A 114,514-nucleotide genomic window follows, 5' to 3' on the forward strand; every position below is an offset into this window, starting at 1 on the left:
GCGCACCGACTCTTCCCAGATGCGCGTCAGGGCGGCGACATCGACGGTGGTCGCTGTTCTGATCACCCCAGCACCTTGTCGATCCAGCGGGCCGCCAGCGACGGCCACTGATCGTGCGTGCCGTTCAGGTCGCGCAGCGCAAAGCCGTGCGGGGCCTGCGGGAAGATGTGGGCATCGACCTCGCCACCCGTCTGCTGCATGGCCTTGATCAGATTCAGGGCGTGATCGACGGGTACGATCTGATCGTGCAGGGCATAGGCCAGAAACACCGGCATGTGCGGAATCCCGTGCGGTTCCCCGGCTATACCGATGGGCCAGGCGTCGTAAAAGGCCTGCTTTTCGGCGGGCGGATAGTCGGGCTTGCCCGCCGGGGCCTTATAGTCGCGGTGATTGGCATTGATTGGGGCGTAGGCGATCAGCACGCCCTTCGCCTTTTGCGCGTGGTCCTGACAGGCCATGACGCCGGCCAGATGCCCGCCCGACGACAGGCCCACGTGCAGCAGCGGCAGGGGCGTCAAGCTTTCCAGATAATCGAGCGCCTTTAGCCCGTCCGTCAGGGCGATATCGTAAGGCCACACGCCACCATCCGCATCCGCCTGCCCCGGCTGACGATGCGTCAGCACATAGGCGTCGACACCCTGCGCATTGAGCCACAGGGCGACCTCCACCCCTTCGCGGTCGTGCACAAGATTGATATAGCCGCCGCCGCCATAGACGAGGGCGCGTGCCCGCGCCGGAGTCGGTGATTTAAATGCGCTCAGTTCGGCGCGCGTGACCTGCTTATGCACGCGATCCGGCCATTGCCCCTCCGGCGCATTGGGCGCGCCGTCGGACAAGGCGATTATATGGTCGGGCACAGGAGCTTCGACGGGCAAAACAGGGCAGGGGTTCGGCATGGGCTTGTCCTTTTTACAGGAGGGCAAGCGGTATAGGAGAGGAAAGGAGGGGTCAATCTTCATACCTCGCTGCAACTCACTGCGGCACCGCACGGGCGAGCGCAGTAAGTGATAGGGGCGGCTTACGATATACCCGCCCACCAAATCCTTTGAAGCTTAGTAAGACCCACCACCACCATTTGCTCCGCAAATGGTCCCCCTCCCCAGTAAACTGGGGAGGTATAGGTCTTGCTACGCGGCCACCTGTTCGCGCGACAGAAGCGTCTGATAGGCCGCTTCGACGGTGGCAATGACACGGGGGTCCTTCGCCAGCGCTTCCGGGAAGACCTTGCGATAGGCAAGGAAGGTCGCCACGTCCGACAGCTCGTCTTTCAGCCCCTTGCCCAGAGCGATCAGTTCATCGGCCAGCGGATCGGTGATCGTCTCACCGGCCACAGCCTTCGCGCGGATAAAGCGCATCCACGCGGCCAGCGGCACACCAAAGCGGCTCACCTCCTGACCCTTTTCCAGCGCCTCGGACAGGGACGACAAGAGACGGATCGGCAGCTTTTGCGAGCCGTCCCAGGCGATTTGCGACAGGAGGTGACGGATGGCCGGATTGCGGAAGCGTTTCAAAATCGCTTCGGAATAGGCGCTCAGGTCAAGGCCCTTCGGCGCTTCCAGCAGCGGCACCACGTCGCTCAGCATCAGGTCACGCGCCAGTTGCGCCAGTTCGGCATCTTTCATGGCTTCGGACACGCTCTCAATGCCCTTGTGCAGGCCTGTATAGGCCAGAGTCGAGTGCGGGCCATTGAGCAGGCGCAGCTTGGCGCGCTCATAGGCCGGGACATTGTCGGTCAGGATGACGCCGACCGAGGCCCAGTCCGGGCCGCCGTCGTGGGCGTGTTCCTCGATCACCCACTGGGTGAAGGCTTCGCGCTGAATCGGCCAGGCGTCTTCGAGACCAATGGCCGCCTTGACGCGCTCGCGCAGGGCGTCGTCAGTGGCCGGGGTGATGGAGTCCACCATGGTGCAGGGGCAGGCCAGATCGGCTTCGATCCTCAAAGCCAGGGCCGCATCCGTCTTCGCCACAAAGGCCACGACGGCAGCCTTCAGGCGGTGGCCATTCTTCGGCAGGTTATCGCAGGGGATCAGCACGAAGGGGGCCAAGCCCGCCGCATAGCGACGGCGCAGGCCTTCGGCGACATAACCGATATAGGATTTCGGCGTCTGCGGGTAGGCGAGGTCATGCACAATGTCCGGATGGGCGAAATCGAGTTCCCAATTCGGATCGAGGCAATAGCCCTTTTCGGTGACCGTCGAGGTGACGATCTGCACTTCGGGGCGCGTCAGGCGCTCCAGCACGGCTTCGATGTCCTCCGGCCCGACCAGCACTTCGCGCATCGAACCGAGGATCTGATATTCGATCTTTTCGTCGAGAATAGCCAGGGTGTAGAGGCCATCCTGCGGGGCCAGCGCATCGCGCACACCCTTGGAATGCAGCGACACACCGCAGATGCCCCAGCGCGGGTCTGTGGCCAGCAGCGCATCGACAAAGGCCGCCTGATGGGCGCGGTGAAAGGCACCGGGACCGAAATGGACGATCCCGACCGAGACCTTGGCCGGATCATAGGCGGGTTTGATGACATCGGACTTCAGGACGTCGAGCGTAGCAAGCGACAGACGGGTCATGCGGTTTCTTTCGGGCTATGTAATCAGCTAAACTGTGAAAAATTCCGCGGGGCCGCCCCAAGGAATTTTTCTCGATATTAAGGGAGGGGGCGCAGGGGAAACGCTGTTTCCCCCATGATACCTACAAAGTGACGCCATTCTTCCAGATGGCGATTTCGCGCTCGTCATTCTTTTCGTTGTTGGCGCGCTCACCCGACGCCACGCGCAGGATGAGGTCCATCAGGTCATCGGCGGTTTCGTCCAGCGTCTTGCCCTCCAGCGCCTGACCGGCATTGAAGTCGATCCAGTGCGGCTTCTTTTCGGCCAGAGCGGTATTGGAGGCGATTTTCAGCGTCGGCGCAGGGAAGCCCAGCGGCGTGCCGCGCCCCGTGGTGAACAGCACGATCACGGCCCCGGCCGCCGTCAGCGCCGTCGAAGACACGGCGTCATTGCCGGGCGCTTCGAGCAGCGACAGCCCCGGCTGCGTGGCGCGCTCGCCATAGCGCAGCACCTCGGTCAACTGGCTGAGGCCGCCTTTTTGCACGGCCCCCAGCGACTTTTCTTCGAGCGTGGTGATGCCCCCGGCCTTGTTGCCCGGCGACGGGTTTTCAAACACCGGCTGGTTGTTGTCGAGGAAGTATTGTTTGAAGTCGTTGACCACATCGACGACCTGATGAAACACCCCTTCGTCCCTGGCGCGGGCCATCAGGATGCGTTCGGCCCCGAAAACTTCCGGGATTTCGGTCATGATCGACTGACCGCCCGCCAGCGCCACGATGTCGGCCACACGCCCGACCAGCGGATTGGCGGTCAGGCCCGAAAAACCGTCCGAGCCGCCGCACTTGACGCCGATGGCGAGGTCCGAAACGTGGCACAGCTCGCGCTGATCCTTTTCGACCACCTTCACGAGTTCTTCCAGCGCCTCAAGGCCCGCCTCGTGCTCGTCCTCGACCATCTGGGCGGCGAAATATTTGAGGCGATCCGGCGTGCGGCCTTCGATCTCACCGATCAGGGCGCTGAGCTGATTGTTTTCGCAACCCAGACCGACGATCAGCACGCCGCCGGCATTGGGGTGCGCCGCCAGCGCCGCCAGCAGCTTGCGCGTATGGTTGAGGTCGTCGCCCAGTTGCGAGCAACCGAGCGGATGGGTCAGGGCATAGACGCCATCGACGCGGCCCTTAAAGCGCTCGCTTGCCACCTTGGCCAGCCGCTCAGAGGTGCGCGCCACGCAGCCGACCGTGCACAATATCCAGATTTCATTGCGGATACCGACGCGGCCATCCGCGCGGCGATAGCCCATAAAGGTACGCGCATCAGGGTGGGAACCGGGCCCTTCGGCGGCCACGGGCGCGTAGTCATAATCTTCGACCCCCGTCAGAGAGGTGGCCAGATTGTGCGTATGGACGTGCTCACCGGCCTTGATCGGCGCGATGGCGTGCCCGATACGGAAACCGAATTTCAGCACCGGCGCGTCCACGGCGATGTCACGCAGGGCGATCTTGTGCCCTTTGGGGATGTCGGTTCCGAGCGACAGTTGCACATCGCCAAAATCCAGCACCTCCCCGGCGCTCAGCGCTTCGACCGCAATCGCCACATCATCGGTAGCGTGCACGCGCACATAGCGCTTCATAGCCGGGGCCTTGATGTCCTTAGGGCCAAGGGCCGCGCAGGCGGAAGAGTCGTCGGGCATAATCGCTGTCTTTCTGACGTCCGACGCCCTCTGAGGCGAGATCGCGAACGCTGTTTTTTATGTTGACGGTTGGTAACCGGTGTCATACCTCTGAACGCGGTAGATAGGCAAGAGGCGTAACAGGGCTATGGACGGAAAATCTGCGCGCTTGCCCGCAGCCGCCATTTACCGCTAAATATAACAGATGAAACGGACTTTTGTATGTGACCGTTTCGCAATTCAGGCCGGAAGCAAAACCCACACATGACCACGACCGCTCTTCCCGAAGGCGCCCCCGATCCCGTCGAAGATTTCCTGAAGCGCCGCAAGAAGGCGACGATCAACGATGTGGCCTCTCTGGCGCGCGTCTCGAAGAAGACGGTGTCGCGGGTAATCAACCATTCGCCATCGGTGCGCGCCGAAACGCGCGATCAGGTCAACGCCATCATCGCCCGCATCGGTTTCAAGCCGGACCCGCAGGCGCGCGGCCTGGCCTTTCGCCGCTCCTTCCTGCTAGGCCTCGTCTATGACAACCCCAACGCCCAGTACGTCATCAATATCCAGAACGGTGTGCTGGATTGCATTCGCGGGTCGGGCACCGAGCTGGTGGTCCACCCGTGCGACAAGAACAGCGCGGATTTTATCGACGAAATCCGCGAATTCGTGGAGTTGCAGCGGCTGTCTGGCGTGATCGTCCTGCCGCCCATCGCCGAAAACCGTCAACTGCTGGCCGCGCTCGATGATCTTGATGTGCCCTATGTGCGAATCACCGCCATGCCCGGCGAAGAAAACACGCCGCCTATCGTCTCGTCGCAGGTGGTGTCGCGCGACCGCATGGGCTGCCGTGCGGCGGCGGAGCATCTGGCCGATCTGGGGCACCGCCGCATCGGCTTCATTTCCGGCCCGGCAGGTTACGCCTCGGCGCGTCAACGCCGGCAGGGCTTCGATGAAGGGCTTGAGGCGCGCGGCCTGACGCTCGATAGCGCCCTGATCGTGCAGGGGGAATATACCTTCGAGTCGGGCTACGCGGCCGGTAAGGCGCTGCTGTCGCAATCGCCGCGCCCGACCGCCATTTTCAGTTCCAACGACGAAATGGCGGTCGGTGTCTATAAGGCCGCCGCCGAGTTGGGCCTCAGCGTGCCCGATGACCTCAGCGTGGTCGGCTATGACGACGCCCCCATCGCCGCCCGCGTCACCCCCGGCCTGACCAGCGTGCGCGCCCCCATCCGCGACATCGGCCGCGCGGCCGCCGATGCCCTGCTGGCAGAAAACCGCAAGGACAGCACCGTCTTCGATACGGCCCTGATCGTGCGGGAATCGACCGGCCCGGCGGACCCATCGTTCAAGCCCTGAGACACAGCTTTCTGCGAACGAGTCTGGATCATTATGTTTCCATGGAAACATAATGATCCAGCTTTTGTTTGGCTCCTCGCCGGGCGGCGGCTGCGCCGCCCTGGCCGCCGCCTCAATGGCGGCTTGAGCGGAAGGATTTTATGAAAATCCTTCCGCTCCAAAATAGACGTTGATAAATGTCATGACACCGGTTACCTGTTGCAGCGGGAGATCATGAACCCGAAGACCGCCACAAAGTTCAGACAGAACGGTCCACGGTTTCGCTTTTTTCGGTATCTGTGACATGTCCAAGCCTTTGATTTTGAACGAAGACCGTCTGTTTTCGGCAGACCCGGCGCAACGCGCGGTGGCCCGCGAGCTGTATGCGCTGATCAAGGATTACCCCATTCTGTCGCCGCACGGTCATACGGACCCGCAATGGTTCGCCGATAATGCCAATTTCGGCAGCGCGACCGAGCTGTTCCTGGCGCCGGACCACTATATCTACCGGATGCTCTATTCGCAGGGCTATGATCTGAATGATCTGGGCGTGGGGTCCAAGGCCGGGCCTTCGACCGCCGATCCGCGCACGGCGTGGAAGATCTTTGCCGCCAATCAGCATCTGTTCCGCGGCACGCCGACCGCCATGTGGATGAACCACGTATTTGGCCACATTATGGGCTTTGACAAGCGCCTCGATGAGACGACGGCGGATGCGTATTTCGACCGCATCGGTGAGCTTCTGGCGTCTGACGCCTATAAGCCGCGCGCCCTGTTTGAACGCTTCAATATCGAGCTTCTGGCCACCACCGAGTCGCCGACCGACACGCTGGAGCACCATCAGAAAATTCGCGCGTCCGGCTGGAAGGGCCGCGTCGTCACCGCCTACCGTCCCGATCCGGTCATTGATGCCGAACACGAGGACTTCCGTGACAAGCTGAAAGTGTTTGCCGAGCTTTCCGGCGAAGACGTCTATAGCTGGAAGGGCTATCTGGCCGCGCACCGCAAACGCCGTGATTTCTTTATGGAGATGGGCGCGACCTCAACCGACCACGGCCACCCGACGGCCAAGACCGCCAATCTGTCGGCCAGCGAGTCCGAGGCCCTGTTCAACCGCATCATCGTCGGGGAATTTACCCCTGCCGATGCCGAGCTGTTCCGCGCCCAGATGCTGACCGAAATGGCGCGCATGAGCCTCGATGACGGGCTGACCATGCAGATTCACCCCGGCTCCTTCCGCAACCACAACCAGACGATCTTTGAAACCTTCGGGCGTGACAAGGGCTGCGACATCCCGCTGGCCACCGATTACGTCAATGATCTCAAGCCGCTGCTGGACGCTTTCGGTAACGAAAAGACCCTGACGGTCATCCTGTTCACGCTGGATGAGACCTCCTATTCGCGCGAACTGGCCCCGCTGGCCGGGCACTATCCGATCCTGAAACTCGGCCCGTCGTGGTGGTTCCACGATTCGCCCGAAGGCATGACGCGCTTCCGCGAACAGGTCACCGAAACCGCCGGCTTCTACAACACAGTCGGCTTCAACGACGACACGCGCGCCTTCCTGTCGATCCCGGCGCGCCACGACGTCGCCCGCCGCATCGACGCCAACTTCCTGGCGCGTCTGGTGGTCGAACACCGCCTCGAACTGGAAGACGCGGCCGAAACGATCAAGGACCTGACCTATAACCTGCCCAAGGCGGCCTATAAGCTGTAGGGTTTTGGGGTTTGCTTAAACTGGCCCCTTCACCCCATAGATTACAAAGCCCTCCGGTGCCGTCCGGAGGGCTTTGCTACATTTGCCTTTGGCAGGGAGGTAAAAAAAGAAGAGCCCCGCTGTTGCCAGCGAGGCTCCCTGTATCGGGGGTGCAGGGGTCTGCGACCCCTGCGCTATCTAACCGGGCTTACTCAGCCGCAACCGTAGACGCCACATCGGCATATTCTTCGATCTGGTCGAAGTTCATATAGCGATAGACTTCCGCGCCCTTGGCATTGATGACGCCCATGTCGGAGAGGTATTCCTCGACGGTGGGCAGGCGGCCCAGCTTCGAGGCAATGGCCGACAGTTCCGCCGAGGCCAGGAAGACGTTGGTGTTCTTGCCCAGACGGTTGGGGAAGTTGCGCGTCGAGGTCGAAACGACGGTCGCCCCTTCGCGCACCTGCGCCTGATTGCCCATGCACAGCGAACAGCCCGGCATTTCCATACGCGCCCCGGCGGTGCCCAGCACGTTGTAATGGCCTTCCTTGGTCAGTTCGGCGGCGTCCATCTTGGTCGGCGGGGCGACCCACAGGCGCGTCGGTATGTCCTTCTTACCGTTGAGCAGCAGGGAGGCGGCGCGGAAGTGGCCGATATTGGTCATGCACGAGCCGATGAAGACTTCGTCGATGGCCGTATTCTGCACGTCGGACAGCAGGCGCGCATCGTCCGGATCGTTCGGGGCGCACAGGATCGGCTCTTTGATATCATTGAGGTCGATGTCGATGATCGCCGCGTATTCGGCGTCGGCATCGGCTTCCATCAGCACCGGGTTGGCCAGCCAGTCTTCCATCGCCTTGATGCGGCGCGACAGCGTGCGGGCGTCCTGATAGCCGTCGGCGATCATGTTCTTCATCAGCACGATATTCGAGGTCATGTACTCGATGATCGGCTCTTTGTTGAGCTTCACGGTGCAGCCCGCCGCCGACCGTTCCGCCGAAGCGTCGGTCAGTTCGAACGCCTGTTCGACCTTCAGGTCCGGCAGGCCCTCGATTTCGAGAATACGGCCGGAGAAGGCGTTGACCTTACCCGCCTTGGCGACGGTCAGCAGGCCCTGCTTGATGGCGTAGTAGGGGATGGCGTGGACGAGGTCACGCAGGGTGATGCCCGGCTGAAGCTGGCCCTTGAAGCGGACAAGGATGGATTCCGGCATGTCGAGCGGCATGACGCCCGTCGCCGCACCAAAGGCCACAAGGCCCGAACCGGCGGGGAAGGAAATACCGATGGGGAAGCGGGTGTGCGAATCGCCGCCGGTGCCAACCGTGTCGGGCAGCAGCAGGCGGTTCAGCCACGAGTGGATGACCCCGTCGCCCGGGCGCAGGGCCACGCCGCCGCGGTTGGAGATAAAGGCCGGCAGTTCGCGGTGCGTCTTGACATCGACCGGCTTCGGATAGGCCGCCGTGTGGCAGAAGGACTGCATGACCAGATCGGCGGAGAAGCCGAGGCAGGCGAGGTCTTTCAGTTCGTCGCGGGTCATCGGGCCCGTGGTGTCCTGAGAGCCGACCGTGGTCATCTTGGGCTCGCAATAGGTGCCCGGACGGATGCCCTGCCCTTCGGCCAGACCGCAGGCCTTGCCGACCATCTTCTGCGCCAGCGTGAAGCCCTTGCCCGAATCGACCGGGGCGACCGGCAGGCGGAAGGCGGTCGAAGCCGGCAGGCCCAGAAACTCACGCGCCTTGGCGGTCAGAGAGCGACCAATGATCAGGTTGATGCGGCCCCCGGCCTGCACTTCGTCCAGAATAACGTGCGACTTGAGCTGGAAGTCGGCGATCTTTTGACCGGCCTTTTCGACCTTGCCTTCATAGGGGTAGATGTCGATGACATCGCCCATATCCATCTGCGACACATCGACTTCGATAGGCAGGGCGCCGGAATCTTCCTGCGTATTGAAGAAGATGGGGGCGATCTTGCCACCCAGCGTCACGCCGCCAAAGCGCTTGTTCGGCACGTAGGGGATGTCTTCGCCCGTGGCCCAGATGACCGAATTGGTCGCCGATTTACGCGACGAACCGGTGCCGACGACGTCCCCGACATAGGCGACGAGGTTGCCTTTGGCTTTCAGGTCTTCGATGAACTGGATCGGGCCGCGCTTGCCGTCCTCTTCCGGCGTGATGCCGGGGCGCGCGTTCTTCAGCATGGCCAGATAGTGCAGCGGGATGTCCGGGCGCGACCAGGCGTCTGGCGCGGGCGACAGATCGTCCGTATTGGTTTCGCCCGTGACCTTGAACACGGTGACGGTGATCTTTTCGGCGACCTTGGGGCGCGAGGTGAACCATTCGGCTTCGGCCCACGACTGAATCACATCCTTGGCGTTGGCGTTACCGGCCTTGGCCAGTTCCGCCACGTCGTGGAAGAAGTCGAACATCAGAAGCGTCTTTTTCAGCGCTTCGGCGGCGATCTTACCAACCACGGCGTCGCTCAGAAGGTCTATCAGCGGCTTGACGTTATAACCGCCAACCATAGTCCCCAGAAGCTCGGTCGCCTTTTCGCGGCTGATCAGTTCAACCGGGAAGTCGCCATGCGCCACCGCCGACAGGAAGGAGGCCTTGACCTTGGCCGCATCATCGACGCCCGGCGGCACGCGATAGGTGATCAGGTCGAGGAGGAATTCCGCTTCGCCGGCCGGAGGGTTCTTGATCAGTTCGATCACTTCGGCGGTTTGTTGCGCGGTCAGCGGCAGGGGCGGAATGCCAAGCGCGGCGCGCTCGGCCACATGGGCACGATAGGCTTCAAGCATCGGTACACCTTTGGAAAGGGTCTGGGGACGGACTTATGGAGTCCTTAGTTTGGCGCATATCGCAGGCGCGAAGCCTTGCATAGGCCACAGGGGTAAAATGGACGTGAAACGGCGCAGAAATTTGCATGGGTGAAGTTTGTTTTTCACCCCTGAACGGCGCTTTTGGCCATGATGAACGGCTCAGGCGCTGGGCGGGTCGGCGTCCAGACAGGCCAGAACCTCCTGCCCAATATCGGCGGGCCAGACGGCAAGGCGCTGACGAAGTGCGGCGTGATCTCCGGCAAACAGGGCGCGCGACGCCTCTTCGAAGCCTTCACGATCTCCGGCCAGAGTGACCATGACGCGATAGGCGGTATTGACGCGCGCCCTGGAGTCCGGGCCGCCTTTGCGCGCCGCGTCGATCAGCTTGCGCAAGGTCACTGACGCGCCGCCCGGCTGCTGCGATAGCCACTCCCAATGGCGCGGCAGAAGCGTGACTTCGCGCGGCACGACCCCCAGCTTTGGGCGTCCGCGTTTGACGGTTTCAGGCGCAGTTTCAGGTGTGGGGGCATAGCGCGCCTGAACGGCCGCTGCGTCGCCGCGCAGGTCGAGATCGATCACCTGACCCGTGGCACGATCAAGGATGATAACGGGGGCGTCGGGCTGCGCCGCAAGGGCCTTGTGGGCAGCCAGTGCGGCTTCGGCGGGCGGGCCAACGGTCAGACGGCGGGCGGCCTGAAACACGGCATAGAGGGGTTCGGACGTCATCGGGTTCTCAGAATTTATTTTACCCGGATAAAAATATGCGCTATCAGCGCCGCTGTCAAAGGAGAAGATCATGGACAGCCATGAAAAGAAGGCGGCCATCGCGGCCTATAAGGAACGCAAGGCGGTGAGCGGAGTCTATGCGGTGATCTGCAACGCCACGGGCGAGACGTGGGTGGGGGCCAGCCGCAATCTGGAGGCGCAGCAGAACGGCCTGTGGTTTGCGTTGCGACTGGGCAGTCATTGCCACGCCAGCCTGCAAGCCGCGTGGAACGCGCATGGCGAGACAGAGTTTCGCTATGAGGCGCTGGATCGCGTGCCGGAGGACTATTCCGACATGGCGCGTAAGGACGATCTGAAACGCCGCAAAGACCTGTGGCAGCAGCGGTTACAGGCGGAGGGGTTACTGTAAATTATCAGCCCACATGCCGAAGAAAGTAAGATACCCCACCACCACATCTCACCGCCTTCGGCGGCTCGTGCGGTCCCCCTCCCCACCAGAGGTGGGGAGGTATAAAAAGACAAAGAACCCCGCCGGTGACGACGGAGCTCCTCAATCGGGGTGCAGGGGGCAAGCCCCCTGCCTGCTTTACCAAACCTAGCCGCGGGCCAGATTGCGCAGCACGTAGGGCATGACGCCGCCGTTTTTGAAATATTCAAGCTCGGTCGGGGTGTCGATGCGGCAGCGGACCGGGAAACGGGCCACCTTGCCGTCCGAGGCGCGGAACAGCTCAACGATCAGTTCCTGACGCGGCTGGACGTTTTCGAGGCCGCGAATGGTGACGATTTCCTCACCCGTCAGGCCCAGCTTTTGCCAGCCGTCGATCTTGAACTGCAAGGGCAGGACGCCCATGCCGACCAGGTTGGAGCGGTGGATGCGCTCGAACGATTCGGCGATGACGGCGCGCACGCCCTGAAGCTTGGTGCCCTTGGCCGCCCAGTCGCGCGAGGAACCGGTGCCGTATTCCTTACCCGCGAAGATGACCATGCTGCGGCCTTCGGCCTTGTAGCGCATGGCGGCATCATAGATGGCCATGACGTCGCCCGACGGGAAGTGCTTGGTCACCCCGCCTTCGATGTCCGGCGTGATCTTGTTGCGGATGCGGATATTGGCGAAGGTGCCGCGCATCATGACTTCGTGGTGGCCGCGACGCGCGCCGTAGGAGTTGAACTCCGATACCGGCACGTCGTGGTTGGTCAGCCACTGACCGGCGGGCGAGGTCTTCTTGATCGAACCGGCCGGCGAAATGTGGTCGGTGGTGATCGAGTCGCCGAAGATGCCGAGCACGCGGGCTTCGACGATGTCGGTGACCTTTTCCGGCGTCATGGTCATGCCCTCGAAATAGGGCGGGTTGGCGACGTAGGTCGAGGTGGCGTCCCACTGATAGGTCTGACCGCCCGAAACGGAGATGGCCTGCCAGTGTTCATCGCCCTTGAAGACGTCGGCATAGCGGGCGCTGAACTTGTCATGGGTGACGTTGGCGCGCTGAATCTCGGCGATCTCGGCATTGGTGGGCCAGATGTCCTTGAGATAGACCGGCTCACCGTTGCTGCCGGTGCCCAGCGGATCGGTCGTCAGATTGACGTTCAGCGACCCGGCCAGCGCGTAAGCCACGACCAGCGGCGGCGAGGCCAGATAGTTGGCGCGCACGTCGGGGTTCACGCGGCCTTCGAAATTGCGGTTGCCCGACAGGACCGAGCAGGCGACGAGATCGGCTTCGTTGATGGCTGCCGAAATGGCTTCGGGCAGCGGGCCGGAATTGCCGATGCAGGTGGTGCAGCCATAGCCGGTCAGGTTGAAGCCCAGGGCATCGAGATCGGCGGTCAGGCCTGCGGCATTGAGGTAATCCGTGACGACCTGAGAACCGGGGGCCAGCGAGGTCTTAACCCACGGCTTGACGCTGAGGCCCAGTGCCTTGGCCTTACGCGCCACCAGACCGGCGGCGATCAGCACCGACGGGTTGGAGGTGTTGGTGCACGAGGTGATGGCGGCAATGACCACATCGCCGTGCTTGACGCTGTAGTCGGTGCCGGCGACGGCGGCCGAGCGGGTTTCGTCGCCCGCCTTGTTGAACTCACCGCTCAGGGCCTTGGCAAATTCCGATGCCGCGTCGGTCAGCAGCACGCGGTCCTGCGGACGCTTGGGACCGGCCAAAGACGGCAGCACGCCACCGAGGTCAAGCTCCAGCGTATCGGTGAAGACCGGATCGTTTTCCGGATCGAGCCACAGGCCTTGCTGTTTGGCATAGGCTTCGACCAGGGCGACGCGGGCAGGCCCACGGTTGGTGGCCGTCAGGTAGTCGATGGTGGCCTGCGACACCGGGAAGAAGCCGCAGGTGGCGCCATATTCCGGGGCCATATTGGCAATGGTCGCCTGATCTTCGAGCGACAGGGTGGTCAGGCCTTCGCCGAAATATTCGACGAACTTACCCACCACGCCCTTTTTGCGCAGCATCTGGGTGATGGTCAGGACGAGGTCGGTGGCGGTGGCCCCTTCCGGCAGCTTGCCGGTCAGCTTGAAGCCGATCACTTCGGGGATCAGCATGGGGATGGGCTGGCCCAGCATGGCGGCTTCGGCCTCGATGCCGCCGACGCCCCAGCCAAGCACGCTCAGGCCGTTGACCATGGTGGTGTGGGAATCGGTGCCGACCACCGTGTCCGGATAGGCGACGTCGCCGCCCGCCGCGACGCTGGTCCACACGGTCTGTGCCAGATATTCCAGATTGACCTGATGGCAGATGCCGGTGCCCGGCGGCACGACGCGGAAATTGTTGAAGGCGGACGAGCCCCAGCGCAGGAAGTTATAGCGCTCCATATTGCGCTCGTATTCGCGGTCCACATTCTTTTTGGCCGCATCCGCCGTGCCGAAATAATCGACCATGACCGAGTGGTCGATGACGAGGTCCACCGGGTTGAGCGGATTGATCTTGGCCGGATCGGCGCCCAGCTTGACCATGGCGTCGCGCATGGCCGCCAGATCAACCACCGCCGGAACGCCGGTAAAGTCCTGCATCAGGACGCGCGCCGGGCGGAAGGCGATTTCGTGTTCGACCGAGCCCTTATTGTCGATCCAGTTGGCCAGCGCCTGAATATCGGCCTTGGTCACCGACACGCCGTCTTCGTTGCGCAGCAGGTTTTCCAGCAGCACCTTCAGCGAGGCCGGCAGCCGCGAGATGTTGGGCAGGCCGTTGGCTTCGGCGGCCTTCAGGTCAAAATAGGTGTAGGTGTGGTCGCCGATGGTGAGTTCGGCCTTAGAAATAAAGCTGTCGAGGGACATGGTCGCTTTTCCTTCCGACCGCGTAAGGTGGGAACATCGCGGCCCCCAATGGGCCTGAAAACCGGCGTCGCGCGTTCCGCCCTGACGGACGCACAGGGTCCTGTCCGGGGTCGCACGGTTACCGGCCGATGGCGCGGTCAATTGCCTTCTAAACCGCTTCCGGCTACTCGTCTATGAAGAAGCCCCCGCCGTGGGGAATTTGTTCGGAAGTTTTCGCCTGATGGCCCTCTCTCTTGCGGTGGACGCGCTGAGCCTGAAAAAAGGCTATCGTCACCTGATCCATGACCTGTCGTTTTCGGTGGCACCGGGGGAATGCGTCGCCCTGACCGGGGCCAATGGGGTGGGTAAGACGACGCTGCTGCGTACACTGGCCGGATTTATCCGGCCGGACGGCGGACATGTGCGCTATGTGGATGGCGTCGATCCGGAGGGGGCAATGGCGGCGCAGGCCCATTATCTTGGCCACGCCGAAGCCCTGTCGCCGGGGCGTCTGGCTGGAGCGGAACTGGACTTTCAGCGCGCCTTTCTGGGAGGCACGGCGGCGGGACAGGCCGAGGCGATCCGGCGGCTGAACCTGTCGCCCCTACTGGAGCTGGAAACACGGATGCTGTCGGCGGGACAGAAGCGGCGACTGTCCTGCGCGCGGCTGATCCTGGCCAAGCGCCCCGTCTGGCTGCTCGATGAGCCGATGTCGCCGCTCGATGCCGAACACCGGGCGAAGCTGGCCGAGCTGATGCAGGCGCACCTGAGCGCGGGCGGGCTGATTGTTTGCGCCGTGCACGATCCGCTGCCGTTTGAGGTGCGCGAACTGCGACTGACAGCACCGGCGATGGAGGCGGTCTATGGGTGAGTTAAAGGTGCGTAGACTGGTACAGTTAAAGCCCCCACCACCACTCGCTACGCTCATGGTCCCCCTCCCCAGCAAGCTGGGGAGGTATGACAGAAGCAGAATATCTTGTACCTCCCCAGCTTGCTGGGGAGGGGGACCGCACGAGATGACCGCAGGTCAGCGAGATGCGGTGGTGGGGGGCCTTAAATGACAACGCCCTCTCCTTCTCTTGCCCTGTTGAAGCGCGATCTGGGCCTGTCTCTGGCACGCGGTGGCGGACCCGTGCTGGCCGCCGGGTTCTACCTGACTCTGATGGCCATGGTGCCGCTCAGCCTAGGCCCGGAGGCGCAAACCCTGTCGAAGATCGCGCCCGGCCTGACCTGGCTGTGTCTGGCGCTGGCCTCACTTTTGTCGCTGGAACGGCTGTTTGAGCGCGATTACGAAGACGGGGTGTTCGACCTGTTGCGCACCGGGCCACTGGCGCTCGAATGGGTAGCCTTTCTCAAATGTCTGGCGCAGTGGCTGGGCACCGGCCTGATCCTGTCACTGATGACGCCGGTGGTGATGATCCTGCTGGGCGCGCCCGTGGGCCTGGCTGGTTGGGCGCTGGTGGCGGCCCTGATCGGCTCGTTCAGCTTTGCCCTGATCGGCGGGGCAGGGGCGTCTCTGACTCTGGGGTCGCGCAAGGGCGGGGTGCTGATCGCCCTGCTGGTCCTGCCCTTCTATGTGCCGCCGGTCATTTTCGGTGCGGGCCTGATGCAGGCCTTCGTCACCGGCGCGCCCGTGTTTCAGGCGCTTAGCCTTCTCTGCGCCTACGGTCTGTTTGCGCTGGCGCTGGGCCCCATCGCCATGGGCGCTGCGCTGCGCAGTGCGTTAAATTGACAGACTTGTCGCTCTTCGTGAAACCGCCTATGTGAGACACCCATGATCATAAGCTGGCTGGCCAATCCGGACCGTTTCTCGAAGGTGTTTGCCCCCGTGCGCCCGTGGGTGGCGGGGCTGAGCCTCGTGCTGTTTGCGTGGGGGCTTTACCTCTGCTTCGTCTCGCCCGAAGACTATCAGCAGGGCGACACGGTGCGCATCATGTATATCCACGTCCCGGCGGCGTGGATGGCGCTGTTTACCTATCTTGTCATGGGCGTGGCCAGCTTCTTCGGCCTGATCTTCCGTCACGCCCTGGCCGATGCCGCTGCCAAGGCCGCCGCCCCCATAGGCGCAGTGTTCACGGCTCTGGCCCTGATCACCGGCTCCTTGTGGGGCAAACCCATGTGGGGCACGTGGTGGGAATGGGACGGGCGCATGACTTCGGTGCTGGTGCTGTTCCTCTTCTATATCGGCTATATCGCCCTGCACGCCTCGATCGAAGACGAACAGCGGGCGGCCAAATCGACGGCCATTCTGGCGCTGATTGGCCTGATCAACCTGCCCATCATCAAGTTTTCGGTCGATTGGTGGAACACTCTGCATCAGGGGGCTTCGGTTTTCCGCGCGGATGGCCCCACCGTCGCCCCGTCCATGCTGTGGCCGCTGCTGGTGATGGCACTGGCCTATAAGGCGCTGTTCGTGTGGCTGTGGCTGATCCGCATCGACACGGAAATCCTGAGCCGCAAATATAACGGGCTGCGGGCGCGTCTCGGCTTCCGCGAAGGAGGGGTGTAATGGATCTGGATATGGGCAAGTACGCCTTTTTCGTCTGGGGCAGCTATGGTGTGACGGCGCTGGCCCTGCTCAGCCTCACCGTGCTGAGCGTGCGCGCGCATCGTGACCGCGCGGCGAAGCTCAAGGCGCTGCAAGAGACTCTGGCGGCTGAAAAGGCGCAAAAGGAGGACGCATGAAGCGCCTTCTGCTGGCCGCGCCTCTGGTCCTGCTTGTAGGGCTTGCGGCCATACTCGGCTGGTACAATTTCCATAAAAAGACCGACTACGCCCCGGCGGAGCTGGTCGGCAAGCCGCTGCCGGCGCGCCTACTGACCGATCTGCACGACGGGTCGCTGGCCTCCTTGCCGGCGATCGCGCGGGCGTCGGGCAAGCCGGTACTGGTCAATGTCTTCGCCTCGTGGTGCACGCCGTGTCTGGCCGAGCACCCCTATCTGATGGACCTGAAGGCCAAGGGCGTCATCATTATCGGCATCGACCACAAAGACACCCCGATCAATGGGCTGAGCTTTATCGAAAAGCACGGCAACCCCTACGCGCGCATACTGTCCGACGAAGACGGGCAGATGGGGCTCGATCTGGGGATTTCAGGCGTGCCGGAGACCTTCATCGTCGGGGCGGACGGCGTGGTGATCGACAAGATCACCGGCCCCATCGTGCCGGAAACCGTGCCTGCGGTGTACAAGGCCGTCAGCGAAGGGACGACGCTGCCTTAATTATACCAACGGCCGAAGATGCTGACCGCATCCGGCCGTTGAAGACACGAGAATGTCTCATATGTGTCAGTGACATGAGAAATTCTCGAATGGAATACCAAGAGTCATTTTCAATGACCCTTGGTATTACACCCCCTGCGAGGCGCGGAAGGGGTCCATGGCATAGACGCCCAGCAACTCCACCTCTTCGGCGAAAAAGGCCAGTTCCTCAAAGGCCAGTTTTAGCAGGCGGTCGCTGGGGCGGCCTTCGACCTCAGCATAGAAGAAGGTCGAGGCAAAGATGCCGTCGCGGATATAGCTTTCCAGCCGGATCATATTGATCCCGTTGGTGGCAAAACCACCCAACGCCTTATACAGCGCCGCCGGGATGTTGCGCACACCGAAGACAAAGCTGGTCAGGACACGCTCGGCCTCTGCGGGGTCGGACACCTCGGCCTGCGCGCTGAGGACCAGAAAGCGCGTGGTGTTGTTGTGGGCGTCTTCCAGATTGCGACGCAGGATTTTCAGGCCATACAGTTCCGCCGCGATTTCCGGCGCGATGGCGGCGCGGTCACGCTCCTGCGTCTCGCTGAGGCGGCGGGCCGCACCGGCGGTATCGTGATAGATTTCCGGGCGGATCCCCAGGGCATTCAGCGAGTTGCGGCACTGCATCAGGGCCATGGTGTGCGAAAAGGCCACCTTGATATCCGACAGTTCGGCGTCCGGCGTCCCCATCAGGGTCATTTCGATGGGCAGGAAGCGCTCACCGATGATCTTCAGACCTGAATGCGGCAACAGGTGGTGCACGTCGGCCACCCGCCCGGCCAGCGCGTTTTCGACCGGAATCATGCCCAGAGCGCACTCGCCCGCCGCCACCGCCGCAAAAGCCGCCTCAAAGGACGGGAAAGCGGTCGGCGTATAGTCAGGGAACCAGCGGCGGCAGGCCTGATGGCTGAAGGCGCCGGGTTCGCCCTGATAGGCGATCTTTTGGGAAGCGGTCATGGCAGAGAGACCCTGAACAACAGAAAGCGCCGTCTGTGCCTGTCTTTCCGCCGTTTTTCAAGGGTTTCGGCGCAAAGCTCTATGCCTAAAGCGAAAGGTAGGTTTTGGAAATACAGGCGGTGAAACAAGAAATTAGAGCGAAATGTCCCCTCACCTCACAGTCATTTCTATCTAGCGCTGGAAATAGGGCGCGATTTGGCTTAGAGGCAAACAGGTGCGCAGGCGGCTTTCGCGGTTCTGCGACGATTTGACACAGAAGCCCTGAGGACGCTTTGCCGCGCGAAAGGCGGCTTGCGCAATGAGGCCTTTTCGTGTCAGAGAACAGAGATAAAGAGCCGCTACCCGGCATTGACCCCGAGGGGATCGTCCGGTCAAATAGGCGGCTGAACGCTGGGATATAGAGTCGGGACGTCAGAGGCGGCATGAGCGGTAATCTTCAGTTTAACAAGATCATGGCGGCGGGCCTCACGGCGGCGCTGGTTATTGTTGTGGCGCGCGTGGGCGTCGATGCCCTTTACCACACAGAACCGCCAGCCAAACCGGGCTACGCCGTCGAAGTGGCCGAAGCCGAAGCGGGTGGTGGCGCGGCCGCTGTTGAGCTTGATCCGGATTGGGGCACGGTGTTGCCGACCGCCGATCTGGCCGCCGGTGAAAAGGCCTTCGGCAAGTGCGTCTCGTGCCACAATGTCGATCCGGCCAATGCCAATATGACCGGTCCGGGCCTGTGGGGCGTAGTGGGTCGCGCGACGGCCGGCCATGCGGGCTTTGCCTATTCCGACGGCATGAAGGCGCACGCCGCCGAAGCGCCGACCTGGACCTATGATGAGCTCTATCATTTCCTCGGCAACCCGGCGAAGTGGGTCAAGGGCACCAAGATGGGCTTTGCCGGTATCAAGAAGCCGGAAGAACGCATCGCCCTGATCGCCTACCTGCATTCCAAGGGTTCGACCGGCTATCCGATCCCCGCCCCCGATCCCTCGCGTCAGCCGGGCGCTGCCCCGGCCGCAGCGGGTGCCGCTCCGGCCCAGCCCGCTGAGGCAGCGGCGGCACCGGCAACAGCGGCCAGCCCTGCCTCTGCAAAAGCGGCTCCGGCGGCATCGGCTGAGGCTCCGGCCGACGCACAATAAGCCAGACACAGAAAAACCCGCCGGAGACGGCGGGTTTTTTGCATCGAAATCTCTGTTTCTTAAAGTCGGCGGAAGGCGATCGGTCGCCCGACCCCCGCCGCTTCGATACGGTCCACGGCCTCACGCAGCGGCTCGATGACCGTCTTCATGTGGTGGCCATTGGCGTGGATGATGTGGTCTTCGTCGCGCATAATGGCGACGTGGCCTTTCCAGAACACCAGATCGCCGCGATAGAGCCCTTTCAGGTCCGCGCCGATGTCCAGCGCTTCGCCCATATGCGACTGCATGTCCGAGTCGCGCGGGCAGGCCTGACCGACGGCGTAGAGCGCCTGCTGCACCAGACCAGAGCAATCAAGCCCTTCGCTTTCGCGGCCCCCCCACTGATAGGGGGCGTTGAGATAGGTTTCAGCGACGCTGACATAGTCGTGGTCGAAATCCGTAAAATCCGACAGGTGGGCGCGGTAGATCCAGCCCAGATCATTGAGCTGCGCATAATTGCCATCCGTGCCGGTGACACTGACCAGCGCGTTGCGGCTGAGCGCACAGACGATCTGCGATTTCAGGTTCGGCTCCGAGAAGACGTAGCTGCGCAGGGTCGAAACATAATGGGTCGGCACGTACCAGTCGCGCGACAGGTCGGATTCGCGCACGTAACCGCAATAGCCGTCGCGCAGGGCCTGACCCCACACATAGTCGCGTGACCGTTCGATAACGCGGAAGCGCTCTCCGAACAGAACCTGATCCAATTGCTCGGCGCTGTCGCTGGGGGCGGCGCGGATAGCGCTGACCGGTGCGGCGCAGGCGAGGGTTTCGCCAACGACAAAGGTTTCGGCGCGCATCAGCCCCTGAAGGCGCTGATCGGCCTTGCCGTCCTTGAACGGCGTCATGCGCGGGTCGAAATCGTCGTGGGCCATTCTGCTGTCTCTAACTCACCATCATGCCCTTTTCACCTGCTTAACCTTCGTAAAAAAGTCTTAACAGAGAAAGGCTTAGAGCAAGACCATAACGCAAAGATGCGAATGTGGAGTTAATGGCACGACCGTCAGGGCGCAGATTGTCACAGCCCGCGGATCAGACGGAAGACGGCGCGCAGGGTCTGGGCCTCGGCCCCGACGGGGAAGCCCGGACGGCCGCGCGGGTTCCAGGCGTAGAGGTCGAAATGCACCCACGCCCCCGTCTGCGGCGCGAATTTTTGCAGGAAGAGGGCCGCCGTCACCGATCCGGCCTGCGCCCAACCCTGCGGATCATTGCGCAGATCGGCTATATCGGACTCCAAAGCGTCACGATACCCGGCCCACAGCGGCATCCGCCACAGCGGGTCGTGTTCGGCAATGGCCGCCACCTCCAGCCGCCGCGCCATCTCTTCATCGTCGGTATAGAAGGGGATGACTTCAGGCCCCAGCGCCACGCGCGCCGCGCCGGTCAGGGTGGCAAAATCGAGCGTCAGATCGGGCTCCAGCTCCGCCGCGCGCGTCAGGGCATCGGCCAGAATCAACCGCCCTTCGGCATCGGTATTGCCAACCTCGATCGACAGCCCGGCGCGTGAGGCGATGATGTCGCCGGGGCGGAAGGCGTCGCCGGAAATGGCGTTTTCCACGGCGCTGATCAGCACGTGCAGACGCACACGCAGATTGGCCCCCATGATCAGGCGCGCCAGCCCCAGCACATGCGCCGCCCCGCCCATATCCTTTTTCATCAGGGCCATACCGGCCCCGCCCTTGATATTCAGGCCGCCGGTGTCAAACACCACGCCCTTACCCACCAGCACGATCACCGGCTTGCGGACATCGGAAATATCCTCGACCTGCGGGGTCCAGTCGATTTCGATAAAGCGCGGGGCGCGGGCTTCGACCGTCGCGCGGCCCACAGCGTGCACCGCCGGGAAGTTTTCGCGCAGCAACGCATCCCCGGCAATGACGCTGATCTGTGCATTGAACTCTGAGGCCAGCGACCTCGCCGCCGATTCGATCTCCGCCGGGCCCATATCATTGGCGGGCGTATTGACCAGATCACGCACCAGATCGTGCGCCGAAACCTCCAGCGCCACGGCGTCGCGCGCCTCGGCATCGAGGTCGCTGGTGTCGAGCCGCACCTCATCGCGTAAGGCCTTGCCGGCCTTGTAGCGGTCAAAGACGTAAGCCCCCAGTTGGAACGCCACATGGATGGCCTTGCGATCCAGCCCCTCATCGGCTTTCAGCCGCCACACCCCGGTCGGCAACTGCCCCGGCAGGGCGCGGAAGCCCAGGGGATTATAGGCCCGTCGCACCCCCAGACCGAACCACGCCGCCAGACCGCCATTGAGCGGCAGCACGACCAGCGCTCCCGTCTTACCCGTAAAGCCCTTCGCCCGCAAAAACGCCGCCTGCGTCGCCTCCAGGGCGGACAGTGCCGCCTCCACCTCGTCTTCAAACAGGCCGAAGATGATGTTTTCCGGCGTTTTGGCGGGCGGGTTGGGCAAGGGCTTGGGCATGGCAGTCATCTCAGGAACAGCAGAGGGTTTAACCATATATTTAGGGGTCTAAATCAAAGCTTAAAGCCGTATTCGTTTTTGCGAGGCCAGAACGCCTCCGGCCGTCTCAGGGTGTCGCATGACCCGTCTTGCCGTTCTGTTGCTTGCTGGCGGTTTGCTGGCCCTTCCCGTTCTGGCCGCCGAAGACGCCAAACCGGCCGAAAAATCAGGCCTGAAGTCGGTCAAGCTGGTGGAGACGCCGGCTCCGCCCAAGCCGGTCAAGGCGACCAGGGCTGAGCGCGAAGCGGCGATGCGCCTCGACCCGCTGGGGCGCGCGGCCTTTTTCAATCGCGAATTTGTCAACGACCCGACCGATATTGAGGCCGGGCTGGTCCTGTCGGAAGCGCAGCGCGCACTGGGCAACCCCAAGGAAGCCGCCGATACGGCGCACCGCGTGCTGTTGTTCGCGCCGCAAAACTATGAGGCCCTGCTGGCGGCGGCGCGCGGCCACATCGCCAATAATGACGCCTTCTACGCCATCGACCCGCTGCAAACCGCCACCACACTGAAACCCAATGACTGGCGCGCCTGGTCGCTTCTGGGCGTGGCCTATGACCAGACCAAGCGTAGCGAAGAGGCGCTGAGCATGTGGGACAAGGCGCTCAGCCTGTCACCCGACAACCCCGCCGTCCTCACCAATCAGGCCATGTACAAGGCCGGCAATGGCGATCTGGCGCAGGCCGAAACCATCCTGCGCCGCGCCGTCACCCTGCCCGGCGCCACCATTCAGGTGCGTCAGAATCTGGCGCTGGTTCTGGGGATGCAGGGCAAGCTGGCCGAGGCGGAAAAACTGCTGCGGCAGGACCTGCCGCCGGATGTGGCGGATAAGAACCTCGCCTGGCTTCAGGCCTCGCTGAAACCCGCCGGTTCGGCTACCCCGGCCCGCGACTGGAACAGCCTCAAGGGCGGGTGATCTGTAAAACCGCGCCGCCCGTAAGATAGATGCGGGCCAAAACCCCAGAATGGGACTCCTGTCTGCCCCCGCGCCTGTGCTAGGGTGCACGCGCGACGGGCGACTCACCCGCGCGGCCAATTATCCCCAGACGCGACATTGTGCCCACACAAGATGTAGATATTCATCTGGTGTTAACTACAAAGTGTGGTGATATGGGGCCTCAGTTCAGTGTCGATTCGGAAGTCATGCCATGAGCCTCATCATCCCCGGTGCCCAGCCCAAGGCGGGCCTGCTTACCCCCTCGATTGCCTATAAGCCGTTCCGCTATCCGTGGGCCTTCGACTTCTGGCAAAAGCAGCAGCAGGTGCACTGGCTGCCCGAAGAGGTGCCGCTGGGTGAAGACGTCAAGGACTGGGCGTCCAAGCTGAACGACAATGAGCGCAACCTGTTGACCCAGATCTTCCGCTTCTTCACGCAGTCGGACATCGAGGTTCAGGACAACTACATGGAAAAATACGGTCGGGTGTTCAAACCGACCGAGATCAAGATGATGCTGTCGGCCTTCGCCAATATGGAGACCGTGCACATCGCCGCCTACGCCCTGCTGCTTGAAACCATCGGTATGCCCGAAGCCGAGTTTGGCGCGTTCATGGAATACGAGGCCATGCGCGACAAGCACGACTTCATGCAGAAGTTCGGCGTCGATACCGATGCCGATATCTGCCGCACGCTGGCCATGTTCGGCGGCTTTACCGAAGGCCTGCAACTGTTTGCCTCCTTCGCCATGCTGATGAACTTCCCGCGCTTCAACAAGATGAAGGGCATGGGGCAGATCGTCTCGTGGTCGGTGCGCGACGAAAGCCTGCACTGCGAAGGCATCATCAAGCTCTACCACGCCTTCAACAAGGAAACCGGCGCGGTGACCAAGGCCGTGGCCGACGACATCGTCGATTGCTGCAAAACCGTAGTCAGCCTCGAAGACAAGTTCATCGACCTGTCGTTCGAAATGGGCCCCGTCGAGGGCATGACGCCGGACGATATCAAACAATATATCCGCTACATCGCCGACTGGCGCCTGCGTCAACTGGAACTGCCCGAAGTGTTCGGCGTGCAGGAAAACCCGCTGCCCTGGCTTCAGGTGCTGCTGTCGGGCGTCGAACACGCCAACTTCTTCGAAGCCCGCGCCACCGAATACTCCAAGGCCGCGACCAAGGGCTCATGGACCGGCGGCGAAGGCGTGTGGGACGCTTTCGATACCCTGCTCAAAAAGCGCTCGGAAGCCACCCGCGGCGTGAATGTGTAAGGGATAAAGATTTGGGGCCGCAGGCCCCAAACCCCGAATGTTTAAAGCGCTCCATTGGTTTCCGATGGAGCGCTTTTTGTTTCGGGGTATGGGGCCTACGGCCCCATAGTCTTTCCTCTTCTTCGTTAAGACTTCCTAAGACCGTATTAACCCTCTGCCCTTAGTCTGAGCGGATGACCCTTCGTCCTGCCCTGCTGCGCGCCGCCAAGCCGGTTGCGCTGACGCTGCTCGTGCTGTTGTGCACGGGCGCAGTGGGGGCGCAGCCTGTTCAAAAACCCTTAAGCAAGCAGGCGCAGACCGAGCTGGACACGCTGGGGGCGGAGTTGCGCGCCAATGCCCGCAAGCGCGAGCAGAAGCATCAGTCGGCGCGGGAGATCGCGCAGGAGATCGAGCGGCTGCGGGCGCAGATGATCGACATAGCCCGCACGCAGGGGGCGTCGGAACAGCGGGCGGCGGTCTATCGCGCACGGCTGGAGACGCTGAGCTTGCTTGAGGCCGATATGACACGGCGGCTGGGGACATTGCGCAACAAGCAGGCGCGGTTGCTGAGCGCCTTGCAGATCTATTCACGCAACCCGCCACCGACGATTTTCGTTTCGACGCGCAAGGCCAATGATGCGGTGATCGCGGCCATATTGCTGAAAGAGATTACGCCGGAGCTGAAAAAGCGCGCGGCCGTGCTGTCGGAAGAAAACCGCAACCTGATCCGTGTGCGGCGCGAGGCGGCCTTACAGAACGAGGCGCTGTTTATTTCCGAAAGCGACGTGTCGGAGCAGCAGAAGCAGTTGGAGACCCTGATGGCCGATCGGGCGGCGCTGGAAGATCAGCTTTTGCGCGAAGCCGATGCCATTGAAGCGCGCAATCTGGAGCTTGAGGCGCGTCAGCGGACCCTGCTGGGCCTGCCCTCGCCGCTGCGCCCGGCCCAGAGCCGCACGCTCGACCTGCAACTGCCTGTGGTCGGTGAAAAGGCCGCCAGCTATGGCGAGACGGTGGACGGTCAGACCAGTCGCGGTCTGCGGCTGAAGACCACGCCGGGGGCGCAGGTACGCAGTCCCGGCAACGGGCGCGTCGAATATGCCGGGCCGCTGGACGGCTATGGTCAGGTGATCATTCTCGATGTCGGCAACGACTATCACGTGGTGATGACCGGGCTGGGGCGGGTCTATGTCGATCCCAACCGCACCGTGGCCAGGGGGGAGCCGCTGGGGCGCACGCCCAATCTGACCGACAAGCCGACGGTCTTTTATATGGAGCTGCGCCAAGGCGAGAACCCCGTCAATCCGGCCACCGGCTTCGATCTGAGCAAGCTGTAAAGGCCCTGTTTACGCCACATTAAAAGCCTGTAGTATGGGGAGTGAGCGTCTATGCCACCGCTGGTTTGCAGGTGGCCATTACGGAGCCAAGAAGCTCCAAAGAGGACTATATGAGACATTACTTCCTGGGCGGCGTCGCCGCTCTGGCCCTGAGCATCGGTGCGGTGGCCTACGCCAATCAGCCGGCCTTTTCGCCCAAGTCCGATACCTATGAAATGCTTGAGCTGTTTGGCGACGTCGTGGCGCTGGTCAAGCAGAACTATGTGGTCGAGGTGGACGACAAGAAGCTGATCGAAGCCGCGCTTCAGGGGATGCTGTCCTCGCTCGATCCGCATTCCAACTACCTGTCGGCGGATGATTTCACCGACCTTCAGGAACGCACCAAGGGCGCCTATGGCGGCATCGGCCTTGAGGTGCAGTCCGAAGACGGCGCGGTGAAGGTGGTCACTCCGATGGATGACACCCCGGCCATGAAGGCGGGTATCCAGTCGGGCGACTTTATCACCGCCATCGACGGCACCTCGATTCTGGGGATGCGCCTGAACGAGGCCGTCTCCAAGATGAAGGGGACGCCGGAGACGGACCTGACGCTCACCATCTACCGCGAAGGCAAGGACGAGCCGTTCGACGTCAAGCTGAAGCGCGAAATCATCAATGTGAAATCGGTCAGGGCGCGCATGGAAGGCGCTTACGGCTATCTGCGCATTTCGAACTTCAACGAGAATACGGCGCGCGAATCCTATGAGGCGCTGAGCGATCTGCGCACAAAGAATCCGCAGATGAAGGGGCTGATCCTCGATCTGCGCAACAATCCCGGCGGTCTGCTTGATCAGTCGGTGGGCGTCGCCGACCTCTTCCTCGAAGGCGGCGAAGTGGTATCTCAGCGTGGACGCAAGCCCGACGACATCACCCGCTATCAGGCCCATAAGGGCGACATCATGAATGGCAAGCCGATTGTCGTCCTGACCAATCCGGGTACGGCTTCGGCGGCGGAAATCGTTGCGGGCGCGCTTCAAGATCACAAGCGGGCCTCGACCGTCGGCCTGACCACCTTCGGCAAGGGTTCAGTGCAAAGCGTCATCAATCTGGGCGAAAACCGCGCGGTGAAGATGACCATTGCGCGCTATTACACGCCATCAGGCCGCTCGATCCAGAAGACGGGCATCGAGCCCGATCTGGAAGTGGCGCAATCGCGCGATCAGGCCAAGGTGATCGCCAACCGCGCCTATTCCTTCTCGGAAGCCGATTACAAGAACGCGCTGGATGCCGATGAGGGCAAGAAGCGTCAGGAAGCGCACGTCGTGTCCGAAGTGCCGCCGGATTCCTACGACGTCAAAACCGGTGACTTCCAACTGGCGCGCGCCATCGACGTGCTGAACTATGGCGGCGACGTGAAGATGGCGGCGGCGCACCCGCGCGGCCTCAAGCTGGCCATGTCCGATCTGGTCGATGCGCCGAGCGAGCGCTTTGCGGGCAAGACCAAGGCCGGACCGGCCAAACCAGCCCCGGCGGCGGCCCCCAGCACGGCGACCGCTTCGTCGTCGTCATCCTCAAGCTCGGCGCAACCGAAGTAAGCGACACCCCCGCATCGTACCTGCGGGGGTTTTTACATCCGCACAGGGGCAGAGCGCGTATAAGACCTGAAAAAAACGCCCGATGCGTCGCACCGGGCGTCAGGATACATCTCATGGACCTCCATCCATAGGCCACTCGTCATACATGCCAGAGAGTGTCTAAAAAGACAGGCTTGTGTGGCGAAACCTGCAATCATAATGATCCTCAATGGCTTAACGGGCGAATCAAGTTGCCGTGAGAGTTGAAGCCGCCCGCCGTGAACACGAATGACGCCCCCGTTTCCTGAGCATCTGCATATAGTGTCGCTGCCCTACAGGCCGCCCGAAGCCTTTTTCGGCAGCGTGCTGAGGTCGGAGCGTTGCGCCGGTTTCCTGTCCGATGGCGGGGCGCTGGGGCGCTGGTCGTGGCTGTCTGTAACACCCGATGACACAGAGGTGTTTGCCTTTGACGATGCGCGCCGACCCGAAGAGGTGTTGCGCACGGCCTGCGTAAAGGTGTTGGGTGACACCCATGTCCACGGCGACGACATCACGGATTTACCGCCCTTTACGGGCGGGCTGATCGGGCTGGCCGGGTTTGAGCTGGGGCCCCGGCTGGAAAACCTGCCGCTGCGTGCGTTTGAGTTGGGGGGTGAACCGTGGCCCGAACTGGTGCTGATGCGCTTTTCGGCGGTTCTGGCCTTCGACCTGCATCAGAAGCGGAGGCTGGTACTGGGGCGCGGCGCAACGGCGGACGCGGCGCGCGAGCAGGCCGAGGCCCTGGCGGCGCAGGTCGAAACCGTGGCGTCCACGCCCCGGCCCTCCACCCTGATGGACGGCCCATTGCTCAGCGAGACGCCGGACGCCGAGTTTGAGGCGAAGGTGGCGACGCTGGTGGCGCAAATCCATGCCGGTGACCTGTTTCAGGCCAATCTGGCGCGCGGCTGGCGCGGCGCTCTGAAACCCGGCCTTACGCCCGATCACATTTTACAGGCGCTGGCCGAAGCGGGGGCCAGTCCGTTCGGCGCCTTTATGCGCTTTGGCAACCGCGCCGTCATATCAAACAGCCCGGAACGCTTCATCCGCCTTAGAGCTGATGGGCGCATGGAAACCCGCCCGATCAAGGGCACACGCCCACGCGGGCACACGCCGCAGGCTGACTCGGCGCTGGGGCAGGAGCTGCTCAACAGCGCCAAGGATCGCGCCGAAAACCTGATGATCGTCGATCTGATGCGTCACGACCTGTCGAAGGTCGCCGAGGTCGGCTCGGTGCGCGTCGAAGCCCTGAATGCGCTGGAATCCTATCCCAACGTGCACCATCTGGTGTCCGTGGTAACGGCGCAGCTCAAGGCGGGATACACGGGGGCGGATGTGCTGCTGGCCACCTTCCCGCCCGGCTCGATTTCCGGTGCGCCCAAGGTGCAGGCGATGAAGGTCATTCAGGCGCTGGAGGCCCCGCGAGGCCCCTATTGCGGCTCGCTGTTCTGGGTCGATGCGTCGGGTGCCATGGACTCGAATGTGCTGATCCGCACGGCCGCCTGTGAACGTAACGAAAGGGGCCTGTGGCAGTTAAGAGTCAGTGCGGGGGGCGGTATTGTCGCCGACTCCGATCCCGCCGATGAACGCCACGAGACCGAAACCAAGCTGTCTTTGTTCAAAGCCGTCCTCGAACGCAGAGTTACTTAAGGAGAATCTTCGCACCCGACCGCGGATGATGATAGGTCTTGTTCTGGAACGTCGTATTAATCGGCAAAAACTTACCTATCGGCGGCGTGAAGTCATACACAACTTCGGTAATGATCAGGCTTTCGTCGGCTGGCAACTGAGCGGTGGTCAGGTTGCTGGTTGATACGTCTCCGCTGCCCTTCCAGTTGCTGCGCTGATCCCAATCCTTGGCGATGACGCCCGTGGTCTTGTTGCGTGTGACGCTGGAAATACGGATTTGCAGCTTGGTGCCCGCGGGAAAGGGCTCAAGGATGCTGGCGCCGATCTCAAAAATATCGTTCAGATTGGCCGTAGTCACGCTTTCAGATTGCGCCACCAGATCTCCCATCGTTGCGGCCAGGTGTGCGGTCTTACGGCTGGCCATCATTCCGAGGCTGAGGTCCGCCAGCCCCCAGTAGATGACAATAAGCACCGGCGCGATCAGCGCGAATTCTACCGCTGCCGTGCCGTTGCGAGCTCTGAGCCCGATATGAAAGCTTTGGCGCAGACGTCTCAGCATCAGAAGGGCTCGTTTCTGAAGACGATGATAGAAGAGAGAACGGTTTCACCGCCGCTCAATGTACCGAAACCGGGCTTCAGAAGCGGCGAGAACACCGGCCAGGTATAATAGACGCGCACCAGCTGTATCTGGCTGCTACCGCCCACTGTATATTGCATATTGACGAACTCACCATCCACGATGACTTCGGGGGCTTTGGTCACCATCTGGAAATTGGTAAATGTGCGCACATCAACGCGCAGCTTGGAGGTACAATCCGCGCCCAGCCATGCCATTTCGTTACACACCTTGGTAATGAAGACGGCGGGCGTGGTGGCCTTGGTGGCCAAACCTGTGCGCAGTTCCCGTGACACCTTTGCGGTCGCCAGATCGAGGGAGACGCCGGCAAACAACACAATGGCCAGCTCTATGCAGCCCATGATCAAACCAAAGAAAGGGAATGCGATCAGGGCAAATTCCACCGCCGTCGCGCCCCGGCGGTCACGCCACAGCCCCCTTATCGGACGGGGCGGGGTCTTCCCGATTGTGTTCAGCCGTGTGCGCACCCTGATGATCCCATTCGCGAAAATCCCGCTCATTTTAGCTGAAGCGGAGTCAACAGGCGGTTAAGCTGAAGGAATTAACTCGCCGGTGACGGTGGCGCAGCCGGTGTGGAAGAAGACGACTGCATCCCGTCGGTCTGCTCAATACAGGTGCGGCTACAGATCATCGTGCTGGGTTTCAGTCCCTTATAGACGGTAACGCCCCCCTCTACCGGGGTGCCGACCATTACATCGGCATCAAAAATATTGCGCCCGGCGCTATCGGTGACCGACACCGAGGACCGCCCAAATCCCCGCCCTATAATATATATAGTGCGAGAATCGACGACGGTCACATCGGCCACCTCGGGATTGCCGACGATCACCGACCCGGCAGAGGCGGGCAAAACCACCCGCGTACTGTGGTTTTTTTCGACCACGATCTTGCTGGCGGCCTCGGCGGCACCGGCCGACAAAAGAGCCGTCAGCGCCAGACATCCGGCCATTATCATCTGCTTCGTCATCTTTATCTCCGTCTGCAAGGAAACCGGACCCGTTGTGCCCCCGGCGCAACCCCAGCCTGCCTTACGAATATGAGCTTCAGGTTAGGAACACAGGTAAACAAGATATGTTTAAAAATGCTGAACGCAATATTAATGGAAAAAATTATGGCGATTATTCAATATTCAATATCGTATACAAGAATTAACCTTAACGAAAATTTACAGTAAATCATTATTAACTATAGAAAAATTTCAAAAACTTTCCAACATTTACTTCATATTAATTACGGTCGCATATTCTGCATTCGTGTTCGGGAGCAAGTGAGACAAACAACTCACCACCCCGGTCCGAAGTTAAACCTCACTTGCTTAGCATAATACTCAAATGGAGACTCTCATGACCAACCTCATCAAGACCTTTGCCAAAGACGAATCGGGCGCCACGGCCATCGAATACGGCCTGATCGCCGCCCTGATCGCCGTCGCTCTCGTGACCATCATGACCACTCTGGGCGACAAGCTGGAAGGCGCATTCAACAACATCGGCTCGCAACTGGACAAGGCTCCGGCCGCTTCTTAAGCTCAAAGTTACGATGTGAACGTGGCCGCAGATACGAAGTACCTGCGGCCATTTTTTATTACAGGGTCCCCTCATGCTGAAATTGACCTTGCTTTTCGCGCGTGACGAACGCGGCGCAACCAGCATCGAATACGGTTTGATAGCCGGGGCTATCGCCATTGTGCTGGCGACCGTTATGACGACGCTAGGCAATGATCTGACAGCAGCGTTTCAACGCATTATGGCTCTTTTCCCTGAGACGCAAACTTAGCGCCATACGCGCCAGTTTCACGCTTTATTCAGTATATAAGGCTACCGCTGAGAGACACATCTCTCGAAGCCTTGCGGTCCCATGCCTCTCCTGATCCCCGCCCTCTTCTGCCTTGTCTATCCAGCCTGCCTCGTTTGGGCGGCCATTAGCGACCTGCGTTCGATGACCATACCGAACCGGTTGAGCCTGATCCTGGCCGGTGTTTTCTTTCCCGCAGCCCTGCTGTTGGGCCTCCCCCCTCTCAGCATCGCCATCCATACCGGGCTGGGGTTCGGCATACTGGTCGTGGGCTTTGCCGCTTTCGCCTTCAAGGTGCTGGGCGGCGGCGATGCCAAGCTTCTGGCCGCGACGGCCCTGTGGTTTCATCCCGAGGGGGTGCTGGCCTTTCTGACATATACCGCCCTGGTCGGCGGGGCCTTCACCCTGCTGCTGCTGATGGCGCGGCAATTCCTGCAAATCTATACCCCCACCCTGCCTCAGTGGCTGCAAACCCTGCTCAAGCCCAAAGGCGACATCCCCTATGGCGTGGCCATCTGTGCGGGTGGCCTGCTGGCCATACCCTACAGCGATCTGTGGCCGTTACTGAACAGGCTGGCCGGATAGGTAAAAAGGGGATTTCGGGTGTCATTTTCACAAATTCGTCCGCCCGTTAGCTTTCTTTAGGCTCCCGTTAACCACCGTTAAGCCAAGATTCGTCGCAACTGCCAATTGACTGGCTATCCGCGCGCGCCAGAACGCCGCCGGGGCTTTGAAGGGGAACCTCCATGAAGGCGTCACGTTTTGTCGTAATCGGCATCGCCGCGGTCGCAGCGCTTTTGCTGGCGCTGGTCGTGCGCGGCATGATCGGCGGCAATGGCGCATCCAACGCCAATGCGTCGCAAAAGGTCGCGGTCGAAGCACCGACAGTCAAGGTGCTGGTTGCAGCGCGTCACCTGAAGGTCGGCGAGCGCATCGCCGAGGCGGACCTGGCGTGGAAGGCCTGGCCCGAAGACGGCATTACCGAATCCTATTTTACCGACAAGCCGGTGACCCCTGTGGCCCCGGCCGAGGCCAAGTCCGCCGAAGACAAGGCTCTGGAAAAAAACGTCAAGAATGGTGCGGCTCAGGTCGCCGAGGTGGCTGACAAGGCCATGAACCCGACACGCGGCATGGACGCCGTGCTGGGCGGCGTGGTGCGCGAGGAAATACTGGCCAATGAGCCGATCGTGGCGCGCAAGGTCGTGCGCGCCGATGCTGGCGGCTTCATGGCCGTCATGCTGGCCCCCGGTATGCGCGCCATGGCCGTGCCGGTGACCGTCGAAAGCACGGCGGGTGGCTTTATCCTGCCCGGCGACCGCGTCGATATCGTGGTTTCGACAGAACTTCAGTCCAACGGTCAGTCCACCCACGTGGCCAAGCCGGTCCTGCGTAACGTCAAGGTTCTGGCCGTCGATCAGACGGTGGAGGCCAAATCCGATCAGCCCTCGGTCATTGGAGCCACCGCCACGCTGGAGGTTCGCCCCGAAGAGGGTGAAGCTCTGGCGCAGGCCAAGGCTCAGGGGCCTTTGTCGCTGATGCTGCGTTCCTATGCCGATGTCGGCGGCCCCTCAGGCCGCGTCGGTCCTTCCACCACCGGCGCCGGCAACAAGGTGGTCGTCTATCGCAACGGTCAGGGCACGGACGTGCCGGTATCCCGATGAGAGTTTCGATGAAGAGACGTTTTGATATGGCACGGCCCTATCCCCTTCTTGCCGCTTTTGCCGCTGGCCTGCTGATGAGCAGTCTGGCGGTCAGCGGCGTTCAGGCGGCCCCCAAGCCCTACAGCGCACCGGTCAGCCCCATGACCGTGCAAACCCAGACCTCTGGCGCCCGCACGCAGGTGCTCAATCTGGCCAAGGGGCGCTCGGCCGTGGTGGACCTGCCGGTGGATGCCGCCGATGTCTTCGTTTCCAACCCGGCCGTGGCTGATGCCGTATTGCGCACGCCGCGCCGCATCTTCGTTCTGGGCGTCGCCGCCGGTCAGTCGGACGCCATATTCTTTGACGCAGCGGGACGTCAGATCCTGAACCTTCAGATCCGCGTGGGCGTCTCCACCGATCAGTTATCGGACACGGTGCGCAAGCTCTATCCGCAATCGGATGTGCAGGTGCAGAGCGTCAATGGCTATGTCATCCTGTCAGGTGTGGTGGCGAACGCCAGCGAATCCGAAGCGATCCAACGCCTGTCCGTCGCCTTCGCCGAAAAGCCGGAAAACATCATCAATATGCTGGCCATTGCCGGTAAGGATCAGGTCAGCCTGAAGGTTCGCATTGTCGAGGTTCAGAAATCCTCGATCAAGCAGATGGGTTTCAACTTCAGCGGCCTGTCCGGGCAGACCGGCGAAGTGCAGTACGCCCTTCAGAATACACCCACCTATGGCACCAATGGCAAGGCGCTGGGCGGCATGAAGATCGGCTATGGCGACAAGTTGCTCTCAGCCTCGCTTCAGGCCTTTGAGCGCGTCGGCCTGATACGCACCCTGGCTGAACCCAATCTGGCCGCCGTATCGGGTGAGTCGGCCAAGTTCCTCGCCGGCGGGGAATTTCCTGTGCCGGTGGCCAAGGATACGCAGGGCCGTGTTACCGTCGAATTCAAGACCTATGGCGTGGGGCTGGGCTTTACGCCGGTCGTGCTGTCCAACGGCACCATCTCGCTAAAACTTTCGACCGAAGTCTCGGAAATCGTCAATACCGGTGCCTTCTCGCTCGACGACACCTTCACCATCCCCGGCCTGTCGGTGCGTCGCGCCGAAACCACGGTCGAGCTGCCGTCGGGCGGTTCGCTGATGATCGCCGGCCTGCTGCAATCGAAGTACAAGCAGAGCATCGACGCCCTGCCCGGCATGACCACCATTCCGGTGCTGGGGGCCCTGTTCCGCTCTCGCGACTTCCTTGATGAGCAGACGGAAATGGTGGTCATTGTCACCCCCTATATCGTTTCGGCCAAGTCGCCGGACGCCTTCCAGACGCCCGCCGACAACTTCCAAGTCGCCTCCGACCTCGAATCCGTCTTCCTCGGACGCCTGAACAAATCCGTGCGTGCCAAGCGCGGTGAAGTCGCCGAAGCGCCGCCTCCGGCTGGCAGCTATCAGGCCCCCATCGGCTATGTGATCGAATAGGAACCTGCGACATGACCATGAACCGCCCGGCCCCCTTCCGATTCACCGCGCTGCTTCTCGGCGCATCCCTGTTGTCGGCCTGCGCCACTGACGCACCACCCGCGCTTCAGGCCCACGCGCCGACGCCGCTTGACCACTATCCGCTCCAGGCCCAGTCGCGCACCGATGCCCTGCATTTCAAAATCCACCCCAAGAGCGGCCTGTCCGACAATCAGCGCCGCGCCCTCGACCAGGTGGCCCGCAAGGCGAGTTGGAACGGGGGGCAGGCCGTGGACATCACCATCCTGACCGCCAATACGCCCGATGCCCTGCGCGCCGGGGCCGCCATTCGCGCCTATCTCAATGACCATCAGATCAGTCTTCACGCCGTCTCGCAAACGACCGCCGAAGGCCAGCCCGCCGACGTAGTGAGCCTGATCACGCGCGAATACCGCGCAGTGGTCAACGACTGTAATCAGGCATGGGAAAATCTGGCGGCCTCTCGTCACAATGCCGCACCGCAGAATATGGGCTGCGCCATCAATGCCAATCTGGCGGCACAGATTGACGATCCGCGCGATATCGCCGCGCCGCAGCCTGCGACACCCGGCGATGCCGGCCGTCGTACCGTTATCATCGACAAATATCGCAAGGGCGAGGTTACCTCGGCAGCCAAAGATGATGCTGCCAAGGCGAATGTCTCCCAGGTCATCAAGTGAGTCCGTTACAGTGAGCCCACCTATGTCCTCCCCCGCCAGACATATCGATCCGTTCGACAGCTTCGACGATGCTGACGACAGCTTCACGCAGAATTACGAAGCGGCAGACACCCTTGATCTGGGTGACCCTTTTGAGGACCTACCCGATGCGGACCTGCAACCGCTGACGCCTGAACCCGGCCTGCCGCGTCAGGCTCTGACAGCGGCCAGCTTTGCGGCCATCGAGCCCACGGACGATCTGGGCGCGGTGTCCATTCCGCGCATCGGTATCCACTTCTTCCCACAAAACGACGCCACGCTTCAGGCCTGCGACACGGCAGCTCTCGATCGCCGCATGGCGCGTGCCCAGTCGCTGGTTCGCCGCGGCGGCATAGAAGAAGCCATCGCGGCCTATCAGCACGAACCGACTCCGTCGCTGCTGATCGTCGAATCGAGCGAGGCCGCGCATGGCCTCTTGGAACAACTCGGTCGTCTGGCCGAGGTGTGTGACACGAACACCAAGGTGGTGGTCATCGGGGCGCACAACGACATTTCGCTATATCGTGAACTGATCCGTCAGGGCGTGTCGGAATACATGGTAGCACCGGTCAAGCCGCTGCAACTGATCAAGTCCATCGCCACCCTGTTCAACGATCCGGAAACACCGTTCGTCGGCCGCGCCATCGCCTTTATCGGCGCACGCGGCGGCGCAGGTTCGTCCGTACTGGCGCACAATTTCGCGCACAGCCTGTCAGAAGCCATGCAGGCCAATACGGTCATTGCCGACTATGATCTGCCGTTCGGCACCGCCGGTCTCGACTTCAATCAGGACCCGCTGCAAGGCATGGCCGACGCCCTTAACGAACCGGATCGCCTTGATCAGGTGCTGCTGGACCGCATGCTGACGCGCTGCACCGAACGTCTGTCGCTGTTCTCGGCTCCGGCCTCGCTCGATCAGGACTATCTGGCCGATGAGCACGCCTTTGAGGAAGTGACGCGCAAGGTGCGTTCGGTCGCACCGTTCATCGTCATGGATCTGCCGCACGTGTGGACGCCGTGGCTGAAAAAATGCCTGATCGCCGCCGATGAGGTGGTGATCGTCGCCACCCCGGACCTCGCCAGCCTGCGCAATGCCAAAAACCTGATTGAGCTGCTGAAATCCTTCCGCCCGAACGACAATCCGCCGCGCATCGTCCTCAATCAGGTCGATATGCCGGGTCGTCCGGAAATCCCGGTCAAGGATTTCACGGCCGCCCTGGGGGTTGCCCCGGCCTGCACCATCAGTTTCGATGCCAAGACCTTTGGTCAGGCCGCCAATAACGGTCAGATGATCGCCGAATGCGCCCCGGCCTCCAAGGCACATGAAGCGCTTCTGGCGCTTACCGCCACGATTACGGGCCGGACGCCGGAAACGAAGAAGAAGGCGGCATCGACGTCTCTGATCGGGAAATTCTTCCCGAAGAAGAAGTGAGGCCCATAGGTGTTCGGAAAGCGCCCCACGGATTCATCGGGTAAGCCCGCCGGCTTCGGCGCTGCGCGCGCGGCCGCCCCGTCACCTGGCGCTCAGGCCGCCGCGCAGATGCGCCCGCAGGCGCTGAGCGGAGGCAATACCTCTGCCGAAAAGCCCAAGGATATCAAGGGCGCACCGCCTCCGGCCAAGCCTGCCGGGGATATCGCTACGCGTCCGCAAGGTGTCGCTGAGACCTCGCCTGCGGCCGAAGATCGCCGCAGTACGGACAAGCCAGCCCCCAAGGCCGGCAAGATGGCCGCCGGTCTCGACCAGATGCACAAGGCGCAGACGGTCACCGAGATCGTGCGCGAGCAGTCGGACTATTACCACGCGACCAAGACGGCGATCTTCAACGCGCTTCTGAACACCATCGACCTGTCGCAACTGGCGCAACTGGACCAGAAGGCCGCGTCGGAGGAAATTCGCGACATCGTCTCGGAACTGGTGACGATCAAGAACGTCTCCATGTCCATCGCCGAACAGGACGCGCTGGTTCAGGACATTATCAACGATGTTCTGGGCTATGGGCCGCTGGAACCGCTGCTGGCGCGCGACGACATCGCCGACATCATGGTCAATGGCGCGGGCCGCGTCTTCATCGAAGTCTCGGGCAAGGTGCAACTGACCAATGTGCGCTTCCGCGACAATGCGCAACTGATGAATATTTGTCAGCGCATCGTGTCGCAGGTCGGGCGTCGCGTCGATGAAAGCTCACCCATCTGTGACGCCCGCCTGCCGGACGGTTCGCGCGTTAACGTGATCGCGCCGCCTTTGGCGCTCGACGGCCCGACGCTCACCATCCGGAAGTTCAAAAAAGACAAGCTCACCATGCGCAATCTGGTGGAGTTCGGCTCCATCAGTCCGGAAGGGGCGCGCGTGCTGGGGGTCATCGGGGCGTCGCGCTGTAACGTGCTGATCTCCGGCGGTACGGGTTCGGGCAAGACGACGCTGCTCAACACCATGACGGCCTTTATCGACCCGACCGAGCGCGTCATCACCTGCGAAGACGCCGCCGAACTGCAACTCCAGCAGCCGCACGTCGTGCGTCTGGAAACCCGTCCGCCCAACCTCGAAGGCCAGGGCGCGATCACCATGCGTGATCTGGTCAAGAACTGTCTGCGGATGCGCCCCGAACGCATCATCGTCGGCGAAGTCCGCGGCCCGGAGGCCTTCGACCTCCTGCAGGCCATGAACACCGGCCACGACGGCTCTATGGGCACGCTGCACGCCAACTCCCCACGCGAAGCCATTTCGCGTCTGGAATCCATGATCACCATGGGCGGCTATGGCCTGCCTTCGCGCACCATTCGTGAAATGATCGTCGGCTCGGTAGATATCATCGTTCAGGCCGCCCGCCTGCGCGACGGCTCACGCCGCATCACCCACATCACCGAAGTTCTCGGCCTTGAAGGCGACGTCATCATCACGCAGGACCTGTTCCTGTACGAAATCGAAGGTGAAAACAAGGAAGGCAAGATTATCGGTCGCCACCGTTCGACCGGGATCGGTCGTCCGCGCTTCTGGGACCGCGCGCGTTATTACGGACTGGAGCGCGAACTGGCGGAGGCGCTCGATGCAGCCGAATAAAACGGTTCTTCCGGCCTGCGCGGGTGACCGGCCATGATGATCTTCCTCATCGCCTTTCTGAGCTTCGTTATCCTCGCTTCGGTCGGTTTCGTCCTGACCGGCGGCGGGACCTCTGAGGTTGCGGCCAAACGCGCTCAGGCCATCGGGATGGGTGCCACCACGGCGGCCAAACGCAAAAGTCAGCGAACCGCCGCCAGCCGCACCCCTGAGGAACGCCGTAAGCAAATTTTGCTGCAACTCAAGGAATCCGAGCAGCGCGAACGCAAGGCGCGTCTGTCACTGACGGCGCGTTTGCAACACGCTGGCCTTACCCCCAATGTGAAGACCTTCTGGATATGGTCTGTGGCGCTGGGCATAGTCGCGGCGGTGATCGTTCTCATCCTCAGCCGCATCCCTCTGGCGGCGCTGGGTGCCGGTTTTGCCTTTGGCTACGGCGCGCCACGCTGGTGGCTGTCGTTTCTGGCTAATCGCCGCACGGCGAAATTCACCGCCAATTTCGCCGATGCGATCGACATTCTGGTGCGCGGCATCAAGTCGGGCCTGCCCGTACATGACGGCCTGAAGATCATCGCTAAGGAACTACCGGCGCCTCTGGGCCCGGAATTTCAACGCCTGAACGAAAACATCGCCATCGGCATGGGGCTGGACATGGCGCTCGAAAAAATGTGCGAGCGTATGCCGACTCCGGAACTGCGTTTCTTCACCATCGTCATTGCCATCCAGCAAAAGACGGGTGGTAACCTCGCCGAAGCGCTCGGCAACCTGTCGCACGTGCTGCGTTCACGGCGCATGATGCGCGAAAAGATCAAGGCCCTGTCGTCCGAAGCCATCGCCTCGGCCTGTATTATCGGCGTCCTGCCGCCGGGTGTGGGGATGATCATCTATGTGACCAATCCCGGTTACATGGGCACGCTGGTCAGTGACCCGCGCGGCAATATTATGCTTCTGGGGGGCGCCATCTGGATGACCTTCGGCGTCCTGATGATGCGTAAAATGATCAACTTCAAATTCTAGGGTAGGGCATTTTCATATGAAAGACTTAGCCTATGCCCTGATACAGCCCGCCAATATGATCGCCATTGCGGTGGCGGTGCTGTCCTTTTTTGCGGTGCTGACGCTGATGCGCTCGTCCCTGTCGGGGGAACAGTTGGACAAGCGGATGAAGGCTGTGGCGCAACGGCGCGAGGAACTGCGCCGACAGTCACGTCAATCCATGGTTCAAACCAGCAACAGCGGCCTGCGCCAGACCGACGAAAGCCTGTACAAGCGGATCGTTGATCGCCTGAACCTGAAGACCCTGCTCGAAGACCCCAAGGTGGTGGACAAGCTGGCCATGGCCGGTTTCCGCGGGCCCAAACCCATTACCACCTTCTACTTCTTCCGCTTCCTGATGCCTTTTGTGCTGGGGGCGTTTGCGACCTTCTACATCTATGTGGTCAACGATTTCGGACAGCCGCCGAACATCAAGATCCTGATCTGCGTCGCCATGTTCGTCGCCGGCTACTACGCCCCAAACATCTATATCAGCAACATCGCCTCCAAGCGTCGCGCCACAATTGTGTCGGCCTTTCCCGACGCGCTCGACCTGCTTCTGATCTGCGTCGAAGCGGGTATGTCGATCGAAGCCGCCCTGCAAAAGGTGTCGCAGGAAATCGGCTCGGCCTCCATCGAACTGGCCGAAGAACTGTCGCTGCTAGTAGCTGAACTGTCCTATCTGCCCGAACGCCGCATGGCCTATGAGGGGCTGGCGCGCCGCACCAACTATCCGGGGATCAAGTCGGTTTGTACGGCGATGATTCAGGCCGAAAAGTACGGCACTCCGCTCGGCACGGCCCTGCGTGTTATGGCCAAGGAAAACCGCGAACTGCGTCTGTCGGCGGCGGAAAAGAAGGCGGCCGCCCTGCCCGCGCAGCTCACCGTGCCGATGATCGTCTTCTTCCTGCCGGTGCTGTTCGTGGTCATCCTGGGCCCGGCCGCCCTCAACATCATGGATATGATGGGCAAGAAGTAGCGTCGGTCAGACTTGCACCGCACACTCGGAACATATAAAGAACATGATGACACGCCAGAAGGTCGATCATGTCGCGTTTTCCTGTCCTGCCGCCGACCTATTACCATGCGCATTTCAGTGAAATGCTAGCCTTTGTGCGCGACGTCTATGCCAGTGTTCTGGGGGAGGCGGAGCACGCCTTTATTACGGATTTTGCAGGTCTAAGCCTTGAGGCCCAATGCCTGTTTATCCGCATGTCGAATCGCAAACGGCCGGTGTTTACCATTGCTGACCTCGTCTATGCCGAGATCGGTGAGATCGAATGGCGGCTGGAGGAGCTGGTCGAGGCCGGGTTCGCGCGTCGCGCTTGCGCCGAAGATTACCGGTCGTGGCTCGATACCCTGACGCGGCCCGTACTTGAGCAGATAGCGCGTGACCACGACATCGCCCTGTCGCGCCAGTGGTCGAAGGCGCAGGTGGCACGGGCGGTCGAACAGACCCTGCCGTTCGCGGATTTCGCCACCGGTTTTTCGCACACCACCTGGGTGCCGGGGCATCGGGAGACGGTGGGCTTCCTGCTCTACCTCTATTTCGGCAAGCTGAGCGACAATCTGACGGCCTTTACCCTGCGGGATCTGGGCGTCGTCTCGGTGCGCGGCGAGACGGCCTATCAGGCGCGCTTCGTCAGCCGTGAGGAGGCGCTGGGCGGCCATGCCTATACGCAGGCGCTACGGTCGTTAAAGGGGGCAACACCAGAGGATTATCAGCGACTGGCCGAACACGCCAGCACCCTCCCCTCCCCCGCCACGCCGTTTGTCGAAGGCCTGCGTGACCGGCTGATGCATGATCTGGGGCGCTTCTTTGAACGCCAGAAGGACACGGATCAGGCCATTGGTTTTTACGCGCAATCGGGCCTGTTCGAGAGTCAGGAACGCACCATCCGTTTGCTGCACGGGCGGGGCGAGACAGAGCACGTGCTGGGCCTGCTGGAGTTCATGCTCGACGCCCCGGCGCACGATGAGGCCTTCCTGTTCGCCGACGACTTCTACCGTCGCAAGTTCGGCAAGAAACGCACCAGTGCGTTTACCGACCTGCTGCGCGACGGCGAAGAGATCAATGCCGACGACCTCTATCGCGGCCTTCCGGAACTGGCGGCCATCCGCCATTACGAGGCGCAGGGCTGGACGGCGCACCACGTTGAAAACGGCCTGTGGCCGGCCCTGTTCGGCCTGCTGTTCTGGGACGAGCTGTTTGAGCAGCCCGGATCACTGGCCTCGGAATTCGACTGGATGCCGCAGGCCCTGAAAGACAATCGCTTCGCCGCCCTGTTCCCGCACGCCGTGACAGAGCGTCTAGATGCGCTCGAAACGGGTCGTGGCTGGCCGCTGATTGCCGATACCCTCGCCCGCCACGAAGGCCGTGAGAATGGCGTCTTCGGCTGGTGGCCGGGTTTAGGGGACCTGCTGCGTGACTTTCTGAACGTTGCACCGCCTAAGGCCGTGCGCGACATAATGGCGGCCCTGTGCAGCGATTTTCAGGGCTTACGCGACGGCTTTCCCGACCTGCTGCTGATCGGTCCGGGCGGTGTCAAATTTATCGAGGTCAAGGGCGAAGGCGATCAGGTGCGCCGGCATCAACTCGCCCGGCTCAACCTGCTGCGGCAGGCGGGATTTGAGGCCGGTATACTGCGCGTCGCCTTCCGCCCCGACCCGGATCAGGTCTATGCGGTGGTCGATATCGAGACGACCGGCGGACAGGCGGCCTATGAGCGCGTCACAGAGATCGGCGCGGTCAAAATCCGCAATGGTGAGATCATCGACACCTGGCAAAGCCTGATCAATCCCGAAAGGCGCATCCCTCCGTTCATCACCGAACTGACCGGCATCAGCAATGCGATGGTCCGCGACGCTCCGCGCTTTGCCGACATTGCCGACGATTTCGAGGCCTTCCTGAAAGGCACGGTCTTCGTCGCCCACAATGTCAATTTCGACTACGGCTTCCTGTCGGCGGAATACCGGCGACTGGAACGGCCCTTCCGCTATCCCAAACTGTGTACCGTGGCGTCGATGCGGCGGCACTTTCCCGGGCTGGCGGCCTACGGACTGGGGCCGTTGTCGCGTGAGTTTGGCATTGAACTAAAACATCACCACCGCGCCCTGTCGGACGCGATGGCGGCAGCGGAATTGCTGAAAATGGTCAATGAGAAGCGGCTGTCTGCCGTTACGGCTTTTTGAACTTCAGCGTCATGCGGTCGGATTCGCCAATCGCGTCAAACTCCGCGCGTTGTTCGGGGGTCAGGGCGGCGTCGCCCTTGCCACTACTGCGGATGGGCTTCAGCGTCCACACACCGAACGGATGGTCATGGTCGTCCTTCGGATTGGCGTTGATCTCGCTTTTGCCGACCAGCACGAAGCCCGCCTTTTTCGCCGCCTCAATGACATAGCTTTCCGGCACATAGCCCGTCCCGGCCTTGGGGTCTGAGCCTTCCGGCGCGCGATGCTGCTCGACCGCCAGAATGCCGCCGGGCTTCAGCGCCTTGAACGCGGCCTCCAGATGGCGCTCGGTCGCCCCGTCCTGACGCGCCCAGTTGTGGAAGGCGCGCGCGATCAGCACCAGATCGGCCTGACCCGCCGGCAGCGCATCGAGCGTGGAGGCACTGACCTCGCCATAGATCGACTTGTCCGCCACCTCGGCCCAGAAGGCGGCATCATTGGTGTTGTTCATCACACCGGTGTAGCGCCCCTTGGTCTTATGGGCGTAGGGGGCCAGGATTTCCGTCCACCAGCCTTTGGCACCCGGATAGAATTCGACAATATCGGCACCCGGCTTGAGACCCCAGAAGGCCAGCGCCTCCACCGGGTGGCGGTACTGATCGCGCGCCTTGTTTTCCGGTGTACGCCACGCACCGTCGATGGCGGCTTTTAGCGCGGCATCCGGGGCCTTGGCGTGGGCTTCGTGATGGTCGTGGCCTTCGTGGGCGACCGCCTGACCGGTGAGGCTCAGGGTCAGGGCGGCGGCAGCAAGCAGAGCGGTGCGGGTCAGCATAGGTGTCTCCTCAGATACTGGGCGCAAGGGTGGGGCGAATTGTGGCCTTTTTGCGGCCAGATTCACCGCCGCGCGAACGCTATCGTTTGCAGATCGGTTGCCCGATCCCGCCCCTGCGCCTATAGGGGAAGGGCATAGCTTCGGAGTCCCGCCTCATGACCGAAATCCACGGCACCGCCCCCGCCCGCTTCGCCGCCGTCAAAGACCGCTTTGCCCGGCATTTCGCCGAAGGCCCGGACGGTCTGAGCGAAAAGGGCGCACGGTTTACCGTGGTGCAGGCCGATGAGGTCATTCTCGACCTGTGGGGCGGGGTGAAAAACCGCGAAGGCACCGAAGCCTTCACCGAATCCACCCTGACACCGGTCTTTTCCTCAACCAAGGCCGTGACCGCTCTGATGATCGCCCGGCTGGTCGATCAGGGAAAGCTCGACTACGCCTATAAGGTCTCGGTGCTGTGGCCGGAATTCGGCCGTAAGGGCAAGGAGAACATCACGCTGGGGCAGTTGATCTCGCATCAGGGCGGCCTGTCGGGATTCAGCCCACCGATTGATCCGACCACCTGGTTCGACATTCCGGCCCTGCTGGAGGCCCTGTGTGATCAGGCCCCCTTGTGGACGCCGGGTGAAGGCTCCGGTTATCACCCCATCACCATCGGCTATCTGCTGGGGGAAATCTTCCGGCGCGCCGATGGGCGCACGCTGGGGACGGCGCTGCGCGAAGACATCGCCACGCCGTTCGGGCTTGACCTGATGATTGGCACGCCGGACAGCGAGTTTTCCCGTATCTCGGAAATGTGGAAACCCACGCGCGCCCCGGACCTCGGCCCGCTTGATGCGATCAAACAGGCCGCCTTCCTCGACAAGGGCTCCTCACCGGCCGGGCGCGGCTCAGCCGACTGGCGGCGCATGGAAATTCCGTCGGCCAATGGCCATGCTACGGCCGAGGCTCTGGCCCTGCTGATGCAGGTGGTGGCCAATGGCGGCACGCTGATGGGGCAGCCGCTGCTGTCGGAAAAGACGCTGAACGACGCCACTAAGGAGCGCGTGTTCGGGCGCGATCGCGTCCTGCCGTTCGACCTGTCGTGGGGAGCGGGTTTCCTGCGCAATCGCGGCATCGGCATCTATGGCCCCAATGCCCGCGCCGTCGGCCATTCGGGCTGGGGCGGGTCGTGCGTGATGGCCGACCCGGACAAGCGCCTGAGCATCGCCTATGTGATGAACCGTCAGTCGCACTACCTGATCGGCGATCCCCGTCCTGTCGGGCTGATCAATGAGGTGTACGCAGCACTGTAAGCCCGACAGGACAAAGCACAGAAAGTCCTGTCGGGTTGATTAATGAGGTGTACGCGGCGCTGTAATTCACCTCCCTGTCGCATAGCGACAGGGAGGTGTTGGCTACTCCACCCGCATCTGCCTGGCGCGCCGCCACGCCCCAAAGGCAAACACCCCTGCGCCGAACCAGATAAAGGCGAACGACAGCGCCCGCAGCGGCGTGAACGGCTCGCCCTGAAACAGGCCGATCATGAAGGCGATGGTCGGGGCCATGAACTGAATAAAGCCCATGGTCGAAAGCGGCAGACGACGCGCCACGTAGGAAAACAGGAACAGCGGCAGGACCGTCACCGGCCCGGTCAGGGCGAACCAGAAGGCGTGCGACAGGCCGCCGAGGAAGTGCCCCTGCCCCGTCCCTTCGAACCACACCAGATAGAGGATCGACGGCACAAACAGGAAGATGCATTCGACAAACAACCCGGCCAGAGCCGACACAGCCAGTTGCTTGCGGATGATGCCATAGGTGGCAAAGGACAGGGCCAGAGTGAGCGCGATGTAGGGAATATGCCCCAGCGCCAGCGCCTGAATCCCTACCCCGACAATGGCCAGACCGATGGCCGCCTTGCCCCAGTTATCGAGGCGCTCCTTGAACAGAATCGCCCCCGCCGCCATGTTCAGCAACGGGTTGAGATAGTAGCCCAGCGCCGACTCGATGGTGTGGTGGTTGGTCACGGCCCACACAAAGACGCCCCAGTTAATGGCGATCATGAGCGCCGCTACCAGCAGGGTGAGGGCCACCTTCGGCGTGCGGAAGATGGTCAGAACTTCCGGAAACTGCCGGGTGATCAGCACCAGCCCGCCCGACCAGATCAGCGCCCATACCGATCGGTGCGCCATGATCTCCAACGCGCCCGCGCCAAAGTCTTTCATCGGCAGATAGACGAGCGGCGCAAAGCCCCACACGGCATAGCACAGTATGGCCAGACCGATAGGCGAAGTGAAAAACGAAGGTGACGGGGCCGCGGGCTGAGCGGTGGACATGATATATCCGATCAAAAAGATGTTTCGTGCGAAACAGGTAGGGAGATAGAGGCGACAGGGCGTGTCAGCAACGAAAAAACCGGCGGAACCCTGGGGGTCCGCCGGTCTAAAGGATCACTTTGCGTTAGTGATCTTTAGGCTGTGACTGGCGTGATAACCCCGCGTTCGTCGAGAAGCTGTGCGATCTGCACGGCATTAAGCGCCGCGCCTTTGCGCAGATTGTCCGATACGCACCAGAAGGCGAGACCGTTCGGCACGGACGGATCGTTGCGCAGGCGCGAAATAAAGGTATCGAATTCCCCGACACACTCCTTGGGCGTCACGTAACCGCCGTTTTCGCGCTTATCGACCACGGCGATGCCGGGGGCTTCGCGCAGGATTTCGCGGGCTTCGGCCTCATCCAGCGGGTTTTCAAACTCGACATTGATGGACTCGGAGTGACCGACAAACACCGGCACGCGCACGCAGGTGGCGAAGACTTCGATATTCGGATCGAGAATCTTCTTCGTCTCGACCTTCATCTTCCACTCTTCCTTGGTCTGACCGTCTTCCATGAAGACGTCGATGTGCGGAATGACGTTGAAGGCGATGGGCTTGGTGAACTTTTTGGGCTCGGTTTCACCCAGGCCATAAACGGCCTTGGTCTGATCCCACAACTCATCCATACCCGCCTTGCCGGCCCCGGCCACCGACTGATAGGTCGAGACGACGACGCGCTTGATGCGCGCGGCATCGTGCAGCGGCTTCAGCGCCACCACCATCTGGATGGTCGAGCAGTTGGGGTTGGCGATAATGTTCTTCTTTTTGCAGTCCCAGACGGCGTCCGGATTCACTTCCGGCACGATCAGCGGCACATCCGGGTCCATGCGCCAGGCCGACGAATTGTCGATAACGATCGGACCTTGCTTGCCGATCTTTTCCGACCACGCCTTCGACACGTCACCACCGGCCGACATCAGCACGATATCGACCTTGGAGAAGTCGAACTGCTCAAGGTCTTCGCAACGCAGGGTGCGGTTGGCAAAGCTCACCTCAACGCCCAGCGATTTGCGCGACGCCACGGCGTAGATGTCCTTGATCGGAAAATCCACCTCTTCGAGCGTGGCAAGCATCTCACGGCCAACAGCGCCGGTGGCGCCGACAACGGCGACACGATAGGTCATCGGAAAACTCCAAAACTGAGTGAGGTTGGCGCAAATAAACAAAAAGGCATCGCGCCGGTGGCGCGTGCCTTATCAGAGAAAGCCAGAGGGGAAAACGTCTTTTTTCTGTGCCCTCAACTCAGTCAGACTTATGTGACACCTGACTGAGTTGCTGGTTTCTTTTGAGATTATTTCAGGCGTGCGCCGCCATGCCGCCCGGATAGGAGGGCGTGGTCGGCATGTGGCGGATACGATCCAGTGCCGATAACAGGGCTTCGCGGGTAAAGGGCTTGGGCAACAGGCCATCGCCGCCAACGGTCTGGCTGACTTCGCGCAGACGTGCCTGTTCTTTGCTGGTGAGAAACAAGATGGGGGTATGGCCCAGATTATGACCCTGCTCGATCTGACGGATTTCACGAACCGCCTCGATACCGGACATGACGGGCATTTCAACGTCCATCAGAATGGCGTCGTATTCGGAGGTTTCATAGGCTTCGACGGCTTCGCGCCCATTGGCGGCAAAATCCACATCCATACCTGTGGGGGACAGGACGCAATCCATCATCTTACGCAGTGCGGAATTGTCCTCAACGCATAACAGTCTCATCTGGGTACGCTCCTCCGGAACTGTCTCTTCTCACGAAACATGCTCCCATGTTACAGTTTATTTCATACAAGTCCTATCAATTCCCTAACGGGTACTGATAAATTTATCGGCAAAATCCTTGCCAGATAAGTGATTTCGCCGCTTTATAGCCGCATGACCGCCGCATTCCCGTCCTTCACGAATTCTTCCGATGTCGGAGCCTTCGAAGCCATTGTCATTGGCGGCGGTCCGGCGGGTTGCGCCTGCGCCCTTTGGCTGCATAAGCTGGGGGTTCGTGCACTGCTGGTTGAGGCCAGCGACGCGCTGGGCGGTCTGCAGAGACGCAGCCCCTACGAAAATTTGTGGATTCCCGGCCTTATGGGCCACACCGGGGAAGAGGTGGCCGGTGCCCTGCATCGCCATGTCCATGCCATCGGCGTGACCTGTCAGCTCAACAGCCGCGTAAGACGCATCGAAGCCGCCGATGGCGGGTTCAGCCTTCGGGTCGAAGGCGAGACTGTACGCGGACACTACAGGACACAACATCTGGTAATCGCTACGGGGACGCAACCGGTGAGAGGGCACTTCCGTCCGGCACACAATGTCGCCGTCGGACCCGGTTATCCTATGGAAAACCTGGAGGTGCGCAATTGTAAAATTGCGATACTGGGCGGCGGCGATAACGCCTTCGATCAGGCGCGTTTTGTGCTGCAACGCGGCGCAAAATCGGTGACGATCTATTCCCGCACGCCCCCGCGGGCTCAGCCCGGACTTCAGGCACTGATCCCGCAGGCCAAGGTATGCATTGGCCCGTACACCGCCGATCAGGCACGCATGACCGTCAATGGAGAGGTCTTCGATGCCTTTGGCGTCATGTATGGCTTTGCGGCGCAACTGCCTGACGGCCTGCCTCAAGACCTTGAGTTGAAAAATGAAAACGGTTACATCGCCGTGAACCGGCAGGGCGAGACGGTCCTTTCCGGTCTGTGGGCCTGTGGCGAGGTGACCGACTACTGGCACCCGTGCGTGACCACCTCGGCGGCGCATGGCATTCAGGTCGCCAAGCAGATTTCATTGCGCCTTGGGCGCTAAAGGGCTCCGGCGTCATTTACGCTTATGCAGCATTTTTTTAACCGCAAACCCACACTTGTCTGCTAGTTTGGGCGCCACATCCGTTTATCACAATTTCGTGACACTTTCGCCTGATGCCCGGTTCCGTCAAATCCGCCTACAAGCAACTGATCAAATCGGGTCAGATCGCCGCCGATCCGGGGCAGGCCGAGGCCGTGGATGTGTTGTCGAAGCTGGAGCGCACCTTGCGTGACAGTGCCGGCTTCTGGCAGGGCCTGTTTGGCGGCGCGCAGTGTTACGGTCTGTACCTGTGGGGGCAGCCGGGGCGTGGCAAGTCCATGCTGATGGACCTCTTTTACGAACACGTCGCCTTTGAGCCCAAGCGCCGCATCCACTTCCACGCCTTTATGGCCAAGGTGCATGAACTGGTGCAGGTGTGGCGTCAGGGCGATGCGAAAGAACGCCAGTCGGTTTTCGGCACGTCGAAGGGCGATGACCCGGTGGCCCCGGTCGCCCGACTGATCGCCAGAGAGTCGAAGCTGCTCTGTTTCGATGAGCTTCAGGTGACCGATATCGCCGACGCCATGATTCTGGGGCGACTGTTTGAGGCCCTATTCGCGCAGAAGGTCACCATCGTCATCACCTCCAACCGCGCGCCCGAAGCCCTGTACAAGAACGGCCTCAACCGCGACCTGTTCGTGCCCTTCATCGACATGATCCGCCGCCAGATGACGGTACACGAGGTCAGGGGGCCAAAAGATTTCCGTCTGGATCGCCTGAGAGGGGCGCGCGTTTACTTCACGCCGGATGATGCGGCGTCAGAAGCCGCCTATGACGTCCTGTGGCGCGACATGGTCGGGCCGGGCAAGGCGGTCGCCACCACGCTGAGCGTCAATGAACGCAAGCTGACGCTGAAACGCACCTGCGGGCCGCTGTTGCGCGCCAGCTTTGCCGAGCTGTGCGCCGAAAATAACGGTCCGGCGGACTATCTGGCCATTGCCGAGCGCTTCACCACCGTCTTTATCGACCACATCCCGCAACTGGGACCGGAAAAGCGCAACGAAGCCAAACGCTTCGTCACCCTGATCGACGCGCTCTATGAGGCCAATACCAAGCTGGTGGTGCTGGCCGCTGCCGAACCGGCCGCCCTTTATCCGGTGGGCGATGGTGCATTTGAGTTTGAGCGCACCGTGTCCCGCCTTGAGGAAATGCGCTCGCAGACCTATCTCGAAAAAGTCGCCGACTGACCTTTTTCCGGTATTATGTAGCAAACACACCAAGCGGAATCTTTTATCTCGTAGGGCTTTCCGGCAAATTTTCGGGCATGGAAAGACCGGACACTGTAGAGGGCCTCGTAGCCAAACGAGACGAGCGTTTAAAGCTGCGTAAGGCGCTTGAAAAAGACCTTCACAAAGTCACCTGTGACATTGACCACCTCGACGCGGCAATCGCCCTGTTCGATCCAGAACAGACACCAAGGGCCATACAGCGCTATGTGACCAAGCACAGGGCAAAGAAGGGCAAGCTAAAGCAATTCGTTCTGGACAGGCTCAGGACAGCCACAGCGCCCATTACAAGCCGGGACATCACAGAGGCTTGGATTGCCGACAGGGGCCTTAACGCAGACGAGGCGACGTTCGTTATCCTGCGTAAGCGGACAGGAGCCGTTCTGACAAAACTGCGCGTTGAGGGCGTTGTGTCAGAGGTCGCGCAATTGGGGGATTATAAGGGGTGGGTGCTATGAGTCTTTCCCTAAATAGATTTTATGCTCCCTGTCGTACCATAGGTAGTAGAAAATCTTCCGCACCCTAAACCCATAGAGCCTCAGTTTCCCGCCGAGACGAAACCGATAAATCCTATCGGCGAAATCATCCTTTTTTATTTCGACTAACCGATTATATGCCTCGGTTATGATTTGGCTGAAATTATAGTGGCAGTGCTTTTGTCTGCGCTTCTTTTTATTTCCAGTGCCTTCGCTGTCAATTTCACCCCATTTCTTGCGACTGTATTCTGTCAAGAACGGTAGCGCCTCTTCAAACCAGTGCTCATCAGCACACTTACGAGGAGCGCCCCAAGACCATGTTCCCTCGGTATCGGCCTCTTCGGTACTGTACGACATAAATGTCTGAGGCTCAGAGATATCCTCAATAGCAATGGCAGAAGTAGACACTGTCTTTTCTGCGCGCACCTTCTCGACAATCGTCGCGTTCTTCTTCAAGCTTTTCTCTAGTTTTAACTGCTTTGCCAGCAGTCGTTTTTGCGCTTTTGCGCTCATTTACAGACCGCCATAATATTCGGCCATATCTGCGTGAGATATAGGCTTTTCACTTCGCTCGCCGTCCTTCACACCCTTGCGCGCGCGTTTCCACGGCGCCTCTTGATGTGTAAGCTCGCTTAGGTAATGAGCGGTTTTCTTCCCGTAGCGACGCACGACCGCCTCAACCGTTTCACGCTCTGCTTTGGTCAGAGCCCTGTGATCACCTGCGTCAAGACTATTCGCCGTAATCTTGAATTGCCCCTTATGGCGCTGGTAAAGGTCTGGACACACTGGTCCGTTAGCCCACGCTTGGATTTGCTCTTCAAATATTGGCTGATCATCCCATACCAACGACCAAGCTTGGGAGTAATAAACTAGCTTTTGCAATTTCCAGGTTGTCATCTCCGGCTCGCCTTTCTCAGCTGCAAGCCGCAGAACATATTTTGCTACATCAAAAACGTTTGCCATGAGTTCCCCCGAATTTAGTTTACCTTTGTTCACCATGTGTTCGCATATTACACTGATTTGTGAAAAAAAACAGTATGCCTCTTGATATTTCTCGCGAACTGAGTCCGCGATTCATTGCCGCTTAACGCTGCCAATAGCCCTTCCATTGACGCGAAACCGGATGCGCAGCCGCTGCACCAACGATCATCATAAATTGCTCGCCATTGGACACGCGGCGGAAGTTCTCGCGCCACGCCATTTCGTTCGCATAGGCCGACGGGTACTTACCGGCGATATGGTGGTGAGTGCCCGTCTCAGCGCGACGGATGCGGCTGAAATAGCTTTCGGCTTGGTTGGTGCAAGCGCCGTGCAGTGAATAGGCTTAGCTGTGATTGATACGCTTCGTCATGAAGCGAGCAGACAGGTTATCCCAATGGCTCGCCTCGTCGGCATGAACCGTAGCGCCTTGATCCACATTGGCAGCCACCAGAGCCACGCCCTGCGCCTCTGATTTATTGACGAGCGGCATGGTGCGACCATCACGCTCGGGCATGATAACGACGACTTGACGCTTGCCAGATTGGTTAGCGGTCTTGCGACGGTCGCGGCGGTTTTCCTTCTCATTGGCGGGCTTCACGTAGCCACCAAAGTACGCGCCGTCCACTTCGACTTCACCGTCCAGCTTATACCACCGGCCGAAGATGCTGACCGCATCCGGGCGTCTAAGGCAAAGCCGTAGCCGCCAACCAGCGCCGCGCCGTGGCAAGGTGCATCCGTTCGACCATCTCGCCATTGACCGACACCACACCGCGGTCGGCGTTTTCAGGCTGCGCAAAGGCCGCCACCACGGCCCGGGCCCAGTCGAGCTGATCCGCCGTCGCCGCAAACACCGCATTGGCGACGGCGACCTGCACCGGATGGATCAGCGTCTTGCCGTCAAAGCCCAGAGCGCGGCCATTTTCGCATTCGCGCCGCAGCCCCTCCTCATCGCGGAAGGCATTATAGACGCCGTCGATGACGCTGAGGCCGAAGGCGCGGCCATGTAGCACGATGTGGGACAGGGCCAGTTGCAACTCTGTGCGCTCCGACGTTGCCGAGACGCGCAGATCAGCGCGCAGATCATTCGGCCCGGCGATCAGGCCCTGAAGCCCCGGCGCTGTACAGATCTCACGCAGGTTCAACACGCCCTTCGCCGTCTCGATCATCGCCCAGACCGGCGCTTCGTAGCCGTGCAGGTGCACCGGCAAACCCACCTTGGGCACGACATAGCCGTGCAGTCCGTGCCCGACAAAGCGCGTCAGGGCCTGCAAAATCGGCGTCTTCAGCGCCGGATCGACGCGCACCAGAACCACCGGCGCGGCAAACCCACCGGCCTCAAGCGCGCGAACGACACGCTTCAGCGCCTCGGCCTTCTCCGCCTCACCAGCAGAGTCCTCCAGATCGAGGATGAGGGCGTCGGCCGCCAGCGTCGCCACCTTGGACATGGCCTTGTCATTGGCAGCGGGGACAAACAGGACGGAACGGAGCGGCAAATGCATCATGCGCGCATTTTACGCCGCTTTGGCCACGCCTGAAACCTCAATCCGGTGAGCGCCGTCCAAAACCTCAGATTATGCAATCTTTTGCATGAATTAAATCGATTGTCGCTCGGTCTCCGGCCATGGCCTCACCCTTGTCATAATGGGGGTTTAGCCTCATATTAGGTCTCAACAGGCCATACCGGCCCAACCCACAGGGATTTACAATGAACGACTTTCGCAGTCACAATCCGGCCAATGCGACCGTACAGGACATGTCGGTCGATGCGGGCCTGCGCAGCTTCATGCTGGGCGTCTATAACAAGATGGCTCTGGGCCTTCTGCTGACCGGCGCGCTCGCCTGGGCTGCCGCCAACGTCCCGGAAATCACCAACCTCATGTTCCGGGTCACGGCGGATGGTCGTCTGGCCGGCTATACGATCATGGGTTATGTCATCTCATTCGCACCGGTGGTCATCCTGCTGGGGTCAGGCTTTGTGATGCGTCAGCCGACGGTGGCCTCGACCAGCATCCTGTACTGGCTGGTTGTGGCTCTGATCGGTCTGTCCACCGGGGCTAACTTCCTTGTCTATACGGGCGGTTCTCTGGCCTCGACCTTCTTCGTCACCGCCGCCGCCTTCGGTGCGCTGAGCCTTTACGGCTATACCACCAAGCGCGACATGAGCGGCTGGGGCAAGTTCCTGTTCATGGCAGTCATCGGCCTGATTATCGCCAGTCTGGTAAACCTGTTCCTGCAAAGCTCGATGCTCTACTTCATCGTCAGCGGTCTGGGCGTGCTGATCTTCTCGGCCCTGATCGCCTTCGAGACGCAGAACCTCAAGCACACCTATTACGAACTGGGTGGCAATGAAGCAGGTATGGCTATGGCCACAAACTATGGTGCGCTGAGCCTCTACATCAGCTTCGTCAACCTGTTCCAGTTCCTGCTGGCCTTTATGGGCGTACGTCGCGACTAAGTCTGGCTCAGGCCTAAACACGAAACCCCGCCGAAGCGTTCCGGCGGGGTTTTTATTTACCCGATCACATCCAGCTTCGTCTTGTCGAGCACGCTCAACACCGGCTCCAGCTCACGCCCGCGTTTGAGCACCATGCCGTTCTGATTGAACACCGCAAACGCCCCCTGCTTGCGCGCCAGCGACGGGCGCTTTTCGATGCGATAGACGGGGGCTTCGCCGCTACGGCGGAAGATGTTGAAGGCCACGACGTCGGCCAGGCTGTCTATACCATAGTCGCGCCAATCGCCCGACGCCACCTTACGTCCATACAGTCTGAGGATCAGCTCCAGTTCGCGGCGTTCAAAGAAAACCGGCCCTTTCGGCGCGGCAACAAACCCTGTGCCCTGATCCTGAAAGCTCATGCGGCGAACCTCTCATCAATCTAGGTTTTATAGTCGCCCGATCCTGTAAAAAGACAAGAGGTTTGAAGCACCGCTCCATGCAAACGGTGGCATCACGATCACGTTTCCAAAAGAAATGAACCCACCCTAAAATGACCTCATTTCAGCCGTTTAGGCGCCCATATTGGCCTATACAAGATGAGTGTCGGCCGGATCGGTTCGTCGGGTCCACCCCCTGAACAGCCCCCCAGCCCAGGACTTGACCGCCAGTCAATGGCAGTTCCCCTCCGGCCGACATGCCCTCTTTGTCCCCCCCTGAAGACGAGGCAAAAACGCACCGCTCCCTCCCCGGTCGGTGCGTTTTTTTATGCTGGCTTCCGTCTCTACAAAAGTCCGGCCGCTTTGGCCGCCTCATCCAGACTGTCGCCGATCAGGGCCATATTCTGGATGGCCGCCAGCCCCCACTGCGCCGTGCCGTTGGTCGAGAGGGTCGGGTCTTCGTCCAACGGACGCAGCACTGCCGGGCCGTCGATGCGTCGCGTACCGCGTTTCAGCCCGCCATCGGATTCGCGCCCGTCCTTGCCGAAGAACTCGCTCCACGCCCGCAGCGCCAATGCCTTGTCCTTCTCATGGAAGGCGGCATAGGCCGTCAGACGCGAATGGGCATCACGCAGATTGCGCCCACCAGGCACACTTCCCAACAAGGCCTTAAGCTCATCATTGGGTGCGTTATAATAGCGGCAATATTCCAGCCACGCTTTGCGGTACAGCGGTTCGTCGATCAGGCTCAGCAGTTCCGAACTCATCTCGACCACGCCGAACACGCCATTGAGGTGCGAGATGGCAACATAATCGCCTTCACCCAGGAACTTACCCGTCTTGAGATCATAAGGGGCTGAAGAGGCGAACCAGCGTCGCTTGAGTTTGCCGATTGTCGTCATGCCGTTGACGATCCGGTCGCGCCATTTGGTATCCCCCGTGCGCTCCCACTCCGTCAGCCAGGCCGAAATGAACGAGCCCCATGACGTGCCGAAGGAGGAGTTAACCACGCCTTCCGGCGTTTCGCGTTCCGGCGACGGCGGCAGCTTACGCGAGATGTCCACATTTTTCAGTGAGAAGTCCGACTCATTGAGGTCGCGCATCAGATCACCCACGCGCTCATCGGCGGTCAGGTAATAGTAGATGCGGCGATAGGCGGCATTCGACACGCGGGGCTGCTTGGACGAATCCGACCATGGCTGCACGCCATGGCGCGTGCCGAAGCCCTTGAAGCGGCCAAGGTGATAGACATCAACCTCACCCGTCTGCCGCGTCATGGCCTCGGCGAATTTGAACACGTCGGCGCGACCCGTGCGCAGATAGGTGTACCAGATCCACAGATCGGTCGAGAGTTCGGAATTATCCCAGGCATAGCCGCCGATGTCATAGCGCCACATGTGACGCTCCGCATCATAGGTGTGCATCACATCGCCATAGGTCCAAAAGCCATACCAGCGGCGCTGATCGACCTCCTTCATGTAGTAGTCGATCTGATAGGTCAGGCGGTCTTCGAGGATTTTGCGCGCCGGCGTCGATGAATTGGCCACGTCCCAGTCGCCAAAGACGCCGCATTGGTGGATGCGTTCCGGCGACAGCACCAGACGCGCCGGATTGGCGACCTGCTCGGCCATATCCGAGAACACCTGATGCGAGGGCGTCGCCCCCAGCACCCACAGGTTCAGTTCCGAGGTACGCGCCACGCCGGTCGCCGTGTCCCAGCCCTTTTCGTAGTCCTCATAGGTGATGTTGAGGCCTTCGATCTCTTCCGGGTGCGTGTCCATGCCGTCAGCCGAGCGATAGGGGCGCACATCCATGGCCGGGGCGTCCGGCGACCACAGCCAAGCGGTGATCTCGGCCAGTTCCGTATGGGCATTGCGCACATCAAGCTGCGTCGGCGAGCGCTGCCAGAAGTCCTTGAAGCCCAGCGCCACGCCGCCGCTCGCCCCACCGACATAGGCCAGACCCTTGGTGCGCGTCCCGGCATTCGAGTCGATCCAGGCGTGACCCGCGCGCGTACGCTTTTTGATGGTGTAGCCATCGGGCGTCAGTTGCGACAGCGTGAAATCGCCCCACTCCGGGATCCATTTCAGCCCGTCCTGCACCGGCTTGGCCATGTCGGCGACGGCCACGGCCTTGCCTTCGACCTGAGCGACGCCCAGCCCCTTGCCCACCGGACGACGCAGACCGGTCAGCGGCCGCACCGCCTCACCCCACACGCCCACACCATCACCGGTCAGGCGGATATGGCGGTTGTGCGTCTCTTCGGTCATGGGGGTTTTGGCGGTGACGCCCAGACCGCGGATGAAGTCCTTGAACGGGTCACCGTCATAGATGAAGGAGTGCACGATGCGCACGCTTTCGGAACCGGCGTAGAAATAGAGCCGCAGCGAGAAGGGCAGCCAGTCGCGGCCATTCCCCGAATGCACGCCCTCGATCCTGAGCACCGCGCGCACAGGACCGGTCTGTTCGACCGTGACCTTGCTGATCTTGCTGCTGAAGCTCTGCTGGCTGACACTGCCTGTGGCGTCAAGATCGGGCGCATTCTGCCACAAGGCGACCAGCTTCATCTCCTTGAGCGTCAGGCGGCCCGCACGGGTAGCCGTGGCGATCAGATGCTCACCCGAGGTCGGCACCACCCACACCAGATCGCCGGAGGTGACAGTAACAGCGGCGGCCTCCTGTTTGACGCTGACGGCCTTAGCAGGCGGAGCCGCCTTGCCCGGCGCGAGCGATAAGCCTGCGGGTTTGGTTCCGGCGGGAACGGCGTGCGCGGTCCATTTCAGCGACCCGTCGGGCCAGTAGGCCAGCGGCCACGACTGCACCGGCAGCTCACCCAGCTTGAAGTCCGGCACCTTGCCCTTGGCAGGCTTCACCGTACCGCGCGGCCACGGTACCCCCAACGTCGCCCCTTCAAAGGCCGCCGGCGTCCCGTCCAGCCATCTGAGATCGGTCGAAGCCACCGGCGTGGCCTTGGCCGAAGCTGCGGCCTGCGCCACGGCGGGCAGGGCGCTCAGGGCCGACATAGCCACGGCGGATTGCAGAAGATGGCGGCGCGAGAGAGAGGTCATGGTTCCCAGCCCTTAAATAAAGTCAACGACTTGAACGCTGACGGCGGTGGTTTCCGGCGCACTATCGCTCAATTTTGTCCAAAATTGATCACGCAACCCGGTCCGTCAATAAAAAACCGCCGCCCGGAACCCCGGACGGCGGTGTCAAACATAAGTTTAATTCTGCTTAGTAACTGCGAATTCTCCCAGCCCTTATGCGGAGGAGGTTCGAAGTTGTAATTTTCATTTAGTTCATTCTGTAAGTCAGACCGAATGTAAAGCGGCGTCCACCATACACCACCGACCATGCGTAGTCATTGGCCGCAAATCCGCGGTCATCCGAGCCGATGACGACGTTCGCTTCTCTGAGAAGGTTACGACCTTCCCAGTACAACTCGACATTCGGCGACAGCTTATGCGTAAGCTTGGCGTCCAGATAGCCATACTCTTGTGTGTAGTAAGGCTCTCCAGGGTTGTATGGCAGACGGACGAAGTTCCGTGGGTTCTGGTTCGGGAAGGCGAAGGCGTTGTCTGAATTGAATCCACACGCCGAGACGCAGTTTAAGACGCGCGAGCGGGCCTGATAAGCGATACGTGCGTTCGTCTTGCCATCATCGTACCACACCGTCAGGTTAGAGAAGTAATCTGCGCGACCAGGAATGCCCACATTGGCCCCGGTAATCGGGTCGATATAGCCAGATGCGCCCTTGGATTCGTTCGTCGAGATGTTGAAGTCCATCCCCGTGTAACGCAGCTTCCATGGCAGGAAGGTGAACGCCGTTTTGCTGGCAAACTCCCATCCCGATTGGGTGTAACCTGGCCCGTTTAAGAAGGTATTGTACGAAAACAGGAAGTCAGAAAGCGGACGGCCGGTAACAGGGTCTACTTCACCTGTGCCACCAAACAGAGGCTGATCGGTTACTCGGACCTGCTCCGGGCCGCCAACCTTTACCTTCTGGCGATAATAGGCCAGCGACATTGTGGTGTCCTTATTAGGATACCATTCAAGTGAGGTGTTGTTCTTTGTGGCCGTATAGGGCTTCAGGTCCGGGTTGCCGAAGGTGGTGCAGTTCATATCCAGATCTTCTTGACCTGCGTCAATAAGATCTTCGATGCGCTCATCGACCGTACAGGTGCCGCCCGGCCACATCCGTGCGATTGGGGGGCGCGCAACTGTTTTCGACCAGTTGTAACGAAGAACGACCTTGTCCGGAACAACCCACAGATTGGCGTTATAGCTGGGCAGCCAATCCGTATACTCTCTCGCGATGTCCACCGCCTTGATGATGTTCGTCGTGGTTACACGATTAACGCCTTCATTAGGGTTCCATTCCGTTGCCGGAACTCCCGTAATGTTTTTGCGTGTAGACGCGAGCGTCACAAAACCGGACGCCGCAACCTTCGACTGGACCATGCGGACGCCAAAGTTACCGTCAAAAAGCATATCGAACGGCAGCTTCTGCTCGAAGTCAAACATGTAGTAGGCGGCAGTAACCTGCTCGTCTGATTTGCCGACCGGCTGCTCATACACATTACCGTCACTGCCCGTGCAGACTTTAATACAGTCGAAATTGTAATTCACAGTCCCGGCGAGCTGCGAGAAGGCCTTATCAATATCGATAGAGTTCCAAAGGCTCAAACCGTCAACGCCTTCATAATCAGGCATGAAGGGCCCGTCTTTGTATTCGATACTGTTCTGATAAAGCGCAACCAGTTGGGCGCGGGTCAGGGTTTCTGTGCCATGGCGGAACGACGTGCCAGTGGTGGCATTCGGAACATAACCGTATACACAGGCATTAGCCGCTGACGTTGTAGCTTGATTTTCACAGGCGCGCAGTATGCCTCTCAGATTATTCGTGGGAACAAAAACACCGGCCTTCGGCGAATAGCCGCCACCGCCCCAAGAGTCATTGAGAATTTTACGATAGCTCACACCGGTCTTGAAACGCTTCAACACCGGGAAGTCTGGCATTTGATAGGTTACATCGAACTTCGCTTGATCTTCTGACGACTCCACGAGCCGTGGCGAATAGTCGAAACCGACATTGCTTGAATAACGTGCCGAAAGAGCCTGCGCGGCCGGCGTAGTTCCAGCAGGCGGATTTAGCACCACGGAGTTTTCCATATTGTCAGGATCGAATCCCGCCGGGAAATCAACGGTCCATAGCCCGCTCGGCAGGACGCGCATCTTCCCGGTTCCGTATAAGGCATTCCGACGGAAGCGCTTATCGTAGCGGCTGTAGGTCGACTCGCTGCGGCTCGCCATAAAGTTCGCCCGCAGATTCCCGTTCCGATAATCACCACCTACTTGCAGGTATTGGTTATCCCAAATCTGATCATTACGGATATTATCGTAGTTTATACCGGCATTGGTTATATCGAGTTCGGTGACGTAGTGGTTCGCGTCAACCTTAACACTACCGGGGACAACATTGGCCCCAAGTCCCATATTGGCGAAAGCGTTGTTTACTATGGACCCGCCAAGTGTACTGTCAAAAGTGGTGGAGCCCGTCGGCGTACCGGCGTTGTAGATGTAATATCCACTGTTGGCCACTTGCGTCAGAACGTTGGCCGTACCAACGGCGATGTTGGTATTGTTCAGTAACGACGGAGTCACATTGGGCGCTACGGTCGTGCGGAGGATTTCACCGCGCGTGCGGTTACGACGGATGTCTTCCTGATCGCGATTTGTGACGGCATACTTGGCGAACACGCTCAGATTGTCGTTGACCCGGTAGTCGAAGCGCACGTCCCAGGCGAGACGGTTTTCATACTGCGTCAGATTGATATCGCGCCACAGGTTCGGCGCATAATCGTTCCATTGATTGAGACAGGTAACCTGTTCGCTGATCCGGGTTGCCTGAGCGGCCTGCCGGTTGCCATTGTTGCTCCCCGGCGCAATCGTGTTGAGTTCCGTGGCCGTGTAAAGCGGGAAGGCTGCCAAGCAGTCTGCTTTCGTCTTAGCATTGGCCGATCGCGTTACGATTTCAAGCGGGCTGAGGGTGTTGAAATTACCCGTCCCTGATGCCAGCGCCCAGCTTGAAACCGGGTCCGTTGCACCGACACCGGAAACCAAAGACGGATTGAACTGGAACGTTTTTTCGGGCGAATTGTCAAAATCTATAAAGCGGCTGTAACCGGCAGCGCTATTGGCACCTGCACCATTGAGCTGATGGCTGTCGTTCAGACGCCGCGTCGCCGTAACGTTGAAAACCACACCTAAGCGGCCGTCCAGGAACTTTCGCGATGCCACAATGTTGATATCGGGCGACCAGCGCTGGCTAAGCGAGTTGCGATCACCTGCAACGCGCATAGAGAGATAGGGCTTTTTGAAATCAAGGCCCGTGCGTGTCTGAATTTGTACAGTGCCACCGAGGCCACCTTCGGTCATGTCCGGGGTGTTGCCCTTAACCACATCGACGCTCTTTATGAGGTCAGCCGGAAGTTCACGCAAATCCGACGCACGACCAGACGTGCCATTCGTCGCCAAGTCAAACCCCGAAGACGCAACGGACATGCCGTCCATTTCCACCCGGGTCAGATCAGGCCCATTACCACGCAGGCTCAGCGACTCACCCTCACCGGTTTCGCCACGGGTGATGCCCATACCGGCAATGCGCGAGATAGCCTCGTTGAGGTTACGGTCCGGGAAGGAGCCCACGTCTTCAGCCACAAGCGAGTCCGTCGCCGTCCGAGCTTTCTTTTTGCGGTCGATCGCGGATTGCTGCGATGCGCGCGAGCCGACAACGATAACGGTTTCAACATCGTCCGTCGCGGCAGGCGCGGCCTGCTGCGCGTAGGCAGCGCCAGAGACGGCCAGCATGGCGAGGCCCGAACCGGCCATCAGATACTTCGCAAAAGACGACTTGGGTGACTTTGAGGGTGGTTTCTGCATTTATTCCTCCGATATGCCGCCGAAACGACATGCCCCTTGAGAACTGTGTTGGTTCCTAGACTGCACGGGGAATAAAGGTGCGGACGCACACGACGGCGCGCCGCATTACGGAAAAAACGGCTCCAGACGACAGAACAGACTCCGCCTTTATCTTGAGGCGAAGGCACACACACATATCCTGTCAGTTCGGAAACGCCTTCCGGCTTTTCACTCCCCTGCCAGGGCCCTTTGTTTTTGTGCGGGCCTCTGACGCAACAACCTGTTGGATAACCTGATCCTCATTGATCGAAGCTGATAAGTCAAGCCACAATATGATCATAATTGGCCTTAGGTCGGACAATTGCGACACATTGCAGCGAATAAGTAACACAAATGTCACACAATTGCGGCCATTTGGACAAATTTTTCAAATATTACAATTATTTAAGCACCTCACACAAGGGGAGCAAGCGGCGTTTAGCTGGTTAGCTTTTTCATATTTAGTTGTTTTGTTTCAATGCGCTGCATAGGCAATAAGGCAATGGCCGCATTCCGGCCCGCCGGGCTGAGCGCTCCGCTTTTGAAGGGCCCCTTAAGCCACTCAAAAAATCAAATTCGATCAATTTCGATTGGAAGGGCACAAATTTGTGCTATCGCTGGCGACAGATCAGCCTGACTGGCGCGTAAAACGTCCCGGAAAGCGGCGGCACGCTTGAACAAGGCCACGCATCGGAGGAATATATGACAATCCCGACACTCAAAGTCTCTCTTCTGGCTGGCGTCGCCCTGATGCTGGGCGCAGCGCACGCGATGGCGACCGACGCACCGAAAGCCAGGGTCGAATATCTGGATCGTGGCGCGGTCGCGGTGACGGCGGAAAAGGGCGTACTGATCAGTTGGCGGGCGCTGGTGACGGATGACGCCAGACTGGGTTTCAATGTTTATCGCGACGGTCGCAAGCTAAACACCAAGCCCATCACCACAACGACCAGCTTCAAGGACGAGTCGGGTTCAAAATTGGCGACCTATGAGGTGCGCGAGGTCTTGGCCGGTAAGGAGGGACCCGCCTCCAAAGCCCTGCGGATCGACGGTTATCTGTCCATTCCGCTGAATAAACCCGCCGACGGCACGACGCCGGACGGACAGGCCTATAGCTACACCGCCAATGACGCCTCGGTCGGTGATCTCGATGGCGATGGGCGCTATGAGATCATCCTGAAATGGGACCCGACCAACGCCAAGGACAACAGTCAGGGCGGCCACACGGGGCCGGTGCTGCTCGATGCCTATAGGCTGGACGGCAAGCAACTGTGGCGCATCAATCTGGGGCGCAATATCCGCGCCGGGGCGCACTACACGCAGTTTCAGGTGGCCGACTATGACGGTGACGGCAAGGCTGAGCTGATCGTCAAGACGGCGGACGGTACCACCGACGCGCAGGGCAAGGTGATCGGCGACGCCACTGTGGACTGGGTCACGCCTTCGGGTGAGATCGAGAACAAGGACCGCACCGGCTCGCGTCAGACCGAAGACGGCAAGCTGATGGCGCGCCTGACCGGGCGCGTGCTCAAGGGGCCGGAATATCTGAGCGTCTTCGAAGGCGCGACGGGCAAGGTGGTCGATACCATCCCCTATCCGTCACCGCGGGGCCCAAACGGCGACAATCCGACCGATGCCGAAGCGACGGCGCGCTGGGGGGATGCCTATGGCAACCGCAGCGACCGCTTTCTGGCCGGGACGGCGTGGCTGGACGGGCAACACCCCAGCGCCATCTTCGCGCGCGGCTACTATGCCCGCACCACCATTGCCGCTGTTGATTACAAAAACGGAAAGCTGACCAATCGCTGGTACTTCGACTCCGAAGCCGCTGGCGTGCCGTCCGGCTATTCCGGGCAGGGCAATCACCAGTTCAGCGTCGCCGATGTCGATGGCGACGGTAAGCAGGAAATCCTCTATGGCGCCATGGCACTCGATGACACGGGCAAGCCGCTGTGGACCACCGGCATGGGCCACGGCGACGCCATGCACGTGTCTGACCTTGACCCCAGCCGACCGGGGCTCGAAAAGTGGGGCGTGCATGAGAATATGAAGATGTCCGGCAATACCGGTGCGGCGCTGCTCGATGCCCGGACCGGCGAAGCGATCTTCAAGGTGCCTGCGGAAAAAGACACTGGCCGGGGTGCCGCCGGCGATATCGACCCGCGCCATCCGGGGGTCGAATTCTGGGCCTCGAACAGCGGTAATCTGTACGACGTCAAGGGCAATGTTATATCTGAAAAGCGCCCCCGTCAGATGAACTTCATGGTGTGGTGGGACGGTGATCTGCTGCGCGAGCTGCTGGACGGCAACAAGGTCTCTAAGTGGGACTGGAACACATCTGAGTCGAAGGTGATCCTCGACGCGCAGGGTGCCACCTCGAACAACGGCACCAAAGCGACACCGGCCCTGTCGGCGGACCTGTTCGGCGACTGGCGCGAAGAGGTGATGCTGCGTAGCGAGGACAACACGTCCCTGCGCATCTATTCGACCAATATTCCGACGACCTACAAATTCACCACCCTGATGCAGGACCCGCAATACCGCGCCGCTATCGCCTGGCAGAACACCGCCTATAATCAACCGCCCTGGCCGTCCTTCTTTATCGGCGAAGGCATGAAGGCGCCGCCGAAGCCGCAGGTCAGCATGGCAAAGGCCCAATAGAATTTCTATTTCACTCTGGTGCAAGCTATGAGCCCCGTCGTCACAGGCGGGGCTTTTTTTTGCCTCACAAACGCGAATGAAAAGCAATAACCATAACAAAAACAATCAAATTTATGTGCTTTCAGTTTGCGTTTAAATCTCTGTAAGGTTGTGAGAGCGTATATGTAACCGGTTCATGGGATTGCAAAAGCCCCCCATGAGCCTAAAGCGCAACCCGATAAAGTGGACACCACTTTTCGGAAAAATTGCGCGACCAAATAAAAACTTAGAGCCATTCGGCGGCTCAACTTAGCCGACGAATGCTCTAGTTCAGGCGTATTGAAGGGCCACAACAGGTAGCGAAGCGTAAGCGGTATAATTTTCCACACAGGCACGGAACCCGACATGCAAAAATATCAGATAAGGAGCATGACCGAGATGGACCCGGCGGAGGAATTCAAGGACTTCGCCTACATCGTGTCGCACGATCTGGCCGGACCTGTGCGGTCCCTGGTCGAGTTTTCGCGGCTGCTGGTCGAACAGGCCCCGGTGCCCGAAACGGACGACGCGCGCACCAACCTGTCCATGGTTCTGGAAAGTGGTGAGAAACTACAGGAAATCCTGCACGGCCTGCTTCAGTTCTCACGCCTCAACACCGTGCCGCGTCTGGATCAGAAGGTCGATGTGGAAGAGATCGTCGCGCGCGTGCATATGAACCGTCAGACCGATCTCGACATGATTCGCGGTACGCTGAACGCGGGCAATCTGCCGGAGGTCACGGGCGACCCCAATCGCCTGTATCAGTTGTTCTACATGCTGATCGACAATGCCATCAAATTCCGCCGTCGCAATCAGCCGCTGATCATCGACATCGCTTGCGAAGAGACCGAGCAGGCCTACTGGATTTCGATCACCGACAACGGCATCGGTATCGACCCAATGTTCCATGACGACGTATTCCGGCCCTTGCGCAAACTGCACAATGACGATGTCTATGACGGCGCCGGCATGGGCCTGACCCTGGCCCGCAAGATCGTCCTGATGCACGGTGGCCAGATCGGTATCGGCTCATCGGATGACGGCACGGCCATCTCGTTCAGCCTGCCCAAGGCCTGAGTTTTAGAGCGAAATGACTTTAGGTAGAAACGCCATTTCGCTCTAAATTTTTGTTTTGTCGCGATGTTTTTGCGGAAAACCGCTCACACTTTTCCGCACATCGCTTTAGAGACTGTTCGGCAGGCCGTCCGGGAAGCGAAAAGGCGCGCCGCGACCGGAGGCGTCCATCGTTAATCCGCGTAAAGCCTGAGCCAGATCGTCGAAGGCGTGCGGGGTGTCGGGCTTTTCGATATGGCCGTCCGAACCGCAGCGCTCGCCTTCGGCCACATGCTCCGGCGTGACCAGACCGGACATCAGCAAAATACGCACCTGTGTCAAAGCCGGATCGGTGCGGACCTTTTCCAGCACCTGAAACCCGCTGAGGCGCGGCAGATGGCAATCGAGCAGAACCAGAACAGGTACAGGTTTTCCGCTATATTCCCCTTCACCCCGCAGACGCTGCAAGGCTTGCTCGCCCGATGGGGCCGTCTCAATGACCGCCTCGCGCAACACCGACTTCAAAGCACGGGTAAGCAGCACCGCGTCGCCGCGATTGTCATCGACAATCAGGATGTGCAGCTCAGGCGGTATCATCCGGCGGGGCCCTGAGGGTATGTTCAGGCTTCGCAATATGCTGTTATTCCGACGGTTTAGCAAATCCATTTCATTTGACACCCCGCGAAAGCTTGACACGGCTTAACCGCCCGCACAGGTTCGTCCGATGCGTTTGCCCGATCCGTCTGCTGCCGATCCCGCCCTCTTCGATCCCTTGGGGCCCGAATTCACCCGCACCCCCTATCCGGCCTATGCGCGTCTGCGGGCTTTGAGCGCGCCCTATTACTTTGCGCCGTTTGATATCTGGCTGTTCTCGCGCTTTGCCGACGTACAGGCCGCCGCCCTCAATCCCCTGTCACTTCGATCGCTCGACCATCGTCTGAGCGCCGAAGAGATCGCCGCCGATCGCCGCGCCCAGAACTGGCACGACATGCCTTACCACGCGCGCTTTGTGCAGTTTTCCCTGCTCAATTCCGATGGTGACGTGCATCAGCGCCTGCGACGGCTGGTGTTCGGTGAATTCACCCCGTCTCAGGTCGAGCGCCTGAAAGCCGGGGTCGAGGCCTATGTATCGGAACTGTTCGACGCGGTGGGCTCAGAGTTCGACTTTATCAACGATCTGGCCGTGCATGTGCCGGGGCGCGTCATCGGGCGCTTTCTGGGCGTGCCGGACGCAGACTGCGCGCAGTTGCGCGAGTGGTCTGAGGACATCGTGCAGTATTTTGATATCGACCGCACCGATAAGCGCAAGGCGCTGGCCGAACGCACCACGAAGACCTTTTATGACTACCTGATCGACCTGTCTGATGAGCGACGTAAACGCCCGCAGGACGACCTGATTTCGCGGCTGCTGAGACGCTGGGACGCGGGCGAACTGAGCGAGGATGAATATATCTCGACCTGTATGCTGATCCTGATGGCCGGGCACGGCTCGACCATCGACGCCATGGGTAACGGCCTGACGGCGCTCTTGACCCACCCGGATCAGCTTCAGCGCCTGCGCGCCGATCCCGGCCTGATGCCAACGGCCATTCAGGAGATGTTTCGTTACGACGCGCCGCTGCCCTTCTTCCATCGCCTTGCGGCAGAGGACATGGAAATCAACGGCTGGGAGATACCCAAGGGCACGAAGATCGGTCTGCTCTACGCCTCAGCCAACCGCGACCCGGAGGCCTTCGCCGACGCCGACCGCTTCGACATCGCGCGCACACCCAACCGCCATCTGGCCTTTGCCGCCGGGCCGCACTTCTGCCTGGGTAACCACCTGTCGCGCATGAATATGGAGGCGACCTTTGCGACGCTTCTGTCGCGCTTCAAAAAACTCGAACTGACCGCCGAGCCACAGTTCAAGCCCAGCCTGTCGCTGCGTGGGCCGAAAGCCCTGCCTTTGCGCGTCGGTTAACCCGGCATTAACCCTGATCGTTCACGGTTTGTGCAGGGAGTGCGTCCATGCGTAAATCGAAGTTTTCCGGCCTTAAGCTCTATGACCGCGCGCTGGTCGAAATCGTCGGGCAGGTACGCCCGCAGACGGCGCAGCGCGATGAGACCCAGGCCGGCATCTATCGCATCGGCGGCTTTGCCTATCGCGAAAACGGCACGCCCCTGCCCTCGACACCCCCGGCGCCGTCTCTGCTGCTGGTCTATTCCGCCGGGTGCACGCTGGTCCGGGGGTAGATCACCCCTTCGCCACCTGCACCGCATAGACGTGGATGGGACCGTGCATATTGGAGCGGAAGACGATCCATTTGCCGTCCGGTGTGAATTGCAGGTTCGGCTCGGTGCTATAATTATGCGTCTTGAGGTTCACCAGCTTGGTGGCGCGCAGCACGCCCGGCCGCACCAGTTCCGCCGCATTGGGGGCTGAGACGCCGAGGTCGTCGATAATCTCCGGCTGGAACAGATAGAGCCATTTGCCATCCGGCGCACGCGCGACCATATCCGCATCACCCCCGTCACCGGCGAACCGCTTACCGTCACGGCTGATCTGGAAGTGCACCGACCATTCGTTGCGCTCCATATGATACCAGATGCGCTTGTGCGTTTTGAGATCATAGCTGGCCAGCCAGAAGTCCTCACCGCGCGGCGTTTGCAGATCATACAGGATGCGTTCGCCGTCAAACGCGAAGAATTCGTGCCCGGCGATCTCCATATTCATCATGCGCTTATGGACGTTTTCCTTGCCCGTGCCGTCGGTCCTGATCGTCCAGATGCGATCGACGCTGTGCCACGGCCCTTCGTGGCAATACATAAGGCGGTGCGGATCGGTCGGCGAAAACTGCACATGGTTGAGCCAGTCGGTCGAGGCGGTGACCACCTTGCGTTCGCCGGTCTGGATATCCAGCGTGAAAATCTCCATCGGGATGTTCTGCGCCAGCCGCTCGGCCATGCGCACCTCCTTGGCCGCCTGAAAGCTCAGCGGCTTACCGTCAGGGCCAATGGCGTTATAGCCGCCATCCGTATTGGCGACCTTCGGCCCCGGTTGAAGCTGATATTCGCGCTCGGCCCAGGTGCCCGCCAGCAAGGTATCGTCGGCATTGACCGTCGTCACATAGCCCTTGATGTCCTTGGCGATGGTGCGGATCTTACCCGTATCCATGTCGATGGCGACGATCTCGATACCGGCACGGCCCTTGTCGTCGGCGCTCTTCTTTTCGCCGCCGGGGAATTTGCGCGCGTAGCAGATGTTCTTCGTGCGCGACACCATCAGGCTGCCATAGCCTTTCGGCGTCAGTTGGCGCAGTTTGCGCGTCGCCAGTTCGACCATCTGGATGCCGGACGGGCTGTCGAAAATCATCCACTTGCCATCCGCCGTAAAGGCGTTGTCATGGAAGTACAGGGATTTGGAATTGTCCTCGTCCGACAGGCGCACAAGGCGGTGGCCCGTGTCGGCGTCTATCCATTCCCGCGGGATGTCGGCTTTCGCCGCAGGGGTTTGCGCCAGCGCAGGGGCCGCAAAGGCCGCTGCCGCGGCGCCCAGAAGAAAGTCTCGCTTATGCACGTCCAAAGCTCCCTGAAATCCGTATGGTCTATTTAGGGCCATACTAGGATAGTGTTGGTCACACTCAATGTCACAATTTGGCATCTTCACGCAACTGTGCGCAAAATCCGTCGCAAAGGTTCCGCATGATCCTCAACAAACGTCGGCTGCTGGGCGGCCTTGTCATCGGTAGCGGTCTGGGCCTGCTGTTGTCGGGCTGTTCCACCCTGTCGGCCTTCAACACCCTGACGCCCAAGGATGGCGGCTCCCGCCGGGTGGCGCAGGATGTCGCCTATGGCGATAAGGTGCGCCAGCGCTACGACGTCTATGCCCCGACTTCCGGAACGAAGCCGCCGAAGGGCTGGCCCGTTCTGGTCTTCTTCTACGGCGGCAACTGGGATTCGGGCAGCAAGACCGATTATGCGTGGATGGGCCGCTCGCTGGCCTCGCTGGGCTATCTGGTGGTCGTCGCCGATTATCGCCTCTATCCGGAAGTCGTCTTCCCGGACTTCATGCAGGACGCCGCAGCCGCTGTGCGCCATGTGCAAAAGCAGGCCGTTACCTGGGGCGGCGATGCAGCGCGTCTGGGCGTCATGGGCCATTCCGCCGGGGCCTATATTGCCATCATGCTGGCGCTGGATGAGCAGTTCCTGCGGTTCGATCCGCTGGCCTCCAATCCCATCCGGGTGGCCATCGGCGTATCTGGGCCCTATGACTTTTATCCCTTCGATGTGGATGCCACCCGCAACAGCTTCGGCACTTTTCCGCGCCCGCTGGAAACGCAGCCGATCCAGCACGCCACCAAAAGCACGACCCGCTTCCTGCTTCAGCACAGCCGCGCCGATACGGTGTGCCGCCTGAGCAATTCGGTCAATCTCGACGCGGCGCTGACAAAGGTCGGTACGTCGTCGCAACTGATCGTCTATGAGGGATTGAGCCATTCGGATTGCGCCGCGGCCTATTCTATTCCGTTTCGCGGCAAGGGCCCGCTGCGCGCCGATTGCGACACCTTTCTGAAAGCGAATCTGTAACGCCTTGTACCTCCCCAACAAGTTGGGGAGGTATAAAAAAGAACGACCCATATCTTCCTCACGCCGCCTGTAACCGGATTACAAAATGTGTGGGCCATGGTCTTTTCACAGGGAAAAAGGCGTGGCACAATGGAATATGGAAAAGCAAAGAAAAGCGGCTCGTGGCGCCGAAAGCCACCGTTTCGAAAATCTGACCGCCGCCGAGGCCGTCGCCCGCCTGAGAGAAATCTACGTCGCCGCCGTCAAGGCGCTGCAAACCGATCTTCAGGCCTATCTCACTGACCGCAGCAAACCGTCGAAAGCCGCCCGTGAACAGGGCCGATACTGTTACCCGCGCCTGATCGTTGTGTGGAAGGGCGTCGATGAAGAAGACGACGACGCGCCGCTGCACCTGCGCCACCCGGTCGTCAACCGCGCCTTTGCCCGCTTCTCGCGGCCCGGCACCTATTCCTCCTCGATCACCCGCCCGGACCTGTTCGGCGAAGAGATCCGAACGCAGCTTGAGCTGCTGCAGACCGACTACAATGCCGAAATCAGCGTCGGCGTCTCGGATCAGGAAATCCCTTACCCTTACGTGCTGGATGGCGCGGGCCTTGACCTCAACAGCGTCTCGGCCTTCGATCTGGCGCGGCACTTCCCGACCACCGAACTGGCCCTGATCGGCAACGAAGTCGCCGACGGCATGGAGCTTCTGGATGCCGAAGGGCATCGTCCTCTCGCCCTATTCGATGGCCTGCGCACCGATTTTTCGCTGGCCCGCCTGAAACACTATACGGGCACCCCGGCCGAGCATATCCAGTCCTACATCCTGATGACCAACTATCATCGCTATGTCGATGTGTTCGTCGCCTACGCGCTGGAGCAGCTCAAGCGCCCGGACAGCCCCTATACGGCCCTGTCCTGCTGCGGCGGCATCGTCATCACCAAGGACACGCCGAACCCGCTGGAGCTGATCGCCAATTCGCCCTGGCGGAAATTCCAGATGCCGTCCTATCACCTGCTGTCGCCCGACCGTCAGGGCATCAGTCTGGTCAATATCGGCGTCGGCCCGGCCAATGCCAAGAACATCACCGACCACCTCGCCGTCATGCGCCCGCATGTGTGGCTGATGATCGGTCACTGCGGCGGCCTGCGTCCGTCGCAAAGTATCGGCGACTACGTGCTGGCTCACGCTTACCTTCGCGACGATCACGTGATGGATAACGTGCTGCCGCGCGAAATCCCCATCCCACCCATCGCCGAAGTGCAGGTCGCCCTGCAACAGGCAGCGGTCAACATCACCGGTCAGGACGGCGACGCCCTCAAAAAGCGCCTGCGCACCGGCACGGTGGTCACCACCGACGACCGCAACTGGGAGCTTCGCTATTCGTCTTCAGCGCTTTTGTTCTCACAAAGCCGCGCCGTGGCCATCGACATGGAATCGGCGACACTGGCCGCTCAGGGCTATCGCTTCCGCGTGCCCTACGGGACGCTGCTCTGCGTATCGGATAAGCCGCTGCACGGCGAACTGAAACTGCCGGGTCAGGCCAATCACTTCTATGAACGCGCCATTGCCGAGCATATCGACATCGGTTTTGAGACGATCAACCTGCTGCGTCAGGCCGGCTCAAAGCTGCACTCGCGCAAGCTCCGCGCGTTTGATGAGCCGCCGTTCAGGTGAGTTATCCCCGCATTCGGGGAAGAAGGTACAATTCGCTTGAGTCGAGGTAGAAATTTGCACATACCTCAAATGTTCGTTATTTGTTCACAAAAATTGATCCAAACTTCACATTCCCACAACACTTAAGTGTTGCGGGTTGCCCCAAATGCGAACATATAGGTAACGTCAAGTGAATTTTAAGGTTGACACCAAAAGATTCACCCTCGCAGTCACGACTCATGAAAGGAGGTTTCAATGGCTTATGAATTTGACATTCGGCGAGCAAAGAACTCCGCCAAAGAGATCATTGAGCGCTTTGACATAAAAGAGCCCCCTGTTGACCCTGTTGAAATAGCCCGTCAACTGGGGTTACGGGTTTATTTTGCACGTTTTGACGCCGCTAATTCTCGCATCTCTGGTTTTTATGATTGTGACGATAACGCCATTTACGTCAATGAAGAGGAATTCCCTCTGCGACAGACGTTTACAGTAGCACATGAACTTGGCCATTACATTTTACATCGGGAATGGGCCAAGTCGAACGACTATAAAGTTTTGATGCGCGATGAAATGTCGTCTCGCGATCCATACGAAATTGAGGCGAATGAGTTCGCTGGCAATTTGCTTGCTCCCAGATTTATGCTGGACAAGTATTGGAAAGAGCTATCGGTAACGCAACTCTCCAAGCTCTTTGCAATGTCCGTACCTGCTATCAACGTCAGGCTATCAAAAGAATATGGTGTCTGAACGGACTAGAGCAAAATCTGGGATCGTTGCTAAAGTTGAAAGTGACGATGAGCTTGCTGACACTATGGGGCAAGCTCATCAATTTCAGCTAGATTTAGCCCGTGAGAACAACTCTCACCAGCGTGAAATGCTAAAAATTTCTAAAGGTTGGCTAGGTCAATTTTTTGGAAATGATGGATTAGCTTCAACATTTGCAGCAATGAGCGCTCTATTTCTAGCGTTGGTCTTCGCAGGCGTGTGCGCATATTTAGCATCTAAAGGTGGCGATAACGTCGAGCTTTGGAAGCAAATGATCGATAAATGCCTTACATTGGCCACCGCCGCTCTAGGTTTCATATTCGGGCGAGGTATCGGTGGAAACAAATAACCTGCCATTCAAGCTAGTCGTCCACAATTTCGATTTCCTAGTTAAACGCACAAAGTTCACCCCTCGTTAGGCTTTGTTAACCGCCGTTAGCGCATATTAACCCTGTCCGCCGTGGGTGCGGGCAGGGTTTTTCGTGCTTCCCGAAAAGTGGACACCGGTTTTCGGACCCAAGAAGCGCGACAAAAAATTTGGGTCACACACGCTCCATGTTCGCCAAACCAAAGCTCCCGTCCCTGTCCAATTCGCCGCTGTTCCGCAAGGACGGCGGGCTGATGAGCCGCGTCAAGGGCTTAGGTCCCGCCGCGCTCGACGTACTGAAAAAGCCCTATACCGCGCCGCTGATGGCGCTGGGGCTGTTTATCGGCGGCGGCGCGCTGTTTTTGAGCCTGTCCGATCCGGAAGCCGGCAACCCGACCATTCAGATCGCGGCGGCGACCACCGCAGCCCCTAAGGCCGACGCCCATGCGCCCGCTGCGGCCACCGCTGATGACGCGGCCTCCGGGCTTCAGGCCTTCACGCTCGATTCGCTGGGCCTGTTCAAGGACGCCTCCGCCGATCAGTTCAACGCCAATGGCGAGGCCGGGCCCGCCGACGGCACAGCGGTCATCACCCTGCCCAATGACGGCGCGCCGGTAACGGTCGGCAGCGCCAATAAGCTGCCCGCTTCGCCGCTCGCCCCCGCCCCGATTGCCGGTCTGTCGCAAAATGGCCCCAACGGTCCATTGCCCGCCATTGCCTCGGACGGTCGCGTTCCGGCTTCGGCCTATGCGCGCCCGTTCAAGTCGAATGGCAAGCCGATGGTGTCGCTGATCGTCGGCGGGCTGGGGCTCAACCCGACCACCACCAAGGCCGCCATCGAGCAACTGCCCGCCGAAGTCACCCTGTCCTTCGTGCCGCACGCCGAAGGGCTGCAAGGCTGGATCGACGCCGCCCGCGCGCAGGGCCATGAGGTGCTGATCGAAATTCCGATGGAGCCGACCAACTATCCCGACACCGATCCCGGCCCGCGCACGTTGCTGGTCGGGCAGCGTCCTGACGATATGAACGCCAGCCTCAACTGGCTGATGGGGCGCGCCACCGGTTATTTCGGCGTGATGAACTATCAGGGCAGCGCTTACTTACGCGACAAAGGCTCGATGACGGCCTTTCTCAATGTGATGAAGGCGCGCGGCGTGGCCTTTATTGACGACGGTCAGGCGCGCGATGTCGGCGGCGGCTGGACGCGCGCTTCGGCCGATCGGGTGATCGACGCCCAGATCAATTCGCAGAGCATCAATGCGCAACTGGCGGCCATCGAAGCGCAGGCCAAGGCGCGCGGCCGTGCGCTGGGGTCGGGCTTTGCCTATCCGGTGACGCTGGCCGTGGCGATCAAATGGACGCAGAGCCTTGAACAAAAAGGGCTTCAACTGGCCCCCGCTTCCGCTATTATGAGGCGATGAGCAAGGATTTATCTGAGTACCGCCCCAATGTGGGCATCGTCGTCCTCAATGCGCAGGACAAGGTGTGGATCGGCCACCGTTTCGGTATGAGCGGCGACTACGCCTGGCAGTTTCCGCAAGGCGGCGTCGATGCCGGCGAAGACCTTGAAGCCGCCGCCCGGCGTGAGCTTTATGAGGAAACCGGCCTGAGCACCATCGACATTCTGGGCTGTACCTCAGACTGGATCGTCTATGACTTCCCGCCCGAAGTGCTGGCGCAGAAGAAGATCGGTCGCAATTTCAAGGGCCAGAAGCAAATCTGGTACTTTGTGCGCTTTAATGGCCCCGACAGCGAAGTGAACCTGCAGGCGCACGGCGAGCAGGAATTTGACCGCTGGGAATGGTGTGACCTCGATCAGGTGATCGAGCGCGTGGTGCATTTCAAACGCGACTCCTACCGCAGCGTTATTGCCGAACTGAAAACCCTGCTGGGAAAGGCCTGAGCATGTCCTATGTCGATGGATTCCTGATCCCGGTTCCGAAGGAAAACCGCGCCGCCTATAAGAAGATGGCCGAAACCGCCGCCGAAGTGTTCAAGGAATATGGCGCGCTTCAGGTGGTGGAATGCTGGGGCGACGACCTGCCCGAAGGCGACGAAGGCGTCTCCTTCCGCAATGCGGCGCGCGGCAAGCTGTCGGACAGCGTGGTCTTTTCGTGGGTGATGTGGCCCTCCAAAGAGGCGCGCGACGAAGCCAATGAAAAGATCATGGACGACCCGCGGATGCAGCCCAGCGAAGACATGCCCTTTGACGGGGCCAAGCTGGTCTATGGCGGGTTTCAGGTGCTGGTCGAAAATAGAGCGGAATGATTTCTTAGTAATCCTTCCGCTCAAGCCGCCATTGAGGCGGCGGCCAAGGTGGCAAAGCCACCGCCCGGCGAGGGGCGAAATAGAATCTGGATCATTATGTTTCTACCAGAAATCATAATGATCCAGACCCATTGGCATTTTATCCACAGAGCCTTAGGCTGGTGCCTCCCAACAGAGGAGACGCCCCCCATGTCTGAGACCCCCACCACCTATGTCGATGGCTTTGTCTGTCCGATCAAAGTCGGAAACCGCGACGCCTATCTGAAATCCGCGCAGGTCACCGCCACCCTGTTCAAGGAACTGGGCGCGCTGGCCGTGGTCGAAAACTGGGGCGATGACGTGCCGGACGGCAAGCTGACCTCGCTGCCCATGGCCGTAAAGCTCGAAGCGGGCGAGGTCGTGGTCTTTTCGTGGGTCGTCTGGCCGTCAAAAGAGGTCCGCAATATCGCCTGGGAAAAGGCGCAGGCCGATCCGCGCATGGCCGAGATGGACATGCCGTTTGATGGCAAGCGCCTGATTTATGGCGGCTTTCAGACGATTTTTACGGCTTGATTTTACCAACGGCCGAAGATGCTGACCGCATCCGGCCGTTGAAGAGACGAGACTGTCTCATATGTATTAGCGACATGAGACAGTCTCGAATGAAATACCAAGAGTCATTTTCAATGACTCTTGGTATTAACCGTTAAGATATTCCGCCACACGCTCAACCTCTTCGGCCGAGCCCAGCACCACGCCCGTGCGCTGATGCAGGCCGGTCGGCTGAAGGTCGAGGATGCGCGTGGTGCCGTTGGTGGCCTTGCCGCCCGCCTGCTCGATCAGGAAGCCGATAGGGTTGGCTTCGTACATCAGGCGCAGCTTGCCCTCGGCGCGCTTGGTATCGCCCGGATACATGAAAATACCCCCGCGCGTGAGAATGCGGTGCACGTCGCCGACCATAGACGCCAGCCAGCGCATGTTGAAATCGGCGCCGCGCGGGCCGTCCTTACCGGCCACGCATTCGTCGATATAGCGCTGAATGCCGGGGAACCAATGGCGGTGATTGGACATGTTGATGGCAAATTCGCGCGCCGAAGCCGGAACCGTCATGGCAGTCTTGGTCTGTATCCACACGCCGTCGGCATCCGGCGTAAAGGCTACGACGCCCTTGCCCACAGTGAGGACGAGAATGGTCTGCGGGCCATAGGCTGCGTAGCCCGCCGCCACCTGATCGCGGCCCGGACGCAGGAAGTCGCTTAAGCTCAGATCACCCTGCGGCGCGGGCAGGACGGAGAAGATGGTACCGACCACGCCGTTGACATCGACATTGCTCGACCCGTCGATAGGATCGAAAAACAGCAGGTAGTCGCCCTTATCGAAGGCCACATAGTCGTCCATCTCTTCGGAGGCCAGACCGCGCACCACGCCCTTCCAGCGCGCTTCTTCGAGCATGATGTCATTGGCAATGACATCGAGCTGCTTCTGCACCTCGCCCTGCACGTTCTCCTGTTCCAGCGCGCCCTGAAGATCGTTGACGGCGCTGAGGTTCACCGTGCGGCCGATCACGGCGCAGGTCTCGGCCATGGCGGTGATCAGGGTTTTGAGGCTTTGCGGCAGGTCGCTCTGGCCTTCGAGGAAGGCGGTCAATGTCACTGGCATTAGAAATCGCTTTTTATAATGGATTTTGGGTGCGCCCTTAGTAGCTTCGCGCCGCAAAGCGAGTCAACGGCGCAGGTGGACCTTTGGATGATCTGTGCTATCAAATCCAAAACGGGGGAGACAGGGATGCTGTTGCTGGGCGTCATAGCCATCACAGGGCTGTTGTTTGTTCTGATATTTACGCGCGAAGTCATTGCCCCGGCCTCCGGAGCCCGCTGTGACCGGCGCTGGCGCATCCTGGCCGGCAGCCTCAACGCGGCCAGTCTTCTGGCGGTCGTAGCGGTCGGTGTTGTCTTTGATCGGCTGATTTCGCAATGGTCGCTGTTTGATCTGAAAGCGCAGGTAGATCCGCTGAGCGGCGGGTTTATCGCCTTTCTGGTCTCCAGCTTCCTGGCCTACTGGTGGCATCGCGCCACGCATATCTCGGATACGCTGTGGCGCTTTGTGCATCAGCTACACCACGCCCCGCGCCGTATCGAAGCGCTGACGGCCTTCTATCTTCACCCGGTCGATGCGTTTATGGCGGCCCTGCTCAACGCCGTGGTGGCCTATGGGGTCCTGGGCGTCAGCGGTCTGTCGCTGGCCTTTTCGCTGATACTGGTCAGCGTGTTTGATCTGGTCGCCCACGCCGATCAGCGCACCCCGCACTGGCTCGGCTACATCACCCAACGCCCGGAAATGCACCGCGTGCATCACCAGTACGGTCATCACAAACAGAATTACGGCCTGCCGCTGTGGGACATGCTGTTCGGCACCTTTGCCAATCCGCAGGCCGGACCGGAACGCTGCGGGTTCGACGACAAACGCGCCGCGCAGATCAAGGATATGCTGCTGTTCCGCGACGTACACAAAGGCCGTTAGAGCCTCTTCTGCCAGAACAGAGCTCGGCCCATGGCCGGGTCCAGCACGTAATCGCCATAGCCCAGAGACTGGTAGAGCCGTTGCGCTGTTGCATTGCCTTCCAGCACCTCAAGGGTGAGCTTGGCGCAGCCGCGTTCTCGGGCAATCGCTTCGGCCTCAGCCATCAGCGCACGAGCCACGCCCTGCCCGCGAAACGCCGGGGCGACGATCAGGTCATGGATGTTAAGCAGGGGCCGCGCAGCGAAGGTTGAAAACCCGGCAAAGGCATTGAGCAGACCTGCCGGTTGTGCATCGGCAAAGGCCAGAAGCGACACCGCCCCCGGCACGGCAGAGAGGCGCTCGATCAGTACCGATGTCACGCCCTCGGCCAGAGCCTCACCGCCGCCCATAGTGTCCTGCGCATAGGTCTGCATGAGAGCGACAATGGCCTCGGCATGGGCCGGGTTGCGGTAATCGGCGCGAATAATATTGGTCATTTCGTTTCTATAGCAAAAGGCCGAAGCGGGGGCTCCGGCCTTTGAAACTGGCTCTCGGTTTCGGGTGCAGGGCCTGAGGCCCTGCTTACTGACAAGCCAAACATTCCTCGTAGTCCGTTTTGCCCGCAGCGGCCATCGACACCGCGGCGGCCTTGCCTTCGGAGCCAGCAAACGCGGCGCGCTGCACCGACTTGGAGCGCAGATAGTAGAGCGACTTGACGCCCTGTTCCCACGCCGTCCAGTGCAGCATGTGCAGGTCCCACTTATCTACATCGCCCGGCAGGAAGATGTTGAGCGATTGCGACTGGCAGATTTCCGGTGCACGGTCGGCGGCCAGTTCCACCACCCAGCGCTGGTCGATTTCGAAGGCGGTCTTGAAGATGGCCTTTTCGTCTTCGCTGAGGGCGTCGATGTGCTGCACCGAGCCTTCGTGCTCGACGATGGAGTCCCAGGTTTCCGGCGTATCGAGACCCTTTTCAGCCAGCAGGTTTTGCAGGAAGGGGTTTTTCACCGCAAACGAGCCCGACAGGGTCTTGTGGGTATAGATATTGGCCGGGATCGGCTCGATGCCCGCCGAGGTGCCGCCGCAGATGATCGAGATCGAAGCGGTGGGGGCAATAGCCAGCTTGTGCGAGAAGCGTTCCATCACGCCGCGTTCTTCGGCGTCGAGGCAGGGGCCGCGCTCCTGAGCCAGCTTGACCGAGGCCTTGTCGGCTTCGCGGCGCAGGTGCTTGAACAGGCGCATATTCCACGACTTGGCCATGGCCGATTCGAAGGCCACGCCCTGCGATTGCAGGAAGGAGTGGAAGCCCATCAGGCCGAGGCCGACCGAGCGTTCGCGCTGTGCCGAATAGACGGCGGCCGACATGGCGTCCGGGGCCGACTGGATGAAGTCTTCCAGCACGTTGTCGAGGAAACGCATGATGTCTTCGATGAAGCGCGGTTCGTCGCGCCATTCGAGGAAGGTTTCGGCATTGACCGAGGACAGGCAGCACACGGCGGTGCGCTCATGGCCCAGATGGTCCTTACCCGTGTGCAGCATGATTTCGGCGCACAGGTTCGATTGCTTGACCTTCAGGCCCAGTTCGCGCTGGTGCGGGGCCATAGAGCGGTTCACGGTGTCGGCGAAGATCAGATAGGGCTCACCCGTCTGCATGCGGATTTCGAGGATCTTCTGCCACAGGGCGCGCGCGTCCACATAGCGGATGATCTCGTTATTCTTGGGTGAGCGCAGGCCGAACTGCGCGCTGTCGCGGACGGCTTCCATGAACTCATCGGTGATCGAGATACCGTGGTGCAGGTTGAGCGCCTTGCGGTTGAAGTCGCCCGACGGCTTGCGGATTTCGAGGAATTCTTCGATTTCCGGATGGAAGATGTCGATATAGACAGCAGCCGAACCCCGGCGCAGGGAGCCCTGCGAAATGGCCAGCGTCAGGGAGTCCATCACGCGGATGAAGGGGATGATGCCTGAGGTTTGGCCCGCGCCCTTGACCTTTTCGCCGATGGAGCGCACGCCGCCCCAATAGGTGCCGATACCACCGCCATTGGAGGCCAGCGCCACGTTTTCGTTCCACACGCTCACGATACCTTCGAGCGAATCGGGCACGGAATTGAGGAAGCAGGAGATGGGCAGGCCGCGCTTGGCCCCGCCGTTCGACAGGACCGGCGTCGCCGGCATGAACCACAGGTTCGAAATATAGTTATAGATGCGCTGGGCGTGTTCGGCGTCGTCGGCATAGGCCGTGGCGACGCGGGCGAACATGTCCTGATAGGTTTCACCGGCCAGCAGATAACGGTCGTCGAGCGTCTTCTTGCCAAAGTCGGTGAGCTTGTCGTCCTTGGACGGATCGGTCACGACCGTCTTGATCAGCTTGAACTCCGGACGCTCCTTGGGACGCACCTTGAGCGTACCCTTAACAGACGCCGCACCCTGAACCTTCGCCGCCGCATCATTTGCCGACATCGTCACACTCACCTGGTATGCCTGAGAAAACCGCTCCGCCCCCGGAGCACCGAAGGTCAGACCCAAGACAACTAGATATAGTGTCGAAGACCGCCGTCAGCCCCTATATGGGGCCATAATCGGATCGCATCGTCAACGGCCAAGTCGCCGCAGAGGCGAAGTTTTTCGTTAACAAAATCCTAAAAAAAACATTATGCCAAGCGCCACAAGGGTTTGGGCGCGAAAGGCAAAAATACCCCTAAAAAAGAGTCCTGTTAGAGAATCGTCGAGGGGGTTTCGCTGAGGTAGCGGTCAACCCGATTCTGACGATCGACCAGCACGACTCTGGGGATAATCGGGGCGTCGGTCAGCTCAAAACCCATGATAATGATCTGTTCAGATTCGTTGATCAGATGGGCGGCGGCACCGTTCATGGCGATCTTGCCTGAACCGCGCTCACCGGTGATGACATAGGTTTCCAGCCGGGCGCCCGACGTGTTCGATACCACCAGCACGCGCTCACCTTCCCACAGGCCGACGGCATCCATCAGGTCCTCGTCTATGGTGATAGACCCGATATAGGCCAGATTGGCCTCGGTGACGTAGGCGTTGTGGATCTTGGAACGCAGCAACTGACGCATGGTGAGCTTTCGAAAAGGATGGGCCACGAAAAACACGAAAAGACACGAACAATATGGCGTTCGTGTCTTTTCGTGTTTTTCGTGGCTAATATCTTTTACGCGCCCGAAAGTCAGCCGTTTTCTCAGACCGCTCTCAATCGACCCAGAGGTCCGTCACATCACCCTTGCGGTTCAGCATATGCACGGCGCGCTTGATGACATTGAGCAGGTTTTCGATGCGTTCGGGCTGATCATAGGTCAGGGCGGCCCGGTGAAGACCATCCAGCGCAAAGCGGGCGAGGTCACGACTGGCCTGAAAACGGGCATCGACACCCGCGGTGATAAAGCCCGGCGTGGCACGCCCCATGGCCCCGCGGTCAAAGGCTTCCTGCGCCGGGCGGATGGCCTTCGCTACGTCTTCGTCCTGACGCGCGGCACGCTCCAGCGCCAGAAAGGCGGCAAACGGCACCGAACTGAGCAGACGCCAGTAGGCATCAATGGCCCCGTCCAGCGCATCCTGACCGGGTTTCAGCTTGCCCGCTTCGGCCTCAAAGGCGGCTTCGCGCGCGGCGTGGATATGCCAGGCGGCGGCTTCGACCAGCGCTTCGCGGGTCGGGAAGTGATAGAGCATGGCGCCGCGCGTCAGGCCGCAGGCTTCGGCGATAGCGGCATTGCCCGCACGGTCATAGCCCAGTTCGGCGAACAGCCGCATGGCGGTGTCGAGAATCTGAACCCGCGTGCGGCGGGACTTGGGCGTGTCTTTCGGTCGATCGCTCATAAGCTGCCTTCCAGCCTCCGCGCGCTGGCCTCCCGTGGTGTGTTGTTTACGGGCGCGGACGCTACTCACATTCCGGTCATTCGTCGCGGTTGACAAGGGGCTGGAGGGTTTGACGCGACTTTGTACCATAGTTGCGATTATACGCGCCTTTTTGTGCATCGCAACAACCCGCTCCCCACAAAAGCGGCGGCAAGCCCTGAAAAATCCACCCTTTGCCGTTCGCAACTGCGCAAAAGCCGCCGGATTTCCCCCACCGCTGTGGCCACTGTCGCAGGCGTGAAATAAAATCATGCTTCACAGACCGCCCGATGCCCTTTAGACAAGAGGGTCAGGACAACAGACGGAAACGATTGTGCGTATCTTACTGGCGACCGATGCGTGGGACCCTCAGGTCAATGGCGTGGTCACGACGATGAAACGAGTCATCGCCGAATGCGAAAAGCTCGGCCATGAATTCAAGATCGTGGACTATACCCAGTTCAAGTCGGTGTCGTGGCCCGATTACCCTGAGGTCAAGCTGGCGCTGGGTTGCTACGAAGAGGTGCGTGAAATCATCCAGGACTATGAGCCGGATGCCGTGCATATCGCCACCGAAGCCTTTGTGGGCCTTGCGGCGCGGCGCGTGTGTATGGAATGGAAGATGCCCTTCACCACGTCCTATCATACCAAGTTTCCCGAATATGTGTCGGCGCGCCTGCCCATTCCGCTGAGCTGGGGCTATGGCTATATGCGCTGGTTCCACAAGCCGTCGGGCCGCGTGATGGTGGCGACGCCCACCCTGCAAAAAGACCTTGAGGCGCGCGGCTTCAAGAACATCTCACCGTGGACGCGCGGCGTCGATACCGAGATGTTCCGCCCGGACCTTGAGCCGATCTTTGGCGATCTGCCGCGCCCCATCATGACCTATATCGGTCGTGTGGCCATCGAAAAAAACCTCGAAGCCTTTCTGTCGCTCGACCTGCCCGGCACCAAGGTGGTGGTGGGCAAGGGGCCGCAGCTTGAGGAACTCAAGGAAAAGTATCCGGACGCGGTGTTTACCGGCGCGCGCTTTGGCGAGGAACTGGCGCGCTCCTACGCCGATTCCGACGTGTTTGTGTTTCCGTCCCTGACCGATACCTTCGGCCTCGTCATTCTGGAGGCCATGGCCTGCGGGACGCCGGTGGCGGCCTTCCCGGCACACGGCCCCATTGACCTGATCCCCGGCACAGGGGCGGGCGTCATCGACGACGACCTCAGTGTCGCCATTACCGAGGCCTTGAAGCTCGATCGCGCCCACGTGCGCCGCCATGCGGAGAAATTCTCGTGGCGCGCCTGCGCGGAGGAGTTTATCCGCAATCTGGAACCCTATCCCGAAGCGGAAAAGAAGAAGCTGTGGGCGCGGCTGCGCGCCCTGCCGCGTCGCCTGCGCCGGGCGGCGTAAGCTGACCGAAGCCGAAGCGGGAGCATTCGTTTATCTCGGATGAAAAAACTCGGCCTGCCCCATCACAGACGCCGAAACAACAGCCCTCTTTGGGGGGCAGACCCGCGCGAAACGCACGTTGAGCGCAAATTCAGAAAAAATCCCGATCTGCCCCATCACAAGTGCCGAAATAACAACGGCCCTCTCTGGGGGGCAGAGAGGGCCGCGCATGCCGCCGGATTCGAGGGGGGGGGGGATGATCCCGGCGACGAACTTATGACAGCGACTCAATTACGTGTGTCACCGTCGTTAAAGCCTAAATAGCTACTATTTTGAAAAAGGGAAGAGGCTGAGTAAAAAAAAATCGCGATCTCTGACGCCGATCTTTGGTTAATGGCATTTTGATACCGTTAAGCAAACGATTATCAAGACTTATTCTCAAAAATCGGCGTCATTTACTCAGGGTTTAAGCAAACAGCTTGGCCCAGTTGCGCTTCTCGCGCGACTTCCACGCGCCACGGTGGTAGGCGTCCGAACCGATCAGCGGCACAACCGTCGTGGCTTCGGCAAAGACCATCTGTTCGTAGGTGGTCGAAACCTTGCCCCACGAGGCGGCTTCCTTCAGCGTCGAGGACGAGCAGGCACCGTCACGCACGTCGGCGACGGTGATCTGCACCGCGTACTTGTGCATGTCGGCTTCGACGCCAAGGATTTCCGCGCAGACAACCGTGTCCTGCGCAAAGTTCTTCGGCACACCGCCGCCAACCATGAACAAGCCGGTGGTGCCGGCCGCGATCTTGATGTCGGTCAGTTCGCGGAAGTCGGCAATGGCGTCGAGCATCAGATAGGGCTTACCCGCGGCCGCGCGTTCCTTCTGGTGTTTGACGAGGCCGAAACCGGCGGACGAGTCCACAAAGGCCGGGCAGAAGATCGGCACGCCCTGCTCATAGGCGGTCTGGATCAGCGAGCCTTCCTTCTTGGCATTGCCTTCCGACAGCCACTTGCCCATTTCCCAGATGAATTCGCGCGAGGAATAGCCGCGCGGTTCAAGGCGGTTTGCGATCTCAAGGATGGTGTGGTCGCAGGCCTGAAGCTCTTCTTCGTCGATATAGGTATCGTAAATGCGGTCGATATAGTTGTCGCGCAGCACGTTATCGTCCACCTGACCGGCGGCCTGATAGTGCTTGAAGCCGAGCGCTTCGAAGAAGTCCATATCGACAATCGAGGCACCGGTGGCGACCACGGCGTCGATCATGCCGAACTTCACCATGTCGCGATAGACGTGCATACAGCCACCGGCCGAGGTCGAACCGGCGAGGATCAGCCACGGCGAGCAGTCCTTGTCTTCCAGCGCCATGTTGAAGATGTCGGCGGCGCGGGCGGTATCACGGCTTGAGAAGCTCATCTTGCGCATCGAGTCGATGATCGGGCGCGCATCGTAAGAGGTGATATCGACGTGCTCCACAGTGTTCTGGAGCAGGGCGGCCTTTTGGTTGGATTGGGGGGTAGTTGCGTTCATCTCTTGGTCCTTTTGGAGATAAGAAGGTGGACGCCCGTCATGCACTCTTTGTCCCCCAGACGGAGCGATGGGGAGAGAAGCTGAAAAAACTCGCGGCCCCTATAGGGCATAGGGGCCGCCTTGGCAAATCAAGGTTTTCGGACAATCCCTACTTGCTGCGCTTCTTGCCACGCTTGCCACCCTTGGGGCGGTTGAGGCGCACGACCTTGTTCTCTTCGACGCTATCGAAAAGGCTGCGCGGCACGTTCAGCGAGCGCGGGCCCAGACCGAACAGCGAGGCCATCGGCGCGTCGTCGAGGAAGACGGTTTCGGTCTGACCATAGCCATTGAACCCGGTGGTCATAGCGACCCCATAGGCCCCCAGCATACCGATTTCGACGTAATCGCCTTCTTCCACATCGGCGGGCAGCCAGAACGGCCCCGGCATGTGGTCGATGGAGTCGCAGGTCGGACCGTAGAAGCGGAAGGGCTTCAGTTCCGGTTGCTCATCCCCATCTTCCGCACGGTGCAGGCGCACCGGGAAGGGCCACTTGGCGTGGGTGGCGTCGAACAGGTTGCCGTAGGCCCCGTCGTTCAGATAAAGGGCGTCGCCCTTGCGCAACTCAACGCGGGCCAAGATCGAGGTCGATTCGGCCACCAGCGAACGGCCGGGCTCAGCCCACAGTTCTGTCGCCTCATGCACCTTCATTTCATCAAAGGCGCGATGGATGACGTCCATATATTCTGGCAGCGACGGCGGCACCATGCCCGGATAGACCGAGGGGAAACCCCCACCGACATCGACAATATCCGCCAGCACGCCGGCGCGGACCAGCGCGCGCGACGCCGCCGACATGGCCGCCGCATAGGCCGTCGGGCGCATACATTGCGAACCCACATGGAAGGAGACGCCCATGCGGTCTTGCGTCGCCTGACGCGCGGCCAGCAACAGCGCCGGGGCCTCATAGGGCTGGGCGCCGAACTTGTTGGTCAGGGGCAGGTTCGAGCCTTCGCCCGACGTGGCCAGACGCACGATCAGATTGAGGTCCTTCGCGCCGCCCGTGGCGTCGAGGATCTTCTGCAATTCTTCGTGGGTATCGAGGCTGAAGGTCTTTACGCCGAAATCGGAATAGGCTTCGGCGATGGCGCGGCGCGATTTGACCGGGTGCATGAAGGCCAGACGCGCCTCAGGCGCAAGGCCGCGCACCAGCTTGACTTCATTGATCGAGGCCACGTCAAACGAACCGATCCCGGCGTCGAGCAGGGTTTCAATCACCCACGACGAAGGGTTCGCCTTGACCGCGTAGAAAACATCGCCATTGAAGTGGCGCTGGAACCATTGCGCTGCGACGGAAACAGGCTCACGTCGCACAAGGGCGACGGGCTTTTCCGGTGACTGCTCGCGGACCAGGTCCAGGGCCGATTGGAAGTGTGCCACTGCCAATACCCCGTAAAGTTAAGTTAAACCCAGACCGGCGTTAGCAGCGTTTCAACGACGCCCAGCCCTTCGAGAAACGACCTCTTGGGGCCCCAGGGCGCCGACCTATGTGTCGGGGTCCGCCGGAAGCGGGCTATATCGGGTATTTTCGCCTGACTGTAAAGGCGTTTTTTGTGACAATTGGTCCCGTTTTAAACTTGGGAGCCCCTTGGCGGCATTAAGGAAACCGAAACCAAAACACTGTTCTTTTGCGATAAGTCACCCTGCCCGGATTACGCCATGTCTTTCACCGCCCTTAGCATTCGCAGCAAGCTCATCATCATGACCGGGGTCTTTCTGGTGCCGATTGTGCTCATGAGCTATCTGTTCGTGCAGCAATCGCTGAAGGACATCAATTTCGGGCGCAAGGAAATTCAAGGCGTCGAAGCCATGCGCGCCGTGTGGCCCGTTCTGAACGCCACGACCGCGCAGCTTTCCGGCGGTTCGGAGCCTGTTCCGGCCCTTGACCCGCAGGCCCCCGCCCTGAAGGCATTGGCGGCCAGCGAGGCCGAGGCCCTGTCCAAAGCACCGGACGCCGAAGGGGCACTGGCGCTGCTCACCGTCCTCAGCGACCGTTCCAACCTGACGCTCGATCCGGATATCGACAGCTATTACGTGATGGACTCCGTGGCCTTCAAAGCGCCGGATGCCTTAAATCGTATCTCTGCCGTCCTGCATGACATGGCAGCCTATCAGGCCAAGGCCAGCCTGAGCACCGAGGAAACGACCAGCCTTGTCGTGGGCGTGGGGCAGTTCAGCGCCGCCTGGCAGGGCCAGATCACCTCGCTCGACAAAGCGATTGCCGCCAACGGTAGTCTGTTGTCCACGCTCAAGACCGAGCGCGACGCCTACCACGCCTCTGCGCAGGCTTTGGAAGCCGAAGCCCTGACGCTGGCACACCAAATCCAGACGCAGGGCCATGCGACAGGCGTCGATCTGACGTCACTCACCCGCGCCAAAACCGCCTATGCCAAGGCAAGCGATGCCCTGTGGCAAGCCTCAGCCAATGAGTTGAATCGACTTTTGCAGAAACGGATCAGCGGCTTCTCTACAACCCTCTATGCCCTGCTGGCCGTCACCGTGGTGGCGGCTTTGCTGGCGGTGTTTATGGCGCTGGGGCTGGCCCATTCGATCCTGAAAGCCATTAACGGGCTGGATCAGAACATCCGCCATCTGGCGGACAGGGACCTGAATGCCAATCTGCCCGAAGCCACGCGCAAGGATGAAATCGGTCAGGTCGGGCGCGCACTGGAATTCTTCCGCCGCCGCACCATCGAAAAAATCGCCGACGCGGCCAATGATGTGAAACGTAATGAACTGATCATCAAAGAAAAAGACCGAATTAATACCCTTTCGGGACGTATCCGCAATGCCATCACCGACGTCATGGATGCCGTACAGACCCTGTCCTCATCGGTCGGCGATTCCACCGGTGAATTCAGTCAGACCGCCAAAAAAACGCGTGAGGAACTGACGGCAGCCATCGAGCGGCTGAGCGCGTCAGCGCGCGACGTGGACAGCGTGTCGGCCAGTATGGCCGAGGTGAGCCAGAGCTTTGGCGAGATCGCGCGTCGCACCGGCGAAAGCGCGGAAATGACCGATCGCGTGGCCGGAGAACTGGAGCGTTCGCGCGATATGGCGCAGGCCCTGACGCAGGCTGTCGAACGCATCGGTGAGGTGTCACGCCTCATTCAGGACATCGCCGCCCAGACCAATCTGCTGGCACTCAACGCCACCATCGAAGCGGCCCGCGCGGGCGATGCGGGCAAAGGCTTTGCGGTCGTGGCCGGAGAGGTCAAATCGCTGGCCAATCAGACGGGCCGCGCGACCGCTGAAATCGAAGCCCAGATCAATGATGTGCGTCTGGCGGCCGAAAGCATGGTCGGCTCTGTGTCAGAAGTCACCGGCATTATCGCGTCGGTGGCCCAGACGTCGCGCACGGTCGCTGATGCCGTAAAGACCCAGAGCCAGGCCGCTGACAATATCCGTCACAATCTGGAGCGCGCCGCGCTGGGCAATCGCGAGGCCGAACGCATCATCAACCTGCTGCCCGAAGCCACGCGCCGGACGGAACGCACCGCCGACGACATGCAGGCCATTTCTCAGGACATGGCGGGGGCTTCGCGCGATATGCAAACCGAACTGGCGTCGCTTCTGGATGAGCTGGTCGATAAACGGGTAGCCGCGCGTTACGCCTCGACCGAGACGGTGGATATAGAGGTGGCAGGCCGCACGGTGCGCAATCTGCGCCTCTATGACATCAGCGAAACCGGGGCACGTATCGGCGTCACACCGGGGCTTAAGCCCGGCGACACCGTGGTGGTCCGTCTGGTGGATGCCGAGGTGGATGCGCGCGTGATCTGGGTCGGGGAGGACTCCTTCGGGGTTCATATGCTCAACGACTTCCGCTTTACCCAGCATCAGGTGATGCAACTGGCGGCGTAAGCGCTGCGACCTTTTGCGCGCGGCAAAGGCGATGGTTGCCAAAGCGCTCAAACTTCGGCAAGACTCCGGCGTTCATCTTTGTTAACGCCGCACTGCGTTCAGGTGTCGGCGCAGGGGGGACGGGGTTGCCCCGTGAGCGCATATGCCGAGCCTTGTTGACGTTCAGTCGCTGTCGAAAAGCTTTGCGCTCAAGGCGCAGGGTGCGGCACCGGCGCGTCGCTTCAAGGCACTGGATAGTATCTCCTTCACCATGGATCGCCCGCAGCGCATCGGCCTGATCGGCCCGTCGGGGTCGGGCAAGTCCACCCTGTTGCGCAGCCTGTCCGGCCTGATCATTGGCGACGAAGGCTCCGGTCCCGTCACGGTTATGGGCCGCACGGTGCAGGCCGATGGCCGCCTGGGGGCTGAGGTGCGCGCCGCGCGCGCCGATCTCGGAATGGTGGCGCAGTCGTTCAATCTGGTCGGACGGCTCAGCCTGTTTACCAATGCGGCGCTAGGGCTTCTGGGGCGCATTCCGCCTTTGCGCGGCCTGTTCGGCCTGTGGACCGCCGAAGAAAAGCAGCGCGTCATGCAGGCGCTCGATACGGTGGGCATAGCCGACAAGGCGTCGCAGCGCGCGAGGACCCTGTCCGGCGGTCAGCAGCAACGCGGCGCGATTGCCCGCGCCATTGTGCAGGATGCGCGCCTCCTTCTGGCCGATGAGCCCGTCGCCTCGCTGGATCCGGTGACGGCGCGCAAGGTGATGGAGCTTCTGGTGCATCTTAACGAAGACCGTGGCGTCGGCGTCATCGTCACCTTGCATCAGGTGGACTATGCTATGAAATATTGCGACCGTATTCTGGCCCTCAAGGACGGCAAGATCGTATATGACGGTCCCGCCGACGGCCTGAGTGCGGACCGCCTGAGCGAAATCTATGGCCCTGAGATCGAGCAGGCCTATTGGAGAGACCCGTCATGACCCTGTCGCGCAAGGCTATGCTGAGAGGTTTGTCGGCTTCGGCCCTCGCCCTGCCCTTCCTGACCTCGGGCTGCGGTAAGGTCGATCAGACCAAAGGTCCGCGGACGGAAATCAGCTTCTCCATCCTGTCCACCGAAAACGCGCAGAATCAGGAGCCCCTGTGGCGGCCGTTTCTGGCCGACATGGAAAAGCAGACCGGGCTTAAGGTGAAGCCCTTCTTCGGCTCCAACTACACGGCCCTGATCGAGGCTATGCGCTTCAATCAGGTGCAAGTCGGCTGGTTTTCCAACGCCTCCGGCCTTGAGGCCGTGCGCCGCGCCGATGGCGAAGTGTTTGCGCGCTCGTCTGACCCGTCCGGCGTCGATGGCTATCAGAGCGTCATCATTGCGCGCGCCGATTCCCCTCTGACCGCCGAAGACCTGCTGAAATGCGATGGTAAACGCACCTTTGGCCTGGGCGATGTCAAATCGACCTCCGGCACGCTGGCGCCGATGACCTACTTCTTCCTGCCGCACAAGGTCGATCCGGCCAAGTGCTTTAAGACGGTGCGCACGGGCAGCCACGAGGCCAATTTCCAGGCCGTGGCCAATGGCATGATTGACGCGGCCACCAACAACAATGCCTCGCTGGAGCGCATGGCGCAGGTCTCTCCGGAAAAACTGAAACAGATCAAGATCATCTGGACGTCCCCCACCCTGCCGGAAGACCCGATCATCTATCGCAAGGACCTCGATCCGGCGACCAAGGAAAAGATACGCTCCTTCTTCCTGTCCTACGGCACCGGCACTGACGCCGAAGGCCAGCGTCAGCTCAAGATACTGAACAATCTGATCTTTGGCGTGTTCAAACCGGCGGACGATACCCACCTTTTGCCCGTGCGCGAAATGGAAGCTGCCGAAGCGCTGATCAAGGCGCAAAACGCCGGGGATGCGGCCGCCATCCGCAAGGCCGAGGCCGAGCTGAAAGCCATTTCGCGCGAAGCGGCTGCGCGTCAGGCTGCCCCGCAGGCCCTGCCCGACTCTGCGCCCGGCGCACGACCCGGCGCGCAATAATGGTTCATCCCTCTTCGCCCGACGCGCTTCAGCCGCCGCGCGCCTCCCTACCCGAAAAGCTTGTGAACTGGGGGTTGTGGTTGGGCTTTGGCCTGTTGCTGGCGCTCAGTTTCAAGGGCGCGCAGATGGGTGACCTGCCCTTGCTTTTGCAAAAATGGCAGAACACGCGTGCCTATTTAAACGACTACCTTCATCCTGATTTTTCGGATGCAAATACTGTCACCTACTACATCCAGCAGATGTGGATAACCATTCAGGTGGCTATCTGGGGTACACTGATTTCTGTAGGATTGGCGATACCCTTCAGTTTGTTATGTTCCAATAACGTCGTGCCCGCATGGATACGATTTCCGACACGACGCCTCATGGACCTTTTGCGCGCCGTAAATGAGGTGGTGCTCGGTACAGCCTTCCTTGTCGCCGTAGGTTTAGGACCGCTAGCGGGGGTATTGGCTCTGGCCGTGCATAATACCGGCGTACTGGCCAAGCTGTTCTCTGAGGCGGTTGAGGCCGTCGATCAGCCGCCTATCGAAGGGGTCCGCGCTACGGGTGGTACGCGGCTTCACGAAATCGTTTGGGGAGTTATTCCGCAAGTTGCCCCCTTATGGACGTCTTTCGCGCTTTACCGATTTGAGTCGAGTGTTCGCTCAGCCACAGTGCTCGGTTTGATTGGCGCGGGCGGTATCGGTTATGCCCTGTTCCAGAATATTGACAGCTTCAACTACGCCCGCGTGTCGGCCATCGCCCTGATTATCGTTGCCGCCGTGGTGCTTATCGACCTGACCTCTGCGGCGCTGCGCAAGCGACTGGTCTGAGGCCGCCTGTCCGCCGTAAAAGGCGGAAACAGGAGTTCGGCTATGGCGCGTTATCTGATCATTGCAGCAGGGTCCGGCATCGGACAAAGCCTTGTACAACATCTGCGGCAGGGCGGGCACGAGGTGATCACCACCGCCCGCAGCGACCGCACGATCACCCCCGATCATATCGTGGATGCGGCGGATTTCGACGCCGTGGACGCCGTATTTGCAAAGGTGGGCAAGCTGGACGGGGTGGTCAATCTGGCCGGGTCGCTGCTGCTGAAATCCGCAGGCCTGACCAGCCGCAGCCAGTATGATGCCACCATCACCGCCTCACTCACCACGGCCTTTGCCACGGTGCGTTCCGCCGCCCGGCACATGACCGAAGGCGGTTCGGTGGTGTTGCTGTCGTCAGCCGCCGCTCTGGAAGGGCTGGCCAACCACGAAGCCATTGCTGCGGCCAAGGCCGGGGTCATTGGCCTGACGCGCTCAGCCGCCGCCTCCTATGCGGGACAAAATCTTCGCATCAATGCCATTGCGCCCGGTCTGGTCGAAACGCCGCTGACGGCGGGGCTGGTCGGATCAGACGCCGGTCGCCGCGTGTCTGAGTCCATGCACGCTCTGGGGCGACTGGGGAAACCCGAAGACGTCGCCCGCGCCATCGCCTTCCTGCTCGACCCGCAAAACGACTGGATCACCGGGCAGGTGCTGGGCGTGGATGGCGGCCTAAGCCGCGTGCGCCCCAAGCTGAAAGTGTAAAGGCCTCACGCTGATATTGAAGCCTTCCCCCGCATATGGCACAAAAGCGGTCTGCTTTGGGGGAGATTTCCATGATTTCGACGATGCGTATCGGCTTTCTGGCCCTGGCCCTTGGCCTGTGCCTGAACGGGTCTGTACAGGCTCAGGCCGCCCATCCGGCCTCTGCGGACAAAACCGCTCCGGAAAAGGAACCGGAAAACACCGAAAAGGTACTTAAACTGGAATTCCTGCGCCTGCCCGACGGGCGTCAGGCCGTTGCCTTTTCGGGTGAAGGTGAATTGCCGCCTCTGATCGAAGGTTTCGAGAAGATCACCTTGCCGGATGGCCGCATTGCCTATGTGAGTGGATTACCCGCCGACGGGGCCATCCCCTACTGGGCGACACCGATGATCCGCTCGATACCGGACAAACCCGCGACGTGGAAAACAGGCGATGTGACGCACAAGGACATCATCCTGACGATTCCCTATACCTATAAAAAGACCTTCCGCGTGAAATCGGACTTCAGCATCAAGCCGTTGTTTTCCAAGGAGATGAAGGTGTTTGCCAAAGCGGGAACCCTGGGCTTCTATTCAGGCACCTATCCGATGCGCAACGGCTACATGGCCACCGGCACGGCAGACATGCTGTGCATTTTCAATGAACAAAAAGTCCCCTTCCGCTATGCCAATTGCTACCTGCGTCCCCAGGCCGCCGTCGAAGGCGAACCTTGGCTTAACGCCAATACATCCGGCATCGTGCCCACCTCCTATTCGGTTCAAACCATTTACGGCAATCCGCAATATACGCGCTTTGGGCCTATGGATATCGAAGACGGCGATTTCCCTATCGACAAGGATTTCGTTCTGCAGTTGAAAGTGGGGAAGTGGCGCAAGAACGGCACCTGGCTCAACTGGCTTTCGTGGAACGGAGACTGGGTACGCGGTGACTTCATGACGCAGGATAAAGATGGTAAGGTGACTCTCCCCGTGCAGGGCGGTAAGCTGATCATTACGCGCGGCGACGAAAACGACAGCAGCAAGAGCCGGGTCGTCTTCGAGGCTGAAGCCTCACCGGCTCAGTAATCAGGCGTTAACCATTTAAATACCTGAATCACTGCATAAAGGCGGTATGAGCACGATACCGCCTTCCCTGTCCCAGATGCTTCTTGGTCGCGCCGCCACCCCGGCCGCGGCCCAGAAACCGGCGACCGATACCGCTGCGCGTTTCAATGACGCCCTGTCGGCGCAGAAGGCCTTTTTCCGTCAAGCCACAGGTCAGGCGGCGTCTGTTGATCAGCCTGCGCCGAAACCGGCCGGCGTCACGCCCGCCACCTTCAAGGCCGCCGAGATCGCTCAGGGCACCAAGCCCGAAGACCTGCGGATGCTGCGTCCGGGCAGTCTGCTGAATATCCGAATATAAAGACTCTATATCCTTCACCACCTGTGCGTGATGGGAGGTATGATCAGGCGTCCTGCTTTTCCGCCGCAACGCCCTCGTTCAGCGCTGGAAAGGGCAGAGGCGCCTTATGCTTTTTGCCGGCCTTCTTGCCCTTCTTTTTCTTGTCGGCCTTCTTCTCGCCCTTCACCTTGCGCGGCGCGTCTTCAACATCCTCTTCGCGGACAGCGGCGATACGGCGCAGCAGCTTGAGGAAGCTGTCGCGCTTGGGGGGGGACAGCAACGACAGGATGCGCTCATCCGCCGCCTCGACCTTGGGGCGGATCTCGTTGAGAGCGGCGCGCCCTTCGTCGGACAAACGAACCAGATTGGCGCGCGCATCGGTAACTGAGCGTTCACGGGCCAGAAGCCCCTTGGCGATCAGTCGCGCCACCATATCGGCAAGCGTTGAGCGGTCGATGCCGGTGGCCTTGACCAAATCGGTCTGGGTCAGCCCTTCCGCCGTGTCCGCCGCCAGAAGTAGGGCGTACTGCCGCTGGGTCAGGGCGCTGTCGCCGGTTTCTTCGGTATAGATATCCAGGGCGATTTGCAGCACCCGATGCAGAAGATGCGACGGCGAATTTTCCAGCAAGTCCGAACCCTCGAAATGATTACGCTTATGCTTCTTCATGCGCCGTCCCCATGCTGAACGACGCTATCTAAGCATCACTATACAACAGAATTACGACAAATCCATCCGCATACTGACGGAGTGTCTTCAGGAGGCGGACGGGTTCGTTTCCGGCAACATGTTCTTCATCAGGAAGGGCATCAGAAGAAGCGTAAAAAGTACGGGCCCGCCAAACGCAGAGGCCATCTTCCACACCACCCAAACATCATCCGACTGTGTACGCCAGACGATCTCGTTGGCGATGGCCATCACAATGTAGAAGCCCACCCACATCCACGTCAGCTTGGGCCACGCGCTCTCTTTCAGCTTAAGCGCTTCACCCACCATGCTCTTAAGCGGATACTTCTTCATCAGCGCAGCGATACCCAGAATGCTGCCGATCAACGCAAACACGACGGTCACCTTGACCTTGATGAAGATCGGATCGTGGAAGAAAATGGTCATCAGCCCCATCGGAATGGCGAACAGGGTTGCCACCAACGGAATCCACGCCACGCGCTTTTCGATAATCAGTGCGGCCACAAAGGCGATAATTGACAAGGCGACCAGCACACCCGTCGCCCAGATCATCGGTGCGGTGGCGTCCGTGCCGCCGATCTTCAGCGCACGGAAGATAAAGAAGCTGATGCCGAACCCAACCACGGGCCCGAAGTCGATGGCCGTCTTGGTCCAGTTGGTCGCCGCCGGTTCCGGGGCGTCAGGCACAATGGCTTCGGGCAGGGCCTCGGCCTGAGCCTCGGTGATTTCGATACGCGGGTCTTCCTTGGGGGCGGTCATTTTACTCTCCGAGGGGCTCAAGCCCGACCATCGAGCGGGCGAAGGCACTGGCGCGGAACGGTTGCAGGTCATCGATATCTTCACCCACCCCGATCAGCTTGATGGGCGCATCAGAGGCCTTGGCGATGGGCACAAGAATGCCGCCGCGCGCCGTACCGTCCAGCTTGGTCATGACAAGGCCCGACACAAAGGCCTGACGCCCGAAAATCTGTTCCTGACTGAGGGCATTGCGGCCGACCGTGGCATCGAGCACCAGAAGCGTCTCGTGCGGGGCGTCCGGATCGACCTTCTTGATGACGCGGACGATCTTCAACAACTCGTCCATCAGTTGCTGCTTGTTCTGAAGGCGACCGGCCGTGTCGATCAGCACAACATCATAGCCCTCTTCTTTGGCGCGCACCGTGGCGTCATAGGCCAGACCCGCCGCATCGGCCCCGGTCTTGCGACCCATAAAGTCAGCCTTGGCGCGTTCGGCCCACACCTTGAGTTGCTCGACGGCGGCGGCGCGGAAGGTGTCCCCCGCTACGATCAGCACCTTCGCGCCCTTGGCCGTCAGGGAGGCGGCGATCTTGCCCAGAGTCGTCGTCTTGCCCGATCCGTTCACCCCGACAAACAGCACGATATAGGGCTTGGGGCCCGACAGCGGGTCGAAGCTGTCTTCGCGACCTTTCAGTTCCTCGGCGATGGCTTCGGCCAAGGCCTCCTTGACGGCATGGTCATCGGTCGAAGCGAATTTTTTGGCGGCCATCTTGCCGGCAATAGAGGCGGCAATATGCGGACCGAAATCGCTTTCGATCAGCATGTCCTCCAGCGCCTCGATGGCGGCGGCGTCCAGCGTCTTGTTGGCGACGAAGACGCTCGTCACCTGCTCGGTCAGTTGCTGAGAGGTCTTCGACAGGCCCTGCGTCAGGCGCGAAAACCAGCCGGGTTTTTTCTCGGTCATCAGTATCTCCCCCTCGCCCGAATACGGGAGAGGGTCGGGGTGAGGGGCTATATCAGCACAGCCCGCGCGCGTTTTCCGTCATGGCCGGTAATCCGCAAAGAGGCAATACCCCCGACCTTTACTTTCTCTGGCGCATCTCCCTCGAACAGCACCTCGGTAAAGTCCGCTGCGCGGGCAAAGCCGGGCTTTTCGACGACAGCCGACACCTCGCGCCCCACCTGCTTATCGAGGTGCCGCGTCAGGGCCTCCGCCGCCTTGCCACGCAGGCGGGCGGCGCGATCCTTGATCAGGGCGCGCGGCAATTGCGGAATTTTCGCCGCCGGGGTCTGCGGGCGCGGGCTGTAGGGGAAGACGTGCAGGAAGGCCAGATCGCACTCATCGACAAGCGCCAGCGAATTGGCAAAGTGCGCCTCGCTTTCGGTCGGGAAACCCGCAATCATATCGGCCCCGAAGGCCACATCCGGGCGCAACGCGCGCACCTGCTCCACCAGTTTGATGGCGTCATCGCGCAGGTGGCGACGCTTCATGCGCTTGAGGATCAGGTCATCGCCGTGCTGCAAGGACAGGTGCAGATAGGGGGCCAGCCGTTCTTCTTCGGCAAACAGGCGCAGCAGGGTGTCGTCGATTTCCGCGGCATCAATAGACGAGAGGCGCAGACGGTTAAGGTCCGGTACGTGCTTAAGGATACGCGCCACCAGATGCCCCAGTTGCGGCTGACCCGGCAGGTCATTACCCCAGGAGGTGAGATCGACCCCCGTCAGCACCACCTCATTATAGCCTTCGGCGACCAGCCGCGAAATCTGTCCCACGACATCACCCGCCGCCGCAGAGCGCGAATTGCCGCGTCCATAGGGGATGATGCAGAAGGTGCAGCGGTGATCGCAGCCGTTTTGCACCTCGACATAGGCGCGGGCGCGGTCCTTTAGTCCGTCGATCAGGTGACCGGCGGTTTCACGCACCGAAAAGATGTCGTTGACCGCAATGCGCGCCGAGTCGGGCCGCAGCGCATAGGCGCCGGCCTTGGCCTTGTCACCATTGCCGATGATGAAATCGACCTCACCCATGGTGGCAAAGGTGTCAGGATCGGTTTGCGCCGCGCAGCCGGTGACGATCAGGCGCGCTTCCGGGTTTTCCTTGCGTGCGCGGCGGATGGCCTGACGCGCCTGACGCACGGCTTCACCGGTCACGGCACAGGTGTTGAAGATGATGGCCCCATCCAGCCCGTCTTCGGCGGCAACCTTGCGAATCTGCTCGGACTCATAGGAGTTCAAGCGGCAGCCGAAAGTCACCACCTCGACACCCGACGTCACGCCCGTGGGTGTGGTGGGTGGTTCGGCGGGAACCTCTTCGTGAGGGTGAGTGTGACCATCAGCCATTGAGCTGGCCTTCGAATTCGACCTCGACCGGGCCCGTCATGATGACGTGATCATCCGCCTGACGCCACAGGATGTGCAGCGGGCCGCCATCCATAATGACCGTGGCGTGGCGGTCGCTCAGGCCGCGTCGCGCGCAGGCGACCAGCGTGGCGCACGCCCCGGTGCCGCAGGCCCTGGTGATACCGGCCCCGCGTTCCCACACCCGCATACGGATGGCGTTGCGGTCGATGACCTGCGCAAACTCAACATTCACCCCTTCCGGAAATAAGGGATGGTTTTCGATCAGGCTGCCCGTGCGTTCGACATCGACCGCCGCCACGTCTTCAACAAAGAAGACCACGTGCGGATTACCCATCGAGACGGCGCACGGCGTGTGATAAAGCGGCGCATCGATCGGCCCGACCTGAAGCTCCAGCCGTTCGGTGTTCATCTCTTCCGACAAAGGAATCTGCGTCCAGTCGAGTCGCGGCGCGCCCATATCGACGCTGGCCATACCGGTTTTCGCATCGCGCTCCAGCACCTTCGCTGTCGTCGCCCCACCCAGGGTGTCAATGCGAAGGTCGGCACCGGGGGTGTCGCGGTCAAGATACCAACTCACGCAACGCAAGGCATTGCCGCAGGTTTCCACCGTACCACCATCGGAATTCCATACCCGCATGAAGGCGTCACCCGATGCCGAACCCTCGATCGAGATCAACTGATCGAAGCCGATGCCGGACACACGATCCCCCCACGCCTTCACCTGAGCGGCGGAGGGGCTGAAAGGGGTGTGGCGGGCATCGACGACCACGAAATCGTTGCCGAGGCCGTTCATCTTGAGAAAGGGGCGCGTCATGTGTCAGACGGCTCGCGGTTGGCCCAAAACCGGACATCCACTTTCGGGCGCGAGCCTTTGGCCGCTATATAGTCCCAAAGCCCGTTAAAATGTAGGCTTTTGTGGAAATTCTTGCTAACCGGGACGCATCCAACCCAAAATCGAGGAGCCTCCCCCATGCCCAAAGCCTATATCATCGCTCAGGCCAAGGTCACCGACCCCGAATCCTACGCCAAATACGGCGCTGGGACCAAAGCGCCCGCCGAAGCGTTCAACATGACGCCGCTGGCGCGCGGTGGCCGCTCGCAGGTGCTGGAAGGCGAAGGCTTCCCGCGCGTCGTGGTGCTGGAATTCCCCTCCTATGAGGCGGCGCTCGGCTATTATCACTCGCCGGAATATCAGGCCGCCCGCGAACACCGCCTGAACGCCGCCGAATTCAACATGGTCGTCGTCGAAGGCGTGGAATAGCCCCCTGCGACGGTCTGTCGCAAAATGCGGCACACAATAATTCATTATTATCAATAATATAAGCATAAAGCGGTGCGCCAGCCCGGCAAACAGGTGCGGGCGTACCGCTACAGATAACACTGTTAACCTTTGTTTATGATCTGAGGCACAGGATACGCCCAAAAGCGTTCTGATCAGGGAAGTGCCTCATGTTTTTCAAAAAAAATGTCACTGCGGCGCAGCGCGCGCCTGAGCCGATCCTTGAGGCGGCCGCGCCACCGCCGTCCAGCCTGCCTTCAGAAGCCATCCGCATTCTGCGCAGCGACAGCCGCCTCAACCAGATCACCCCCGAACAGCTCCGCTTCGGGGCACGACCCGCGGCTCTGGTGCTGGCCTTCGTATCGCCGCACATCGCCTTCGACGAGGTCTGCCGCCGCCTCAAAAACCTTGCCGGTGACGCGCCGCTGATCGTTTCCACCTCTGCCGGTGAACTGTGCGCCCAGAACGGCGAAGCCCTTTATTGTCCAGCGGGCAATGATTGGGACAATGTGGTCATTCAGGCCTTTTCACCGGATCTAATGGATGGGGTCAGCCTGCACAGCGTGCCGCTCTACTGCGATGACATCCGCAAAGGACAGGCCACACTGTCGCGCGCCGAACGGGTGGACAAAATCGCCGAGGCCCTGAACCGCTTGCCCGTCACTGCACGTATCAGCGCGCAGAAGACCTTCGCCCTGACCTTTGTGGACGGTGCCTCGCTGTCGGAAAGCTATTTCATGGAAGCCGTCTATAAGAGCGGGCGCTTCCCCTGTCTGTTTGTCGGCGGATCCGCCGGCGGCAAGATGGACTTTCAGAAGACATGCCTGTTTGACGGGCAACGCGTGCTGGAAAACCATGCGGTCTTCGCCTTGGTGCATATGGCGCCGGGCAAGCGCTATGGCGTGTTGAAAAGTCAGAATTTCCGCAAGATCGGACCGGCCTTTGTGGTGGTCGATGCCGACCCCAACAAGCGCACGGTCAGCGCCATCTATGATTCGCAGCGCAATCAGGTGGTGCCCTTTGTCGAGGCTCTGTGCCAATCCCTGCGTATCAAGCCGTCGGAATTGCAAAAGACGCTGGAAGGCCGCGCCTTCGGTATAGAAATCGATGGCGAGCTGTTCGTGCGCTCGGTGGCGCAGATCGACTTCGACAGCGGCAGCGTGACCTTCTACTGCGATGTCGGGTCGGGCGACGAGCTGATCCTGCTGGAAACCACCGACTTTGTGGAGCAGACGCGCAAGGATGTGGCGCAGTTCCTGCGCGACAAGCCCAAACCTGTCGGGGCGCTTCTCAATGACTGCATCCTGCGCCGGGTGACCAATGACAACCGCCTCAGCCAGACGGGTGGCATCTGGCCCGCCCCGGTGGCCGGGTTTTCGACCTTCGGGGAACTGTTCGGCATCAATATCAACCAGACCCTCAGCGCCATCGTCTTTTTCGATGTGGGGCAGGCCGCCTATCAGGATGCGTTTATCGATAACTTCCCGATCCACTATGCGCGCTTCGTCAACTATTTCGCCCGCTGCAAGCTCAATCGCGCCGAAATCCTCAACAAGCTACGCACCGGCGTTATAGACACCATCGCCCAGCACGTCGGACTGACCGGCAAGATCGAGTCCGCCCTGACTGAGATCGGGGACGTGGGTAAGGTAATGGACGGCATCAAACACGCGATGGACAGCGATCGCCGCGCCGTGGCCGGTCAGGATAATCACACCGAACAATTGTCGCAGGAGTTCAGTACGCTGAACACCGCCCTGTCGAACCTGCGTCAGGTCCTGTCGGTCATCGATTCCATTACCTCTCAGACCAATCTGCTGGCGCTTAACGCCACAATTGAAGCGGCGCGCGCCGGAGAAGCCGGACGCGGCTTTTCGGTGGTGGCGGGCGAGGTCAAGAAACTGGCCAGCGATACCAAGTCGGCCCTGACCCATACGCAATCGGCCATCGGCGGCATCGAGGCCTCGCTTCAGCAACTGGGCGGTATCATCGAAGCGACGCGCACGCAGTTCGGCGAGGAAAGCCAGCGCTATCGCGACACGGTCGCCCATATCGAGGACATCTTCGCCCAGAGTGGCCATATCGAACGCACGCTGGGCGGGCTCAACCACGTCGTCGAAGAACACCACGAGGGCATGTCCGAGGTCAGCCGTTCTATCGACTTCCTCCGCAATCTCGATCAGCGCGCCAGAGCCTGATAGCAAGGGTCATTGAAAAATGACCCTTGGTTATAATTAAGCAAAAACCCCGCCGGAGCGATCCGACGGGGTTTTTTATAGTGGCTTGTCAGAACGGTTTAGTGGACCGTTTCGACATATTCCTCGGCGCGTTCAGCTAGGATGGTGATGCCTTCGGCATTGACATCCGCGAAGCCGCCGATGACCTGAAACATGCGCTTCTGGTCGCCGTTGAGGATAGTCACCGTGCCTTCGGTCAGAGTCGTCATCAGCGGCGCGTGGCCCGCCAGAACGCCGAATTCACCTTCGGAACCCGGCGCGATGACCTGATCGACGTCACCGGCAAAGAGTTCCTTTTCCGGGGTCACCAGCGAAACGTGAAGTTTGTCAGCCATATCCGGCGTCCCTTAATCGGTGGGCCGCCTTAGCGGCTCACCCTTTACCTAAATGAGAAAATTTTCGACGGGCCGCCCCTAGAAAATTTTCACCTTGTTGATCCCACTTGAAAGTCGGCGGGCAAAGCCCGTGATTTTCAAGTGAAGTGCTTAGGCTTCCGCCGCCAGACGCTCGGCCTTGGCGATGGCTTCTTCGATGCCGCCGACCATGTAGAAGGCCGCTTCCGGCAGGTGGTCGTAGTCACCGTTGCACAGACCCTTGAAGCCCTTGATGGTGTCTTCGATCTTCATCAGCACGCCTGGCGTGCCGGTGAAGATTTCAGCCACGTGGAAGGGCTGCGACAGGAAGCGCTGGATCTTACGGGCGCGGGCCACGATCAGCTTGTCTTCTTCCGACAGTTCGTCCATGCCGAGGATGGCGATGATGTCCTTCAGGGCCTTGTACTGTTGCAGGATTTCCTGAACGCGCGTGGCGACCTGATAGTGCTCTTCACCAACGATGCGCGGATCAAGGATACGCGAGGTCGAGTCGAGCGGGTCAACGGCCGGATAGATGCCCTGTTCGGCGATCGATCGCGACAGAACGGTCGTGGCGTCGAGGTGGGCGAACGACGTGGCGGGCGCCGGGTCGGTCAGGTCGTCGGCGGGCACGTACACGGCCTGAACCGAGGTGATCGAGCCCTTCTTGGTCGAGGTGATGCGCTCTTGCAGCTTGCCCATTTCGGTGGCGAGCGTCGGCTGATAACCCACGGCCGACGGAATACGGCCCAGCAGAGCCGACACTTCCGAACCGGCCTGCGTGAAGCGGAAGATGTTGTCCACGAAGAACAGCACGTCCTTGCCTTCCTGATCGCGGAAGTACTCGGCCTGAGCCAGACCGGTCAGGGCGACGCGGGCACGCGCGCCGGGAGGCTCGTTCATCTGACCATAGACGAGGGTGCAGCGCGAATTGCCGCCACCGCCGTGCTCGTTCACCTTCGACTCGATCATTTCGTGATAGAGGTCGTTGCCTTCGCGGGTACGTTCACCGACGCCTGCGAACACCGAATAACCGCCATAGGCCTTGGCGATGTTGTTGATCAGTTCCTGAATAGTCACGGTCTTGCCAACGCCGGCACCGCCGAACAGGCCGATCTTGCCGCCCTTGGCATAGGGGCAGATCAGGTCGATGACCTTGATGCCGGTGACGAGGATTTCAGCCGCCGTAGCCTGATCTTCGAAGGCCGGAGCGTCGGCGTGGATCGGGTTGAAATAGGTGGTTTCGATCGGACCGGCTTCGTCGATCGGCTCGCCGATAACGTTCATGATGCGGCCGAGCGTCGCCGGGCCGACCGGCACGGTGATCGGGGCACCGAGGTCGGTGACTTCCTGACCGCGGACCAGACCTTCGGTGGCGTCCATGGCGATGGTGCGCACGGCGTTTTCGCCGAGGTGCTGAGCGACTTCGAGCACCAGTCGCGCGCCGGAGGCGGTGTTGGTGGTTTCAAGCGCGTTCAGGATGGCCGGCAGGTTGCCGTCGAACTCGACATCGACGACGGCGCCGATGACCTGAGAGATGCGGCCCTTACCGGCCGTAATTTGCTGATGAGCGGTCATGGGAGTGTCCTTAGAGAGCTTCGGCACCGGCGATGATCTCGATCAGTTCGGTCGTGATCTGGGCCTGACGTTTACGGTTGTATTGAAGATTGAGCGCGTTAATCATCTCGCCCGCATTGCGCGTCGCATTGTCCATGGCGCTCATCTGGGAGGCATAGAAGCCCGCATTGTTTTCCAGAAGCGACGACAGGATCTGAACCGTCAGATTACGCGGCAGCAGGGTTTCGAGAATCTCTTCTTCCGACGGCTCGTAGCTATAGACCGCGCCACCGGAGGTATCTTCGGCAGAGGCTTCGATCTGAGCCGGGATCAGTTGCTTCGCCGCCGGGACCTGAGAGATCACCGACTTGAACTGGCTGTAGAAAAGGGTCACGACGTCGGCGCGGCCTTCGTCGAATTCCTTGAAGATGGCTTCGGCGATGGGCTGAACTGTCGTGAGGTCCAAAGCCTTGCCCAGCTCGAAGCTTTCGACGAACAGCTCGCCGAACAGACGCTTGAGCTGATCGCGGCCCTTACGGCCCACGGTGATCACACGCACCGTCTTGCCTTCGGCCAGCAGCGCACGGATGTGGTCACGCGCGGCGCGGGCAATGGCGGAGTTGAAGCCACCGGCCAGACCGCGGTCAGCCGTGGCTACGACCACGAGGTGCTTTTGCGTCGAACCCGTACCGGCCAGCAGCAGCGGCGCGGCATCACCCGACACGCCCTTGGCGAGGTTGGCGATGACCGAGGCCATACGCTTGGCATAGGGGCGCGCGTTTTCCGCCGCATCCTGAGCCCGCTTGAGCTTGGCGGCGGCGACCATTTGCATGGCCTTGGTGATCTTCTGCGTGGCTTTCACGCTTCCGATCTGATTGCGCATGTCCTTAAGACTTGCCATGAAAAGTCCCTATTATTCGGGGGGAGCCCTTCCGGCCAGACAAGCTGGCCACGGCAGGGCCGCCCCGCTCCCCCGCTCGCGCAGGGGAGGAGGTTTATTAAGCGAAGTTGGCGGCGTAGTCGGCCACGATGGCCTTCAACTGCTCTTCCAGCTCCGGCGTCAGGGCCTTCTTCTCGCGGATGGCGGTCAGAAGATCGACGTGCTTGCCGCGCAGCAGCGACAGGAACTCACGCTCGAAGCGGCCGACATCGCCCACCGCGACCTTGTCGAGGTAGCCGCGCGTACCGGCATAGATCACCGCCACCTGCTCTTCGACCTTCAGCGGCGAATATTGCGGCTGCTTCAGAAGCTCGGTCAGGCGCGCGCCACGGGCCAGCAGGCGCTGCGTCGCGGCGTCGAGGTCCGAACCGAACTTGGCGAAGGCGGCCATTTCGCGATACTGGGCCAGGTCGCCCTTGATCGAACCGGCAACCTGTTTCATCGCCTTGATCTGAGCCGCCGAACCCACGCGCGACACCGACAGACCGACGTTCACGGCCGGACGGATGCCCTGATAGAAGAGGTCGGTTTCGAGGAAGATCTGACCGTCGGTGATCGAGATCACGTTGGTCGGGATGTAGGCCGACACGTCGTTGGCCTGGGTTTCGATGATCGGCAGGGCGGTCAGCGAACCGGCGCCGTTTTCGTCGTTCAGCTTCGCGGCGCGTTCCAGCAAGCGCGAGTGCAGATAGAAGACGTCGCCCGGATAGGCTTCGCGGCCCGGCGGACGGCGCAGCAGCAGTGACATCTGACGATAGGCAACGGCCTGCTTCGACAGATCGTCATAGATGATCAGGCCGTGCATGCCGTTGTCGCGGAAGAACTCACCCATGGCGCAGCCGGCGAACGGCGCGAGATATTGCAGCGGGGCCGGTTCCGACGCCGTAGCGGCGACGATGATGGTGTAGTCGAGCGCGCCGTTTTCTTCCAGCGACTTGACGATCTGGGCGACGGTCGAGCGCTTCTGGCCGATAACGACGTAGATGCAGTACAGCTTGGCCGACTCGTCGGTGCCGGCGTTAGCGGCCTTCTGGTTCAGGATGGCGTCGATGGCGACAGCGGTCTTGCCGGTCTGACGGTCACCGATGATCAGCTCGCGCTGGCCACGGCCGACGGGGATCAGGGTGTCGATGGCCTTGATGCCGGTCTGCACGGGCTCGTGCACCGACTTACGCGGGATGATGCCGGGGGCCTTGACGTCCACGCGGCGGAATTCCGTCGCTTCGATCGGGCCCTTGCCGTCGATCGGCTCACCCAGCGGGTTGACGACGCGGCCCAGAAGGCCCTTGCCGACCGGCACCTGAACGATTTCGCCGAGACGGCGCACTTCGTCGCCTTCGCGCACTTCGCGGTCTTCGCCGAAGATAACGACGCCGACATTGTCCTTTTCGAGGTTCAGGGCCATGCCCTTCACGCCCGCCTTGGGGAAGGAGACCATTTCACCGGCCTGAACCTGATCCAGGCCGTGCACGCGGGCGATACCGTCACCGACCGACAGAACCGAACCGACGTCCGAAACGTCGGCTTCTTCGCCGAAACCGGCAATCTGAGCTTTGAGGATGGCCGAAATCTCGGCAGCACGAATGTCCATTGGCATGCTCTTTTTGGCGTCTTACGCCCGCTTGAGGGCAAATTTAAGGGAGTCGAGTTTGGTTTTAAGCGAAGCGTCGAACAGGCGCGAGCCGACGCGAACCTTGAGGCCGCCCAGCAGCGACGGATCGACCGTCTGGCTGAGGACAGGATCCTGACCGAGCGCGGTACGCAGCGCGGCCTGAAGACCGGTCACCTGCTCATCGGTCAGGGCCGTGGCAGAGGTGACGACCGCCGAGACGATACCCTTCTTGGCATCGTACAAGCGGGTGAAGGCGGTGATGAGGCCAAAGACCTGATCCAGACGGCCATTCTGCGCCATCAAACCCAGCGCTTTCAGCGTCAGGGCGTTCGGCGTGGCCGTGTTGAGAACAGCGGTCAGGCCCTTCAGCTTGTCTTCGGACTTGAAGGCATGGGAGGTAACGAGACGGCGCAGATCCTTGCTTTCGATCAGCAGCGCCTTCAGGGTCTTGAGGTCCGCCTGCACCGCATCGAGTTGACCGGCGGCATCCGCCAGTTCGAATACGGCCTTGGCGTAACGCTCACCGACCTCTGTTTCTCTAAAAATATCGCTCACGATAACTTCCAGCCAAAGAAATAAGTGGAATGGGCTTTTCCGGGAGCCGGCGGGGCGCACTAAAAACAACAGGCGCGCAAAAACAACCGGCCTTTCAAGCCGCGCGCCTCTTAGCATGGGGTATGACCCACCGCAACCAACCAAAAAGCATTTTTCACTTTTCTGTGACCATGCGCCGTTCACAGGTCGTGTCGCCTTTTTTCAGCCACCAGCCGCCTGAGCGCAAAAAGATAAGAATGTTATCCTTCGCAATCGATTTCTCAGTTACGCGAAACATTGCCGCCTTACGTCGCAGCGTCTATTAAGCGCAATCGTTTTTAAGCCTTTTCCGAGAAAGCTCTCATGGACCTTATGGCCCTTTTGTCTGACCCCGCCGTCTGGGCGGCCCTTATCACCCTCATCGTGATGGAGGTCGTGCTCGGCATCGACAACCTCGTCTTTATCTCCATCCTGTCCAACAAACTGCCGGAGCAGGACCGTCAGAAGACCCGCCGCCTGGGTATCGGGCTGGCGCTCATCATGCGTCTGGGCCTGCTTCTGACCATCGGCTGGATCATCGGCCTGAAGGCTGAGGTGTTCAATCTGGGGCTGGTCGGGCCCGTGGGTGAACACGGTGAGCCGATGTTCGAGACGTCTTTCTCGTGGAAGGACATGATCCTGATCGCCGGGGGCCTGTTTCTGGTGTGGAAGGCAACCAAGGAAATCCACCACACGGTCGATCCCGCCCCGACCCATGACGTGATGGACGCCAAAAACGCCACCATCAACACTGCCGGGGCGGCCATCGTGCAGATCATCCTGCTTGATCTGGTCTTCTCGGTCGATTCCATCCTGACGGCGGTCGGCATGACCGAGCACGTGCCGGTGATGATGATTGCGGTCGTGTTCGCGGTTCTGGTCATGCTGCTGGCCTCGGACCCGCTGGCCCACTTTATCGAAAAGAACCCGACCGTTGTGATGCTGGCGCTCGGCTTCCTGCTGATGATCGGTACGGTGCTGATCGCCGAAGGCTTCGGCGTCCATGTGCCGAAGGGTTATATCTATGCCGCCATGGCCTTCTCGGCGATGGTCGAAGGCCTCAACATGCTGTCGCGCAATGCGCACAAGAAAAAAGCCGCGCAATCGCCCAACCCGCAGATCTGATTGCCAGAGTAAACGCAGCGAATGGCGCCCCCGGCCCGCCGCCGGGGGCGTTTTGCGTCTTCAACACTCGGTTAAGCCTGTTCCGCTAAGCTAACCGCGTTAGCAGAAGGCTCAACAGATGAATATTGGCACCTCCGGCATCAGCGGTCAGAACACCGCGTCCGCCACATTGACCGACCTGAACGACCGGCTGAAACTGGCCAAGGCCCAGAAGGCGCAGGCACAGAAAACCGCGGCCGACACCCTGAATGAGATGCCCAAAAAGACGCGCGACGATGCGCGCGCCCGCGCCAAGGCCAAGGTGATGCAACTGGTCGAACGGCTGAAGATCATCAAGGAACTGGGCAAGAGCGATCCGAAAATCATGGCCAAGATGCTGGCCAATCTGATGAAGGAACTGAAGGCCGCCGTGAAGGACTATGCCAAGGCCGGCGGTAACGACATGGATATCAGCGGTTTCAGCGCGGCCCAGAGCGCGGCCAGCCAACCTGTTCCAGACTCAGACGCTGAGACAGAATCGACCGCTGAAACCGAATCGACGGAGCCTGCCGAAGAGGCCGCCGTCAGCGACGACACGGACTCCGTGACGGAGGATACAACGGCGGAGGCGACCACCAAAACGGACGCCTCGGACGAAGCGACCGCGCCCTATATCCCGACCCCTGCCGATATAAAGGGCGCTGCCGAAGCCTATGTGAAGACCGAACGTCAGCGCGCCGAGGGCGAGCTGATGGAGGTCAATGACTTCATGAAGCAGGTGCGCGGTCTGGTGAAGGTGGTGAAGGACCTTTTTGAAACGGCCAAAATCAAACTGGCCTTTCAGAAGGTGGACAAGGACACGGTCGAAGCCTTCAAATCCTCCGGCAAGGATATGGAGGAGATCGACAAGGTGCTTCAGGACCTCAACAAGGGACTGGATGACGAACGCGCCGTCTATGGCCCCCGTGCCGCTATTTATGCGTGATACCAACGCCCGAAAATGCTGACGCATCCAGCCGTCGGTGTAATTAAAGGAAACTGTACGGCTCGATATCGGTCACTACGCGCACGGCATTGGGGGCTTTCAGGCTTTTCAGCCAGGCGCTCATAAAGCCCTGAAGGTCGCGGTTGCGGTCGGCCCGGACGAGAAACCGCTTACGCCACATACCGCGCACAAGGCTCAAAGGCGCATCGGCGGGACCATAGACGTCTATGCCTTCGGTATTGGGGATGGCGAGCGCCAGTTCGCGCGCATAGCGGTTGAGCAGGCCATTGTCCTTGGCAGACAGGATCACCGCCCCCAGCCGACCAAAGGGCGGAAATTGCGCGATGTCGCGGCTCATCTGCTCATAGGCATAGAAGGCTTCGCGGTCCTGTGCCTGCAAGGCCTGCATCACCGGATGCTCCGGCGTGTAGGTTTGCAGCAGGGCACGACCCGGCTTGGTGGCCCGACCGGCGCGACCGGTGGCCTGCGCCAGAAGCTGAAACGTCCGTTCCGCCGCGCGCAGATCACCGCCCTTCAGGCCTAAATCGGCATCGACAATGCCCACCAGCGTCAGATTGAGGAAGTTGTGCCCTTTGGCCGCGGCCTGCGTGGCGATCAGAATGTCGATCTCATGGTTTTCCACCCGCTTAATCAGGGCCGCCGACGAGTCGGCATCCGGCGTGGTGTCCGAGGAGAAGATTTCGGCACGCGCCTGCGGGAAGCGTTCCTGCACCTCCTCAAGGATACGTTCGACCCCCGGCCCGATGGCGGTCAGGCTGTCGAGCGCGCCGCAATGGGGGCAACGGTCGGGCTTTTTCATCGAAAAGCCGGTCAGGTGGCAGACCAGCCGCCCCGTCGCCCGGTGTTCGACCAGCCACGAATCGGTCTTGGGCGAGGTCAGGCGCTCCCCGCACGCCCGGCACAGGACCAGAGGCGCGTAACCACGACGATTGAGGAACAACAGCACCTGTTCGCGCCGTTGCAGGGTGGCCAGTATCTCCCCCACCAACGGGTCGGACAGCCAGAAGCCCTTTTCCGGCGGATGGGCCTTCATGTCGATCAGCGCAATATCCGGCAGTTGCGCCGTGCCGTGGCGGTTTTCCAGCCGCACCCACTGATAGCGGCCCTTCTGGGCATTGGTCAGGGTTTCCAGAGACGGGGTGGCCGAGGCCAGCACCACCATGAAGCCGTCACGATGGGCGCGCATGACGGCCAGATCACGGGCCTGATAGCGCACACCCTCTTCCTGTTTGTAGGAGCCATCGTGTTCTTCGTCGATGACGATGAGTTTGAGATTCGTATAGGGCAGGAACAGGGCCGACCGCGCCCCGACGATCAGACGCGCCTCCCCCGTGGCCACGCCGTCCCAGATGCGACGGCGCTGCGAGGCCGACACGGCCGAATGCCACTGCACCGGCGGCACGCCAAAGCGGCTTTGCAGACGCCCCATCACCGCCGTGGTGAGTGCAATTTCGGGCAGCAGAACCAGCACCTGAGCCGTCGGATCATCGCGCAGGGCCCGCGCCACGCTTTCGAGATAGACCTCGGTCTTGCCCGAACCGGTAACACCATCGAGCAGGACCGGCGCAAAGCCCTGACGTTCCCATTCGTTGCGCAGCAGGTGGTCGGCGGCGGCCTGATCGGCATTGAGGCTGGGCGCCTTATGATCCGGGTCGGGGGCGGCGAAACCTTCGCGGCTCAGTTCGACCTTTTCGAGCCAGCCCTTCTTTTCAAGCGTCTGCACCACACCCGGCGTCACCCCAGCCGCCTGCGCCAGTTCCGCCGCCGTCAGGGGCAGGACAGCCAGTTCCAGCACGCGCGCCTGTTTGGCGGTCGGTCTGAGCGCATCGACCTCACGGCGTACATAACCATAACGGGCCTGCGCCTTCGGGGTCTTGAGCGCCTGCAAACAGCCTTTGAGAAATGTCCCCGGCGCGGTCAGGGTCCAGGCGGCCGCCCACAGCCAGAAACGCAGGCTCACCTCCGGCACGCGCGGGTCGTCGATGCGCGCAGCAACGGGTTTCAGCTTGGCGGCTTCGGCGCTGTCGTACAGCTCGATCACCACGCCGCGCACTTTGGCATGGCCCAGCGGCACCCACACGTGATCGCCCACACTGAGGTCGAAATCGTCCGGAATCAGGTAGTCGAGCGCCGTGTCCATGGGGGCCAGCACCACGACCTTTGCCCGCCGGGTCGCGACGGCAGGGGCTTCGATCAGGCTGTTGGCGGGACTGTCCATAAGATTTTAAGCATTAACCATAGAATTGACTCATCCCCACGGCTTTTTTATGCCATCACTTGTGTCAACGCCAAGTTTAACCGGCCGTTTACCACACCCGATAGCCCACATGTCCTCAGATTTCCGCGACCCGACGACGACCGAGCGCCTCGCCGCCCTGATGGATTACCAGACCCTGCGCGGTCTCCTGCCGGACTTTGTGCAGGAACTGAAGCAGGATCGCGAACTGCTGGACAAGCTGGGGCTTCAGCCCAAAACGCGCAACCTGATCGACTTCGGCCCGGCCGCTCTCTCGCGGCTGGAGGCCAAGGCCATACGCGATTTTGACATGCGCCGCCAGATCGAGGCGACGGCCCGCGCCAATTTCGACGCTCAGGGGCAGGCGCACGCCATGGCCCTGTCGCTGATGGAGGCGCGCAACCATTCCGATCTGGCCCGCCGCCTCAACGAAGAGGTGCGCAACCGCTTCGGCCTCGTCTGTGCCACCATCGCGCTGGAAGACACGGCCCCCATTCCGCTGGGCTGGATGACGCTCGATTACGGCGGCGTGGACTATATTATCGGTGAAACCGGTCTGTCGCTGCTGGGGCCGGATGGGGTGTGTCGCGCCCTGTTCGGAGATGAGGTTCGCCGCATCAAATCCGCCGCTGTCATCCGCACCGCCATGTGGCGCGAAGGCCGGCCCGGTGCGGTCGCTTTCGGCTCTGCCGACTGGGAAGGTTTCAGCCCGGACATGGGGGCCGAACTGGTCGCCTTTATCGCCCGCGTCGTTGAGCGCGTCGCCGAACGCTGGCCCGTATTGTAACTCAAAGAAAAGTCTGGCGCTAACGCACCATACGTTTTCTTTGGTTCAACATCGAGGCGAAGTACAAGGTAAATAATTGGTGACGATTGCCTTCTAAAGTGAAGGCATGACCATCGACGATGCCCGTTTGCAATGGCTCCAGTATCTCAAGGCGCAAAAGCGCGTGTCGCCGCGCACGCTGGAAGCCTATGGCCACGCCTTTGCCCTCTATATAGGCCATCTGCGCAAGGCGTTAGGCGCTGACATCGACCTGACCGACCTGGCGCATCTGACCTCTGCTGATATTCGTGGCTGGATGGCCTATCTGCGTGGCAAGGATGAGCCCTTATCGGCGCGGTCTCTGGCGCAGCACCTGTCGGCCATCAAGTCATTTCACAGCTATCTTGATCTGCATCTGGGCTATGCCAATGCGCAGGTGGCGCTCACTCAGGGGCCGCGCCTGAAGACCAGCCTGCCACGCCCGCTGAATGAGGATCAGGCGCAGGGTCTTTTGACCGAGATCGAACTGGATGCCGACAAAGCCGAATGGGAGGCGGCACGCGACCGGGCCGTACTGCTGCTGCTCTATGGCTGCGGTCTGCGCATTTCCGAAGCCCTGTCGCTGACGGTCAAGGACACGCCGCTGGGTGAGACGCTGCGCATTGTGGGTAAGGGCAACAAGACGCGGCTGGTGCCCGTGCTTGAGGCCGTGCGCGAGGCCGTGGACGCCTATAAGCGCCTCCAGCCCTTTACGCTGACAGCAGAGGACGCGCTGTTTCGCGCACCGCGCGGCGGGCCGCTCAGCCCGCGCCATGTGCAACTGAGCGTGCAGCATCTGCGCTCACGGCTGGGCCTGTCGGATCGCGCCACGCCGCACGCCCTCAGACATTCGTTTGCGACGCACCTCTTGGGCTCAGGGGCGGACCTGCGCTCGATTCAGGAACTGCTGGGCCATGCGTCCTTGTCCACGACACAGAAATACACGCAGGTCGATGCCGAACGCCTGCTCAGCGCCTATGCGGCGGCGCATCCGAAGGGCTGAAACCTGTTGTGGGGGTTTGGCGTCCGTGGCCTCACAAACCTTTATTCAAACAAAAACCCCTTCGGCGAAACCGAAGGGGTTTTTGTTTGAATGAGAAGACTTGGGGCCGCAGGCCCCAAACCCCAAAACAGTTTACGCCTGCATCGTCCAGCCTTCGACGCCCATCGCCGCCTGACGCACGGCTTCCGAACGGGTCGGGTGCGGATGGCAGATGCGCGCGAGGTCTTCCGAAGCGCCGCCAAACGCCATCAGCACGCAGGCTTCGCCAATCATTTCACCCGCCTGCGGGCCCATGATGTGCACGCCATAGACGCGGTCCGTCCTGGCATCCGCCAGGAACTTCACGAAGCCATCGGTCTCGTGATTGATCTTGGCGCGGCTGTTGGCCATGAACGGGAACTTGCCGACCTTGTACTGCACGCCCGCCGCTTTGAGCTGGTCTTCGGTCTTGCCGACCCAGGCCACTTCCGGGAAGGTATAGACGACCGACGGGACAAGATCATAATCGACATGACCGGCCTTACCGGCGATCAGCTCGATGGCCGCCACGGCGTCCTCTTCGGCCTTGTGCGCCAGCATCGGGCCAGTGATCACGTCACCAATCGCCCACACGCCCGGTGCCGCAGTCTTGAAGTGGTTGGTTGGAATGAAGCCGCGCTGATCGGTGGTGATGCCCACGCTTTCGAGGCCCAGACCTTGCGTGAACGGACGACGGCCGATGGCGACCAGCACCACATCGGCTTCGAGGGTTTCGGGGCTGCCCCCTTTGGCCGCTTCCAGCGACAGGGTTACACCGTTCGCGCCCGTCTTGGCGGCGGTAACCTTGGTGCCCAACTTGAAGGTAAAGCCCTGCTTGGCCAGAATTTTCTGGAAGCCGGTGGCGACTTCGGTGTCCATGCCCGGCGTGATGCGGTCGAGGAATTCCACCACCGTCACCTTGGCGCCGAGGCGACGCCACACCGAACCGAGTTCGAGGCCGATAATGCCGGCACCCACGACGACGAGGTGCTTCGGCACCGCCGGCAGCGACAGGGCGCCGGTCGAGTCCACGATCTGCTTCTGATCAACGGTGACACCCGGCAGCGGGCTCGGCTCGGAGCCCGTGGCAATGACGATGTTTTTGGTGGTCAGCTGCTGGACCGAACCGTCCTGCGCCGTGACCGACACCTTGCCCTGACCTTCGATCTTGCCGAAGCCGGGCAGGTAAGTGACCTTGTTCTTTTTCATCAGGAATTCGATGCCCTTGGTCAGGGCGGTCACGCTGTCCTGCTTGGCCTTCATCATCTGGACGAGGTTGAGCGTCGGCGCGGGGACTTCGATGCCGATGGTCTTGAATTCGTGCTGAGCGGCTTCGAACAGTTCCGAAGCGTGCAGCAGCGCCTTCGACGGCATACAGCCGACGTTCAGGCAGGTCCCGCCCAGAACGCCGCGCGATTCAACGATGGCGGTCTTGAGACCCAGTTGACCGGCACGGATAGCGGCATTGTAGCCGCCGGGGCCGCCCCCGATGATGACGACGTCGAAGCTTTGGTCCTGAGACATGGCGATGGCCCTTAATTTAGCGCATAAGACTTCCTGCCCTGCCGTAAAATTCCAAGCGGCGGGGGTCAAGCCCTATGTGGGTATTTTGAGAGGAAACGCTAGTTTTCGTAAGCCAGATGGCGCTTTGGCAACGGACGGCCGCGCGCCATCAGGATGATGAAGCCCAGCACCATGGCCACCAGGGTCAGCGTATAGCGTGGGTCCCAGCCTGAGAGGATTTCGAGGATACGGTCAAACAGGCCCGATCCCGCCTCGCCCTTGGTCAGGAAGGTCAGCACCACGTCGGCCACAAAGGCCGCGCCATAGGCCAGAGCCGCACGCACATTGCCCTTGGCAAACAGAAACGCCGCGATCAGATAGAAGACGATCACCCCACCCCACAGCCAGATGACCGGCTTGTTGTCCGTCTCGATGGCGGCCACGGCGGTTTCGCCCTGAATGGAGTCGGCGGGCACGGCCGTCACATCGGCTCCGTAGGAGTCATCGGCGCTCAGGATACTGGCCCCGCCGACATGCGTATCGACATCGGCCTGCCGCATGGAAACCTGCGGTGCATAGCTTGGGGTCAGGGCCGATTTGATGACCGGAAAGGCGATCCAGCCGACATAGGCCACAACAATCAGGGCGATAAACCAACGCACGTACTTCATGGACAGGCGCTCCGCAGAACAGGGTTAACGCTGTTTTAACCCATGCGGCGGGTCTTGCCTATGGCTTATTCGCCTGAGAGGGGGTGTCCCCTTCACCGATGGCCGCGGCGGCCAATGTCGGATCGGCCTTCAGCTTTTCCAGCCCCCCCATATTGCGGTCGGCGTAGGTCAAGACCTGATTATAGAAGTCACGCGACCCGCAGGCCTGCGGTCCCTGCCGGTTGGCGTCCTTGTAGAGCATCAGCGCCGTATCATAGGTCTGCTTATAGGCCGCGGCCGTCAGGTGCGGTGTTTCCGAGGCCGGAATGGCCAGCACGCGCTTCATGCGTTGCGCCGTGCGGGCATAGATGACACAGGACTGCGACGCATAAACCATGTAGCGGTTCAGCACCTTGTCGCCTTTCAGCGTATAGTCTTCCTTGCTGAACTGATTGTCCACGCCGCCGCCCCCGGTGAAGAAGGCTGAGCCGCCGCTGCCCGACATGCCATCCATGCCCGGCAGCGGGATTTCACGCATCATGGCCAGGGTTTGCGGCCGCCCCAGCTCACGCGCCACCATGATCCAGAAATCCGGCTGCCCCAGCAGGGCCTCTTCACGGCCGTCCAGTTTGATATTGTCAGATTTGCGGATGTACATGTTCAGGAAGTCCTGAAACACATTCTGAATGCGCGATTTTTGCAGGCTGGTGAGGCTGACCGGTTCGCGCCCCATCTCCAGCGCCAGCCCGTAAGACAGCACATATTCCGCTTTCAGCTCCGTCGCCTTGTCGGCCATGTCGGCCATATCGCCGGTCATGGCGCGCTGAATATGCGGCCAGGCCTTGCGCGACGCGGCGGAGTTAAAGGTGCCCGCCTTGCTGTTGGTGGCGGCCTGCGCGACCGGGGACACCAGCAGACAAAAGGCGGCAGTGGCGGTCACAGCCGCGCGGAACAGAACAGACATGAAGACTCCCCCTGACAGGAATAATTATATTTGGTTTTATTAAAGCGCATTCCGAAAAGTGTGCAACGGTTTTCGGAATCAAATGCGCGACACAACAAAATATTAGAGCCATCCGGCGTCTCACCTGAGCCGACGAATGCTCTAAAACACGAATGGGCGACCGGTTCAATTGGCTGGCGCGTCTGGCTTCCACAGTTTGTCCGACGCCCCCAACTGATAGCCGTAATAGAAGACGCGGCGCATGGAGTCCTTTTCAAAGGCCAGGAGCCCGCCTTCGATAAATTCATCCGGCAGGGACACTTCGGACACCTCCATCTGGCTGCGCTGAGCGAAGGCATAGAGGCTGATGAGGGTGCCGCGCGCCTGCGCCTTGGTCAGGGTGTCGAGCGAGCGGCCCATGATTTCCAATGCATTGTAAGGGGTGATGGCAGGTTGCGGCGTAATCTTGCCGTTGATGATGACGTAGATATGCCCGCCACTGATCAGGCCTTTGGGCACGGTCCAGTTCATCATGGACTCGGGCAGGATGAAGAAGGGAAGAGTCACGCCGCCATCGACGTGCATTTCCTGAAACGGACGCGGACCGGTCGGCACGCCGTGCCCGCCCGGCACCGGCTCGACCGTGATCATCACCGGCGCGAAGGCAGCCGGGACCGAAGACGAGGCAACCAGCACCTGACGGATCAGGTCGATGGCCTCGCGCATCTTGCCGGCTGAGCCATCGCGGACGGCAATGGCCGAGATTTCCCCCAGATCCCACAGCACGCCCGTCTGGGCATCGAGATTGGTCGTGCCGACCAGCAAGCGCCGCCCTTTGAGG

The 114,514-nt window shown here is 60.6% G+C and carries 104 protein-coding genes and 1 pseudogene (2 of these 105 cut by a window edge); 57 read left to right on the plus strand and 48 right to left on the minus strand.

Annotation, left to right across the window (positions count from 1 at the left end; translation table 11 throughout):
* The 4 genes from EM6_RS07950 to EM6_RS07965 all read right to left on the minus strand — a co-directional run.
* On the minus strand, positions 1–66 hold the 5' end (the start) of the coding sequence (locus EM6_RS07950; RefSeq protein WP_126421705.1) for a GNAT family N-acetyltransferase. Its footprint begins 360 nt before the window's first position; only the first 66 of its 426 coding nucleotides appear in the window; it begins with the start codon at positions 64–66; the stop codon falls past the left edge of the window.
* On the minus strand, positions 63–896 hold the full coding sequence (locus EM6_RS07955; protein ID WP_126421707.1) for an alpha/beta hydrolase family protein: 834 nt from the start codon (positions 894–896) through the stop codon (positions 63–65). Before EM6_RS07955 ends, EM6_RS07950 begins: the two co-directional genes overlap by 4 nt.
* 231 nt (positions 897–1,127) lie before the next feature.
* Positions 1,128–2,567: a mannitol dehydrogenase family protein gene (locus EM6_RS07960; protein WP_126421709.1), complete on the minus strand. Its 1,440-nt coding sequence runs from the start codon at positions 2,565–2,567 to the stop codon at positions 1,128–1,130.
* A 121-nt stretch (positions 2,568–2,688) separates the two neighbouring features.
* Complete coding sequence (locus EM6_RS07965) at positions 2,689–4,176, minus strand: UxaA family hydrolase (protein WP_126422966.1); 1,488 nt, start codon at positions 4,174–4,176, stop codon at positions 2,689–2,691.
* A gap of 303 nt (positions 4,177–4,479) precedes the next feature.
* On the opposite strand from EM6_RS07965, the gene EM6_RS07970 reads away from it, so the two are divergent.
* Positions 4,480–5,568, plus strand: coding sequence for a LacI family DNA-binding transcriptional regulator (locus tag EM6_RS07970; RefSeq protein ID WP_126421711.1), 1,089 nt, complete (start codon positions 4,480–4,482; stop codon positions 5,566–5,568).
* Positions 5,569–5,851: 283 nt separating this feature from the next.
* Positions 5,852–7,264: a glucuronate isomerase gene (gene uxaC, locus EM6_RS07975; protein WP_126421713.1), complete on the plus strand. Its 1,413-nt coding sequence runs from the start codon at positions 5,852–5,854 to the stop codon at positions 7,262–7,264.
* A 187-nt stretch (positions 7,265–7,451) separates the two neighbouring features.
* On the opposite strand, the gene acnB is transcribed toward uxaC, so the two are convergent.
* Entirely contained in the window at positions 7,452–10,040 is a 2,589-nt protein-coding gene (acnB, locus tag EM6_RS07980) for a bifunctional aconitate hydratase 2/2-methylisocitrate dehydratase (RefSeq protein ID WP_126421715.1), read from the minus strand.
* Positions 10,041–10,220: 180 nt separating this feature from the next.
* Positions 10,221–10,787, minus strand: a complete 567-nt coding sequence (locus tag EM6_RS07985; RefSeq protein ID WP_126421717.1) for a DUF2239 family protein — start codon at positions 10,785–10,787, stop codon at positions 10,221–10,223.
* 70 nt (positions 10,788–10,857) lie between these two features.
* Between EM6_RS07985 and EM6_RS07990 the strand changes: the two genes are divergently transcribed.
* Positions 10,858–11,196, plus strand: a complete 339-nt coding sequence (locus EM6_RS07990; RefSeq protein ID WP_126421719.1) for a GIY-YIG nuclease family protein — start codon at positions 10,858–10,860, stop codon at positions 11,194–11,196.
* A 186-nt stretch (positions 11,197–11,382) separates the two neighbouring features.
* On the opposite strand, the gene acnA is transcribed toward EM6_RS07990, so the two are convergent.
* A complete protein-coding gene (gene acnA / locus EM6_RS07995) occupies positions 11,383–14,061 on the minus strand; it encodes an aconitate hydratase AcnA (RefSeq protein WP_126421721.1) in 2,679 nt (892 codons plus the stop codon).
* Between the two features lie 220 nt (positions 14,062–14,281).
* On the opposite strand from acnA, the gene ccmA reads away from it, so the two are divergent.
* The 5 genes from ccmA (at position 14,282) to EM6_RS08020 (ending at position 17,261) form a co-directional block, all read left to right on the plus strand.
* The gene (ccmA, locus tag EM6_RS08000) at positions 14,282–14,911 is read left to right on the plus strand and encodes a heme ABC exporter ATP-binding protein CcmA (RefSeq protein WP_126421723.1); all 630 of its coding nucleotides are present in this window, start codon (positions 14,282–14,284) and stop codon (positions 14,909–14,911) included.
* A gap of 186 nt (positions 14,912–15,097) precedes the next feature.
* Positions 15,098–15,772, plus strand: a complete 675-nt coding sequence (gene ccmB / locus EM6_RS08005) for a heme exporter protein CcmB (RefSeq protein WP_126421725.1) — start codon at positions 15,098–15,100, stop codon at positions 15,770–15,772.
* Positions 15,773–15,814: 42 nt separating this feature from the next.
* Positions 15,815–16,549 carry a heme ABC transporter permease gene (locus EM6_RS08010; protein WP_126421727.1) on the plus strand — a complete coding sequence of 245 codons (735 nt, stop codon included), beginning with the start codon at positions 15,815–15,817 and terminating at the stop codon, positions 16,547–16,549.
* Entirely contained in the window at positions 16,549–16,725 is a 177-nt protein-coding gene (ccmD, locus tag EM6_RS08015; protein ID WP_126421729.1) for a heme exporter protein CcmD, read from the plus strand. The genes EM6_RS08010 and ccmD overlap by 1 nt, the downstream gene beginning before the upstream one ends.
* Positions 16,722–17,261, plus strand: a complete 540-nt coding sequence (locus EM6_RS08020; protein WP_126421731.1) for a DsbE family thiol:disulfide interchange protein — start codon at positions 16,722–16,724, stop codon at positions 17,259–17,261. Before ccmD ends, EM6_RS08020 begins: the two co-directional genes overlap by 4 nt.
* Positions 17,262–17,387: 126 nt before the next feature.
* Here the strand turns inward: EM6_RS08020 and EM6_RS08025 are convergent, their stop codons facing one another.
* Complete coding sequence (locus EM6_RS08025) at positions 17,388–18,242, minus strand: prephenate dehydratase (protein ID WP_126421733.1); 855 nt, start codon at positions 18,240–18,242, stop codon at positions 17,388–17,390.
* Between the two features lie 422 nt (positions 18,243–18,664).
* Here EM6_RS08025 and EM6_RS08030 point away from each other — a divergent pair, with 422 nt between their 5' ends.
* Positions 18,665–19,369 (plus strand): c-type cytochrome, encoded by a 705-nt coding sequence (locus EM6_RS08030; protein ID WP_126421735.1) that lies wholly within the window; start codon positions 18,665–18,667, stop codon positions 19,367–19,369.
* A gap of 59 nt (positions 19,370–19,428) precedes the next feature.
* Here the strand turns inward: EM6_RS08030 and EM6_RS08035 are convergent, their stop codons facing one another.
* Together EM6_RS08035 and EM6_RS08040 are read right to left on the minus strand one after the other, a co-directional pair.
* The gene (locus EM6_RS08035; RefSeq protein WP_126421737.1) at positions 19,429–20,283 is read right to left on the minus strand and encodes an NlpC/P60 family protein; all 855 of its coding nucleotides are present in this window, start codon (positions 20,281–20,283) and stop codon (positions 19,429–19,431) included.
* Between the two features lie 143 nt (positions 20,284–20,426).
* Positions 20,427–21,839 carry a leucyl aminopeptidase family protein gene (locus EM6_RS08040; protein ID WP_126421739.1) on the minus strand — a complete coding sequence of 471 codons (1,413 nt, stop codon included), beginning with the start codon at positions 21,837–21,839 and terminating at the stop codon, positions 20,427–20,429.
* 118 nt (positions 21,840–21,957) lie between these two features.
* Here EM6_RS08040 and EM6_RS08045 point away from each other — a divergent pair, with 118 nt between their 5' ends.
* The 5 genes from EM6_RS08045 (at position 21,958) to EM6_RS08065 (ending at position 28,628) form a co-directional block, all read left to right on the plus strand.
* A complete protein-coding gene (locus EM6_RS08045; RefSeq protein WP_126421741.1) occupies positions 21,958–22,791 on the plus strand; it encodes a tetratricopeptide repeat protein in 834 nt (277 codons plus the stop codon).
* Positions 22,792–23,023: 232 nt separating this feature from the next.
* The gene (locus EM6_RS08050; protein WP_126421743.1) at positions 23,024–24,076 is read left to right on the plus strand and encodes a ribonucleotide-diphosphate reductase subunit beta; all 1,053 of its coding nucleotides are present in this window, start codon (positions 23,024–23,026) and stop codon (positions 24,074–24,076) included.
* 173 nt (positions 24,077–24,249) lie between these two features.
* A complete protein-coding gene (locus EM6_RS08055) occupies positions 24,250–25,389 on the plus strand; it encodes a murein hydrolase activator EnvC family protein (protein ID WP_126421745.1) in 1,140 nt (379 codons plus the stop codon).
* Positions 25,390–25,499: 110 nt separating this feature from the next.
* Positions 25,500–26,963 (plus strand): S41 family peptidase, encoded by a 1,464-nt coding sequence (locus tag EM6_RS08060; RefSeq protein ID WP_126421747.1) that lies wholly within the window; start codon positions 25,500–25,502, stop codon positions 26,961–26,963.
* A gap of 267 nt (positions 26,964–27,230) precedes the next feature.
* Positions 27,231–28,628: an anthranilate synthase component I family protein gene (locus tag EM6_RS08065; protein ID WP_126421749.1), complete on the plus strand. Its 1,398-nt coding sequence runs from the start codon at positions 27,231–27,233 to the stop codon at positions 28,626–28,628.
* On the opposite strand, the gene EM6_RS08070 is transcribed toward EM6_RS08065, so the two are convergent.
* From EM6_RS08070 to EM6_RS08080, 3 genes are all read right to left on the minus strand, one after another.
* The gene (locus EM6_RS08070) at positions 28,621–29,166 is read right to left on the minus strand and encodes a TadE/TadG family type IV pilus assembly protein (protein WP_126421750.1); all 546 of its coding nucleotides are present in this window, start codon (positions 29,164–29,166) and stop codon (positions 28,621–28,623) included. The genes EM6_RS08065 and EM6_RS08070 overlap by 8 nt on opposite strands.
* On the minus strand, positions 29,166–29,627 hold the full coding sequence (locus tag EM6_RS08075; RefSeq protein WP_232037026.1) for a TadE/TadG family type IV pilus assembly protein: 462 nt from the start codon (positions 29,625–29,627) through the stop codon (positions 29,166–29,168). Before EM6_RS08075 ends, EM6_RS08070 begins: the two co-directional genes overlap by 1 nt.
* Positions 29,628–29,785: 158 nt before the next feature.
* Positions 29,786–30,211, minus strand: coding sequence for a pilus assembly protein N-terminal domain-containing protein (locus EM6_RS08080; protein ID WP_126421754.1), 426 nt, complete (start codon positions 30,209–30,211; stop codon positions 29,786–29,788).
* Between the two features lie 376 nt (positions 30,212–30,587).
* Between EM6_RS08080 and EM6_RS08085 the strand changes: the two genes are divergently transcribed.
* From EM6_RS08085 to EM6_RS08135, 11 genes are all read left to right on the plus strand, one after another.
* Complete coding sequence (locus EM6_RS08085) at positions 30,588–30,770, plus strand: Flp family type IVb pilin (protein ID WP_126421756.1); 183 nt, start codon at positions 30,588–30,590, stop codon at positions 30,768–30,770.
* Positions 30,771–30,843: 73 nt separating this feature from the next.
* On the plus strand, positions 30,844–31,020 hold the full coding sequence (locus EM6_RS08090) for a Flp family type IVb pilin (protein WP_126421758.1): 177 nt from the start codon (positions 30,844–30,846) through the stop codon (positions 31,018–31,020).
* 81 nt (positions 31,021–31,101) lie between these two features.
* The gene (locus tag EM6_RS08095) at positions 31,102–31,623 is read left to right on the plus strand and encodes an A24 family peptidase (RefSeq protein ID WP_126421760.1); all 522 of its coding nucleotides are present in this window, start codon (positions 31,102–31,104) and stop codon (positions 31,621–31,623) included.
* Between the two features lie 161 nt (positions 31,624–31,784).
* Positions 31,785–32,699, plus strand: coding sequence for a Flp pilus assembly protein CpaB (cpaB, locus tag EM6_RS08100; RefSeq protein WP_126421762.1), 915 nt, complete (start codon positions 31,785–31,787; stop codon positions 32,697–32,699).
* Positions 32,700–32,707: 8 nt separating this feature from the next.
* Positions 32,708–34,156: a type II and III secretion system protein family protein gene (locus EM6_RS08105; protein WP_232037027.1), complete on the plus strand. Its 1,449-nt coding sequence runs from the start codon at positions 32,708–32,710 to the stop codon at positions 34,154–34,156.
* An 11-nt stretch (positions 34,157–34,167) separates the two neighbouring features.
* Entirely contained in the window at positions 34,168–34,854 is a 687-nt protein-coding gene (locus tag EM6_RS08110) for a CpaD family pilus assembly protein (protein WP_232037028.1), read from the plus strand.
* A 22-nt stretch (positions 34,855–34,876) separates the two neighbouring features.
* Positions 34,877–36,304, plus strand: a complete 1,428-nt coding sequence (locus EM6_RS08115; RefSeq protein ID WP_126421764.1) for an AAA family ATPase — start codon at positions 34,877–34,879, stop codon at positions 36,302–36,304.
* A gap of 9 nt (positions 36,305–36,313) precedes the next feature.
* Positions 36,314–37,930, plus strand: coding sequence for a CpaF family protein (locus tag EM6_RS08120; RefSeq protein ID WP_126421766.1), 1,617 nt, complete (start codon positions 36,314–36,316; stop codon positions 37,928–37,930).
* A 36-nt stretch (positions 37,931–37,966) separates the two neighbouring features.
* Positions 37,967–38,944 (plus strand): type II secretion system F family protein, encoded by a 978-nt coding sequence (locus EM6_RS08125; protein ID WP_420000739.1) that lies wholly within the window; start codon positions 37,967–37,969, stop codon positions 38,942–38,944.
* A 16-nt stretch (positions 38,945–38,960) separates the two neighbouring features.
* Positions 38,961–39,941, plus strand: a complete 981-nt coding sequence (locus EM6_RS08130) for a type II secretion system F family protein (protein WP_126421770.1) — start codon at positions 38,961–38,963, stop codon at positions 39,939–39,941.
* A 68-nt stretch (positions 39,942–40,009) separates the two neighbouring features.
* Positions 40,010–42,154, plus strand: coding sequence for an exonuclease domain-containing protein (locus EM6_RS08135; protein ID WP_126421772.1), 2,145 nt, complete (start codon positions 40,010–40,012; stop codon positions 42,152–42,154).
* On the opposite strand, the gene EM6_RS08140 is transcribed toward EM6_RS08135, so the two are convergent.
* Positions 42,141–42,965 (minus strand): class I SAM-dependent methyltransferase, encoded by an 825-nt coding sequence (locus EM6_RS08140; RefSeq protein ID WP_126421774.1) that lies wholly within the window; start codon positions 42,963–42,965, stop codon positions 42,141–42,143. The two genes, EM6_RS08135 and EM6_RS08140, sit on opposite strands and share 14 nt — an antisense overlap.
* Positions 42,966–43,120: 155 nt before the next feature.
* On the opposite strand from EM6_RS08140, the gene EM6_RS08145 reads away from it, so the two are divergent.
* Entirely contained in the window at positions 43,121–44,257 is a 1,137-nt protein-coding gene (locus tag EM6_RS08145) for a serine hydrolase domain-containing protein (protein WP_126421776.1), read from the plus strand.
* Between the two features lie 102 nt (positions 44,258–44,359).
* Here the strand turns inward: EM6_RS08145 and rarD are convergent, their stop codons facing one another.
* The 3 genes from rarD to EM6_RS08160 all read right to left on the minus strand — a co-directional run bounded on the left by rarD (position 44,360) and on the right by EM6_RS08160 (position 47,026).
* Positions 44,360–45,277 carry an EamA family transporter RarD gene (gene rarD, locus EM6_RS08150; protein ID WP_126421778.1) on the minus strand — a complete coding sequence of 306 codons (918 nt, stop codon included), beginning with the start codon at positions 45,275–45,277 and terminating at the stop codon, positions 44,360–44,362.
* Between the two features lie 134 nt (positions 45,278–45,411).
* Positions 45,412–46,440 carry an aspartate-semialdehyde dehydrogenase gene (locus EM6_RS08155; protein ID WP_126421780.1) on the minus strand — a complete coding sequence of 343 codons (1,029 nt, stop codon included), beginning with the start codon at positions 46,438–46,440 and terminating at the stop codon, positions 45,412–45,414.
* A gap of 172 nt (positions 46,441–46,612) precedes the next feature.
* Positions 46,613–47,026, minus strand: a complete 414-nt coding sequence (locus EM6_RS08160; RefSeq protein ID WP_126421782.1) for a response regulator — start codon at positions 47,024–47,026, stop codon at positions 46,613–46,615.
* 153 nt (positions 47,027–47,179) lie between these two features.
* Here EM6_RS08160 and EM6_RS08165 point away from each other — a divergent pair, with 153 nt between their 5' ends.
* The 3 genes from EM6_RS08165 to EM6_RS08175 all read left to right on the plus strand — a co-directional run bounded on the left by EM6_RS08165 (position 47,180) and on the right by EM6_RS08175 (position 49,820).
* A complete protein-coding gene (locus EM6_RS08165) occupies positions 47,180–48,097 on the plus strand; it encodes an NAD(P)/FAD-dependent oxidoreductase (RefSeq protein WP_126421784.1) in 918 nt (305 codons plus the stop codon).
* Between the two features lie 113 nt (positions 48,098–48,210).
* Positions 48,211–49,323 carry a cell division protein ZapE gene (gene zapE / locus EM6_RS08170; RefSeq protein ID WP_126421786.1) on the plus strand — a complete coding sequence of 371 codons (1,113 nt, stop codon included), beginning with the start codon at positions 48,211–48,213 and terminating at the stop codon, positions 49,321–49,323.
* Between the two features lie 77 nt (positions 49,324–49,400).
* Positions 49,401–49,820 carry a hypothetical protein gene (locus EM6_RS08175; RefSeq protein WP_126421788.1) on the plus strand — a complete coding sequence of 140 codons (420 nt, stop codon included), beginning with the start codon at positions 49,401–49,403 and terminating at the stop codon, positions 49,818–49,820.
* Here EM6_RS08175 and EM6_RS08180 read toward each other — a convergent pair.
* From EM6_RS08180 to EM6_RS08195, 4 genes and pseudogenes are all read right to left on the minus strand, one after another.
* Entirely contained in the window at positions 49,815–50,351 is a 537-nt protein-coding gene (locus EM6_RS08180; RefSeq protein WP_126421789.1) for a hypothetical protein, read from the minus strand. The genes EM6_RS08175 and EM6_RS08180 overlap by 6 nt on opposite strands.
* Positions 50,352–50,801 (minus strand): Panacea domain-containing protein, encoded by a 450-nt coding sequence (locus EM6_RS08185; RefSeq protein ID WP_126421791.1) that lies wholly within the window; start codon positions 50,799–50,801, stop codon positions 50,352–50,354.
* A gap of 121 nt (positions 50,802–50,922) precedes the next feature.
* A pseudogene (locus EM6_RS08190) lies at positions 50,923–51,456 on the minus strand (IS1595 family transposase); the annotation flags it as partial.
* Between the two features lie 46 nt (positions 51,457–51,502).
* On the minus strand, positions 51,503–52,321 hold the full coding sequence (locus EM6_RS08195; RefSeq protein WP_126421793.1) for an HpcH/HpaI aldolase/citrate lyase family protein: 819 nt from the start codon (positions 52,319–52,321) through the stop codon (positions 51,503–51,505).
* 203 nt (positions 52,322–52,524) lie between these two features.
* On the opposite strand from EM6_RS08195, the gene EM6_RS08200 reads away from it, so the two are divergent.
* The gene (locus tag EM6_RS08200; protein ID WP_126421795.1) at positions 52,525–53,274 is read left to right on the plus strand and encodes a Bax inhibitor-1/YccA family protein; all 750 of its coding nucleotides are present in this window, start codon (positions 52,525–52,527) and stop codon (positions 53,272–53,274) included.
* Between the two features lie 56 nt (positions 53,275–53,330).
* On the opposite strand, the gene EM6_RS08205 is transcribed toward EM6_RS08200, so the two are convergent.
* The 3 genes from EM6_RS08205 to EM6_RS08215 form a co-directional block, all read right to left on the minus strand.
* Positions 53,331–53,675: a DUF2794 domain-containing protein gene (locus EM6_RS08205; protein ID WP_126421797.1), complete on the minus strand. Its 345-nt coding sequence runs from the start codon at positions 53,673–53,675 to the stop codon at positions 53,331–53,333.
* 362 nt (positions 53,676–54,037) lie between these two features.
* Entirely contained in the window at positions 54,038–56,761 is a 2,724-nt protein-coding gene (locus EM6_RS08210) for a Tat pathway signal sequence domain protein (RefSeq protein WP_126421799.1), read from the minus strand.
* A 226-nt stretch (positions 56,762–56,987) separates the two neighbouring features.
* A complete protein-coding gene (locus EM6_RS08215; protein WP_126421801.1) occupies positions 56,988–60,635 on the minus strand; it encodes a TonB-dependent receptor in 3,648 nt (1,215 codons plus the stop codon).
* Between the two features lie 720 nt (positions 60,636–61,355).
* On the opposite strand from EM6_RS08215, the gene EM6_RS08220 reads away from it, so the two are divergent.
* Both EM6_RS08220 and EM6_RS08225 read left to right on the plus strand, forming a co-directional pair.
* Positions 61,356–63,314, plus strand: coding sequence for a rhamnogalacturonan lyase (locus EM6_RS08220; protein WP_126421803.1), 1,959 nt, complete (start codon positions 61,356–61,358; stop codon positions 63,312–63,314).
* A gap of 408 nt (positions 63,315–63,722) precedes the next feature.
* On the plus strand, positions 63,723–64,409 hold the full coding sequence (locus EM6_RS08225) for a sensor histidine kinase (protein WP_232037029.1): 687 nt from the start codon (positions 63,723–63,725) through the stop codon (positions 64,407–64,409).
* A 105-nt stretch (positions 64,410–64,514) separates the two neighbouring features.
* On the opposite strand, the gene EM6_RS08230 is transcribed toward EM6_RS08225, so the two are convergent.
* Positions 64,515–64,982, minus strand: a complete 468-nt coding sequence (locus EM6_RS08230; RefSeq protein WP_172961165.1) for a response regulator — start codon at positions 64,980–64,982, stop codon at positions 64,515–64,517.
* A 127-nt stretch (positions 64,983–65,109) separates the two neighbouring features.
* Here EM6_RS08230 and EM6_RS08235 point away from each other — a divergent pair, with 127 nt between their 5' ends.
* Both EM6_RS08235 and EM6_RS08240 read left to right on the plus strand, forming a co-directional pair.
* Positions 65,110–66,345, plus strand: a complete 1,236-nt coding sequence (locus tag EM6_RS08235; RefSeq protein WP_126421807.1) for a cytochrome P450 — start codon at positions 65,110–65,112, stop codon at positions 66,343–66,345.
* A gap of 47 nt (positions 66,346–66,392) precedes the next feature.
* Entirely contained in the window at positions 66,393–66,617 is a 225-nt protein-coding gene (locus EM6_RS08240) for a hypothetical protein (RefSeq protein WP_126421808.1), read from the plus strand.
* A gap of 1 nt (position 66,618) precedes the next feature.
* On the opposite strand, the gene EM6_RS08245 is transcribed toward EM6_RS08240, so the two are convergent.
* Complete coding sequence (locus EM6_RS08245) at positions 66,619–67,941, minus strand: oligogalacturonate lyase family protein (protein ID WP_172961166.1); 1,323 nt, start codon at positions 67,939–67,941, stop codon at positions 66,619–66,621.
* A gap of 125 nt (positions 67,942–68,066) precedes the next feature.
* On the opposite strand from EM6_RS08245, the gene EM6_RS08250 reads away from it, so the two are divergent.
* From EM6_RS08250 to EM6_RS08285, 8 genes are all read left to right on the plus strand, one after another.
* On the plus strand, positions 68,067–68,951 hold the full coding sequence (locus EM6_RS08250) for an alpha/beta hydrolase (protein ID WP_126421812.1): 885 nt from the start codon (positions 68,067–68,069) through the stop codon (positions 68,949–68,951).
* Positions 68,952–69,087: 136 nt separating this feature from the next.
* Positions 69,088–70,611 (plus strand): AMP nucleosidase, encoded by a 1,524-nt coding sequence (locus EM6_RS08255; RefSeq protein ID WP_197723623.1) that lies wholly within the window; start codon positions 69,088–69,090, stop codon positions 70,609–70,611.
* Between the two features lie 234 nt (positions 70,612–70,845).
* The gene (locus EM6_RS08260; RefSeq protein WP_126421814.1) at positions 70,846–71,337 is read left to right on the plus strand and encodes an ImmA/IrrE family metallo-endopeptidase; all 492 of its coding nucleotides are present in this window, start codon (positions 70,846–70,848) and stop codon (positions 71,335–71,337) included.
* Complete coding sequence (locus EM6_RS08265) at positions 71,327–71,704, plus strand: hypothetical protein (protein ID WP_126421816.1); 378 nt, start codon at positions 71,327–71,329, stop codon at positions 71,702–71,704. The genes EM6_RS08260 and EM6_RS08265 overlap by 11 nt, the downstream gene beginning before the upstream one ends.
* 206 nt (positions 71,705–71,910) lie before the next feature.
* Positions 71,911–73,143 (plus strand): divergent polysaccharide deacetylase family protein, encoded by a 1,233-nt coding sequence (locus EM6_RS08270; RefSeq protein WP_126421818.1) that lies wholly within the window; start codon positions 71,911–71,913, stop codon positions 73,141–73,143.
* The gene (locus EM6_RS08275; RefSeq protein WP_126421820.1) at positions 73,140–73,625 is read left to right on the plus strand and encodes an RNA pyrophosphohydrolase; all 486 of its coding nucleotides are present in this window, start codon (positions 73,140–73,142) and stop codon (positions 73,623–73,625) included. The genes EM6_RS08270 and EM6_RS08275 overlap by 4 nt, the downstream gene beginning before the upstream one ends.
* A gap of 2 nt (positions 73,626–73,627) precedes the next feature.
* The gene (locus EM6_RS08280; protein WP_126421822.1) at positions 73,628–73,990 is read left to right on the plus strand and encodes a DUF1428 domain-containing protein; all 363 of its coding nucleotides are present in this window, start codon (positions 73,628–73,630) and stop codon (positions 73,988–73,990) included.
* A 189-nt stretch (positions 73,991–74,179) separates the two neighbouring features.
* Positions 74,180–74,542 carry a DUF1428 domain-containing protein gene (locus tag EM6_RS08285; protein WP_126421824.1) on the plus strand — a complete coding sequence of 121 codons (363 nt, stop codon included), beginning with the start codon at positions 74,180–74,182 and terminating at the stop codon, positions 74,540–74,542.
* Between the two features lie 126 nt (positions 74,543–74,668).
* Here EM6_RS08285 and EM6_RS08290 read toward each other — a convergent pair whose 3' ends face one another.
* Positions 74,669–75,628, minus strand: coding sequence for a class 1 fructose-bisphosphatase (locus EM6_RS08290; protein WP_126421826.1), 960 nt, complete (start codon positions 75,626–75,628; stop codon positions 74,669–74,671).
* Positions 75,629–75,754: 126 nt separating this feature from the next.
* Here EM6_RS08290 and EM6_RS08295 point away from each other — a divergent pair, with 126 nt between their 5' ends.
* A complete protein-coding gene (locus EM6_RS08295) occupies positions 75,755–76,489 on the plus strand; it encodes a sterol desaturase family protein (RefSeq protein WP_126421828.1) in 735 nt (244 codons plus the stop codon).
* Here the strand turns inward: EM6_RS08295 and EM6_RS08300 are convergent.
* The 4 genes from EM6_RS08300 to EM6_RS08315 form a co-directional block, all read right to left on the minus strand.
* Entirely contained in the window at positions 76,486–76,965 is a 480-nt protein-coding gene (locus EM6_RS08300) for a GNAT family N-acetyltransferase (protein ID WP_126421830.1), read from the minus strand. The genes EM6_RS08295 and EM6_RS08300 overlap by 4 nt on opposite strands.
* An 85-nt stretch (positions 76,966–77,050) precedes the next feature.
* Entirely contained in the window at positions 77,051–78,928 is a 1,878-nt protein-coding gene (locus tag EM6_RS08305; protein WP_126421832.1) for a ribonucleoside-diphosphate reductase subunit alpha, read from the minus strand.
* Positions 78,929–79,182: 254 nt separating this feature from the next.
* Complete coding sequence (panD, locus tag EM6_RS08310) at positions 79,183–79,548, minus strand: aspartate 1-decarboxylase (protein ID WP_126421834.1); 366 nt, start codon at positions 79,546–79,548, stop codon at positions 79,183–79,185.
* A gap of 133 nt (positions 79,549–79,681) precedes the next feature.
* Positions 79,682–80,305: a TetR/AcrR family transcriptional regulator gene (locus tag EM6_RS08315; protein WP_126421836.1), complete on the minus strand. Its 624-nt coding sequence runs from the start codon at positions 80,303–80,305 to the stop codon at positions 79,682–79,684.
* A 352-nt stretch (positions 80,306–80,657) separates the two neighbouring features.
* Here EM6_RS08315 and EM6_RS08320 point away from each other — a divergent pair, with 352 nt between their 5' ends.
* A complete protein-coding gene (locus EM6_RS08320; protein ID WP_126421838.1) occupies positions 80,658–81,725 on the plus strand; it encodes a glycosyltransferase family 4 protein in 1,068 nt (355 codons plus the stop codon).
* A gap of 445 nt (positions 81,726–82,170) precedes the next feature.
* On the opposite strand, the gene EM6_RS08325 is transcribed toward EM6_RS08320, so the two are convergent.
* A complete protein-coding gene (locus tag EM6_RS08325) occupies positions 82,171–83,223 on the minus strand; it encodes a 1,9-bis(guanidino)-5-aza-nonane synthase (RefSeq protein ID WP_126421840.1) in 1,053 nt (350 codons plus the stop codon).
* Positions 83,224–83,371: 148 nt separating this feature from the next.
* The gene (locus EM6_RS08330; RefSeq protein ID WP_126421842.1) at positions 83,372–84,640 is read right to left on the minus strand and encodes a type III PLP-dependent enzyme; all 1,269 of its coding nucleotides are present in this window, start codon (positions 84,638–84,640) and stop codon (positions 83,372–83,374) included.
* A gap of 279 nt (positions 84,641–84,919) precedes the next feature.
* On the opposite strand from EM6_RS08330, the gene EM6_RS08335 reads away from it, so the two are divergent.
* From EM6_RS08335 to EM6_RS08365, 7 genes are all read left to right on the plus strand, one after another.
* Positions 84,920–87,124 (plus strand): methyl-accepting chemotaxis protein, encoded by a 2,205-nt coding sequence (locus tag EM6_RS08335; protein ID WP_126421844.1) that lies wholly within the window; start codon positions 84,920–84,922, stop codon positions 87,122–87,124.
* A 142-nt stretch (positions 87,125–87,266) separates the two neighbouring features.
* A complete protein-coding gene (locus tag EM6_RS08340) occupies positions 87,267–88,082 on the plus strand; it encodes a phosphonate ABC transporter ATP-binding protein (protein ID WP_126421846.1) in 816 nt (271 codons plus the stop codon).
* A complete protein-coding gene (gene phnD / locus EM6_RS08345) occupies positions 88,079–89,134 on the plus strand; it encodes a phosphate/phosphite/phosphonate ABC transporter substrate-binding protein (protein ID WP_126421848.1) in 1,056 nt (351 codons plus the stop codon). Before EM6_RS08340 ends, phnD begins: the two co-directional genes overlap by 4 nt.
* Entirely contained in the window at positions 89,134–89,949 is an 816-nt protein-coding gene (gene phnE, locus EM6_RS08350) for a phosphonate ABC transporter, permease protein PhnE (protein WP_126421850.1), read from the plus strand. The genes phnD and phnE overlap by 1 nt, the downstream gene beginning before the upstream one ends.
* Positions 89,950–89,991: 42 nt before the next feature.
* Positions 89,992–90,690 carry an SDR family oxidoreductase gene (locus EM6_RS08355; RefSeq protein WP_126421852.1) on the plus strand — a complete coding sequence of 233 codons (699 nt, stop codon included), beginning with the start codon at positions 89,992–89,994 and terminating at the stop codon, positions 90,688–90,690.
* A 71-nt stretch (positions 90,691–90,761) separates the two neighbouring features.
* Positions 90,762–91,754, plus strand: a complete 993-nt coding sequence (locus tag EM6_RS08360) for a hypothetical protein (protein ID WP_126421854.1) — start codon at positions 90,762–90,764, stop codon at positions 91,752–91,754.
* Between the two features lie 46 nt (positions 91,755–91,800).
* Positions 91,801–92,091 carry a hypothetical protein gene (locus EM6_RS08365; protein ID WP_126421856.1) on the plus strand — a complete coding sequence of 97 codons (291 nt, stop codon included), beginning with the start codon at positions 91,801–91,803 and terminating at the stop codon, positions 92,089–92,091.
* 43 nt (positions 92,092–92,134) lie between these two features.
* On the opposite strand, the gene EM6_RS08370 is transcribed toward EM6_RS08365, so the two are convergent.
* The 5 genes from EM6_RS08370 to dapF form a co-directional block, all read right to left on the minus strand.
* Positions 92,135–92,737, minus strand: a complete 603-nt coding sequence (locus EM6_RS08370) for a MarR family winged helix-turn-helix transcriptional regulator (protein WP_126421858.1) — start codon at positions 92,735–92,737, stop codon at positions 92,135–92,137.
* 87 nt (positions 92,738–92,824) lie between these two features.
* Entirely contained in the window at positions 92,825–93,514 is a 690-nt protein-coding gene (locus EM6_RS08375; protein ID WP_126421860.1) for an inner membrane-spanning protein YciB, read from the minus strand.
* 1 nt (position 93,515) lies between these two features.
* Positions 93,516–94,457, minus strand: coding sequence for a signal recognition particle-docking protein FtsY (gene ftsY / locus EM6_RS08380; RefSeq protein WP_126421862.1), 942 nt, complete (start codon positions 94,455–94,457; stop codon positions 93,516–93,518).
* Between the two features lie 47 nt (positions 94,458–94,504).
* Positions 94,505–95,833, minus strand: a complete 1,329-nt coding sequence (gene mtaB / locus EM6_RS08385; RefSeq protein WP_126421863.1) for a tRNA (N(6)-L-threonylcarbamoyladenosine(37)-C(2))-methylthiotransferase MtaB — start codon at positions 95,831–95,833, stop codon at positions 94,505–94,507.
* The gene (dapF, locus tag EM6_RS08390; RefSeq protein ID WP_126421865.1) at positions 95,826–96,668 is read right to left on the minus strand and encodes a diaminopimelate epimerase; all 843 of its coding nucleotides are present in this window, start codon (positions 96,666–96,668) and stop codon (positions 95,826–95,828) included. Before dapF ends, mtaB begins: the two co-directional genes overlap by 8 nt.
* A gap of 156 nt (positions 96,669–96,824) precedes the next feature.
* Between dapF and EM6_RS08395 the strand changes: the two genes are divergently transcribed.
* A complete protein-coding gene (locus tag EM6_RS08395) occupies positions 96,825–97,115 on the plus strand; it encodes a DUF1330 domain-containing protein (RefSeq protein ID WP_126421867.1) in 291 nt (96 codons plus the stop codon).
* A 188-nt stretch (positions 97,116–97,303) separates the two neighbouring features.
* A complete protein-coding gene (locus tag EM6_RS08400; RefSeq protein ID WP_126421869.1) occupies positions 97,304–99,331 on the plus strand; it encodes a methyl-accepting chemotaxis protein in 2,028 nt (675 codons plus the stop codon).
* A gap of 98 nt (positions 99,332–99,429) precedes the next feature.
* Here EM6_RS08400 and EM6_RS08405 read toward each other — a convergent pair whose 3' ends face one another.
* The 5 genes from EM6_RS08405 to EM6_RS08425 all read right to left on the minus strand — a co-directional run bounded on the left by EM6_RS08405 (position 99,430) and on the right by EM6_RS08425 (position 104,387).
* The gene (locus tag EM6_RS08405) at positions 99,430–99,705 is read right to left on the minus strand and encodes an ATP synthase F1 subunit epsilon (RefSeq protein ID WP_013477796.1); all 276 of its coding nucleotides are present in this window, start codon (positions 99,703–99,705) and stop codon (positions 99,430–99,432) included.
* 150 nt (positions 99,706–99,855) lie between these two features.
* Complete coding sequence (gene atpD, locus EM6_RS08410) at positions 99,856–101,301, minus strand: F0F1 ATP synthase subunit beta (protein WP_126421871.1); 1,446 nt, start codon at positions 101,299–101,301, stop codon at positions 99,856–99,858.
* 10 nt (positions 101,302–101,311) lie between these two features.
* Positions 101,312–102,181 (minus strand): F0F1 ATP synthase subunit gamma, encoded by an 870-nt coding sequence (locus tag EM6_RS08415; protein ID WP_126421873.1) that lies wholly within the window; start codon positions 102,179–102,181, stop codon positions 101,312–101,314.
* 97 nt (positions 102,182–102,278) lie between these two features.
* The gene (gene atpA, locus EM6_RS08420; protein WP_126421875.1) at positions 102,279–103,811 is read right to left on the minus strand and encodes a F0F1 ATP synthase subunit alpha; all 1,533 of its coding nucleotides are present in this window, start codon (positions 103,809–103,811) and stop codon (positions 102,279–102,281) included.
* Positions 103,812–103,832: 21 nt separating this feature from the next.
* Positions 103,833–104,387: a F0F1 ATP synthase subunit delta gene (locus EM6_RS08425; RefSeq protein ID WP_172961167.1), complete on the minus strand. Its 555-nt coding sequence runs from the start codon at positions 104,385–104,387 to the stop codon at positions 103,833–103,835.
* 342 nt (positions 104,388–104,729) lie between these two features.
* Between EM6_RS08425 and EM6_RS08430 the strand changes: the two genes are divergently transcribed.
* Both EM6_RS08430 and EM6_RS08435 read left to right on the plus strand, forming a co-directional pair.
* Positions 104,730–105,530 carry a TerC family protein gene (locus tag EM6_RS08430; protein WP_126421879.1) on the plus strand — a complete coding sequence of 267 codons (801 nt, stop codon included), beginning with the start codon at positions 104,730–104,732 and terminating at the stop codon, positions 105,528–105,530.
* 118 nt (positions 105,531–105,648) lie between these two features.
* Positions 105,649–106,494: a hypothetical protein gene (locus tag EM6_RS08435; RefSeq protein ID WP_126421881.1), complete on the plus strand. Its 846-nt coding sequence runs from the start codon at positions 105,649–105,651 to the stop codon at positions 106,492–106,494.
* Between the two features lie 43 nt (positions 106,495–106,537).
* On the opposite strand, the gene EM6_RS08440 is transcribed toward EM6_RS08435, so the two are convergent.
* Positions 106,538–108,733 (minus strand): primosomal protein N', encoded by a 2,196-nt coding sequence (locus EM6_RS08440; RefSeq protein ID WP_126421883.1) that lies wholly within the window; start codon positions 108,731–108,733, stop codon positions 106,538–106,540.
* A 109-nt stretch (positions 108,734–108,842) separates the two neighbouring features.
* Between EM6_RS08440 and EM6_RS08445 the strand changes: the two genes are divergently transcribed.
* A complete protein-coding gene (locus tag EM6_RS08445) occupies positions 108,843–109,538 on the plus strand; it encodes a DUF484 family protein (RefSeq protein WP_232037030.1) in 696 nt (231 codons plus the stop codon).
* A gap of 106 nt (positions 109,539–109,644) precedes the next feature.
* Positions 109,645–110,559, plus strand: a complete 915-nt coding sequence (locus EM6_RS08450) for a tyrosine recombinase XerC (RefSeq protein WP_126421887.1) — start codon at positions 109,645–109,647, stop codon at positions 110,557–110,559.
* 132 nt (positions 110,560–110,691) lie between these two features.
* On the opposite strand, the gene lpdA is transcribed toward EM6_RS08450, so the two are convergent.
* The 4 genes from lpdA to EM6_RS08470 form a co-directional block, all read right to left on the minus strand.
* Positions 110,692–112,101 carry a dihydrolipoyl dehydrogenase gene (gene lpdA / locus EM6_RS08455; RefSeq protein WP_126421889.1) on the minus strand — a complete coding sequence of 470 codons (1,410 nt, stop codon included), beginning with the start codon at positions 112,099–112,101 and terminating at the stop codon, positions 110,692–110,694.
* 98 nt (positions 112,102–112,199) lie between these two features.
* Positions 112,200–112,751: a hypothetical protein gene (locus EM6_RS08460; protein ID WP_126421891.1), complete on the minus strand. Its 552-nt coding sequence runs from the start codon at positions 112,749–112,751 to the stop codon at positions 112,200–112,202.
* A gap of 58 nt (positions 112,752–112,809) precedes the next feature.
* Entirely contained in the window at positions 112,810–113,694 is an 885-nt protein-coding gene (locus EM6_RS08465) for a hypothetical protein (protein WP_126421893.1), read from the minus strand.
* A gap of 165 nt (positions 113,695–113,859) precedes the next feature.
* Positions 113,860–114,514: the 3' portion of a patatin-like phospholipase family protein gene (locus EM6_RS08470; protein ID WP_126421894.1), read on the minus strand. It continues 536 nt past the right edge of the window; the window shows 655 of its 1,191 coding nt (coding positions 537–1,191); its start codon lies off the right edge, out of view; the stop codon is at positions 113,860–113,862.

Source organism: Asticcacaulis excentricus (genome assembly GCF_003966695.1).
GTDB classification, from domain to species: Bacteria; Pseudomonadota; Alphaproteobacteria; order Caulobacterales; family Caulobacteraceae; genus Asticcacaulis; species Asticcacaulis excentricus_A.

Excerpts from the sequence above, each read along its gene's own strand:
- EM6_RS08105 (WP_232037027.1), top strand. The coding sequence starts at position 32,708 with ATGAAGAGACGTTTTGATATGGCACGGCCCTATCCCCTTCTTGCCGCT.
- EM6_RS08160 (WP_126421782.1), bottom strand. The coding sequence starts at position 47,026 with ATGAGACTGTTATGCGTTGAGGACAATTCCGCACTGCGTAAGATGATG.
- dapF (WP_126421865.1), bottom strand. The coding sequence starts at position 96,668 with ATGACGCGCCCCTTTCTCAAGATGAACGGCCTCGGCAACGATTTCGTG.
- cpaB (WP_126421762.1), top strand. The coding sequence starts at position 31,785 with ATGAAGGCGTCACGTTTTGTCGTAATCGGCATCGCCGCGGTCGCAGCG.
- EM6_RS08200 (WP_126421795.1), top strand. The coding sequence starts at position 52,525 with ATGAACGACTTTCGCAGTCACAATCCGGCCAATGCGACCGTACAGGAC.
- EM6_RS08285 (WP_126421824.1), top strand. The coding sequence starts at position 74,180 with ATGTCTGAGACCCCCACCACCTATGTCGATGGCTTTGTCTGTCCGATC.
- EM6_RS08035 (WP_126421737.1), bottom strand. The coding sequence starts at position 20,283 with ATGGCCCACGACGATTTCGACCCGCGCATGACGCCGTTCAAGGACGGC.
- EM6_RS08400 (WP_126421869.1), top strand. The coding sequence starts at position 97,304 with ATGTTTTTCAAAAAAAATGTCACTGCGGCGCAGCGCGCGCCTGAGCCG.
- EM6_RS08415 (WP_126421873.1), bottom strand. The coding sequence starts at position 102,181 with ATGGCAAGTCTTAAGGACATGCGCAATCAGATCGGAAGCGTGAAAGCC.
- EM6_RS08435 (WP_126421881.1), top strand. The coding sequence starts at position 105,649 with ATGAATATTGGCACCTCCGGCATCAGCGGTCAGAACACCGCGTCCGCC.
- EM6_RS08405 (WP_013477796.1), bottom strand. The coding sequence starts at position 99,705 with ATGGCTGACAAACTTCACGTTTCGCTGGTGACCCCGGAAAAGGAACTC.
- EM6_RS08215 (WP_126421801.1), bottom strand. The coding sequence starts at position 60,635 with ATGCAGAAACCACCCTCAAAGTCACCCAAGTCGTCTTTTGCGAAGTAT.
- atpD (WP_126421871.1), bottom strand. The coding sequence starts at position 101,301 with ATGACCGCTCATCAGCAAATTACGGCCGGTAAGGGCCGCATCTCTCAG.
- EM6_RS07970 (WP_126421711.1), top strand. The coding sequence starts at position 4,480 with ATGACCACGACCGCTCTTCCCGAAGGCGCCCCCGATCCCGTCGAAGAT.
- EM6_RS08450 (WP_126421887.1), top strand. The coding sequence starts at position 109,645 with ATGACCATCGACGATGCCCGTTTGCAATGGCTCCAGTATCTCAAGGCG.
- EM6_RS08220 (WP_126421803.1), top strand. The coding sequence starts at position 61,356 with ATGACAATCCCGACACTCAAAGTCTCTCTTCTGGCTGGCGTCGCCCTG.
- EM6_RS08395 (WP_126421867.1), top strand. The coding sequence starts at position 96,825 with ATGCCCAAAGCCTATATCATCGCTCAGGCCAAGGTCACCGACCCCGAA.
- EM6_RS07990 (WP_126421719.1), top strand. The coding sequence starts at position 10,858 with ATGGACAGCCATGAAAAGAAGGCGGCCATCGCGGCCTATAAGGAACGC.
- EM6_RS08210 (WP_126421799.1), bottom strand. The coding sequence starts at position 56,761 with ATGACCTCTCTCTCGCGCCGCCATCTTCTGCAATCCGCCGTGGCTATG.
- EM6_RS08255 (WP_197723623.1), top strand. The coding sequence starts at position 69,088 with ATGGAAAAGCAAAGAAAAGCGGCTCGTGGCGCCGAAAGCCACCGTTTC.
- EM6_RS08030 (WP_126421735.1), top strand. The coding sequence starts at position 18,665 with ATGAGCGGTAATCTTCAGTTTAACAAGATCATGGCGGCGGGCCTCACG.
- phnE (WP_126421850.1), top strand. The coding sequence starts at position 89,134 with ATGGTTCATCCCTCTTCGCCCGACGCGCTTCAGCCGCCGCGCGCCTCC.
- EM6_RS08205 (WP_126421797.1), bottom strand. The coding sequence starts at position 53,675 with ATGAGCTTTCAGGATCAGGGCACAGGGTTTGTTGCCGCGCCGAAAGGG.
- EM6_RS08050 (WP_126421743.1), top strand. The coding sequence starts at position 23,024 with ATGAGCCTCATCATCCCCGGTGCCCAGCCCAAGGCGGGCCTGCTTACC.
- EM6_RS08055 (WP_126421745.1), top strand. The coding sequence starts at position 24,250 with ATGACCCTTCGTCCTGCCCTGCTGCGCGCCGCCAAGCCGGTTGCGCTG.
- EM6_RS08110 (WP_232037028.1), top strand. The coding sequence starts at position 34,168 with ATGACCATGAACCGCCCGGCCCCCTTCCGATTCACCGCGCTGCTTCTC.
- EM6_RS08010 (WP_126421727.1), top strand. The coding sequence starts at position 15,815 with ATGATCATAAGCTGGCTGGCCAATCCGGACCGTTTCTCGAAGGTGTTT.
- EM6_RS08315 (WP_126421836.1), bottom strand. The coding sequence starts at position 80,305 with ATGAGCGATCGACCGAAAGACACGCCCAAGTCCCGCCGCACGCGGGTT.
- EM6_RS07985 (WP_126421717.1), bottom strand. The coding sequence starts at position 10,787 with ATGACGTCCGAACCCCTCTATGCCGTGTTTCAGGCCGCCCGCCGTCTG.
- EM6_RS08465 (WP_126421893.1), bottom strand. The coding sequence starts at position 113,694 with ATGTCTGTTCTGTTCCGCGCGGCTGTGACCGCCACTGCCGCCTTTTGT.
- acnA (WP_126421721.1), bottom strand. The coding sequence starts at position 14,061 with ATGTCCCTCGACAGCTTTATTTCTAAGGCCGAACTCACCATCGGCGAC.
- EM6_RS08115 (WP_126421764.1), top strand. The coding sequence starts at position 34,877 with ATGTCCTCCCCCGCCAGACATATCGATCCGTTCGACAGCTTCGACGAT.
- EM6_RS08300 (WP_126421830.1), bottom strand. The coding sequence starts at position 76,965 with ATGACCAATATTATTCGCGCCGATTACCGCAACCCGGCCCATGCCGAG.
- EM6_RS08355 (WP_126421852.1), top strand. The coding sequence starts at position 89,992 with ATGGCGCGTTATCTGATCATTGCAGCAGGGTCCGGCATCGGACAAAGC.
- EM6_RS08235 (WP_126421807.1), top strand. The coding sequence starts at position 65,110 with ATGCGTTTGCCCGATCCGTCTGCTGCCGATCCCGCCCTCTTCGATCCC.
- EM6_RS08340 (WP_126421846.1), top strand. The coding sequence starts at position 87,267 with ATGCCGAGCCTTGTTGACGTTCAGTCGCTGTCGAAAAGCTTTGCGCTC.
- EM6_RS08175 (WP_126421788.1), top strand. The coding sequence starts at position 49,401 with ATGGAAAGACCGGACACTGTAGAGGGCCTCGTAGCCAAACGAGACGAG.
- zapE (WP_126421786.1), top strand. The coding sequence starts at position 48,211 with ATGCCCGGTTCCGTCAAATCCGCCTACAAGCAACTGATCAAATCGGGT.
- EM6_RS08130 (WP_126421770.1), top strand. The coding sequence starts at position 38,961 with ATGAAAGACTTAGCCTATGCCCTGATACAGCCCGCCAATATGATCGCC.
- mtaB (WP_126421863.1), bottom strand. The coding sequence starts at position 95,833 with ATGGCTGATGGTCACACTCACCCTCACGAAGAGGTTCCCGCCGAACCA.
- EM6_RS08225 (WP_232037029.1), top strand. The coding sequence starts at position 63,723 with ATGACCGAGATGGACCCGGCGGAGGAATTCAAGGACTTCGCCTACATC.
- phnD (WP_126421848.1), top strand. The coding sequence starts at position 88,079 with ATGACCCTGTCGCGCAAGGCTATGCTGAGAGGTTTGTCGGCTTCGGCC.
- EM6_RS08180 (WP_126421789.1), bottom strand. The coding sequence starts at position 50,351 with ATGAGCGCAAAAGCGCAAAAACGACTGCTGGCAAAGCAGTTAAAACTA.
- EM6_RS08335 (WP_126421844.1), top strand. The coding sequence starts at position 84,920 with ATGTCTTTCACCGCCCTTAGCATTCGCAGCAAGCTCATCATCATGACC.
- EM6_RS08325 (WP_126421840.1), bottom strand. The coding sequence starts at position 83,223 with ATGAACGCAACTACCCCCCAATCCAACCAAAAGGCCGCCCTGCTCCAG.
- panD (WP_126421834.1), bottom strand. The coding sequence starts at position 79,548 with ATGCGTCAGTTGCTGCGTTCCAAGATCCACAACGCCTACGTCACCGAG.
- rarD (WP_126421778.1), bottom strand. The coding sequence starts at position 45,277 with ATGTCCACCGCTCAGCCCGCGGCCCCGTCACCTTCGTTTTTCACTTCG.
- EM6_RS08135 (WP_126421772.1), top strand. The coding sequence starts at position 40,010 with ATGTCGCGTTTTCCTGTCCTGCCGCCGACCTATTACCATGCGCATTTC.
- EM6_RS08270 (WP_126421818.1), top strand. The coding sequence starts at position 71,911 with ATGTTCGCCAAACCAAAGCTCCCGTCCCTGTCCAATTCGCCGCTGTTC.
- ccmD (WP_126421729.1), top strand. The coding sequence starts at position 16,549 with ATGGATCTGGATATGGGCAAGTACGCCTTTTTCGTCTGGGGCAGCTAT.
- EM6_RS08045 (WP_126421741.1), top strand. The coding sequence starts at position 21,958 with ATGACCCGTCTTGCCGTTCTGTTGCTTGCTGGCGGTTTGCTGGCCCTT.
- EM6_RS08080 (WP_126421754.1), bottom strand. The coding sequence starts at position 30,211 with ATGACGAAGCAGATGATAATGGCCGGATGTCTGGCGCTGACGGCTCTT.
- EM6_RS07965 (WP_126422966.1), bottom strand. The coding sequence starts at position 4,176 with ATGAAGCGCTATGTGCGCGTGCACGCTACCGATGATGTGGCGATTGCG.
- atpA (WP_126421875.1), bottom strand. The coding sequence starts at position 103,811 with ATGGACATTCGTGCTGCCGAGATTTCGGCCATCCTCAAAGCTCAGATT.
- EM6_RS08460 (WP_126421891.1), bottom strand. The coding sequence starts at position 112,751 with ATGAAGTACGTGCGTTGGTTTATCGCCCTGATTGTTGTGGCCTATGTC.
- EM6_RS08260 (WP_126421814.1), top strand. The coding sequence starts at position 70,846 with ATGGCTTATGAATTTGACATTCGGCGAGCAAAGAACTCCGCCAAAGAG.
- EM6_RS08060 (WP_126421747.1), top strand. The coding sequence starts at position 25,500 with ATGAGACATTACTTCCTGGGCGGCGTCGCCGCTCTGGCCCTGAGCATC.
- uxaC (WP_126421713.1), top strand. The coding sequence starts at position 5,852 with ATGTCCAAGCCTTTGATTTTGAACGAAGACCGTCTGTTTTCGGCAGAC.
- EM6_RS08375 (WP_126421860.1), bottom strand. The coding sequence starts at position 93,514 with ATGACCGCCCCCAAGGAAGACCCGCGTATCGAAATCACCGAGGCTCAG.
- EM6_RS08430 (WP_126421879.1), top strand. The coding sequence starts at position 104,730 with ATGGACCTTATGGCCCTTTTGTCTGACCCCGCCGTCTGGGCGGCCCTT.
- EM6_RS08440 (WP_126421883.1), bottom strand. The coding sequence starts at position 108,733 with ATGGACAGTCCCGCCAACAGCCTGATCGAAGCCCCTGCCGTCGCGACC.
- EM6_RS08095 (WP_126421760.1), top strand. The coding sequence starts at position 31,102 with ATGCCTCTCCTGATCCCCGCCCTCTTCTGCCTTGTCTATCCAGCCTGC.
- EM6_RS08140 (WP_126421774.1), bottom strand. The coding sequence starts at position 42,965 with ATGCTGACCCGCACCGCTCTGCTTGCTGCCGCCGCCCTGACCCTGAGC.
- EM6_RS08195 (WP_126421793.1), bottom strand. The coding sequence starts at position 52,321 with ATGATGCATTTGCCGCTCCGTTCCGTCCTGTTTGTCCCCGCTGCCAAT.
- EM6_RS08085 (WP_126421756.1), top strand. The coding sequence starts at position 30,588 with ATGACCAACCTCATCAAGACCTTTGCCAAAGACGAATCGGGCGCCACG.
- lpdA (WP_126421889.1), bottom strand. The coding sequence starts at position 112,101 with ATGTCTCAGGACCAAAGCTTCGACGTCGTCATCATCGGGGGCGGCCCC.
- acnB (WP_126421715.1), bottom strand. The coding sequence starts at position 10,040 with ATGCTTGAAGCCTATCGTGCCCATGTGGCCGAGCGCGCCGCGCTTGGC.
- EM6_RS08020 (WP_126421731.1), top strand. The coding sequence starts at position 16,722 with ATGAAGCGCCTTCTGCTGGCCGCGCCTCTGGTCCTGCTTGTAGGGCTT.
- EM6_RS08360 (WP_126421854.1), top strand. The coding sequence starts at position 90,762 with ATGATTTCGACGATGCGTATCGGCTTTCTGGCCCTGGCCCTTGGCCTG.
- EM6_RS08265 (WP_126421816.1), top strand. The coding sequence starts at position 71,327 with ATGGTGTCTGAACGGACTAGAGCAAAATCTGGGATCGTTGCTAAAGTT.
- ftsY (WP_126421862.1), bottom strand. The coding sequence starts at position 94,457 with ATGACCGAGAAAAAACCCGGCTGGTTTTCGCGCCTGACGCAGGGCCTG.
- EM6_RS08025 (WP_126421733.1), bottom strand. The coding sequence starts at position 18,242 with ATGACCGCTTCCCAAAAGATCGCCTATCAGGGCGAACCCGGCGCCTTC.
- EM6_RS08165 (WP_126421784.1), top strand. The coding sequence starts at position 47,180 with ATGACCGCCGCATTCCCGTCCTTCACGAATTCTTCCGATGTCGGAGCC.
- EM6_RS08230 (WP_172961165.1), bottom strand. The coding sequence starts at position 64,982 with ATGATACCGCCTGAGCTGCACATCCTGATTGTCGATGACAATCGCGGC.
- EM6_RS08040 (WP_126421739.1), bottom strand. The coding sequence starts at position 21,839 with ATGCCCAAGCCCTTGCCCAACCCGCCCGCCAAAACGCCGGAAAACATC.
- EM6_RS07960 (WP_126421709.1), bottom strand. The coding sequence starts at position 2,567 with ATGACCCGTCTGTCGCTTGCTACGCTCGACGTCCTGAAGTCCGATGTC.
- EM6_RS08145 (WP_126421776.1), top strand. The coding sequence starts at position 43,121 with ATGACCGAAATCCACGGCACCGCCCCCGCCCGCTTCGCCGCCGTCAAA.
- EM6_RS08155 (WP_126421780.1), bottom strand. The coding sequence starts at position 46,440 with ATGACCTATCGTGTCGCCGTTGTCGGCGCCACCGGCGCTGTTGGCCGT.
- EM6_RS08305 (WP_126421832.1), bottom strand. The coding sequence starts at position 78,928 with ATGTCGGCAAATGATGCGGCGGCGAAGGTTCAGGGTGCGGCGTCTGTT.
- EM6_RS08240 (WP_126421808.1), top strand. The coding sequence starts at position 66,393 with ATGCGTAAATCGAAGTTTTCCGGCCTTAAGCTCTATGACCGCGCGCTG.
- EM6_RS08125 (WP_420000739.1), top strand. The coding sequence starts at position 37,967 with ATGATCTTCCTCATCGCCTTTCTGAGCTTCGTTATCCTCGCTTCGGTC.
- EM6_RS08370 (WP_126421858.1), bottom strand. The coding sequence starts at position 92,737 with ATGAAGAAGCATAAGCGTAATCATTTCGAGGGTTCGGACTTGCTGGAA.
- EM6_RS08290 (WP_126421826.1), bottom strand. The coding sequence starts at position 75,628 with ATGCCAGTGACATTGACCGCCTTCCTCGAAGGCCAGAGCGACCTGCCG.
- EM6_RS08185 (WP_126421791.1), bottom strand. The coding sequence starts at position 50,801 with ATGGCAAACGTTTTTGATGTAGCAAAATATGTTCTGCGGCTTGCAGCT.
- EM6_RS08445 (WP_232037030.1), top strand. The coding sequence starts at position 108,843 with ATGTCCTCAGATTTCCGCGACCCGACGACGACCGAGCGCCTCGCCGCC.
- EM6_RS08070 (WP_126421750.1), bottom strand. The coding sequence starts at position 29,166 with ATGCTGAGACGTCTGCGCCAAAGCTTTCATATCGGGCTCAGAGCTCGC.
- EM6_RS07955 (WP_126421707.1), bottom strand. The coding sequence starts at position 896 with ATGCCGAACCCCTGCCCTGTTTTGCCCGTCGAAGCTCCTGTGCCCGAC.
- EM6_RS08250 (WP_126421812.1), top strand. The coding sequence starts at position 68,067 with ATGATCCTCAACAAACGTCGGCTGCTGGGCGGCCTTGTCATCGGTAGC.
- ccmA (WP_126421723.1), top strand. The coding sequence starts at position 14,282 with ATGGCCCTCTCTCTTGCGGTGGACGCGCTGAGCCTGAAAAAAGGCTAT.
- ccmB (WP_126421725.1), top strand. The coding sequence starts at position 15,098 with ATGACAACGCCCTCTCCTTCTCTTGCCCTGTTGAAGCGCGATCTGGGC.
- EM6_RS08065 (WP_126421749.1), top strand. The coding sequence starts at position 27,231 with ATGACGCCCCCGTTTCCTGAGCATCTGCATATAGTGTCGCTGCCCTAC.
- EM6_RS08090 (WP_126421758.1), top strand. The coding sequence starts at position 30,844 with ATGCTGAAATTGACCTTGCTTTTCGCGCGTGACGAACGCGGCGCAACC.
- EM6_RS08280 (WP_126421822.1), top strand. The coding sequence starts at position 73,628 with ATGTCCTATGTCGATGGATTCCTGATCCCGGTTCCGAAGGAAAACCGC.
- EM6_RS08295 (WP_126421828.1), top strand. The coding sequence starts at position 75,755 with ATGCTGTTGCTGGGCGTCATAGCCATCACAGGGCTGTTGTTTGTTCTG.
- EM6_RS08275 (WP_126421820.1), top strand. The coding sequence starts at position 73,140 with ATGAGCAAGGATTTATCTGAGTACCGCCCCAATGTGGGCATCGTCGTC.
- EM6_RS08365 (WP_126421856.1), top strand. The coding sequence starts at position 91,801 with ATGAGCACGATACCGCCTTCCCTGTCCCAGATGCTTCTTGGTCGCGCC.